This is a genomic window from Streptomyces sp. H39-S7 (genome assembly GCF_027158205.1).
Lineage (GTDB): Bacteria > Actinomycetota > Actinomycetes > Streptomycetales > Streptomycetaceae > Actinacidiphila.
In genome coordinates this window covers 1-86,973 of record NZ_JAPVLU010000042.1, presented here as the reverse complement: position 1 = coordinate 86,973, position 86,973 = coordinate 1, and the positions used below count along the sequence as shown (strand labels likewise).

General features: G+C 70.9%; 82 protein-coding genes, 1 rRNA gene, 9 pseudogenes and 1 riboswitch. Of the genes and pseudogenes, 39 read left to right on the top strand and 53 right to left on the bottom strand.

Features of this window, described 5'->3' with window-relative positions; genetic code table 11:
* From O3X23_RS32515 to O3X23_RS32475, 9 genes are all read left to right on the top strand, one after another.
* On the top strand, positions 1-1,327 hold a 1,327-nt coding region (locus tag O3X23_RS32515), incomplete at its 5' end, for a dihydrolipoyl dehydrogenase family protein (RefSeq protein ID WP_269275945.1).
* Positions 1,324-1,785 carry a MauE/DoxX family redox-associated membrane protein gene (locus tag O3X23_RS32510; RefSeq protein ID WP_269275943.1) on the top strand — a complete coding sequence of 154 codons (462 nt, stop codon included), beginning with the start codon at positions 1,324-1,326 and terminating at the stop codon, positions 1,783-1,785. The genes O3X23_RS32515 and O3X23_RS32510, both read left to right, overlap by 4 nt.
* Positions 1,785-3,218, top strand: a complete 1,434-nt coding sequence (locus O3X23_RS32505; protein ID WP_269275941.1) for a radical SAM domain-containing protein — start codon at positions 1,785-1,787, stop codon at positions 3,216-3,218. The genes O3X23_RS32510 and O3X23_RS32505 overlap by 1 nt, the downstream gene beginning before the upstream one ends.
* Positions 3,219-3,222: 4 nt before the next feature.
* Positions 3,223-4,011: an MTAP family purine nucleoside phosphorylase gene (locus O3X23_RS32500; protein WP_269275939.1), complete on the top strand. Its 789-nt coding sequence runs from the start codon at positions 3,223-3,225 to the stop codon at positions 4,009-4,011.
* A 38-nt stretch (positions 4,012-4,049) separates the two neighbouring features.
* A complete protein-coding gene (locus tag O3X23_RS32495; protein WP_269275937.1) occupies positions 4,050-4,682 on the top strand; it encodes a TIGR04282 family arsenosugar biosynthesis glycosyltransferase in 633 nt (210 codons plus the stop codon).
* Complete coding sequence (locus O3X23_RS32490) at positions 4,679-5,407, top strand: TIGR04283 family arsenosugar biosynthesis glycosyltransferase (RefSeq protein WP_269275935.1); 729 nt, start codon at positions 4,679-4,681, stop codon at positions 5,405-5,407. The genes O3X23_RS32495 and O3X23_RS32490 overlap by 4 nt, the downstream gene beginning before the upstream one ends.
* Before the next feature lie 43 nt (positions 5,408-5,450).
* The gene (locus O3X23_RS32485) at positions 5,451-7,127 is read left to right on the top strand and encodes a radical SAM protein (protein WP_269275932.1); all 1,677 of its coding nucleotides are present in this window, start codon (positions 5,451-5,453) and stop codon (positions 7,125-7,127) included.
* Positions 7,128-7,156: 29 nt separating this feature from the next.
* Entirely contained in the window at positions 7,157-8,371 is a 1,215-nt protein-coding gene (locus O3X23_RS32480; protein WP_269275930.1) for an NAD(P)-binding domain-containing protein, read from the top strand.
* Between the two features lie 117 nt (positions 8,372-8,488).
* Positions 8,489-8,791, top strand: a complete 303-nt coding sequence (locus O3X23_RS32475) for a DF family (seleno)protein (protein WP_269275927.1) — start codon at positions 8,489-8,491, stop codon at positions 8,789-8,791.
* Positions 8,792-9,410: 619 nt separating this feature from the next.
* On the opposite strand, the gene O3X23_RS32470 is transcribed toward O3X23_RS32475, so the two are convergent.
* The 4 genes from O3X23_RS32470 to O3X23_RS32455 form a co-directional block, all read right to left on the bottom strand.
* Positions 9,411-10,073, bottom strand: coding sequence for a class I SAM-dependent methyltransferase (locus O3X23_RS32470; protein ID WP_269275926.1), 663 nt, complete (start codon positions 10,071-10,073; stop codon positions 9,411-9,413).
* A gap of 328 nt (positions 10,074-10,401) precedes the next feature.
* Entirely contained in the window at positions 10,402-11,190 is a 789-nt protein-coding gene (locus tag O3X23_RS32465) for a COG4705 family protein (RefSeq protein ID WP_269275924.1), read from the bottom strand.
* 305 nt (positions 11,191-11,495) lie between these two features.
* A complete protein-coding gene (locus O3X23_RS32460; protein ID WP_269275922.1) occupies positions 11,496-11,645 on the bottom strand; it encodes a hypothetical protein in 150 nt (49 codons plus the stop codon).
* A 129-nt stretch (positions 11,646-11,774) separates the two neighbouring features.
* Complete coding sequence (locus O3X23_RS32455; RefSeq protein ID WP_269275920.1) at positions 11,775-12,176, bottom strand: BlaI/MecI/CopY family transcriptional regulator; 402 nt, start codon at positions 12,174-12,176, stop codon at positions 11,775-11,777.
* A 141-nt stretch (positions 12,177-12,317) separates the two neighbouring features.
* On the opposite strand from O3X23_RS32455, the gene O3X23_RS32450 reads away from it, so the two are divergent.
* Positions 12,318-12,932, top strand: a complete 615-nt coding sequence (locus tag O3X23_RS32450) for a phosphatase PAP2 family protein (protein ID WP_269275918.1) — start codon at positions 12,318-12,320, stop codon at positions 12,930-12,932.
* Between the two features lie 240 nt (positions 12,933-13,172).
* On the opposite strand, the gene O3X23_RS32445 is transcribed toward O3X23_RS32450, so the two are convergent.
* Positions 13,173-13,901, bottom strand: coding sequence for a class F sortase (locus O3X23_RS32445; RefSeq protein ID WP_269275916.1), 729 nt, complete (start codon positions 13,899-13,901; stop codon positions 13,173-13,175).
* Complete coding sequence (locus O3X23_RS32440) at positions 13,898-14,674, bottom strand: hypothetical protein (RefSeq protein ID WP_269275914.1); 777 nt, start codon at positions 14,672-14,674, stop codon at positions 13,898-13,900. Before O3X23_RS32440 ends, O3X23_RS32445 begins: the two co-directional genes overlap by 4 nt.
* 600 nt (positions 14,675-15,274) lie before the next feature.
* Between O3X23_RS32440 and O3X23_RS32435 the strand changes: the two genes are divergently transcribed.
* The 3 genes from O3X23_RS32435 to O3X23_RS32425 all read left to right on the top strand — a co-directional run bounded on the left by O3X23_RS32435 (position 15,275) and on the right by O3X23_RS32425 (position 18,039).
* Positions 15,275-15,703, top strand: a complete 429-nt coding sequence (locus O3X23_RS32435; protein WP_269275912.1) for a hypothetical protein — start codon at positions 15,275-15,277, stop codon at positions 15,701-15,703.
* Positions 15,704-15,807: 104 nt separating this feature from the next.
* Positions 15,808-16,737 (top strand): hypothetical protein, encoded by a 930-nt coding sequence (locus O3X23_RS32430; protein WP_269275910.1) that lies wholly within the window; start codon positions 15,808-15,810, stop codon positions 16,735-16,737.
* A 120-nt stretch (positions 16,738-16,857) separates the two neighbouring features.
* Positions 16,858-18,039, top strand: coding sequence for a permease (locus O3X23_RS32425; RefSeq protein ID WP_269275908.1), 1,182 nt, complete (start codon positions 16,858-16,860; stop codon positions 18,037-18,039).
* A gap of 226 nt (positions 18,040-18,265) precedes the next feature.
* Here O3X23_RS32425 and O3X23_RS32420 read toward each other — a convergent pair.
* The 8 genes and pseudogenes from O3X23_RS32420 to O3X23_RS32385 all read right to left on the bottom strand — a co-directional run.
* Positions 18,266-19,004 (bottom strand): annotated as a pseudogene (locus O3X23_RS32420) (2,3-bisphosphoglycerate-dependent phosphoglycerate mutase).
* Positions 19,001-20,234, bottom strand: a pseudogene (eno, locus tag O3X23_RS32415) (phosphopyruvate hydratase). Before eno ends, O3X23_RS32420 begins: the two co-directional pseudogenes overlap by 4 nt.
* A gap of 60 nt (positions 20,235-20,294) precedes the next feature.
* Positions 20,295-21,545, bottom strand: coding sequence for an MFS transporter (locus O3X23_RS32410; RefSeq protein WP_269275906.1), 1,251 nt, complete (start codon positions 21,543-21,545; stop codon positions 20,295-20,297).
* Positions 21,542-21,919, bottom strand: coding sequence for a fluoride efflux transporter CrcB (gene crcB / locus O3X23_RS32405; RefSeq protein WP_269275904.1), 378 nt, complete (start codon positions 21,917-21,919; stop codon positions 21,542-21,544). The genes O3X23_RS32410 and crcB overlap by 4 nt, the downstream gene beginning before the upstream one ends.
* On the bottom strand, positions 21,916-22,266 hold the full coding sequence (locus tag O3X23_RS32400; RefSeq protein ID WP_269275902.1) for a DUF190 domain-containing protein: 351 nt from the start codon (positions 22,264-22,266) through the stop codon (positions 21,916-21,918). Before O3X23_RS32400 ends, crcB begins: the two co-directional genes overlap by 4 nt.
* Positions 22,263-22,760 carry a fluoride efflux transporter FluC gene (locus O3X23_RS32395; RefSeq protein WP_269275901.1) on the bottom strand — a complete coding sequence of 166 codons (498 nt, stop codon included), beginning with the start codon at positions 22,758-22,760 and terminating at the stop codon, positions 22,263-22,265. Before O3X23_RS32395 ends, O3X23_RS32400 begins: the two co-directional genes overlap by 4 nt.
* A gap of 422 nt (positions 22,761-23,182) precedes the next feature.
* A pseudogene (locus O3X23_RS32390) lies at positions 23,183-23,685 on the bottom strand (undecaprenyl-diphosphate phosphatase); the annotation flags it as partial.
* 14 nt (positions 23,686-23,699) lie between these two features.
* Positions 23,700-24,278: pseudogene (locus O3X23_RS32385) on the bottom strand (phosphatase PAP2 family protein); the annotation flags it as partial.
* Between the two features lie 132 nt (positions 24,279-24,410).
* On the opposite strand from O3X23_RS32385, the gene O3X23_RS32380 reads away from it, so the two are divergent.
* Together O3X23_RS32380 and O3X23_RS32375 are read left to right on the top strand one after the other, a co-directional pair.
* The gene (locus O3X23_RS32380; RefSeq protein ID WP_269275896.1) at positions 24,411-24,797 is read left to right on the top strand and encodes a BlaI/MecI/CopY family transcriptional regulator; all 387 of its coding nucleotides are present in this window, start codon (positions 24,411-24,413) and stop codon (positions 24,795-24,797) included.
* A gap of 15 nt (positions 24,798-24,812) precedes the next feature.
* On the top strand, positions 24,813-25,745 hold the full coding sequence (locus O3X23_RS32375; protein ID WP_269275894.1) for a M48 family metalloprotease: 933 nt from the start codon (positions 24,813-24,815) through the stop codon (positions 25,743-25,745).
* Positions 25,746-26,467: 722 nt separating this feature from the next.
* Here O3X23_RS32375 and O3X23_RS32365 read toward each other — a convergent pair.
* A complete protein-coding gene (locus tag O3X23_RS32365; protein ID WP_269275893.1) occupies positions 26,468-26,824 on the bottom strand; it encodes a hypothetical protein in 357 nt (118 codons plus the stop codon).
* Positions 26,825-26,854: 30 nt separating this feature from the next.
* On the opposite strand from O3X23_RS32365, the gene O3X23_RS32360 reads away from it, so the two are divergent.
* Positions 26,855-27,091: a hypothetical protein gene (locus tag O3X23_RS32360; protein ID WP_269275891.1), complete on the top strand. Its 237-nt coding sequence runs from the start codon at positions 26,855-26,857 to the stop codon at positions 27,089-27,091.
* A gap of 200 nt (positions 27,092-27,291) precedes the next feature.
* A complete protein-coding gene (locus tag O3X23_RS32355) occupies positions 27,292-27,648 on the top strand; it encodes a chaplin (RefSeq protein ID WP_269275888.1) in 357 nt (118 codons plus the stop codon).
* A gap of 723 nt (positions 27,649-28,371) precedes the next feature.
* Here O3X23_RS32355 and O3X23_RS44345 read toward each other — a convergent pair.
* Positions 28,372-28,482 (bottom strand): annotated as a pseudogene (locus tag O3X23_RS44345) (HipA family kinase); the annotation flags it as partial.
* Between the two features lie 239 nt (positions 28,483-28,721).
* Between O3X23_RS44345 and O3X23_RS32350 the strand changes: the two are divergent.
* Entirely contained in the window at positions 28,722-29,213 is a 492-nt protein-coding gene (locus O3X23_RS32350; protein ID WP_269275886.1) for a Rieske (2Fe-2S) protein, read from the top strand.
* 39 nt (positions 29,214-29,252) lie between these two features.
* Here the strand turns inward: O3X23_RS32350 and O3X23_RS32345 are convergent, their stop codons facing one another.
* Positions 29,253-29,906 carry an isochorismatase family cysteine hydrolase gene (locus O3X23_RS32345; RefSeq protein ID WP_269275884.1) on the bottom strand — a complete coding sequence of 218 codons (654 nt, stop codon included), beginning with the start codon at positions 29,904-29,906 and terminating at the stop codon, positions 29,253-29,255.
* A gap of 175 nt (positions 29,907-30,081) precedes the next feature.
* On the opposite strand from O3X23_RS32345, the gene O3X23_RS32340 reads away from it, so the two are divergent.
* Entirely contained in the window at positions 30,082-30,540 is a 459-nt protein-coding gene (locus O3X23_RS32340; RefSeq protein ID WP_269275882.1) for a pyridoxamine 5'-phosphate oxidase family protein, read from the top strand.
* Here the strand turns inward: O3X23_RS32340 and O3X23_RS32335 are convergent.
* Complete coding sequence (locus tag O3X23_RS32335; RefSeq protein ID WP_269275880.1) at positions 30,537-32,060, bottom strand: SDR family oxidoreductase; 1,524 nt, start codon at positions 32,058-32,060, stop codon at positions 30,537-30,539. The two genes, O3X23_RS32340 and O3X23_RS32335, sit on opposite strands and share 4 nt — an antisense overlap.
* 219 nt (positions 32,061-32,279) lie before the next feature.
* Here O3X23_RS32335 and O3X23_RS32330 point away from each other — a divergent pair, with 219 nt between their 5' ends.
* The 5 genes and pseudogenes from O3X23_RS32330 to O3X23_RS32310 form a co-directional block, all read left to right on the top strand.
* Entirely contained in the window at positions 32,280-33,038 is a 759-nt protein-coding gene (locus tag O3X23_RS32330) for an SDR family oxidoreductase (RefSeq protein WP_269275878.1), read from the top strand.
* 129 nt (positions 33,039-33,167) lie between these two features.
* A complete protein-coding gene (locus O3X23_RS32325) occupies positions 33,168-33,908 on the top strand; it encodes a TetR/AcrR family transcriptional regulator (RefSeq protein WP_269275876.1) in 741 nt (246 codons plus the stop codon).
* A 114-nt stretch (positions 33,909-34,022) separates the two neighbouring features.
* Positions 34,023-34,376: a YciI family protein gene (locus tag O3X23_RS32320; RefSeq protein ID WP_269275874.1), complete on the top strand. Its 354-nt coding sequence runs from the start codon at positions 34,023-34,025 to the stop codon at positions 34,374-34,376.
* A complete protein-coding gene (locus O3X23_RS32315; RefSeq protein WP_269275872.1) occupies positions 34,376-35,611 on the top strand; it encodes an RNA polymerase sigma factor in 1,236 nt (411 codons plus the stop codon). The genes O3X23_RS32320 and O3X23_RS32315 overlap by 1 nt, the downstream gene beginning before the upstream one ends.
* 120 nt (positions 35,612-35,731) lie before the next feature.
* A pseudogene (locus tag O3X23_RS32310) lies at positions 35,732-35,968 on the top strand (LLM class flavin-dependent oxidoreductase); the annotation flags it as partial.
* A 37-nt stretch (positions 35,969-36,005) separates the two neighbouring features.
* Here O3X23_RS32310 and O3X23_RS32305 read toward each other — a convergent pair.
* The 7 genes from O3X23_RS32305 to O3X23_RS32275 all read right to left on the bottom strand — a co-directional run bounded on the left by O3X23_RS32305 (position 36,006) and on the right by O3X23_RS32275 (position 44,527).
* A complete protein-coding gene (locus O3X23_RS32305) occupies positions 36,006-38,027 on the bottom strand; it encodes an acetoacetate--CoA ligase (protein ID WP_269275868.1) in 2,022 nt (673 codons plus the stop codon).
* 60 nt (positions 38,028-38,087) lie between these two features.
* Positions 38,088-38,666, bottom strand: a complete 579-nt coding sequence (locus O3X23_RS32300) for an RBBP9/YdeN family alpha/beta hydrolase (protein ID WP_269275866.1) — start codon at positions 38,664-38,666, stop codon at positions 38,088-38,090.
* Positions 38,663-40,015, bottom strand: coding sequence for an MFS transporter (locus tag O3X23_RS32295; protein ID WP_269275864.1), 1,353 nt, complete (start codon positions 40,013-40,015; stop codon positions 38,663-38,665). Before O3X23_RS32295 ends, O3X23_RS32300 begins: the two co-directional genes overlap by 4 nt.
* A gap of 53 nt (positions 40,016-40,068) precedes the next feature.
* Entirely contained in the window at positions 40,069-40,983 is a 915-nt protein-coding gene (locus tag O3X23_RS32290; protein WP_269275862.1) for a TauD/TfdA dioxygenase family protein, read from the bottom strand.
* Positions 40,984-41,026: 43 nt separating this feature from the next.
* Positions 41,027-42,106, bottom strand: coding sequence for a quinone oxidoreductase family protein (locus O3X23_RS32285; protein WP_269275860.1), 1,080 nt, complete (start codon positions 42,104-42,106; stop codon positions 41,027-41,029).
* Positions 42,107-42,122: 16 nt separating this feature from the next.
* On the bottom strand, positions 42,123-43,196 hold the full coding sequence (locus O3X23_RS32280; RefSeq protein ID WP_269275858.1) for a 3-keto-5-aminohexanoate cleavage protein: 1,074 nt from the start codon (positions 43,194-43,196) through the stop codon (positions 42,123-42,125).
* A gap of 308 nt (positions 43,197-43,504) precedes the next feature.
* Positions 43,505-44,527, bottom strand: a complete 1,023-nt coding sequence (locus O3X23_RS32275; protein ID WP_269275856.1) for an AraC family transcriptional regulator — start codon at positions 44,525-44,527, stop codon at positions 43,505-43,507.
* Between the two features lie 296 nt (positions 44,528-44,823).
* Here O3X23_RS32275 and O3X23_RS32270 point away from each other — a divergent pair, with 296 nt between their 5' ends.
* Positions 44,824-46,323, top strand: a complete 1,500-nt coding sequence (locus O3X23_RS32270) for a long-chain-fatty-acid--CoA ligase (protein WP_269275854.1) — start codon at positions 44,824-44,826, stop codon at positions 46,321-46,323.
* A gap of 45 nt (positions 46,324-46,368) precedes the next feature.
* A pseudogene (locus O3X23_RS32265) lies at positions 46,369-46,683 on the top strand (LLM class flavin-dependent oxidoreductase); the annotation flags it as partial.
* Positions 46,684-46,735: 52 nt separating this feature from the next.
* On the opposite strand, the gene O3X23_RS32260 reads toward O3X23_RS32265, so the two are convergent.
* The 4 genes from O3X23_RS32260 to O3X23_RS32245 all read right to left on the bottom strand — a co-directional run bounded on the left by O3X23_RS32260 (position 46,736) and on the right by O3X23_RS32245 (position 49,087).
* Positions 46,736-47,128, bottom strand: coding sequence for a type II toxin-antitoxin system VapC family toxin (locus O3X23_RS32260; protein ID WP_269275852.1), 393 nt, complete (start codon positions 47,126-47,128; stop codon positions 46,736-46,738).
* Complete coding sequence (locus tag O3X23_RS32255; protein WP_269275851.1) at positions 47,125-47,406, bottom strand: hypothetical protein; 282 nt, start codon at positions 47,404-47,406, stop codon at positions 47,125-47,127. Before O3X23_RS32255 ends, O3X23_RS32260 begins: the two co-directional genes overlap by 4 nt.
* A 111-nt stretch (positions 47,407-47,517) precedes the next feature.
* On the bottom strand, positions 47,518-48,723 hold the full coding sequence (locus O3X23_RS32250; protein ID WP_269275849.1) for a hypothetical protein: 1,206 nt from the start codon (positions 48,721-48,723) through the stop codon (positions 47,518-47,520).
* Between the two features lie 52 nt (positions 48,724-48,775).
* Positions 48,776-49,087 carry a hypothetical protein gene (locus tag O3X23_RS32245; protein ID WP_269275847.1) on the bottom strand — a complete coding sequence of 104 codons (312 nt, stop codon included), beginning with the start codon at positions 49,085-49,087 and terminating at the stop codon, positions 48,776-48,778.
* 101 nt (positions 49,088-49,188) lie between these two features.
* Here O3X23_RS32245 and O3X23_RS32240 point away from each other — a divergent pair.
* Positions 49,189-49,404, top strand: a pseudogene (locus O3X23_RS32240) (LLM class flavin-dependent oxidoreductase); the annotation flags it as partial.
* 46 nt (positions 49,405-49,450) lie between these two features.
* Here O3X23_RS32240 and O3X23_RS32235 read toward each other — a convergent pair.
* The 3 genes and pseudogenes from O3X23_RS32235 to O3X23_RS32225 all read right to left on the bottom strand — a co-directional run.
* The gene (locus O3X23_RS32235; RefSeq protein ID WP_269275845.1) at positions 49,451-50,344 is read right to left on the bottom strand and encodes an LLM class flavin-dependent oxidoreductase; all 894 of its coding nucleotides are present in this window, start codon (positions 50,342-50,344) and stop codon (positions 49,451-49,453) included.
* Positions 50,345-50,353: 9 nt separating this feature from the next.
* The gene (locus tag O3X23_RS32230) at positions 50,354-50,539 is read right to left on the bottom strand and encodes a hypothetical protein (protein WP_269275843.1); all 186 of its coding nucleotides are present in this window, start codon (positions 50,537-50,539) and stop codon (positions 50,354-50,356) included.
* A gap of 168 nt (positions 50,540-50,707) precedes the next feature.
* Positions 50,708-50,829 (bottom strand): annotated as a pseudogene (locus O3X23_RS32225) (PIN domain nuclease); the annotation flags it as partial.
* Between the two features lie 161 nt (positions 50,830-50,990).
* On the opposite strand from O3X23_RS32225, the gene O3X23_RS32220 reads away from it, so the two are divergent.
* The 3 genes from O3X23_RS32220 to O3X23_RS32210 all read left to right on the top strand — a co-directional run bounded on the left by O3X23_RS32220 (position 50,991) and on the right by O3X23_RS32210 (position 54,093).
* Positions 50,991-51,749: an IclR family transcriptional regulator gene (locus O3X23_RS32220; protein WP_269275841.1), complete on the top strand. Its 759-nt coding sequence runs from the start codon at positions 50,991-50,993 to the stop codon at positions 51,747-51,749.
* 96 nt (positions 51,750-51,845) lie between these two features.
* Entirely contained in the window at positions 51,846-53,120 is a 1,275-nt protein-coding gene (locus O3X23_RS32215) for a PP2C family protein-serine/threonine phosphatase (protein WP_443048044.1), read from the top strand.
* Between the two features lie 256 nt (positions 53,121-53,376).
* Entirely contained in the window at positions 53,377-54,093 is a 717-nt protein-coding gene (locus O3X23_RS32210) for an LLM class flavin-dependent oxidoreductase (protein ID WP_269275948.1), read from the top strand.
* A gap of 383 nt (positions 54,094-54,476) precedes the next feature.
* Here the strand turns inward: O3X23_RS32210 and O3X23_RS32205 are convergent, their stop codons facing one another.
* Positions 54,477-55,394 (bottom strand): LysR family transcriptional regulator, encoded by a 918-nt coding sequence (locus O3X23_RS32205; protein ID WP_269275836.1) that lies wholly within the window; start codon positions 55,392-55,394, stop codon positions 54,477-54,479.
* 73 nt (positions 55,395-55,467) lie between these two features.
* On the opposite strand from O3X23_RS32205, the gene O3X23_RS32200 reads away from it, so the two are divergent.
* Entirely contained in the window at positions 55,468-56,442 is a 975-nt protein-coding gene (locus O3X23_RS32200) for a DMT family transporter (protein ID WP_269275834.1), read from the top strand.
* Between the two features lie 28 nt (positions 56,443-56,470).
* Here O3X23_RS32200 and O3X23_RS32195 read toward each other — a convergent pair whose 3' ends face one another.
* The gene (locus O3X23_RS32195) at positions 56,471-57,802 is read right to left on the bottom strand and encodes an aminotransferase class I/II-fold pyridoxal phosphate-dependent enzyme (protein ID WP_269275832.1); all 1,332 of its coding nucleotides are present in this window, start codon (positions 57,800-57,802) and stop codon (positions 56,471-56,473) included.
* A 35-nt stretch (positions 57,803-57,837) separates the two neighbouring features.
* Here O3X23_RS32195 and O3X23_RS32190 point away from each other — a divergent pair, with 35 nt between their 5' ends.
* Entirely contained in the window at positions 57,838-58,503 is a 666-nt protein-coding gene (locus O3X23_RS32190; protein WP_269275831.1) for a pyridoxamine 5'-phosphate oxidase family protein, read from the top strand.
* A 10-nt stretch (positions 58,504-58,513) separates the two neighbouring features.
* Positions 58,514-59,164, top strand: coding sequence for an FMN-binding negative transcriptional regulator (locus tag O3X23_RS32185; protein WP_269275830.1), 651 nt, complete (start codon positions 58,514-58,516; stop codon positions 59,162-59,164).
* Here O3X23_RS32185 and O3X23_RS32180 read toward each other — a convergent pair.
* The 3 genes from O3X23_RS32180 to O3X23_RS32170 form a co-directional block, all read right to left on the bottom strand.
* On the bottom strand, positions 59,161-60,138 hold the full coding sequence (locus O3X23_RS32180; RefSeq protein WP_269275827.1) for a DMT family transporter: 978 nt from the start codon (positions 60,136-60,138) through the stop codon (positions 59,161-59,163). The genes O3X23_RS32185 and O3X23_RS32180 overlap by 4 nt on opposite strands.
* A 255-nt stretch (positions 60,139-60,393) precedes the next feature.
* A complete protein-coding gene (locus O3X23_RS32175; RefSeq protein ID WP_269275825.1) occupies positions 60,394-61,359 on the bottom strand; it encodes an EamA family transporter in 966 nt (321 codons plus the stop codon).
* Positions 61,360-61,492: 133 nt separating this feature from the next.
* Positions 61,493-62,155, bottom strand: coding sequence for a pyridoxine/pyridoxamine 5'-phosphate oxidase (locus O3X23_RS32170; protein WP_269275823.1), 663 nt, complete (start codon positions 62,153-62,155; stop codon positions 61,493-61,495).
* 205 nt (positions 62,156-62,360) lie between these two features.
* On the opposite strand from O3X23_RS32170, the gene O3X23_RS32165 reads away from it, so the two are divergent.
* On the top strand, positions 62,361-62,789 hold the full coding sequence (locus O3X23_RS32165; protein WP_269275822.1) for a type II toxin-antitoxin system Rv0910 family toxin: 429 nt from the start codon (positions 62,361-62,363) through the stop codon (positions 62,787-62,789).
* Positions 62,790-62,933: 144 nt separating this feature from the next.
* Here the strand turns inward: O3X23_RS32165 and O3X23_RS32160 are convergent, their stop codons facing one another.
* On the bottom strand, positions 62,934-65,213 hold the full coding sequence (locus O3X23_RS32160; RefSeq protein WP_269275820.1) for a glycoside hydrolase family 3 N-terminal domain-containing protein: 2,280 nt from the start codon (positions 65,211-65,213) through the stop codon (positions 62,934-62,936).
* Positions 65,214-65,379: 166 nt separating this feature from the next.
* Here O3X23_RS32160 and O3X23_RS32155 point away from each other — a divergent pair, with 166 nt between their 5' ends.
* Positions 65,380-66,408: a LacI family DNA-binding transcriptional regulator gene (locus tag O3X23_RS32155; RefSeq protein ID WP_269275818.1), complete on the top strand. Its 1,029-nt coding sequence runs from the start codon at positions 65,380-65,382 to the stop codon at positions 66,406-66,408.
* Here the strand turns inward: O3X23_RS32155 and O3X23_RS32150 are convergent.
* Entirely contained in the window at positions 66,386-66,988 is a 603-nt protein-coding gene (locus O3X23_RS32150; protein ID WP_269275816.1) for a PadR family transcriptional regulator, read from the bottom strand. The genes O3X23_RS32155 and O3X23_RS32150 overlap by 23 nt on opposite strands.
* Positions 66,989-67,065: 77 nt before the next feature.
* Positions 67,066-67,857: a CPBP family intramembrane glutamic endopeptidase gene (locus O3X23_RS32145; RefSeq protein ID WP_443048043.1), complete on the bottom strand. Its 792-nt coding sequence runs from the start codon at positions 67,855-67,857 to the stop codon at positions 67,066-67,068.
* Positions 67,858-67,977: 120 nt separating this feature from the next.
* On the opposite strand from O3X23_RS32145, the gene O3X23_RS32140 reads away from it, so the two are divergent.
* Complete coding sequence (locus O3X23_RS32140; protein WP_269275812.1) at positions 67,978-69,768, top strand: VWA domain-containing protein; 1,791 nt, start codon at positions 67,978-67,980, stop codon at positions 69,766-69,768.
* A gap of 60 nt (positions 69,769-69,828) precedes the next feature.
* On the opposite strand, the gene O3X23_RS32135 is transcribed toward O3X23_RS32140, so the two are convergent.
* Complete coding sequence (locus O3X23_RS32135) at positions 69,829-71,322, bottom strand: glutamate--cysteine ligase (RefSeq protein WP_269275810.1); 1,494 nt, start codon at positions 71,320-71,322, stop codon at positions 69,829-69,831.
* A gap of 461 nt (positions 71,323-71,783) precedes the next feature.
* On the opposite strand from O3X23_RS32135, the gene O3X23_RS32130 reads away from it, so the two are divergent.
* On the top strand, positions 71,784-72,371 hold the full coding sequence (locus O3X23_RS32130) for a hypothetical protein (RefSeq protein WP_269275807.1): 588 nt from the start codon (positions 71,784-71,786) through the stop codon (positions 72,369-72,371).
* 334 nt (positions 72,372-72,705) lie between these two features.
* A complete protein-coding gene (locus O3X23_RS32125) occupies positions 72,706-72,912 on the top strand; it encodes a DUF5999 family protein (RefSeq protein ID WP_250974685.1) in 207 nt (68 codons plus the stop codon).
* Positions 72,913-72,993: 81 nt separating this feature from the next.
* Here the strand turns inward: O3X23_RS32125 and gcvP are convergent, their stop codons facing one another.
* On the bottom strand, positions 72,994-75,879 hold the full coding sequence (gene gcvP / locus O3X23_RS32120; RefSeq protein ID WP_269275803.1) for an aminomethyl-transferring glycine dehydrogenase: 2,886 nt from the start codon (positions 75,877-75,879) through the stop codon (positions 72,994-72,996).
* 188 nt (positions 75,880-76,067) lie between these two features.
* Positions 76,068-76,165, bottom strand: a riboswitch (glycine riboswitch).
* Positions 76,166-76,291: 126 nt separating this feature from the next.
* Here gcvP and O3X23_RS32115 point away from each other — a divergent pair.
* Positions 76,292-76,669, top strand: a complete 378-nt coding sequence (locus O3X23_RS32115) for a PRC-barrel domain-containing protein (RefSeq protein WP_269275801.1) — start codon at positions 76,292-76,294, stop codon at positions 76,667-76,669.
* 11 nt (positions 76,670-76,680) lie between these two features.
* Here the strand turns inward: O3X23_RS32115 and O3X23_RS32110 are convergent, their stop codons facing one another.
* The 11 genes from O3X23_RS32110 to rrf form a co-directional block, all read right to left on the bottom strand.
* Entirely contained in the window at positions 76,681-78,051 is a 1,371-nt protein-coding gene (locus O3X23_RS32110) for a DNA polymerase IV (protein ID WP_269275799.1), read from the bottom strand.
* Between the two features lie 57 nt (positions 78,052-78,108).
* Positions 78,109-78,717 (bottom strand): MerR family transcriptional regulator, encoded by a 609-nt coding sequence (locus tag O3X23_RS32105; protein ID WP_269275797.1) that lies wholly within the window; start codon positions 78,715-78,717, stop codon positions 78,109-78,111.
* A 190-nt stretch (positions 78,718-78,907) separates the two neighbouring features.
* Positions 78,908-79,381, bottom strand: a complete 474-nt coding sequence (locus O3X23_RS32100) for a bifunctional nuclease family protein (protein ID WP_031518684.1) — start codon at positions 79,379-79,381, stop codon at positions 78,908-78,910.
* An 81-nt stretch (positions 79,382-79,462) separates the two neighbouring features.
* On the bottom strand, positions 79,463-80,200 hold the full coding sequence (ftsR, locus tag O3X23_RS32095) for a transcriptional regulator FtsR (protein WP_269275794.1): 738 nt from the start codon (positions 80,198-80,200) through the stop codon (positions 79,463-79,465).
* Positions 80,201-80,361: 161 nt separating this feature from the next.
* Entirely contained in the window at positions 80,362-81,261 is a 900-nt protein-coding gene (locus O3X23_RS32090) for an FHA domain-containing protein (protein WP_269275947.1), read from the bottom strand.
* A 64-nt stretch (positions 81,262-81,325) separates the two neighbouring features.
* Positions 81,326-82,252 carry a DUF881 domain-containing protein gene (locus O3X23_RS32085; RefSeq protein ID WP_269275792.1) on the bottom strand — a complete coding sequence of 309 codons (927 nt, stop codon included), beginning with the start codon at positions 82,250-82,252 and terminating at the stop codon, positions 81,326-81,328.
* A gap of 7 nt (positions 82,253-82,259) precedes the next feature.
* On the bottom strand, positions 82,260-82,592 hold the full coding sequence (locus tag O3X23_RS32080; protein ID WP_030364457.1) for a small basic family protein: 333 nt from the start codon (positions 82,590-82,592) through the stop codon (positions 82,260-82,262).
* Positions 82,589-83,554 (bottom strand): DUF881 domain-containing protein, encoded by a 966-nt coding sequence (locus O3X23_RS32075; protein WP_269275787.1) that lies wholly within the window; start codon positions 83,552-83,554, stop codon positions 82,589-82,591. The genes O3X23_RS32080 and O3X23_RS32075 overlap by 4 nt, the downstream gene beginning before the upstream one ends.
* Positions 83,555-83,617: 63 nt before the next feature.
* On the bottom strand, positions 83,618-86,113 hold the full coding sequence (locus tag O3X23_RS32070) for a mannose-1-phosphate guanyltransferase (protein WP_269275785.1): 2,496 nt from the start codon (positions 86,111-86,113) through the stop codon (positions 83,618-83,620).
* 23 nt (positions 86,114-86,136) lie between these two features.
* Positions 86,137-86,745 (bottom strand): CDP-alcohol phosphatidyltransferase family protein, encoded by a 609-nt coding sequence (locus tag O3X23_RS32065; protein ID WP_269275783.1) that lies wholly within the window; start codon positions 86,743-86,745, stop codon positions 86,137-86,139.
* 109 nt (positions 86,746-86,854) lie between these two features.
* Positions 86,855-86,971, bottom strand: a 5S ribosomal RNA gene (gene rrf / locus O3X23_RS32060).
* Positions 86,972-86,973: the final 2 nt, after the last annotated feature.

Here is an 86,973-nt window from a genome sequence, read left to right as displayed (position 1 = left end):
CACGCTGCTCGTCGAGCGGGACATGCTGGGCGGGGACTGTCTGTGGACGGGGTGCGTACCGAGCAAGGCGCTGCTGCACGCCGCTGCCGACGTCCAGGCGGCCCGCCGCGCCGCTGCCTACGGGCTGCCGTCGCTGTCCGGCCCGGTCGACCTGGCGGCGGCCATGGGGGAGGTGAAGCGGGCGATCGGTGCGATCGAACCGCACGACTCGGCCGAGGCGCTCGCCCCGTACGGAGTCGACGTCACGTACGGTGCGGCGTCCTTCACCGGCCCGGGAACCCTGACCGCGGGCGAGCGGGAGGTCTCCTTCCGGTACACGCTGATCGCCACGGGCTCCTCGCCATCCCTGGTGCCGGTCCCCGGCCTGGCCGAGGCCGGGCCGCTGACCAGCGACACCGTGTGGGAGCTGTCCGAACTCCCGCGCCGCCTGGTAGTGCTGGGCGGTGGTCCCATCGGCTGTGAGCTGGGCCAGGCGTTCGCCCGGCTCGGCTCGCAGGTCACGCTCGTGGAGGCGATGGACCGCTTGGTGCCCCGCGAGGAACCCCGGGCGGCACAGGTGCTGCGGGAGCGGCTGGAGGCCGAGGGCGTCACCGTGCTGACGGGCTACCGCGCCGAGCGAGTCGATGCCGATGCCGTCCAGGGGCCCGGCGGCCCTCTCCGGTACGACGCGCTGCTGGCCGTCACCGGCCGCCGCGCCAACGTCCGGGGGCTCGGCCTGGAAGCGGCCGGTGTGGAGCTGACCGGCACCGGTTATGTCCGCACTGATGGACGCCTGCGCACCACCAACCATCGGATTTACGCCGCCGGTGACGTCACCGGCCGTTCTGCGTTCACCCATCTGGGCGGCACGCAGGGCGCGGCGGCCGCCGCCGACGCGCTGCTGGGGGTGCGGCGCCCCATCGACTATCACGCGGTGCCCTGGGTGACGTTCACCGATCCGGAGGTCGCCCGCGTCGGGCTCACCGCCGACGAGGCGCGCGAGAAGTACGGCGACAGCGCACGCGTCCACACGCTGGAGAACGACCGGGTCGACCGGGCGGTCGCCGACGGCCGCACCGAGGGCTTCACCACTCTGGTGCTTGGGCCACGCGGGAAGATCGTCGGAGCCACGGTGGTGTCTCCGAGGGCCGGGGAGACCATTGCCCATCTGGCGGCGGCGGTGCGCCTGGGCTGGACGCCCTCGGACTACGCGCGCACCGTGCACCCCTATCCCACGTACGCCGACGGGCCCTGGCATACGGCGCTGGCCGATGTCTACGCCCGCCTGGCGCGGGGCAGCGGCGCCATCGGGGCGCTGCTGAAGCTCCGCAGAGGGGTGGTCCGGTGATCCTCCGTATCGTTCTGGGCGCCGTCCTCGCGGCGATGGCGGTGGGCCAGCTCGCCTCGTTCGACGCGATGCCCGCCATCGTGACTACCTACGATCTGACCTCCGGCGCGATCTCAACCGCTCTGGCCGTGGCCCTGATCAGCGCCGAGATCGCCACGGCCGGCTGGTTCCTCGCCCGGTCCCGCTTCCGCGCCGCCACGCCCGTCTGGCTGTACACGGGCGTCGCGGTGGTGTGGTCGGTGCTGGCCGCCCAGGCGTTCGCCCGCGGGCTCGTCCTCGACAACTGCGGTTGCTTCGGCACGTACGCCGCCCAGCCGCTGCGCTGGTACGTCCTCGTCGAGGACGCGCTGATGCTGCTGTACGCCTGGCTGCTGTGGCGCGGACTACGGCGGGCCCGGCCCGCCTCCCTCACCGCGCGGGTTTTCACGGCAGCCCCGACATCGCAGGAGAACCACTGATGCGGATCATCGCGGCACTGCGTGCCCTCGAACGTGCCACCCGTCCCTACGACACCGAGTTCGCCGAGGCCATGGCACGTCGCTGGGGCGAACTTCCCAACGCGGCCAGGACGCCCGGCCAGATTCTGGGGCGGCACGGCGTCGGCTGCGAGGGCACCCACAACGTCTTCCCCAAGTGCAACCTCAAGTGCACCCCCTGCTACCACTCGAGGGACGCCAACCAGGTACGCGTCGACGGCCCGCACACCCACGATCAGATCGCCGCGCAGATGCGCCTTCTGCGCCGACTGCGGGGCCCGCGCGCCCACACCCAGCTCATCGGCGGCGAGGTCAGCCTGCTCACCCCCGACGACCACGCCGCCGCCCTGGCGATCATGCGGGACCACGGACGGGAACCGATGAGCTTCACCCACGGCGACTTCGACGACGACTACCTCACCCGCCTCGCACTCGGCCCGGACGGCACACGACGCTTCGGAAGGCTCTCGTTCGCCGCGCACTTCGACAAGTTCATGTACGGCCGGCGCGGCATCGAACGCCCGCCGAACGAAAAGGCGCTGAACCCGTACCGGGCACGGTTCGCCGCCATGTTCACCCGTCTGCGGCGCGAGCACGGAGTGCGGTTCTTCCTCGCCCACAACATGACCGTCACCCCCGGCAACCTCGACGAGGTCGCGGAAGTGATCCGCGACTGCCACGCCATGGGATATGGCATGTTCTCCTTCCAACCCGCCGCCTTCCTCGGCGACGAGCGGCGTTGGAAGGAGGAGTTCCGCGAGGCGAGTCCGGACGGGGTGTGGGCGGAGATCGAACGCGGCGCGGGGACCCGGTTGGACTACCGGGTCTTCGAGAACGGTGACGTGCGCTGCAACCGCACCGCCTACGGCTTCTACGTCGGTCGCCGCTGGTATCCGTTCCTCGACGGCGGCGACCCGCGCGACCTCGCCGTACGCGACGCATTCTTCCGCTACTTCGGAAAGGTGACCTTCACCGGCACACCGCCCGCTCTCCTCGCCGCCAGGCTCCTGCGGGTGGTCGCCCGCCACCCGTCCACCGCAGTAACAGGGTTGCGCTGGCTGGCCGGCGCCATGCGGCGCGTCGGGCCGTTGCGGTTGGTCCGCCACCGGATGCGGGTGCGCCCGGTCACGTTCGTGATGCACCAGTTCATGGACGCCGATGTCGTCGCCCCGGCCTGGGAGATGATGCAGCGCGGCGAGCAGGCCGCGGAGCCCCACCTGCGCGAGACCCAGGAGCGGCTGGCCGCCTGCCACTACGCCATGGCCCACCCCGAAACCAGCACCCTGGTCCCCGCCTGTGTGCAGCACGCCGTCCTCGACCCGGCCGAGAACGCGGCGCTGCGCACCCTGCTGCCGATCGTCGACGTCCGCACCACCGCCGACCGTGCGTCCGGCACGTCACCGAAGGAGAAGTAGTTTCATGCGCATTGGCGTGATCACAGGCTCCGGCAGCTACGACTGGCCCCACCTGGAAGGGGCCGCGGAGCGGACCGTCGTCACGGACCACGGCGAGGTCACCGTCACCGAAGGACGCCTGGGGGACACGGAGATCGTGCAGCTCTCCCGGCACGGCGCCGGTCACCAACGGCTCTCCAGTCAGGTCGACCACAAGGCGAACCTCGCTGCCCTGCTGGCCTGCAAGACGGACGCCGTGGTGTCCTTCACTGTCTGCGGCTCCCTCGACCCGGACCTGCAGCCGGGCTCGCTGGTGGTCTTCGACGACCTGTACTTCCCCGCCAACCGGCTGCCCGACGGCACCCCCTGCACCTGGTACGACACACCCGGCGCGGCCGGCCGCGGCCACTGGATCTTCGACAAGCCCTTCAGCGAACCACTGCGTCAAGCGCTCATCAAGGCCGCCGGGCAGACCGGGGTGCCGGTCGCGGCGCAGGGCGTGTACGGGCACGTCGACGGCCCCCGTTTCAACACGCGCCCGGAGGTGGCCGCGCTGGCCGCGGCCGGGGTCAGCGCCGTCAGCCAGACCGCGGGGCCGGAGGTCGTCCTGGCCGGTGAGGCCGAGCTGCCCATGGCGCTGGTCGGTTTCGTCACCGACTACGCCAACGGCGTCGCCCCCGAGCCGGAACCGGTACAGGCGTTGCTGGAGCGCATGGAGGCGAGCAAGGAGGTCTTCGCGACGCTGGCCGGGCACGCGCTGCCTTCCCTGGGCGCCGTGAGCGGGGCCGGTTTCGTCTACCGGTTCGACGCGTGAACGCCGCCGGCCACGGGGGCACCCCCGCAATCCTGGTCATGGCCAAGGCGCCCCGGCCCGGCACGGTCAAGACCCGGCTGCATCCCCTGCTGGGCCCGCCGCGCTGCGCGGAACTCCAGGCCGAACTCATCCGCCACACCCTGGCCGTCACCACGGCCCACACCCCGCGCACCTACCTCGCCTACGCGCCGGACGACGGCAAAGACACCATCAGCACGGCGGTGCCGGCCGGTGTCCGGTTGCTCGTCCAGCGCGGTGCAGACCTCGGACAGCGTCTGGCCGCAGCCGTCATCGACGCTTTCACCGACGGCGCGGGCCCGCTCCTTGTGATCGGCACCGACGCGCCGACCCTCACCGCCGGTCACCTGAGCGCCGCCTTCGCCGCGCTGGACCACCACGACGTGGCGCTGGGCCCGGCGCTCGACGGCGGCTCCTACCTGATTGGCCTGCGGGCGGCCCGTACCTCGCTCTTCGCCCTCGATCGGGATGCCTGGAGCACGGACCGGGTACTCGCGGTGACCCGCGCTCTTGCCGACGGCGAACGGCTGAGCGTGGGACTGCTGCGTCCCCTGCGGGACCTGGACACCCCAGAGGACGCCGCCGCGCTCCTGCCGGATCCGGCGCTGCCCACGCCGATCGCCGCCCTGCTCCAGTCCGAGGAGAGGCCATGACGCAGGTGTCGATCATCGTCCCGGTCCTGAACGAAGAAGCCACGATCCACAGTGCGGTGAGCCGCCTGTGCCGGGACTTCCCCAACTGCGAGCTGATCGTCGTGGACGGCGGCTCCACCGACGCGACCGCCGAACTCGCCGCTCTCCACGCTACCGTGATCAGCAGTGAGCGCGGCCGGGCCCGGCAGATGAACGAGGGCGCCCGGCACGCGTCCGGTGACATCCTGTGGTTCATCCACGCCGACACCGCCATCGACCCCGACGCCCTGGGCCAGATCCGGGCCTCGCTCGCCGACCCGTCCGTGGTCGGCGGCGGGCTCACCCTCCGCTTCGACCGTCCCACACTCGGCCTGAACTACCTCGCGTGGACGTCCAACGCCCGCGCGCGGCGCCTCCACCACATCTTCGGCGACCAGGCCATGTTCATCCGCCGCACCGCCTTCGACGCCCTCGGCGGCTACCCCGACCTGGCCATCATGGAAGACCTGGAGATGTCACGGCGCCTGCACCGCCGCGGCCAGCTGAGCCTGCTGCCCGCCACCTCGACGGCCTCCTCACGCCGGCTGATCGATCACGGGACCTGGCGCATGATCGCCTTCATGCAGTACCTGAAGCTGCTGTACTTCGCCGGCGTCGACCCCGAAGCCATCCGCGCCCGCTACACCGCCGGCCCCCGCCTCTTTCAGAACAGGACCCCGAGAGCGGCACGCACCGGCCGCACCTGAACGCTCCCTCTCTTCTGCCTTCGACACTTTGGAGACCGGCCCCATGCGCATCGCAGTCTGCGGAGGACCCTACGGAAACCCGTACGCCCTCCAGGCGTTCGTCGACGACGCCCGCGCCCGGGGCGCCGAGCGGCTGTTCTGTCTGGGAGACCTCGGCGGCTTCGGCGCTGAGGTCGAGGCGCTGTGGCCGATCCTGACCGACAACGACATCGAGTGCGTCGCCGGGAACTACGACGTTGCCATCGCCCGCGGCGACACCGACTGCGGCTGCGGCTACCGCGACGATAAGGACAACGAGTACGCCCAACTCATCTACGACCACACGCTCGCCACCACCGGCCGCGACTTCGCCGCCTGGATGGGCACCCTGCCCACCGAGCGCCGGGAAACCATCGACGGGGTCGACGTCCACATGGTCCACGGCTCGACGCTGGCGCTGAACGACTTCTGGTGGGATTCGCTCCCCGAGGAGCAGCACCAGCTGCGAGCCCAGGCGTCCGGGGCCGGCGTTGTGCTGTGCACCCACAGTGGTCTGCCCTGGCAGCGGCGGGTCGGGGAGACGCTGGTGGTGAACGTCGGGGTGCTGGGCAAACCCGCCAACGACGGTCGCCGCGAGGTCTGTTATGCGATGCTCGACCTTTTCGACGGGCACGTCACCGCCGAGCTGATCCCGCTCGCGTACGACTGGCAGGCGCAGGCGGACTCGATGCGCGCCGCGGGACTTCCCGAGATCTTTGCCGAGACCATCGAGACCGGCTGGTGGACCACCTGCCTGGAGATCCTGCCGCCGCGTGAGCGTTCCCGGGGCCGCTACCACCTCTACCGCTCCACTCTGCCCTCCAGTTTCCGGCCGGCGGACGACGGCTGGGGAAAGACCACGCCCCAGTCCCTTCAAGGCGACCGGCCGGTGGTCCCACTGTTCGGCACCCCCTACTTCCCCTCCCGGCTGTGGATCTACACCAACTTCCACTGCAACCTGGCCTGCGACTACTGCGCGGTCGCCTCCTCCCCGCAAGCACTCGCCCGCAGCCTGCCCACCGACACCTTCCGCGCCCTGGTCGACGAGGCCGTACAGGCCGGGTTCACCGAGCTGTACCTCACCGGCGGTGAGCCCTTCCTGCACCCTGACATCGTCTGCCTCCTCGACTACGCCTCCGCCGAGCTGCCCACCGTCGTGATGACCAACGCGATGCTGCTGCGTGGCCGGCGTGCCGCCGGCCTCGCGGATCTGGCCGGCCGCAAGCTCACCGTCCAGACCTCCCTGGACGGCGCCACCGCCCATACCCACGACATTCACCGCGGTTCCGGCTCCTGGCAGCGCACCCTCGACGGCATCCGCCACCTGATCAGCATGGGACTGCCTCCGCGCGTCGCCCTCACCGAAACCCCGGAGAACACCCACGAGGTCTCCGCGGTCGCCGAGCTGCTGGCCGGACTCGGCCTGCCCGCCGGTCACTTCGCCGTACGCCCGCTACTGCGCCGCGGCTTCGCCGAGATCGGGGTGGAGATCGGCGAGGACTCCAGCATCCCCGAACTGACGGTCACCGCCGACGGACTGCACTGGCACCCCGCCGGCGCCGACCTCGCCACCAGCCCCGATCTCCATCTCGCGCCCGCCGGAACCTCACTCACCGCGGGCAAACAGATGGTGACCGAGCGATTCTTCGCCGCCCGCCTCACTGACGGCACCCTGCCCCGCCCCGTCCACTGCGCCATCTGACCCGTCCGCGTACCGAAAGGAAGTCGACCATGCAGCGACACGTCGCGATCCTGGGCGCCGGACCCGTCGGCCTCGACGCCGCTCTCGCCTGCGCCGACGCGGGATGGGCGTTCAGCCTCTACGAAGCCGGGGACACCGTCGCCGCTCACGTGCGGGCCTGGGGCCATGCCCGCCTCTTCACTCCCTGGGACCTGAACGTCTCGGGCCGAATGCGAACCCACCTGCCGCACGCCCCGACCGGCGACGACTGCCCCACCGGGGCCGAACTGGCCACCCGCCTGCTCGACCCGCTCGCCGCACTGCCCGCCCTCGAAGGCCGGATCAGGCTACGCACCCGCGTCGCCGGCATCGCCCGCACCGGCCTGCTCAAACACGAGCACATCGGCACCGACATCCGCGCCGGCACCCCCTTCACCCTCCTCCTGGACACCCCCGACGGCGAGGACACCGCTGAAGCGGACCTCGTCCTGGACTGCACCGGCACCTACTCCCACCCCAACACCCTGGGACCCGGCGGCATCCCCGCCCCCGGCGAACGCGCCCTCACCGAGCGCATCACCAGTACCCTCCCGAACACCGCCGACCCCGGCCGCTGGACAGGCACCGTCCTGCTCATCGGCGCCGGAAAGTCCGCCCAGACCGCGGCCCGCGACCTCGCCGCCCTGCCCGGAACCCGCGTCCACTGGGCGGTGCGCGGTACGGCGCCCGATTGGGGCGCCGTACCGGGCGACACACTGCCCGGCCGCCAGCACCTCGTCGACACCTCCCAGGCCCTCGCCGACGGCGCCAACGAGCGCGTCACCGTCTACACCGGCGCCCACATCCAGGCCCTCAGCCCCGACAATGACCGGATCCGCGCCTGTCTCGCTACCGAGGGTGGCACGCGCGAGATCGTCTGCGACCACGTCGTGGCACTGACCGGCTACACCGGCGACGCCTCCCTCTACCGGCAGTTGCAGGTTCACGAGTGCTACGCCACCGGCGCCCCCCTGAATCTCTCCGCCGCCCTCCTCGGCTCCGCAGGCGGGGACTGCCTCGCCCAGCCGCCCGTCGGGATCGAGGCGCTGCGCAATCCCGAGCCGCACTTCTTCATCCTGGGCGCCAAGTCCTACGGCCGCCTCAACACCTTCCTGCTGCGCACCGGCTACGAGCAGATCGACCAGCTCACCGCTGCCTACGCCGAACAACCACTGCCGCTACCTGCCGGCACGCAAGCGCTCGCCGGAGTACCAGAAGGTCCCTGAGACAGCCGGGTGCCGGTGAGCAGCGCGCCCAGATCGTCGCTGGCGCCCGTACGCGCATCGGTCCCCAGGCATTGCGCTGGGCGCCCATGCGCTGGGGCCATGTGCGACCGTGGAGAGATGGACATCGAGATGCTGGTCGTACCGGACTGCCCGAACGAGGAACCCGCAGCCGCCCGCCTGCGGGAGGCCCTGAACGGCATCGGCCTGCGTGACACCCGATTTACCACGCGCGTGATCACCGACCAGGCCGAAGCCGAGCGGTACAGGTTCACCGGCTCTCCGACCTTCCTCATTGACGGACACGATCCGTTCGCCGAGCGCGGACGGCCCTTCGGGCTGGCCTGCCGGGTCTACCGCACGCCGCACGGCCTGGCCGGCCTGCCCACGCCCGACCAGCTACGACGGGCCCTAGCCGGCTAGCTCTAGGCTGGCGGAGAGTCCGGCACAAGCCGGGAGGCGAGTGAGCGAACACACGTGGTGGACCCGAGCAGGAGCTGGCAGACGCGCGACAGCGGCAATGCCAGGACACCTACACCACCCACCCTGACATGTACGACGAGCAGCCCTCCGCACCGGCCATCCGCGCCACCGCGGCGTTTCACCAAGCCGGAGCAACGAGGTGCTGGAGCTGGGCGCCGGACACGGCCGCGACGCCCTGTACTTTGCCGGCGAAAGCTTCACCATCCAGGCCGCCGACTTCTCCCGGACGGGCCTGGAGCAGTTGCAGAACACCGCGCGGACTCAGAGTGTCGAGGGCCGCGTGATGACCGCCGGCACGACGTGCGTGAGCCGCTGCCCCGGCCGGACGGTTCGGTGGACGCGGTCTTCGCCCGCATGCTGTTGGCATGGCGCTGTCCACCCAGGAGATCCATGTCGTGGTCGGCGAGGCCCGCCGCATCCTGCGGTCCGGCGGGGTATTCATGTACACGGGTTCGCCACACCGGCGCCCCTCGCCGTCGACGCCCAGTCGGCGGCCGGCGCGCGGGGCCGGCATTCGCCAGCCGCCCGGCGCGGGCAGCGCGGGTTGCGGCTACGGCTATCAGGGCCGACTCTGGGTGACGCGCCACAGCCGACGAGGCAGGTCACCTTCCTCGAACGGATGCACCTCGTCCATGGCCCAACCGTTGGCCAGGGCGTCAACCAGGGCGCGGGGGAAAAAGTGCACCGCGAACCCACCATGCTCGTAGACGTCGTCACCGTGCGCGATGCCAGTTCTATAGTGGGCATCGCCGGTGTGGCGGACCGTGTACACGAACACCCCACCGGACCGCAGAACACGGCGGACCTCACCGACCACGACATGGATCTCCTGGGTGGACAGCGCCATGCACAACAGCATGTGCGCGAAGACCGCATCCACCGAGCCGTCGGGCAGGGGCAGCGGCTCGCGCACATCGTGTACGGCGGTCATCACGCGTCCGTTGAGGCCCTGAGACCTTGCGGCGTCCTGCAGCTGCTGCAGGCCCGTGCGGGAAAAGTCGGAGGCCCGGACGGTGAAGCCTTCGCGGGCAAAGAACAGGGCGTCGCGCCCGTGTCCGGCGCCCAGCTCCAGCACGTCCTTCGCGTCGGCTTGATGGAACACCCCGGCAGCGTGGACGGCCGGAACGGAGGGCTGCGCGCCATACATGCTCGGGTGGGCGGCGTAGGTCTCCTGCCAGTGCCGCTGCTGCGCATCTGCCAGCGCCTGCTCACGGTCTGCCACGCGTGCTCACTCCCTCGTCTCCCGGCCCTGTGCCGGATTCGTCGGCCAGCCTAGAGGTCGTCTGTCAGGGCCTGTCGTAGCTGGCCGAGCGTGGGCAGACCGGCCAACCCGTGCGGTGTGCGGTAGACGCGGCAGGCCAGCCCAAAGGGTCCGCTGTGTTCGGCGAACGGATCGTGTCCGTCGATGAGGAAGGTCGGGGAGCCGGTGAATACGGACCGCGGCCTCGGCCTGATCGGCGATCACCCGAATAGTGAAGCGGGTATCACCCAGGCCGACGCCGTTCAGGGCCTCCCGCAGCCGGTCGGCTACGAGTCCCTCACACCATCTTTCAGGCTGTCGTGTTCACGGTGTCGTCTTTCTCCAGCGGTGCGGTCGCCGCCGCAGTGCTGCGGGATTCGCGCTCGCGGTGGATTGCACGCATGGTGAGGGCTGTGAGTACAGCCGTCAGAAGCAGTGACGAGCCGATCGTGCCGATTCCCAGGCCGCCCTTGGCGACGGGTTTGGTGAAGAAGTCGCCGACGGTCGCGCCGAGAGGGCGGGTGAGGACGAATGCTGTCCAGAAGAGCACGGTGTTCGACACCGGCGTGCGGTATTTGGCGACGAGGATGAGCAGTAGGGCTGTGCTGATCACCAGCGCTCCGCCGGAATAGCCGAGACCGGAGTCGTCCGCGAGGAAGTCGCCGAGCGAGGTGCCCAGGGTGTTGGAGATCAAGATGGCGGCCCAGTACAGCAGTTCGCCGCTGAGCGTGCTGATCCGTGTGACGTCGAAGGGGTGGCCGGTGGCCTTCCACAGCGCGAATACTGCGGCTAGCGCGGCGATGAGGAGGAGGGCTCCTCTCGCGTAGCCGAGTCCGGCAGAGCGGTTCATGAAGTCCGACATGGTGGTGCCCGCTGTACTGGTGGACAAGATGACTGTCCAGTACAGGCCGGGGTGGAACCGGCGAGCCGTGAGCTGTGTGATGAGACTGGCCACGAAGAAGCCGATCAAAATGACTGAACTGATCAGGTATCCCACCCGCAGTGTCTGGGCGAGGAGGTCACCGCCGGTTTCTCCCAGCGTGGTGGCCGCAATTTTCATGACCCAGAAAGCAGCGGTGATCTCCGGCAGTTTCTTCATCGTCGATGGTTGTTCCTCTGCTGTCTTCGGTCGGTGCCCTGGCCTCGTCGTGGCCGCCGGCGAGGCGGCACCACGTGAAGGACGCACGATGGACAGTCACTATAAGCAATGTTTCATGACGGAGTGTGTCGGATGCCTCGATCCCTTCGCGCGAGTCAGGCCGAGCAGGACTGCGTGAGCCGCTCAGAATGCCCATGACGTAGCTGGCGGTGTCAGGCAAACCGCCGCCGCCGCTGTCGGTACACCTCGCAGGCGGCCTACCACGCCGACCTGGGGCACCGACGCTGGGCTGAGGGCTGGTGCCGTCAGTACTTGAGCAGTTCATGCAGGTCGTGGGCGCCCTCCGTCGTGCACAGTCCGCTCCCAGCGAGGACTACTGCCACGCAGAACAGGGCGACGGCCCCTGCCAGCGCGAACAAGCCCAGGACCGCGGTGCTGCCGGCCGCCAAGCTCACCGCGCCGGCGGTCAGCAACCAGCTGGCCAGTCGCGGCTGGAGGGCTCGGCCAACGGCCGGGCTCCCAGCCGGGCCAGCGCAGGGAGGAGCAGGGGCAGATAATAGTCAAACGCATCCGGGCAGCATCTTCTAACGGTCGGGGTCCAGCTCGGCGCCGAGCAGGCGCCGCAGCACCTGTTCGTCGTCGGCCGACAGATCATCGACGAAGCGGGTCAGGACCTTCTCCCGCTCCGGTTCACGCTCCAGGACCTGACGCATCTGGCGCGCTGCCAGCCCCGGCACGTCCGAGACAGGGACGTAGGCGAAGGCCCGACCGCGTCGGCTGCGCAGCAGCACGCCCTTGGCGTGCAACCGGGACAGGATCGTCACCACCGTGCTGTAGGACAGGCCGTCGCCGAGCCGCTCCGCGACCTGCGCCGGGGTCAACGCTGCGCCGTCGGATGTCTGCAGGATAGCCAGCACCTCGGCCTCCAGAGCGCCGTTGGGTCGCCGCCCTCCCGATGAAGCGGCCGACGCGGTGTCGTCGGTCATGACTTGGACACCTTCCGTTCATCATCTACAGTCGCGTAGAACTCCTACGTGACTGTAGAAGCTACTGGCGCCCGAGTGTGCCATGTCCTCCCGCGGCTGGTGACCCGTCCCGGCGCTCGCTGCACGACAACAAAGGCCCCAGTGACCGCGACCACGCTGCAAGCCCTGGACGGCGCCTCCATCGATGGCGGCTGGTACACCAGCGTCACCGACTTCGCCCACAGCACCCATTGGCTCAACGCCCCCATGCTCGCCTACACCAGCTACGGCGCGATCCTGTTCATCACGGCCCTGCTCGCCTGCTGGTGGACGGCCCGACAGGGCTCCGCCGCAGCGATGGCCGCATCGTTGGCTGCGGGGCTCGCAGCCGTACTGGCCTACGCAGTCAACTCCGGCATCAAGGACGCCTTCGCCGAACCGCGCCCGTGCCGCGCCCTCCCGCACGCCTTCCTCGTCGAGGCGTGCCCGGCGCCGACCGATTACGCGTTTCCCAGCAACCACACCACCGTCGCCTTCGCCGCGGCCGCCGCACTGCTCCTCATCCACCGCCGCGTGGGCATCGCCCTCTTTGCCGCGGCCGTACTTATGGCGGCCTCCCGCGTCTACGTCGGCGCCCACTACCCCCACGACGTCATCACCGCCGCCCTGCTCGGCATCGCCATCGCCCTGCCCACCGTGCTCCTTGGTCGCCGCTATGGCGCCCCCGCCGTAGAACGACTGCGAGCAGGACGGCTACGCCCCCTGCTCGCGAAGTAAGCAGTAAGTAGCCGGCGCGGACCACACGACACGCGGAACTAACGACCACGTCCGCGACCTGCTGGCAGAAGCCGCAGTGCGCCGCCTCCTCGAAGTCACGCTGACAGGGCTGCCCGGCAGCCACTGACGCATGCTCGCCATCATGTTTCCGCGGCTGAATTCAGCACCTGGTGACTGCTTGGTGGCGCGCCACGCGCAGGCAGCGCGGCTTCGCCGTCGAGCGCTTGGGTGCCGACTTCCTCACCGGGAGGTGTGGGTGAGGGTGGCGTAGGCGACGATGTTGCCGAGGTAAGTGCGGGTTTCGGCGTCCCAGTTGCCGCAGGTGATCAGGCGCAGTTGCGGTTGGTCGACGGTGGTGGAGTAGACGTCGAGCGTGGGGAAGTTGTCCTTGGGGTAGGCCCGCACTGCGTTGGTGGTGAAGGTGGCGGTGGTGGCGTCGGCACGGGTGATGGTTATCGGCGTGCCGGGGGTGAGGGCGCCCAGACGGTAGAACACGGCGGGTCCGGTCTCTTTGGAATCGACGTGGCCGAGGATGACGGAGGCGCCGAGTTGCCCGGGCGTAGGCGAGTTCTTGTACCAGCCGGCTTTCAAGGGCTTCCAGGGGACCTGGACGGTCCCATCGGCGTTGAGGCCCAGGCCCAGAAGGGTGGTGTGGACGCCGATCGCTGGAATGTCGAGGGACACCGGTGCGGATGCCGGAAGGACGTGTCCGCCGACCGGGCGGGGGACGGGTTTGCCGGGAGGCGAGGGGACGGCCGGAACGGCGGGGGCGGCTGCCACGGGGGGCTGGGGCGGCGGCGCTTGGTTACTGGAGGTGCCGGTGAGGAATACGGTGGCCGCGCTGGCGGCCAGGGCCAGTGCGGCGGTGAGTCCGACGATGGTGCGGCGGGTGCCGCCCCCCGCGGTGCGGGGGGCGGCCACTTCGCCGGCCGGCGTGGGCCTGGTGCCGGATGCGGACCGGTCGGTCATCGCTGGGCGGCGTTCCTGCGCCGCAGGATCAGGGTGCCGGCCAGTGCCGCGATCGCTCCGGCGCCCAGCCCCGTAGCCAGCAGATCGGAGCTGTTGGTGCCGGTGGACGCCTGGGTGGCTCCGTCACCGGTGCCGGCTCCACCGGTGGGCATGGCGTTGAGGGCTCCGCAGATGGCCGGGGCGGTGGCTTCCTGGGGGAGCTTCGGGTCCAGCTCGCTGGCGCCCAGGACGTTGTCGTACTTGCCGTTGTGGTTGTAGTCAATGCCGTGCACCACGATCACCGCGTTGTTGGCGCGCACGGCGGCCGCCACGTCCGGGGTCACGGTCATGGTGCGGGTGTAGTGGAACGAGCCGGTGGACGGGAAGCGGTCGATGGCCAGTGCGCTGTTGGGGCTGGTGTCGCCCTTGGTGGTCAGCGACGTGCCGATCTTGCCGTAGGCGGGCAGACCGTCGGTGGTACTGATGGCCTTGTGCCCGTTGTGGTCATGCGCCGCGTCTGCCGTCGGGCACTCGCCCGAGCCCTTGATGTGGATGTGCTGGGCGTGCGGGGAGCTGTCGAGCAGCTGGTTGGCGGTGACCGACACGGTCGCCTGGTTACCCGACAGGGTGACGGTGGCCATTCCGGAGCCGTCCACCATGTTGGTCGCCACCGGATCGAGGGTGGCCTGATAGTTCGCGCCGCCACCGGAGGACTGCGCGGACGCCACCGCAGGCAGCGCCAGCGGCAGTGCGAACGCCGCTATGCCCATCAGCGGCAGGAAGGTCTTCTTCATGGCTTCTCCAAACGGAGCCCCGCGGCAGTCCGGTACCGCGTGGAGTGAGGGGCTCCTGTGCCATAGGGAGGAACGACGGCCGGAAAGCTCTGCCCGTACCGCCGGGATCAACTCACACCCCTTATTCGAAGCTGACCAGGCTGGCGGATGGGTGCGATCGCAGTGCCGGCTCGTCTTTGTGAACTGTGAGCTGTCTGCGGAGGCTGTCCGACTCACCCCTGCGGGACGATGAGCGCCAACGGAGGACCGTCTGGCGTTTGCCTGGCTCCCGACGCTGCGCAGGTCGCCCGCCCCCACCGCAACGCACAGCGCCGGGCAGACCGAAAAGACGGCGGCCTGAACCGCCGCCCCGCCCGATCATCCGTGCTACCGCCCGGACGAGGCCGTGTCCTCCTCATCCGCCACTGTGCACATCGATGCCACCCTGGGCGGCGGTCGCCCGCACGCCGCCCAGGCACGTTACGCGGGATGATGCCGGAAGGGGATACGGCGGTGGCCCCAGCGGTTGATGGGCCGGGCGCGGGGTACCGGGCCGGGGTATGGTCGAGGCGGTCGAACAACGCATCGTCCCCCTTCGATGACGTGTGGGAGGAAGCAGTGGTGGCAGGCAGCGGGCAGCCGCGCAGGCGGGGTATCGCCCGGTTGCTGGCATTGTGCGCGGTCCTGTTCGGCCTGTTCCTCATGCACGGCGCACCGGCCACCGCCGCCGAGGGCTGCCACGGCGCGACCGCGCCCACCGGGGTGCACGAAGACCCCCATGCGATGCGGTCCGCGACGGTGCCCATGATGACGCATCCCAGCCTGCAGCAGGCGTCAGGGTCGGCGGCGATGGACGGCACGACGTGCGTCTCGACCCCCGCACGCGACACCACCCCGCTGACGACACCCGGCCTGCTGGCCGTCGTCACAGTCCTTGCGTCCGTTCTCCTGGCCCGCAACCACTTGGCACAGGCCCAACCGGAGCGGTGCGGTCCACCGCCACCGGGCGGGCGAAGTCTGCTGCTCCAGGTGTGCATCGCGCGGACCTGACAGGACCCCGCCGAGCCCGGATGTTCTCCGGGAATCGGTGACGTGTCCTGCTCATCTCCGCGCGCCCGCCGAGCGTGGTGCGCCCACCCGGAAAGACCACTCACATGTTCGCTTCTTCCCGTCCCACCGTGCGCCGTCGTGCGCTCGCGGCGGCCGGCACGGCAGCCGCTCTGGCACTGACGCTGGCCGCCTGCGGCTCCTCCAACGACGATTCCTCGTCGATGCCGGGCATGGACCACGGCGCCAAGCCGTCCGCCTCCGCCGCGGCGAGCACCTCGCCCTCGATGGGTGACATGCCCGGCATGGATCACGTGGCCGCCGGCAACGGCCTGACGGACAACAAGGATGGCTACCACCTCACCAGCAAGGACACGACGCTGGCGGTCGGCAAGCAGGCCGCGTACCGGTTCACGGTCACCGGTCCGGACGGAAAGCCCGTGACCGCCTTCGCGGTCGACCAGACGAAGCGGATGCACTTCTACGCCATCCGCTCCGACCTGACCGGCTTCCAGCACATCCACCCGACCATCGCCGCCGACGGCACCTGGACCGCCGGCTTGGACACGCTCGCACCCGGCTCCTGGCGGATGTTCGCCTCCTTCACCCCCGACAGCGGAGTCGGCAAGGGCACCGCATTCGTCCTGTCCCGCACCATCACGGTGCCCGGTACCGCGGCGAAGATCCCGCTGCCGGCCGCCGCCAAGACCGCCGAGGTCGACGGGTACACCGCCACCGTCAACGGCGAGCCGATGGCCGACATGGCCCACCCGCTGACCGTGACCGTCGCCCAGGACGGCAAGCCCGTCACCGACCTCCAGCCCTACCTCGACACCTACGCCCACCTGACCGCCTTCCACGAGGGCGACACCGCCTTCGCCCACCTGCACCCGTCCACCAAGGTCAACGGAGACCACGGCGGGCCGGAACTGTCCTTCAACGGGGAACTGCCCACCTCCGGCAACTGGCGGCTGTTCCTGCAGTTCCTGACCGGCGGCAAACTCCACACCGCAGCCCTGACCCTGAACGTCGGCTGACCCCGCGTGGGGCGCCACCCCCACCGGTGGCGCCCCACGCATAACCCCCGCCGGGCCGTACCGCGTAGGTGCGACGTGTCGGTGGGCCCCATGTGCTGCTCGCTTGGGAAGGCTCTAGGGATGGTCCACGCCGTACTGCACGCACTGTCGATCGCCGCCTCCATGACCTGGGAGATCACCTGGGCCCTGATCCTGGGCTTCGCCCTGTCCGCCGTCGTCCAGGCCGTCGTCCGCAAGTCCACCGTCGTCTCCCTGCTCGGTGACGACCGCCCCCGCACGCTCGCTATCGCCGCCGGTCTCGGCGCCGCCTCGTCCTCCTGCTCGTATGCCGCGGTGGCGCTGGCCCGCTCCCTGTTCCGCAAGGGAGCGAACTTCACCGCCGCGATGGCCTTCGAGATCGCCTCCACCAACCTCGTCGTGGAACTCGGCGTCATCCTGGCGCTGCTGATGGGCTGGCAGTTCACCGCGGCGGAGTTCGTCGGCGGCCCCATCATGATCGTCGTCCTGGCGGTGCTCTTCCGCCTGTTTCTGCGGGACAAGCTCCTGCACCAAGCCCGCGAGCAGGCCGACCGCGGATTGGCTGGCTCCATGGAGGGCCACGCCGCGATGGACATGTCCGTACAGCGCGAAGGTTCCTTCGCCCGCCGCCTGCTGTCGCGTGAGGGCTTCACCTCCACGAGCCACGTCTTCGTCATGGAATGGGCGGCGATCCTGCGCGACCTGGTCATCGGCCTGCTCATCGCCGGAGCCATCGCGGCCTGGGTGCCGGACGCGTTCTGGCGCACGTTCTTCTTCGAAGGCCACCACCCGCTGGCAGCCAAGCTGTGGGGGCCCATCATCGGCCCACTCGTCGCCATCGCCTCGTTCGTCTGCTCCATCGGCAACGTGCCGCTCGCCGTCGTGCTGTGGAAGGGCGGCATCAGCTTCGGCGGCGTCGTCGCGTTCATCTTCGCCGACCTGCTGATCCTGCCGATCCTCAACATCTACCGGAAGTACTACGGCACGAAGATGGCCCTCTTCCTCCTCGGCACCTTTTACCTCGCCAGCGTCATCGCCGGGTACATCGTAGAGTTCACCTTCGGCGGCCTCGGCCTCATCCCCGACCAGGCCGACGCGAAGCTCCCCATGGAGGGCGTCACCTGGAACTACACGACCTTCCTCAACATCGCCTTCCTCATCCTGGCCGCCGCCCTCCTCATCCGGTTCCTGCGTACCGGCGGCCGCGACATGCTCCGCATGATGGGCGGTGCACCCGACACCAACCAGGACCACGCCCACGGCGAGCACCGCGGCCACAGCTGACCTCCACCGGCGCGCCCACTTGGGGTGGGGCCCCTTTTCCACCCCCAAGCCGATTCCGGCGCTGTCCGGCAGGTGCTCAACTGGACCCATGAGTCCTCTGCTGCTGCGCGTTCTGCCCAGCCCGGAAGGCAAACCGCTGCCGTCGAAAGACACCGCCGATGCCTTCCGGGCCTTCGCCCGCGACCGGGCCGCCGACCGCCACACCTGGGGCGACGCTTCCCCTGGTCTACCGGTTACGTAAGGCTGCTGCCTCGGTGCAGGCAGCGGCGGGGTCGAGGTAGCGGCCCCCGGGCTCTCGTGGTCGCAGGGTGTGGTCGAAGTCGTAGCGCAGGGGTTGGCCGGTGGGGATGTTGAGGTTTTCGACGTCGGCCGACCCGAGTCCGTCCAAGTGGGTGATGAAGGCGCGTAGCGAGTTGCCGTGGGCGATGACGAGGGTGGTTCGGCCGGCGGTGAGGTCCGGGGCGATCTGGTCGGTCCAGTAGGGCAGAAGCCGTGCGTGGACGTCGGCGAGTGACTCTGTCCGTGGTCGCGCGTCGGCTGGCAAGCTCGCGTAGCGGGCGTCGTTCCCCGGGTGACAGATCACCGCGGGCGATCGGTGGCGGGGCGGTGGCCCAGGAGCGTCGCCAGGCTGTGTAGGTGGCTTGGTCGGTGCGTTGACGGACCTCGCATTTGGTCAGACCGGTCAGGGCGCCGTAGTGGCGTTCGTTCATGCGCCAGCTGCGGTGTACGGGGATCCAATCGCGATCCAGGGTGTTCAGGACCAGATCGGCGGTGGTGATGGTGCGGCGGAGCAGGGAGGTGTGCACCACGTCTGGCAGCAGGTCGGCTTCATGCAGCAGACGTCCGGCGGAGCGGGCCTGGTCGCGGCCACGTGGGGTGAGGGGGACGTCGGCCCAGCCGGTGAAGATGCCCTCCGCGTTAGCGGTGCTCTCCCCGTGCCGGAGCAGGATCAGAGTTCCGGTCATGCCTGCTTGTCCGTCAGGCCGTAGGGCAGTTCGGGATGGGCGGCGGCGATGGCCAGGAGACGGTTGTACTTGGCGACGCGTTCACCGCGGGCTGGGGCACCTGATTTGATCTGTCCGCAGCCGGTGGCGACGGCGAGGTCGGCGATGAAGGTGTCGGGGGTTTCACCGGAGCGGTGAGAGACCATGACGGCATATCCGGCGTCACGGCAGATGGACACGGCTTCGAGGGTTTCGGTGACGGTCCCGATCTGGTTGACCTTGATCAGTGCGGCGTTGGCGATGTGGTCGGTGATGGCCTGGGTGATGATGGCGGGTTGGTGACGAAGTTGTCGTCGCCGACCAGTTGGATGCGTTCGCCGAGGGTGGTGGTGAGCTGTTGCCAGCCAGCGGTGTCGTCTTCGCCGAGGCCGTCCTCGATGGACCAGAGGGGGAAGTCGGCGATGATCTGTTCGTAGCGGGCGATCATGTCGCCGCTGCTCAGGGCCTCGCCGGCCACCAGGTAAGTGCCGTCCTTCTGGCGGAACTCGCTTGCGGCGGGGTCCAGTGCGATGGCGATGCCGTCGCGGCCCGGGGTGTATCCGGCATCGGTGATCGCGGCCACGATCATGCGCAGGGCATCTTCGGGCTGGGTAATGTCGGGGGCGAAGCCGCCTTCGTCGCCCAGGCCCGTGGCGTGTCCGGCCTCGTGCAGGCGCGTGCGTAGGGCGGCGTAGACCTCCGCTCCCGCCCGGATTGCTTCGGGGAGGGACGGGGCGCCGAGGGGGGCGATCATGAATTCCTGGAAGTCCAGGGGGCGTGTGCGCCGCCGTTGAGGACGTTGAAGTGCGGCACCGGTAGGCTGGGCGCCACGCCGACGGGGGCGAGGTAGGCGTGCAGTTCCTGCCCCTGCGAGACCGCCAGTGCGCGGGCTAGGGCGAGGGAGCAGCCGATGATGGCGTTGGCGCCGAGGCGGGATTTGGTGCCGGTGCCGTCGAGTTCGTTCATGGCGGTGTCGGCGTCGGCGAGGGTGTCCCAGGTGCGGGAGCGCAGCAGTTCTGCAAGCTCTCCGGTGACGTGGGCGCAGGCGTTTTGGACGCCGGCACCGTTGTAGCGGGCTTGGTCGCCGTCGCGGAGTTCGACGGCTTCGGGGGTGCCGGTGGATGCGCCGGAGGGGACCCCGGCTTCGGCGGTGGTGCCGTCCGCGAGGCGAAGGGTGACGTTGAGGGTGGGGCGGCCGCGGGAGTCGAGGATCTCGGTGGCGTCAGTGCGCTGACGGTGAAGCTCATCGTGTGCTCCTTGTGCGTACGGGGGTCAGGCGGCGGGGCCGGAGGGGCCGGGACGGGTAACGGCGAGGAGGGTCAGGGCGGCTGCCTGGATGCAGGCGGTGACCGTGATCAGGGCGGGAATGGACACGTCGTACAGGACACCGGCCAAAGCGCCACCTGCGGCGGTGGCGGCACCCACCACGGCGGCGAAGATGCCGTACGCGGTGGCCCGGCGGTGCGGCCCGACGAGGTCGGCGACGGTGGCGCGCAGGGTCGATTCCTGCACGCCCATGGCAGCACCCCACACCAGGGCCCCGACTACCGCGAGCGCGACACTGGAGGTGAAGGCCAGCACCGGGACCGCTGCCGCCAGCACGGGTAGAACGGCCAGGCCTTTGGGGCCGATGCGGTCGTACGCCCACCCGGTGGCCAGAGCCGCTACCGCGTCGGTGGCCATTGCCCCGGCGTACAGAACCGGCACGGCGGCGGTGGTGAGCAGGTGTTCGGTGATGAGGTGGAAGGACAGGACACCGAAGGTGGCGAACCCCGACATGGTCGCAGCCGTGAACGCGGCGTAAATCCAAAAGGCCCGGGGCAGCCGCTCACGAACCGGGGGACCTGGGGCGGCCTCGGCGCTGGATCCCCCGCTCGGCGCGGGTGCGGGGATCTCGTACTGGGTGGGGTCGGGGACGCGGGCACGCAGCCAGAACAGCATGAGCAGGACGGCGAGGCCGGGCAGCGCCAGCACGCCGAGGGCTGGTGCGTAGTGATCGCCGGTGGCCGCCAGTATGCCGGCGACGACGAGCGGGCCGATGAGGGCGCCGATCTGGTCCATCGCTTCGTGAACGGCGAAGCCCTTGCCGCGGCCGGTGGCGGCGGTGGCATGGGAGAGCAGGGTGTCCTTGGCCGGGGAGCGGACCGCTTTGCCCACCCGTTCGGCGATGACCAGGGCGCAGGCCACCCACAGTGCCGAGGCCAGTCCGAGCACCGGCACGGTGATCACGGTGAGGGCGTAGCCGGAGATGGTCCAGGCCCAGAAGCGGCGGGTGCGGTCCGCGAGCGGCCCCGATCCCAGGCGCAGGACGAGGGCGGCGGCCTCCCCGATGCCGGTGACCACGCCGACGACGGCGGCGGTGGCGCCGAGGTGGGCCAGCAGGGGGCCGGTGATGGAGCGGGCGCCTTCGTAGACGAAGTCCGCCAGCAGACTGACGGTGCCGAAGGCGATGACGAACCGCCACGCGCTCAGGCCCGGCCCGCGCCGCTCACCGACCCTCTGCGCAGAGCCTGGCCGGTTCACGCGAACAGGGCCTCGGCGAGGGCGAAGCCCAAGAAGGCGGCGCCCAGTCCGGCGACAATGGAGGCGACGACGTTGGCCGCAGCGAAGAACTTCGCGCCGCTCTCGGCCAGGCGCATTGTCTCGTAGGAGAACGTCGAGTACGTGGTCAGTGCCCCGCACAGCCCGGTCCCCAGCAGCAGCTGCACCGTGTGTCCTGCGGTGCCGGACAGAGCGGCTCCCGTAAGGGCACCAAGGACCAGCGAGCCGGCGACGTTGACAGTGAAGGTGCCCCAGGGAAAAACGGTGTCGTGGCGAGCTTGAACGGCACGGTCGGTGAGATAGCGCAAGGGGGCGCCGACCGCGCCGCCGAGGGCCACCAGCAGGAAGTCGCTCACCGGGTCGCCGCCTGTGCGCCGTCGAAGCGGACGATCTGGATGGGCTCCAGGGTGATCAGGCCCTCGATGTTCATCTCTTCGAGCTGCGGGACGAACGCCTGGATGCGTTCCTCGGAATCAACGATGACTACCGCCACGGGAAGGTCATCGGCCATCGACAGGAGCCGGGTGGTGTGGACGATCTGCCGGCCGCCGAAGCCCTCCATGCCGTGGAAGATCGACGCGCCGGAGAGCCCGGCGGCATGGGCCCGGTGGACGATCTCGCTGCACACGGGCTTGTGGTGCCAGGTGTCGGTGTCATCGAGAAGGACGGTCAGCCGCAGCGCCGCCTGTGTACTCCAGGTCATGATTCGCTCCACTTCGCCAGAACGCGGCGCGTACTCCACGCGCCCACGGTCACCGCGACCACAGCGGCCACGGCTGTTGCCGCCAGATAGGTGAGCGCGATCCCCGCACGGCCGCCGGTGACGAGGCGCTCGATGTCCACGCAGTAGGTGGAGAACGTCGTGAAGCCGCCCAGCACCCCGGTGCCGAAGAACGGGCGCAGCAAGGGATGCGCGGAAAAGATCTCGGTGACGGCGACGAGGAACACGCCGATCACCAGACACCCCATGGCGTTCACCATGAGAGTGGTGAAAGGAAAGCTGCCGGTCGCAGTCGGCCACGTTTGGGCAGCGCCGAAGCGGGCGAGCGCACCCAGCGCCCCGCCAATAGCTATCACCAGCAGGACGCCGTAGTGCGAGCGCCGCAACTCGCGGCGCTGCCCGGCATCCGCCAGGTCGATATCGGGGTCGGTGGGCTCCTGTGCCGCTATGGACAGCCCGGTCTCGTCCGAACGCATACTTCTCCCTACACGTGGTGGCCCTTTCCACGCGTGCGGGCAGGGTTGTTCACGGGTAGGGACTGTTGGCGGCAGCAGTGCCGCGGTTCGGGTACGGCGAGCCCCACCGCCGCGCGGCGCAGGAACACCACCGCATGCGGGGCAGCCTACCGTGGCGCGGCCCGGCAGGCGTGGATGACCACGCCGTCGGGTGTGCTGAGGCAGAGTCGCTATCGCGATGTTTCTGCCGTCCGGCAGATGATGCAGGTGATCCGTCGCGCGGCAGTGGGCCGAGTACTGAGGCCCATTCCGTCCGACGAGCGCAGCATCTTGTGGCCGACGTGCGCGTGGCTGGCACAGACTGCGGCGCCGCACTGCTGGCAGACGGCGACAGCGGGCACCCGATACGACAACTGCGAGGCGGCGATGCAGGCTGTGCCGCGTCAGGCGATCAGCGTGCCGCTGCCCAGCAGGGCGAACAGCAGGGCGCCGATGATGATCCGGTAGATGACGAACGCATTGAAGGTGTGCTTGGCGACGAACTTCAGCAGCCAGGCGATCGAGGCGTAGGCGACGACGAACGAGACCACGGTGCCGACGATAAGCGGGGTGGCGCCCGCTCCGGCCCCGACCGCGTCCTTCAGCTCGTACAGGCCGGCCCCGGTCAGGGCGGAGATGCCGAGGAAGAAGGACAGGCGGGTGGCGGTGACGCGGTGCAGGTCGAGGATGAGGCCGCTGGACATGGTGGCGCCCGAGCGGGAGAAGCAGGGGAAGAGCAGAGGAACTCCGTCACTCCCTCGACCACGCCCAGGATCACGGCCTGTCCGATACTGATCGCGCTCACGGGCGCTGCCTTTCCATCGAAGCGACGGCACCGGTCTTCCGGCGCCTGGGCAGAACAACCACCAGTGCGGCCAGCCCCGCCCAGCAGGCCGCCAGCAGCCACCCGGCCAGCACATCGGTCGGCCAGTGCACGCCGAGGACGACCCGGCTGACGCCCACCGCCGCCGCCCACGTCCCCGGCAGAGCGAGCAGGGCGGGCCGCAGGCGCGTGTGAGCCCGGCGATGCGCGGCGACGGTGAGCAGGACAGCGACGACCATCGATGTCGCGGTGTGCCCGGACGGCATGGCCCAGCCGTTCGCCGACCAGGCCCAGTCCGCCATCGGCGGCCGGGGCCGGGCCAGCGCGGAAGCCAGGACGATGCGCGGCACCTGCGCGGAAGCAAGCGCCACCACCCCCAGCAGACCCCCGCGCGACCAGCCTCTTCGGGCGGCGAGCGCACCGGCCAGCGCGGCCAGCACATACGCGGGTGCTCCGCTGCCCGTCACCGTGACGCCCACCGCGAGGCCGCGCACCCATGGCGGGCGGTGGCCCAGCACCCAGGCGTGCACCGTGCTGTCCACGGCGAACGGTCCGCCGTGCGCCGTTGCGGTGGCGGCCACCAGCGCCGCCAGCAGCGACCCGCACACCAGCACCAGCCCGGCCGGCAGACGCCACACGCCCACGAAGCGAGGACCATCCACGTCGGAAGGTGACATCAGGCATCCTGTCGGCACGGGCCGGTCCGGCCAGAGGGGCGGACGGCATGGGAAACTGGTCGGACAGCGTAACTTCTATTCGCGAATAGAAGTTACGAGTGACTGTAGACGACGCACGAGGGGAGCGGGACCGTGGGCGCTCACGAACCACTGCCAGGCCCCGGCAGCAGACGCCGGGCCAACGGGTCGCTGGAAAGCGAAATCCTGTCACTGCTGCAGAGCACCGGTACGGCCCTGACGCCCGGCGACGTGGCGGCCCGTCTGAGCGCACCGCTCGCCCACACCACGGTGGCCACCACCCTGGCGCGCCTGCACACCCGCGGCGTACTGCAACGCAGACCGCAGGGCCGCAGCTACGCCTACTCACCCGTCACGGACGAGCCCGGACTGACCGCCAAGCACATGCACCAGGTCATGGACGGCGGGAAAGACCGACAAACGGTCCTGACCCGCTTCGTCGACGAGCTCTCCGACGACGACGAAAACCTCCTGCGCCGGCTGCTCGGCACCCACGAGTAGAGGGCCTCCGCCGCGATGCATCTAGCCGTCTATCTGCCGCTGCTCTTCCCCGTACTGGCCGCCCTGGCCGCCGGTCCGCTCTCGCGCCGCCTCGAACCGCGACTGGCGACCTGGCTGATGACCATCGCCGCTCTGGTACTGGCGACCTCCAGCACCCTGGTCCTGGGCCTGCTCGCCCTGTCCGGCCTGGTACGCATCCCGCTCGTGGCCGCTCTCAAGGACTATTCACCCGACGTGATCGCCCGCGAGGACCCGGCCGCATGGCCCGCCGCCCTCGCCGGCGCCATCTTGCTCACGCTGGCCGCCATCGCCACGGTCCGCCTCACCACCCGCAGAACCGGAGCACTGTGGTCCGCCGCTCTGGAAGCCGCCTGCCTCCCCGGACCGGACCCGGTCGTCGTCACCGACGACGACAGCGCCGACGCCTATACCATGCCGGGCCTGCCCGGCCGCATTGTCATCTCCCACGGCATGCTCGACGCCCTCGACCCCGCAGGCCAACAGATCCTCCTCGCCCACGAACACGCCCACCTCGACCACCACCACTACGCGTTCATCTCCCTCAGCCAGCTCGCCGCCGCGGCGAACCCGCTGCTGCGCCCACTGGCCGGCGCCGTCGCCTACACCGTCGAACGCTGGGCCGACGAACACGCCGCCCAGCACACCGGCAACCGCCGCGCCGTCGCCGAGACCGTCGCCAAAGCAGCCGTCGCCACCAAACGCACCCGCGCCCGCCGGCGCATCCCCCCGGCCGCCCTCGGCATACTCGGCCGCCCCGCCACCCCAGGCCCCGTGCCCCGCCGCGTCGCAGCCCTCCTCTCACCACCGCCCCACAGCCCGCCCGTGCTCCTCCTGGCCGCCAGCATGCTGTTGGCAGCCAGCGGGCTGTGCGCCCTGGAGGCCGTCCACGACCTCCACCAATTCCTGGAACTCGCCCACGCCCACTGACCACCACAGCACCGGCCAACTACGCCCGCAGGTAGCCCCACCTTGCGTTTTCCCGGGCCAGTTGCAGGATCAGCTTCTTGAGTGCCGCCCTGGTCGGCGGTCGCCCGGCACGAGCACGCCGGGCTGTGGTCCCACTTCGCGGAGATGAACCGGCGGTGCCAGGCTGGCAGCGTGCCGGGCGTGACCGGAAGGACCTCGAGCCAGCGGTGACGGGGTATCAGTCTGGACAGCGCCGCCAGCCAGAACCGGTCCCCCGGCTCGTAGCGGACCGGGCCGGCGAGCCAGCGGCGCGGGACCGCGTTCTCGGGCCGCAGCGCGAGCAGCTCGGCGCCTCTCGCGGTGTCGCGTCGCAGCAGCACCCCGGGGACGGAAAGCAGCTTGCGGGCCACCTTGTACAGCAGCGAAATGATCACGTCGGCATGGTGTCACCGAGCTTCCCCCACCGCTGCCAGCTGCAGCGAAGACTTTCCGAGCCCGACAGGCAGGAGACGTCACGCCCTGCAGCGCGGATTCGTGGACGACGAGATCGGCGACCAGATCGCGGGAGAACCACAGGTGTACCGGCCGGCCGACGCGTATCTGCGCTTCGTCGTCGGAGAAGCTCTTCGGGATTGGTCACCGACGGCGATCCGGCGCTACGGCAACGTTGTACCCAGGGGCCGGGGCCGCGCCAGCACGGGAGGCTGTTACTGTGCGCGCGGCCCCGGTCGGTCAGCGGCGGTTCAGAAGCGGATACACACCGGTCCCAGGTTGTAGTTGACCGCGCCGAACTGGGTGACGGTCGAGTTACACGCGGCGTTCCTCAGGTCCTGGTCGGACTCGATGGCCCGGCCCCTCCCCTGGTCTTGACCGTTGTCGGAGTCGAAGTCGATACACACCGGTCCCAGGTTGTAGTTGACCGCGCCGAACTGGGTGGTCGCGTCGTTGCACTGCGCGTTCAACGCCTGCCGGACCATCGCATCGTGCTTGCCGTGCTTGCCGTGGTCGGAGTGCTCGGTGGCCGAAGCCGCGCCGGCGCCCGCCATCACAGCGGCAGCAGCCAAGGCGGTGGCCGCGATGGCCCTACGGAAACCCATCATGATCTTTCCCCTGAAGTGGAGGACAAGGACATGAGTCACTTCACCAGCGGCGGTCGGCGGCGCACGCCGGACACGCCGCACGGAGCCCGCGCGTCCAGCAAGTGGCCGAATCATCGCCCTGAGGCGCTGCGAGCCGACCGCGCAGGTCAGCTGCCCGGGGTACACGCCCGCGAGCGGGACGCCACCGACGATACGGGCATCACCGGCGACGCCTTCTGCGAGATCCCGAAGGTGGGCGTGGAGCTGTGCCGCCAGGGCTGCGGATGATGCGGTCGCGTCTGGCAGGAAAAGGGTGAACCCGCCAGGCCCGACCGGACCTCGATGTCGCATCCCAGGAACGAGCCGCCGGCGGTCCACGACACGGGTGGCATCACGTGGGCTGCCGTCATTCACCCTGCCGAGTGGGCGCGTTGGGGGGTCAACGCCGTGACCCTGCGGCGGACTCATCCCTTTCAAGGAGACGTTTGATGTCCCGTATTGCCCAGGCAGCCGCCATCACCGCCGCCGTCGGCGCCGTCCTGGCCACCGGCGCCGGCATCGCCGCTGCCGACGCCGACGCCCAGGGCGCCGCCATCGGCTCCCCCGGCGTCCTGTCCGGCAACCTCATCCAGGTCCCTGTTCACGTACCGATCAACGTGTGCGGCAACACCATCAACGTCGTCGGCCTGCTGAACCCCGCGTTCGGCAACACCTGCCAGAACATCAGCAGTGATAACGACAAGGCCGACCACAGCGACCACAAGGGCGACAGCAGCGGCCACAAAGACGACCACCAGGGCGACGACGAGGGCGAGTGGGCCGGCCACGACAACAGCAACCGCTGACCAGCGCCCCACCTCCTCTCACCCGGGCCGCCGGTACCCGGACGCCAGCCCGCACGGGATCAGGGACACCACACGCCCCTGATCCCGTGACGCGTCCCCGCGGCCCCAGCCAACGCTCCGTGCGCCACTCGCCCCGATTTGACGCGCAGGGCGCTGCCTCCGGTGTTGCTGCTGCTGGTTACACTCCCTTGGCCGGGATGAGCCGTCCGTCGACCAGCTGCTGAGTTGGCCCAAGCTCGCCATGTCCGCCGCCCCGACGCCGGATGCGATCCGGCCCGGATGAGTGAGCAGTGCGCTCGGGGCGTTCCGGCTGTCGGTTTTCCCGCGCGAGCGGGGGTGGTCCGACATTGCCGACGTCATCGCCCCCTTCCTGTGGGGTCTTCCCGCGTGAGGGGGCGAGGCAGAGTCCAGCGGGTACCGGCCACAGCATGACGACGCCGACGTGTTCGAGCAGCTGGGGGGAGGTGACCGTGACGCTGCCCCAGCATGGAGGCGCTTGCGCGATGCGAATCGGCACGCCCCGCACTCGTATTGCCAGACGGGACAGGCGGTGCTCCTGCGGCAGTCTCTCTGGGGAGAATCTGGGGAGTGCGAGCGGCCCTGGGGAGCGCGTGGGGAGAATCAGCTGCACATCCGGGCACGAGTCTGAAAGATCCAGAAAGACGAATCCGCCCAGGCCAGAGCCCTGTTCAGCGACATCGCCTCAGGTCAAAGCCGTCAGCTGGACAACTTCACGACGTACGTGCCGAGGTCGTCGGCCTCGACCACCCCCGGCACCGAGCCGCCCTCGCGCAGGGGGGTCACGTACCGGATCCCAGTTACCTCTGTGAGCATCGCACCAGGCTACTTGGCGGTGCGGGGCGGCGGACTGGGCGGGCGGCGGAGCCGCCGGCAGGTCGAGCCGTCAGCGGGTCGAGCCACCGGCCGGTTGAGCCATCAGCCGGAATTCCTTCGCCGCTTTGAACGCATCGGGGGATCCCTGCGTATGACGGGGCGGGCGCGGCATCACGCCCTCCGGGTGGCTCCTCCCCGCCACCCGGGCTCTCCACCGATCTACCGACAGGAAGTGCCTCATGACCGACACCTCCGGTATTCCCGCGGCTCCGACCCGCCGCACGATGGTCGCCGCGGCGGGCGGCGTGGGTCTCATGGCCGCTCTGACCGCGTGCGGCGGATCGGACAAGGCCGGCGACACCCCGGCGGGCACGACTCCGGCGCAGCCGTCGGCACCCGCCGACAGCTCGGCGCCGGCCGCGTCCGCCCCGGCCGCGGACGGCGGCGAGGCACTGGCCAAGACCGCGGACATCCCGGTGGGCGGCGGAAAGATCTTCGCGGACAAGAAGGTCGTCGTCACCCAGCCGACCGCCGGTGACTTCAAGGCGTTCTCCGCGGTCTGCACCCACCAGGGCTGTGCGGTCAGTGACGTGGCGGACGGCACCATCAACTGCCCCTGCCACGGCAGCAAGTTCAGCATCGCGGACGGCAGTGTCAGCGCCGGCCCCGCGACCAAGCCGCTGGGCGCCGCCAAGGTCACCGTCGCGGGCGGCTCGCTGCAGCTGGGCTGACCGCCGCGGGCGGGGCCGCACCGGAGACGCCGCGTGTCGCTACGGCTTTCCGGTGTGCGGCCCCTGCCGCTTCCAGCAGGCCAGGATGTCGTCGGTCGCACTCACCGTGGAGACGAGCGCGAGGGTGTGGCGGACGACGGCCTCGGTGTACTCGCGGGGCACTCCCGCGATGGCGTCGGCGGGAACCACCACCTGGTACCCCAGGTTGACGGCGTCGAAGACGGCATTGGGGATCGCGATGTTCGCGGAGACCCCGGTGACGATCAGGGTGCGGCAGCCCAGGTTGCGCAGCAGCGCGTCCACGTCGGTCCCGGCGATCGGCGACAGGCCGTGCAGCCGCCGGACGACCAGGTCGCTGTCGGCGAGCGGTATCCCCTCGGCGAGCCGCACCGCGGGCGTGCCGGTCAGCTGCTGCACGGGCAGCCGCCCGGCGGCGCGGAAGAGCCGCGCGTTGTGGTTGGCGCCGCGCCCGTCCGGGCGGCGCTCGGCAATGGCGTGCAGGACGGCGGCGCCCACCTCGTGGGCGCCGCCGACCAGCCGGGCCACGTTGCCCAGCGCCCCGGAGTCCCGCGTCTCGGCCGCGAGCTCCGGCAGCGCGCTGTCCGGCCCCACGACGCCGCGCTGGCACTCGACGGTCAGTACGGCGGTGACCGCCGGGTCCAGCAGCTCCATCAGCCGGTCGCTCGGCGCCATGACTGCCCCCTCGTACGACGGACCTCAACGGATGACGACGGAGCGACCGTAGCTGACGAACCGTCAGCCAGGAAGGGACGCGGCACACGAGGGCACACTCACCGCCACTGGACGCCCGCGCCACCGTCCCCCATTATTTCTGACACACAGTCAGGCAAATGGAGGTGTACGACTCATGGCCGTCATTCAGCGGCGGGGCCGCAGGATCATGATGACCCCGCCCGAGGTCGACGCCTTCCTCGCGGAGCAGCGCACCTGCCGCGTGGCGACCGTCTCCAAGGACGGCCGGCCCCACGTCGGCGCCCTGTGGTTCGCCTGGGACGGCACATCGCTGTGGCTCTACTCCATCGTCCGCAGCCAGCGCTGGACCGACCTGCTGCGTGATCCGCGCGTCTCGGTCGTGGTCGACGACGGGGTCGAGTACGGGGAGCTGCGCGGCGTCGAGCTCTCCGGAACCGTCGAGTTCATCGGCGAGGCGCCGCGCACCGGCGAGCCGGTCGCGGAACTGGAGGCCCCCGAGCGGCTCTTCCCGGCCAAGAACTTCGGGCTCGACACCATGCCGCACGACGGCCGCCACGCCTGGCTCCGCCTCACCCCGGAACGGATGGCCTCCTGGGACTTCAGCAAGATCTAGGACGAGGGAGCGGCGGTGGCGGACGGTGTCACGGCCTCCCGCGCCGCCGCCTTCGCGATGTTGCGGGCCATGCCGCCGAAGACCACCGAGTGGAACGGCGCCACGCTCCACCAGTAGAGGTGACCGGAGAGGCCGTGCGGATGGAACAGCGCGCGCTGGCGGAAGAGGGTGGCGCCCGCGTCGTCGCGGTCCACCGACAGTTCCAGCCAGGCCAGCCCCGGCAGCCGCATCTCGGCGCGCAGCCGCAGCAGGACACCCGGCTCGATCACCTCCACCCGCCAGAAGTCCAGCGAGTCCCCCGCCCGCAGCCGTGCGGCGTCACGGCGGCCCCGGCGCAGCCCGACGCCGCCCACCAGCCGGTCCAGCCGGCCCCGCACGGCCCAGGCGAGCGGGAAGGAGTACCAGCCGTTCTCACCGCCGATGCCCTCGATCACCCGCCACAGGGCCGCCGGCGGGGCGTCCACCGTGCATTCGCGCCGGTCGGTGTAGAGGCTGCCGCCGGCCCAGTCGGGGTCCGTGGGCAAGGGGTCGCTGGGGGCTCCGGGCACCGCGGCGGACGACCAGCGGGTGGGGACGTCGGAGTCCCCCAGCCGCTTGAGCGCCAGGCGCACCGATTCGTCGAACCCGATCCGCCCGGCGGGCGGGTCGGGCACGTAGCGCGCCAGATCGTTCTCCGCGCAGACGACCTCATGCCGCAGTGACTCGGTGAGCGGACGCGCGATGGAGCGCGGTACGGGGGTGACCAGCCCGATCCAGTGGCTGGACAGGGTCGGCGTCAGGACCGGTACGGGGAGGATCACCCGCCGCGGGAGCCCGGCGACGGCCGCGTACCGGTGCATCATGCCGCGGTAGGTGAGGACGTCCGGGCCGCCGAGGTCGAAGGACCGGCTCACGTCGGGCGGCAGGGCGGCGGCGCCGACGAGGCAGCGCAGCACGTCGCGAACGGCGATCGGCTGGATGCGGGTCCTGACCCAGCTCGGGGTGATCATCAGCGGCAGCCGCTCGGTGAGGTAGCGCAGCATCTCGAAGGAGGCGGAGCCGGAGCCGATGATCACCGCGGCCCGCAGGACCGCGGTGGGCACCCCCGAGGCGAGCAGGATGTGCCCCACCTCGGCGCGGGAGCGCAGGTGCGGGGAGAGCTCAGACTCCGGGACCCCGCTCGGCGTCAGCCCGCCCAGATAGACGATGCGCCGCACCCCGGCGGCGCGGGCCTGCTCGGCGAAGAGCCTGGCGGCGCGTCGGTCGGTCTCCTCGAAGCCGCGCCCGGTGCCCAGCGCGTGCACCAGGTAGTACGCGGTGTGCACGCCCTCGAAGGCGGGGCGCAGCGAGTCCGCGTCGGTGACGTCGCCGCGCACCGTTTCGACGCGATCGACCCAGGGGTAGTCGCGGAGCTTCTCCGGTGTGCGGGCCAGGCAGCGGACGGCGTATCCGGCCTCGAGCAGCGCGGGCACGAGCCGGCCTCCGATGTATCCGGTGGCTCCGGTGACCAGGCAGCGGCGGGTGCTTTCGTCTTCGGGCATACGGGGATGCCTACCCGACTGTCGGCGGCAATCACAGCAGGTGGGTGGCGGGCGCTTCGGCTGCCTCGTGCGCCCCGGGGCCCCGCGGAATCCCCGCGGAGGTGGCGTAACGTCGCTACGTCGAAGGGTAGCATCGATACGGTATTAGTGTTAGCGTTGCTCTTGCCGAGTGGGGGGACGTCGCCTCCACCGCGTCGGACCACACCAGGGAGCACCGCCATGAGCGAGCAGCAGACCAGCGTTTCCAGGGCTTCGAACCGGGTCGCGATCATCACCGGAGGGTCCCGCGGGATCGGCCGGCAGAGCGCCGAGCGACTGGCCGCCGACGGATTCGCCGTCGTCGTCAACTACGCCGGCAACCAGACCGAGGCCGACGCGGCCGTGGCGGCCATCACCGAAAGCGGTGGCAGGGCGGTCGCCTTCCGCGCCGACGTCGCCGACGAGGTCTCGGTCTCGGCTCTCTTCGACGCCGCCGAGCGGACGTTCGGCGGCGTCGACGTCGTCGTGCACGCGGCGGGCGTCATGACGCTGGCACCGCTGGTCGACACGGATCTGGACGCCCTGGACCGTATGCACCGCACGAACATCCGCGGCACCTTCGTCGTCGACCAGCAGGCCGCGCGCCGGCTGCGCGGCGGTGGGGCGATCATCAACTTCTCCAGCTCCGTCGTGGGACTGGCCATCCCCGGCTACACCGCCTACGCCGCCACCAAGGGCGCCGTCGAGGCGATGACCCTGATCCTGGCCCGGGAGCTGCGCGGCCGGGACATCACCGTCAACGCCGTGGCCCCCGGCCCGACCGCCACCGCCCTGTTCCTGGACGGGAAGGACGAGGAGACCGTCACGAGGATGGCCGCCCAGGCCCCGCTGGAACGCCTCGGCACCCCGCAGGACATCGCCGAGGTCGTCTCCTTCCTCGCCGGACCCGCCCGCTGGGTGAACGGCCAGGTGCTGCGGGCCAACGGCGGCATCGTCTGACCGGCACCCCGCCGTTCCCCTTCGTCTCCCGCTCCGCACATTCGACCGACCGAGGAGTCCCGCCATCCTCCGCCCCCACACCCCGCCCATACGTAGCACCGCTACGCCGCGCTTGATAGCGTCCTCTTCGTGAGCACCCGAGCGCGCATCCTGGAGGTGGCGGCCGACCTGGTCGCCGAGTCCGCGGACGGAGACGTGTCCACGCGGGCGGTGTGCGAGGCCGCGCAGGTCGGGGCCCCGGCGCTCTACCGGTACTTCGGGGACAAGGAAGGCCTGCTGTCGGCCGTCGTCGACCACGGCTTCGACCGGTACCTGGCCACGAAGCGGCAGCACCACACGGGCGCCGATCCCCTACAGGACCTGCGCGACGGCTGGGACAGCCACGTGGAGTTCGCCCTGCAGAACCCCAATCTGTACCGGCTGATGAACTCCCCCGCGATGCGCACCACGCCGGCCGCGGCGCTGGAGTCCCATCAGATCCTCACCCGGGACCTGGAGCGGGCGGCAGCGCTGGGCAAACTGCGGCTCGCCCCGGACCTGGCGGCCCAGATAGTCATGTCGGCCAACGTCGGCGTGGCTCTGATGTTCGTCGCCCGGCCCTCCACGTTCACCGACCGGAGCACCTCGCACCGCGTCCGGGACGCGGTGCACGCCTCCGTCTTCACGCCGGACGTGTTCAGCCCCCGGACCGCCCCGGACACCTCCGCGAGCGGCCAGGACGACGACGCGCAGCTGCAGTCGACCGCGAGCCGGCTCAACGCCCTGCTGCGCCGGTCGCCCGACCGGGCGCTCAGCGTCGCCGAGACGGTCCTGCTGACCGAATGGCTGGACCGGCTGTCGAACGCCCCCGGCGACGGCGGCCACCGGTAGCCCACAGAAAAAACTCCAGGAGTTTTCCGCACAGGGTGTCGATCCGGGGCCGCGCCGTTCGTTCAGAGAGTGAGAAGCCGGCACGAGCCCGGCGCAACGACCTGGGAGGACACCATGCCGAAGTACCTGCTCAGCGTGATGCAGCCGCAAGGAGAGCCGCCCGCCCCCGAGGTGCTGCAAGAGATCATGCGGAACGTGGAAGCCCTGCACGAGGAACTCAAGGCCGCCGGAGCGTGGGTCTTCGCCGGCGGTCTGCACGCCCCGAGCACGGCCACCGTCGTGCGGCTCCAGGACGGCGAGGTGCTCACCACCGACGGCCCCTACCTCGAGGGCAAGGAGTATCTCGGCGGCCTGTCCATCATCGAGGCTCCCGACCTCGACGCCGCGCTGGAATGGGGCCGCAAGAGCGCCCGGGCGATCACCCTCCCGATCGAGGTACGCCCCTTCGCCGGGGAGGCCACCGGCTGATGCCCGCTCCGCCGGCCGTCCCCGCATCGGAGATCGAACGGGTCTTCCGGGCGGAGTACGGCCGCTCGGTGGCGGTCCTGGTCCGCGTCTTCGGCGACATCGACATCGCCGAGGAGGCCGTCCAGGACGCGTTCACCACGGCGCTGGAACGGTGGCCCTCCGCCGGGCTGCCCCCGAGTCCGGCCGGCTGGATCATCACCACCGCACGCCACCGGGCGATCGACCGCCTCCGCCGGGAGGCGTCCCGCCAGGACCGGCACGCCCAGGCCGCTCTGCTGCACGCCCGCGACGCACCGCCCGAGGAGGGTCCCGTGCGCGACGACCGGCTCCGTCTGATCTTCACCTGCTGCCACCCGTCCCTCGCCCCCGGAGCGCAGGTCGCGCTGACGCTCCGGCTCCTGGGAGGGCTCAGCACCACCGAGATCGCCCACGCGTTCCTGGTGCCGGAACCGACGATGGCCCAGCGGCTGGTGCGCGCCAAGGGCAAGATCCGCGATGCCCGGATCCCCTACCGGGTCCCATACGAAGCCGACCTCCCGGGACGGCTCCGGGCCGTACTGGCCGTGGTCTACCTCATCTTCAACGAGGGCTACACGGCGAGTTCGGGCGACCGGCTGGTCCGCGAGGACCTCTGCGCGGAAGCGCTCCGCCTCGGACGGCTGCTGGCCGAACTCATGCCGGACGAACCCGAGGTCATGGGGCTGCTCGCCCTCATGCTGCTCACGGAGTCCCGCCGCCGCGCCCGCTCCGCCCCGGACGGCGGGCTGGTGCCGCTGGCCGAGCAGGACCGCGCACGGTGGGACGGCGCGCTCGTCGCCGAGGGGCAGGCCATCGTCCGGCAGTGCCTGCGGCGCGGCCGGCCCGGCCCCTACCAGGTCCAGGCGGCGATCAACGCCGTGCACAGCGACGCCCCCAGCACGGCCGCCACGGACTGGCGGCAGATCCTGCGGCTCTACGACCAGCTGCTGACGCTCACCCCGACCCCCGTCGTGGCCCTCAACCGCGCGGTCGCGGTGGCCGAGGTCGAGGGCCCCGAAGCCGCGCTCCCCCTCGTCGAGGAACTCGGCCTCGACGGATACCACGTCTTCCACGCCATCCGGGCCGACCTGCTCCGGAGACTGGACCGGAAGGACGAGGCACTGACGGCGTACGAGAAGGCAATGGCACTCACCAACAACAAACCGGAGCACGACTTCCTCACCCGCCGCCACCAGGAGCTCGACCCGACCCCCTGACCAGCGACATCAGCGGGCCCGGCGCAGCGCACTGCGGCGACGCGCCCGTCCGTGCCGGGCGGACGGTGAGCCACCTGCTCGATGAGGGGGCACGTCGAGAGGGCCCGTAGGCTCGGGAGCATGCGACTGAGCACAGTGATCCTTCCCGTTTACCGCTGGTCCGAGGGCCGGGAGGTGTGGCGGCGGGCCGAAGACCTCGGCTTCCACACCGCCTACACCTACGACCACCTCTCCTGGCGCACCTTCCGGGACGGACCGTGGTTCGGTGCGGTACCCACGCTCACCGCAGCCGCGACGGCCACCGAGCGGATGCGGCTCGGGACGCTCGTCACGTCAGTCAAGCCTCGTTCACCTATGGCGGCCTGACCTGCAAAACTTCTCACGGCCCGGGCCCCTACGCCGGACCCGCCGTCCGCCGCTGCGGCGGCGCGGACGCGGCGGCGAACTCCGCGAACCAGTGCAGCATGTCGGGGCGCTGGACCGCGCCCTCGCTGCTGACGTCCTCGACGCGGGCGCCCTGCAGGATGCGCTTGACCGGCACTTCGAGCTTCTTGCCGGTCAGGGTGCGAGGGACGGCGGGGATGTGCACGACGGTGTCGGGCACATGGCGCGGGGAGAGTTCGCGCCGGATGGTGGCGGTGATCCGGGCGCGCAGGGCGTCGTCGAGCTCCACGCCGTCGGCGGTGGCCACGAACAGCGGCATCCAGTAGCCGCCGTCGGGCTGCTCCGCGCCGATGACCAGGCTGTCCGTGATCTCCGGGAGCTGCTCGACCACGGCGTAGATGTCGGCCGAGCCCATGCGCACGCCCATGCGGTTGAGGGTGGAGTCGGAGCGTCCGGACACGACGACGGACAGGTCGTCGTCGACGGTGACCCAGTCACCGTGCCGCCACACGCCCGGGTAGGTGGCGAAGTACGCGGCGCGGTAGCGGGAACCGTCGGGGTCGCCGACGAAGTGCAGCGGCATGGACGGCATGGGAGCCGTGACCACGAGTTCGCCCTGCGCGCCGGTCAGGGACCGACCGGAGGAGTCCCAGGCGGCCAGCGCCACACCGAGCGCCGGGCCGGGGATACGCCCCGCCCGTACCGGGAGCAGTGCGGAGGCGCCGGCCAGCACGGAGCACACGTCGGTGCCGCCGCAGAGCGACTGCAACCACACCCCGGGCAGCTCACGGTGCGCCCAGTGCCAGGTGGAGGCCGGGAGCGAGGAGCCGGTCTGCAGAACGGTGCGCAGCCTGCCCAGGCCGTGCGCGGCGGCCGGGCGGGAGCCCGCCTTCTCGGCGGCGGCGAGGTACGCGGCGCCGACGCCGACGACGGTGGCCCCGGTGCGCTCGGCGACCCGCCAGGCGCCGTCGGCATCGGGGTGGGTGGGGCTGCCGTCGTAGAGGATCACGGTGCTGCCTCGTAGCAGGCCGCCGACCAGGAAGTTCCACACCATCCAGCTGGTCGAGGTCAGGAAGAGGTAGCGGTCGTCGGCGCGCAGGTCGGCGCCGAGGCCAAGGGCCTTGAGCAGCTCGACGGTGATGCCGCCGTGGCCCTGCACGATGCCCTTGGGCACGCCGGTGGTCCCGGAGGACCACAGGATCCACAGCGGGTGGTCGAAGGGCACGTCCGTAAAGCGCAGCGGGCCGTCGGCGGGGGGAAGCGCCGACCAGACGTGCCGGTGGACGTCCGGGCGCCCGGTCCAGGGGTGGGCGGGTTCGGCGAACAGATGCTCCACGGACAGCAGGTGACGCATCGTCGGCAATTGCTCGGCGATCTCGGCCACGGCAGGGCGCCGGTCGAAGTCCTTGCCGCCGTGCCGGTAACCGTCGGCGGCCACCAGCACGGTGGGGCGGGCCTGTCGCAGCCGGGCCAGGACGCTGGGCGTGCCGAAGTCGGGCGAGCAGACCGTCCAGGCCGCGCCGACGGCGGCGGTGGCCAGCAGGGCGACGACGGCCTGCGGGATGTTCGGCAGGTAGCCGGCGACGCAGTCGCCCGGCCCCACGCCCATGGCGCGCAGTGCCCGGGCGACGGTGGCGACCTGTTCGCGCAGCTCGTGCCAGGAGGTCTCCTGCGGCTCGCCCTCCTCGCCGAGCGAGACCAGCGCGGGACGGGTGTCGTCGGCGGCGGCCAGGCACCGCTCGGCGAAGTTGATCCGCGCGCCGGGGAACCAGCGGGCCCCCGGCATCGCGCTGTCGGCCAGTACCCGGTCGGGGTGGTCGGCCCGGTGGCCGGTGGCGGCGTCCAGACCGTGGAACTCCCACACCGCCGACCAGAAGCCGGCCAGGTCGGTGCTGCTCCACCGCCACAGCTCGGCGTAGTCGGCGAAGCGCAGTCCGCGCTCCCGCTCCAGCCACCGCGTGAACGCGGCGACGGCGGAGTGCTCCGTCTGCTCGGGGCCGGGCGACCACAGCAGGTCACTGTCGGTGCTCATCGTCGCTTCCCTGGGTGGTGCGGGTGGGGGTCGTGGTCCGGACGCCGCCGGGGCGGTGGTTCAGTCGCGCTCGAGCTCGGCCAGCAGCTCGGCGGCCTGTGGCCAGGGGCCGTGGCCGGAGGCGGGGTTGAGGTGTCCGACCTCGCCGAGTTCGACCAGGCGGCTGCCCCAGTCCCGGGCCAGCTCGGCGACCTGGGCGAAGCCGCACAGCGGGTCGTTCGAGCTGGCCGCCACGATGCTCGGGAAGGGCAGTGGCTTGCGCGGGACGGGCGTCCAGCCGTTCTCGGCCAGTTCCCGGGGGGCGGGGTAGCCCGCCGGGAGCGGGCTGTCGAAGTCCGGCGGAGTGGCCAGCAGTGCCCCGACAACCCCGGCACCGTGCTGGTGGGCCCAGTGGACGGCGGTGATCACACCGGCGCTGTGGGCCACCAGGACGACCGGGCCCTCGACCTGCGCGACCACCTGGTTCAGGGCCTCGACCTGCGCGGCGCGGCCGAGCCGGCCCTGCGTCGGTGGGAGGACGGTGCGCACGTCGCGGTCGGCGACCGCGAGCGTGTGGGCCAGCACGGTCTGCCAGTGCTCGGCGATGTGGTCGCGCAGCCCGGGGACGATGACGACGGTGGGTTCACCGGGACGGCTCATGCGGGGACTTCCGTTGCGTTGGGCCGGGGCGCGGCCGCGTCGGCGCGGGCGGTGAGCCGGGCGAGGTCGCGGGAGTAGAAGCGGCGCCCGATCAGGAAGGCGGCCACGGCCAGGACGGAGATCAGCGGGATCACCCGCAGTGCCTGGCGCAGGCCCATGTGGTCGGCCAGCGTGCCCGTCACCGACGGCCCCGGGGCGAGCCCGAGGAAGCTGTTGGCCAGGGTGAGCGTGGCGAACGCGGTGGCGGAGATGGCGACCGGGGTCAGGTTCGCCACCATCGCGGCGGCCGGTCCCGCGGTCCCGGCGCAGACCAGCGCGCCGGCGGCGAGCAGGGTGAGCTGCGCGGGGCCCGCGGGCAGACTGAACGCGGCCATGAGCAGCACCAGCGAGCCGAGACTGCAACTGATCGCGACGGCCCACTTGCGCTGCGGGAACGTCTGGCTGACGCGGTCCGAGACGAGGCCACCGCCGATCATGCCGATACCGATGAGCAGGGCGAAGAGCCCTGCGGTGGCGCCGGCCCGGCCGGTGGCCAGGTGGTAGTAGCGGTTGAAGAAGCTGGGCAGCCAGGAGATCAGCGCCCCCGCGACGAACAGCTGCAGACCGCTGCCGACGTAGGCGCTGACGACGGAGACGGAGGAGAAGAGCTGCGGCAACAGGGAGCGCAGTGGGGCCCGTTCCCCGGCTGCGGCGGAGCCGCCGTCGCCGGTCGAGGCCCGCTGGGGGTCGAGGCGTTTCTCGGTGACCACGACGGCGTACACCGCCGCCAGTACCAGGCCGAACACACCCATGGCGCCGAAGGCCCAGCGCCAGCCGAAGGCCTCGGCGATGGCGCCGCCGACCGCCACGCCGAGCACCGAGCCGAACGCGCCGCCGGCGATGAACGCGCCGGACAGCGTCGCCCGCATGGCGAACGGGAAGACGCTCAGCACCACGGCTATGCCGACACTGCCGTACGCGGCCTCGCCGACGCCGACGAAAAGCCGGCCCAGGGCCATCTGCTGGTAGTTCGCCGCCAGGGCGCAGCCCAGCGTCGCCACGCTCCACAGCACGGCGGCCAGTACCAGGCTTCTGACCCGGCCCCAGCGGTCCGCCAGGAACGACATCGGAAAGGTCAGTACGCCGACGGCCAGCGCGACGATCCCGCTGAGCGAGCCCAGCTTGGAGTCGGAGAGCAGCCACTGGGTCTTCAGGAGCGGGAAGACCGCGTTGAGCACCTGCCGTGACATGTAGTCGGACAGCAGGAGCGCGAAGCTCAGTAGGAAGACCACCCAGGCGTAGCGCCTCGTCACGGCCGGCGCCGCGGAGGGGATCTCCGTCGGCGCCTCGGCGGTGGTGGGGAACCTCATTGTTGCCACCTCACCTTTCCCGGTGCCCCTTGCGGGGACTCGGGCGCGAATGATTAGAAGGGTCGGTCGCCGACGATTCCCGCGCGTTCCATCTTGCGGGGGGCGCGGCCGTAGTCCTGGACGGCGTAGTGCTGGGTGGAGCGGTTGTCCCAGATCGCGACGCTGTCGGGCTGCCAGCGCCAGCGGACCTGGTACTCCGGGACGGCGGCCTGGCTGATCAGGTAGTTCAGCAGCTGGCTCGCGCCGGGCGCGTAGTCCTGGCCGAAGCGGACCCGCTCGGGCGTGTGGAAGTTGACGAAGTGGGTGGCGAAACTGTTGACGAAGAGGATCTTCTCGTCGGTCTCGGGGTGGGTCCGCACCACGGGGTGCTCGGCGTCGGGGTACCGCGCCTTGAGCTGGTGGCGCGTCTCCGTCGGCATCACCGCGCCGAAGGTGGCCTCGATGCTGTGGCGGGCGCGCAGCTCGGCGATCTGGGTCTTGACGTGCTCGGGGAGGCGACGGTACGCCTCGGCCATGTTGACCCAGATGGTGTCGCCGCCGACCGGCGGGGACTCCACGCAGCGCAGTACGGCGCCCAGGGACGGGTTCTCCCGCCAGGTCCCGTCCGTGTGCAGGGCGTTCTCGTAGTGCTCGGGCTTGCTGTCCAGGTCCTTGTAGATGCGGACCAGACCGGGATGGTCGGGGTCGCTGCCGGCGACGGGGTGGTCCTCCAGGGCTCCGAACCGCGAGGCGAAGGCCACGTGCTCGGCCCGGGTGATGTCCTGGTCGCGCAGGAACAGCACCTTGTACCGCAGCAGCAGCGCCCGGATCTCGGCGAACAAGTCGTCGTCGCGAGCCGCCTCGCCGAGATGGACGCCCGCCAGCTCGGCACCGATGGTGCAGGTCAGAGGTTCGGCTTTGACCGAGCCGAGGCTGGCCGACCGCACCAGCGCGGGAACGCCCGCCTCGGGGGCTTGGGTGTGGTTCATGGTGCTCGCTCCAGGGGGTCTGTGGAGTCCACGCGGGGCGTGGTCACGGGACGAGGACGGACGAGCCGGTGGTGCGGCCGGCTTCCAGGTCGCGGTGGGCCTGCGCGGCGTCCTTGAGGGCGTATCGCTGGTTGGTCTCGATCACGATGCGGCCGGAGGCGACGTGGCCGAACAGCTCCGCGGACAGTTCGTCGCGGTCGGCGGGGTCGGCGATGTAGTCGGCCAGCGCGGGGCGGGTGACGAACACCGAGCCGGCCAGGGCGAGCTGCACGGCGTCGATGGGCGGAATCGGCCCGGAGGCCGTGCCGAAGCAGACCAGCAGGCCGCGTCGGCGCAGTGACGCGAGCGAGCCGGCGAAGGTGTCCTGGCCGACACCGTCGAGGACCACCGGGACGCCGGCGCCGCCGGTCAGCTCGCGCACCCGGGCGGCCACGTCCTCGCGTCGGTAGTGGACGACGTGGTCGGTGCCGTGGGCACGGGCCAGCTCGGCCTTCTCCTCGGTGGAGACGGTGCCGATGACGGTCAGCCCCAGCAGCTTGGCCCACTGCGAGACGATCAGGCCGACGCCGCCGGCCGCCGCGTGCAGCAGGATCGTGTCTCCTGCCTTGAGCGGGGCGATCCGGCGCATCAGATAGGCGGAGGTGAGCCCGCGCATGGTCATCGCCGCGGCGGTCTCGCAGCTGATCGCTTCGGGCAGCTTGATCAGGTGCGAGGCGGGCATGACCCGCTCGGTGCTGTAGGCGCCCAGCGGACTCCCGGTGTAGGTCACCCGATCGCCTTCGGCGACGTGGGTGACGCCCTCGCCGACGGCCTCGACCACGCCGGCCGCCTCGACGCCGATGCCCGCGGGAAGCGGCGCGGGGTACAGGCCGGTGCGGAAGTAGGTGTCGGCGAAGTTCACGCCGACGGCCTCGTGCCGGATGCGCACCTCGCCCGGGCCCGGAACGCCGACGGTCACCTCGTCCCATCGCAGGACGTCGGGGTCGCCGGTCTGGTGGAAGCGGATGGCGTGTGCCACAGGGTTGCTCCGTTGCTCGTCGATGGTGCGGCGGCGCGCCTCGGGGCGCGCCGGCCCGGGGACGGCGGCGGTCGCGGGGTGCCAGAAGTCGGCGCCCCGCGGCACACCGCCGGGTCCTGGCTCAGACCAGGGCGCGCGAGCCCTCGGGGCGCAGCATCGGACCGCGCTGTCCGGGCCGGCGGTTGGGCACCATGCCCAGACGGGCCAGGGTCTCGTCGGTGTCGGCGTAGTACTCGCCGATGTGGTAGATCTCGCGCGCTTCGGGACCGGAGGCGATCTCGCGGCCGAGGCCCTCGGAGATCTTCACCATCTGCTCGACCTGCCGCACCGACGTCATGCGCTCACCCTTGCGGCCCCAGAGGTTGTCCTCGTTGCCCACCCGGACGTGGCAGCCGAGGGCGATGCCGATGGCGTTCATCGGGGCGACCGCGCGCATCGAGCTCTCGATGGTGAGCACCGCGCCGTCCGGGACGCGGCGCACGAACTCGACCAGGTCGGCGGGGTGGCGGCCGGCGAAGCCGCCGCCGATGGCCACGTAGTTGAGCACCAGCGGGCCGGTGTGGACGCCGGCGCGGATCATCCGCTCGACCGTCTCCAGCTGGGCGAGGTGAGCCAGCTGGAAGTGCGGCTGGATGCCGTTGGCGTGGAGCCTCTTGAGGTGCTCCAGGTAGAAGTCGGGGCCCGCCTCGACCACCATGTTGCGGTACGCGGTGTGCAGCGTCGGGTTCTTCCCGATCGAGGTGCCCTCCAGGTCCTCGTCGGTCATGATCTCGACGATGTTCATCTGGCTGGTGTTGATCGCGATGGTGACCTGATCGGGCGCCGGGTCGACCTCGGCCAGCAGGTGGCGGGTGTCGTAGCTGAGCCACCTGGCCTCCTCGCCGCCCTCCTCGGGAGCGAACGAGATCGAGCCGCCGATCTGGATCACCATGTCGGGGACGGCCGCGCGCAGCCGGGCCATCATCTCGTTGAACATCGACATGCGCTTCGAGCCGTGGCCGTCCAGCTCGCGCACGTGCATGTGCAGCACCGTGGCACCGGCGTTGTAGCAGTCGACGGCGGCCTGGACCTGCTCGTCCATGGTGAGCGGGATGTCCGCCGCGTCACCGGGCAGCCACTCCGGACCGTACGGCGCGGCCTGGATGACCAGCTTTTCCTGGTTCTCGGGGTACAGCGAGTCGTCGTGGAAGTGCACGGTCCGTCTCCTTCGGGAAAGCGACCACTCGTCGGCGCGACCCCGCGGGGCGGCGCTTTCCGGGACGAGGATCGAGGTGGTGGTGCAGAGGTCCGGACGGCCTGACAGCCGGTCACCGGCGGCCGGCTGGAGCCCCGGAGTCCGCGCGGTCGGGGTAGGGGAGCCGCGCGGCGCTCTCCGGGGAGCCGGCCCCTCGGGGTGGTGTCCAAGGTAGGCCGGGGAGCTCCTGGATGCTTTACCACAGGAGACGTTCGACTTGTCATTCTGGGACACCGACGAGGTCGGACCCCCGGCGCGCCCGGTGGCGGCTACTCCTGCCCGGCGGACTGCCCGGCCCGCCGCCGGGCCCGCCACTCCCGGGCGCTGCAGCCGAACTGCGCGCTGAACCAGCGCGAGAAGGCGCTGGGTGAGGAGAACCCGAGCAGCGTCGAGATGTCTGTGAGGGACCTGCGCGGATTCGCCACGAGCTGCTCGGTGAGCTGCCTCCGGGTGGCGTTGAGCAGGGAGGAGAACGTCTCGTCCGAGTCGGCCAGGCGGCGGTGGACGGTGCGCCGGTCGACGCCGAGGCTGTGGGCCACCTGCTCGACGGAGCAGCGCCCGGTCGGCAGCAGCACCTCGATCAGCTCGCGCACCCGATCGGCCGCGGAATGATCCCGGGGCGCGGCGATGGCCTCGAAGTACTGCTGCGCGTAGGTGCGCAGCTGGGGGTCGGACAGCGCGTTGCGTGCGGACAGGTCGCTCGCGTAGAAGACGATGCCGTCGAACTCGCGCTCGAACTCCACCGTGGGGCCGAAGAAGCGCCGGTACGGGGCGGAGTCCGCGGGTGCCGGACAGGTGAAGCAGACAGTGAGCGGCTGCCAGTGCTCGCCCAGGAAACTGCGCAGGACGCGGTGGTAGGCCGCCACCGCCAGATCCGTGGCCTGGCGGTGTTCGACCGACTCCCCCACGTCCAGCGCCACCTTGAGCGTGGCCAGACCCTGGGCCTCGGACAGCCGGGTGTGCAGCACCTCGTTGTACATGTGCTCGTGCCGCACGAGCAGGCTGATCGCGCTGCGCACGTCGGGTTCCTCACGGACCACCAGGCCGATCGGTCCGAGGGTCGACAGACGGCGGTACTCAGCCAGGCGCAGCCCGAAGTCCTCGTGGTGGGCCGCGGCGGCGGTGAGCTCCAGCAGGCGCACGCCCGCGGCGCCCGAGATCCAGCGGTCCTGGACGGCGAGCGCGGCCGCGTCCAGGCCGACGCTTCTCAGCAGGGGCTGCGGGTCGACGCCGAGCGAACGGCTCAGCTCGATGTAGCCGTTCAGGGCGGCGCTGCGGATGAGAGGTTTCACGGGCTGCTCCAGAGCTGCCGAATCGTGCGTCCCCAAGTGATAAGTCCTTCGTCCCGCAAGGTCAAGCATTCGGGCGGCGGAATTCCTACGCTGCAGGGGCCGCGCCGGTGCCGCTACGGCCCCGGCGTCCGGGGACCGCATCGCCCGCCGGGAACCGCCCGTGTGGTTCTGGGTACCGACCAGAACGGTGCGGGCGGCACACCCCGGGGCCCTCAGGCCGCTGCCTCCACCCGCTGAAACCGTCCGGCCCGACCCCGCCCCCGCTGCCCCGTCACCTGAATCCCGAGGACCCCGCCATGACCAACCTCGCCAGCCTGCTGGTGGCCAGCGCCGCCGCCCACGGCAGCCGGACGGCCGTCCGCCAGGGCTCCACGGCCCTCGGCTACGCCGAGCTCGACGACCTCAGCGCCCGTGCCGCCGCGCTCCTGCACGCGCGCGGCGTCCGCCCAGGCGACCGCGTCGGGCTGGTCATGCCCAACATCGCGCACTTCCCCGTCGCCTACTACGGCATCCTGCGCGCCGGCGCCGTGGTCGTGCCGATGAACCCGCTGCTCAAGGCGCGGGAGATCGCCTTCACCCTGCGCGACTCGGGCGCCCGGCTGGTGTTGGCCTCGCCGGCGGCGCGGCAGGAGACCGCCGAGGCAGCCGCCGCGACCGGCACGGACTGCCTGATCGCCGAGCCGGAGGCGTTCGACGCCCGGCTCGGCGCGGCCGAGCCGCTGCCGGGCATGGTCGAACGCGCCGACGACGACCTCGCGGTCATCCTCTACACGTCCGGCACGACCGGCAGTCCGAAGGGCGCCGGCCTGACCCACCGCAACCTGCTGTCCAACGCCGCCACCACCGCCGAGACGCTTTTCCAGGCCCGTCCCGGCGACGTCTTCTTCGGCGGTCTTCCGCTGTTCCACGGCTTCGGGCAGACCTGCGCGCTCAACGCCTCCGTCGCCGCAGGGGCGACCCTCACCCTGCTCCCGCGCTTCGACCCGGACGCGGCCCTGCGGATCCTCGCCGAGGACGGCGTCACCGTGTTCCTCGGCGTGCCCACCATGTACACGGCCCTGCTCCACGCCGAGCTGCCCGACGGCTTCGATGCCCAGCGGCTACGGCTGGCCGTCTCGGGGGGAGCCGCACTGCCGGTCGAGGTGCTGCACGGCTTCGAGCAGCGGTTCGACGTGCCGGTGCTGGAGGGGTACGGCCTGTCGGAGACGTCCCCGGTGGCCGCGTTCAACGCGCCGGACCGTCCGCGCAAGCCCGGCTCGATCGGCCTGCCGGTGCGCGGCGTGGAGCTGCGGCTGGTCACCGAGACGGGGGCGGACAGCGCACCCGGCCAGGTGGGCGAGATCGCCGTGCGCGGCGAGAACGTGATGGCGGGCTACTGGAACCGCCCCGACGCGACCGCCGAGGCGGTCCGCGATGGCTGGTTCCACACCGGCGACCTGGCCCGGGTGGACGAGGACGGCTACTGGTTCGTCGTCGACCGCAAGAAGGACATGATCATCCGCGGCGGCTACAACGTCTATCCGCGCGAGATCGAGGAGGTGCTGTACGAGCACCCCGCCGTCGCCGAGGCCGCGGTGGTCGGCGTGCCCGACGGCACCCTGGGCGAGGAGATCGCGGCCGTCGTCGTCCTCAAGCCCCGAGCGCACGCCACGGCCGACGAGATCCGCGACCACGTCCGCACCCGCGTGGCCGCCTACAAGTACCCCCGTGTGGTCCGCTTCGCCGACACACTGCCCAAGGGCCCCACGGGCAAGATCCTCAAGCGGGAGATCACGATCGATCCTGCCGGATTCTGAAGCGCCGCCGCGCGGAGCGGGCACAGGACCATGCGGCATCACCGCGTGACGCCGGCTCGGAGGCACCGCGTCCCGTGCCCGGTTCCGGGCGGAGGCGTTCGACCGCGTAGGGTCGACGACACGCGTCTGAGTACGGTCATCCTGCCCATCCACCGGTGGAATGAGGGACAGGAGGTGTGGCGGCGTGCCGAGGACCTCGGCTTCCACAGCGCCTACACCTACGACCACCTCTCCAGGCGCACCTTCCGGGACGGCCCGTGGTTCGGCGCGGTGCCCACGCTCACCGCGGCCGCGGCGGCCACCGAACGGATGCGGCTCGGAACGCTCGTCACGTCGGTCAAGCCGCGTTCACCTATCACGGGCTGACCTGCTGGAACGCGACAAGGGCGGCGGCAAGGCCAACGTGGGCGACTCAGATCGGCTCGACGGCGATGCGGGGGTGGCACAGTCGGCGCAGGTCATCGGTGTCGCTCGTGACGACAGTGACGTCGCCGTGCTCCAGGTGGGCCGTGGCACCGAGCATCGCGTCGATGGCGTACTTGTGGCCGTGCAGGCTTTCGGCGGCGAGCAGTCTGCTTGCCGCTCGTGCGATCTCCTCCGTGACGGGGCGCACCTTGGTCAGGGAAACGGCATCGTCGAACGCCGCCTGCGGCACCTTCGGGTCGCGTGCCTCCACCAGCGTGGCCGCGCTCGTCACGACCAGCAGGTCCAGGCTGCGGGCGACGTCCAGCCACACGGTCATGTCGCGGTGCCGGCGGGAGAGCTTGGAGAGGGCCCCGCTGTCGAGAACGAGAGTCCCGCTCATGCGGCGTCCACTGGAGCGGATCCACCGCGGTGGGCAGCGTGGTGGGCGCGGATCCGCTCGGCCTTGGCCGACACATCAGCCGGGTCGACGGGGCCGTGCTCCGCTTCAGCGGCGGCGATGTAATCGTCGATGGCCTCGCGCTGGAGCTGCCGCTGCACGGCCTCCTCGATGTATGAGGAGACACCCTGCTTACCGGCGCGTGCGCGAATCGCCTCCAAGGTCTCGGCACGCAGAGAGACGCTGGTCACTCGGGTCTTGCCAGGGCGGGACGTATCCATACGAGAAGTGTAATACAGGGAGTGTTAACTGGCTGGTGCACTGCCCTGGCTGCTTCAAGGTGATCGGCTCGGCCGGTCGCCCCGCGGCCGCCGTGCCCGCGTGAACTGTAGCTACCGGCGGCCGGCAACGAGCGCATTGAGGCGGTCGCCGATCACGGAGACGCCAGGGCGGGGCTCGTTCGCGAAGTACCAGGGCTTGCGTCGGCGCAGCAGTGCCTCACCGTGCTCGCTCCAAGCGAATTCGGGCTCCCTCAGCAGCTTCCGGAACACGGCATCGGCTGTCTCCGGGTGAGCGGCGGCCAAGCGGCTGATCGGCAAGGGCGCGATCGACTCCTCGCGCAGATAGGTGCACAGCAGATCCTGGTGCTGCCCACGGCCCGCGCGGGTGGGGTCCGCGAAGAGGTCCCGCAGCATCCCGTAGTCGGCGTAGAAGTTGAGCCCGTCGACCTGGTCATAGATGACACCAATGGTGTCCGCTTCCGCCAGTTCCCGCGGAAGCTCGAAGAAGGGCATGTCCAGGCCAGGGAGCCGTCCGTGCCGAGTACGGCCGGGTTGTGCGGCGACGAGGACCTTCTGGCGGTGGCGGTAGTAGGCGTTGAGGAGATCCTCGGCTTCGGCTGGCGGAAGCACCAACTCGTCGCCGCCGCAGAACTCGACGAACGCCGCCCGGTCCTCCCGCATCCGCTGCCACCCCTGCTCGACCTTCTGGGGATTGCGGAAGACCAGCTCGGGTTGACTGGTGGCCAGTTCGAGCGCGGCCTGTGCGATGTCAGTGGCACTGGACCTGGGGTAGTACGACATCGCCCCGGACACCAGCCACGCCCCGTCGGCCGGGCGGAGTGGCACCAGGCTGGCGTGGAGGAATCCCCCCGTAAACACTCCACGGAACGCCGACCGCCCGACATTCGAGTACGTGCGGTACTCCAGGTCGTCGACAAGGTTCAGCAGGACGACGGCATCCCCGTCCTTCCGCTGAATCTCGAACACTCCCTCGACCGGGTCACGCCAGCCGAGCAGTATCTCCCGGTCGGCCGCGGTCAAGCCCTTCCGTCCGGCGACGAACCGGTCCACCACCTTCGAGCCGTCCGGCAGGCGGTACCGCAGGATGAAGTGGTCGGTGATACGGATCGCCGTACCCTCGTCGAGCTGCCGTGCAGGCCCAGCGGCCTCCAGCAGGAGGGGCGTCAACCACCGGTCGAAGCGAGCGCTCTGCGCGAAAGTGACCAGTTCCCCCTTCAACTCGGCGCTGCGCTCGATGAGATCGGTCAGCGACAGTTTCGCCGCACCCTGATGCGCGCCCTGTACAGCCTCGGCCACGTCCACCCTTTCGTACGAACCTGTTCCGCGTGAAGTGAAGAGGAGACCGGTCTCATCCGGCCCAGTGGCGGTACGCCTCGATCCACTCCGCCCCCTCGGGCGCCGGGCTGGGCAACGGCAGATCCAGAATTCCGATCGCCTGCCGGACGCGGCCACGAGAACACCAGGCGACGATCCTGCCGTCGGGCGTGAGGTCGACCCGGCGCACGGTTACCTCGACGCCGAGAACCGCCGTGGTGAAGGGCAGGTCGAGGTACTCCTCAAGCGCGGCGAACAGACCGGTCCGCTGCTCGTCCTCGCCGTGGGCATCCACCGTCGCCTCTTCGATCATCGCCTCAAGCTCGGCCCTACCCAGCGTGCCCATGACGCCACGGTAGCGGCCCGCGTCGCGATGTCGGCGGGGCTTCCCGGATCTGCTCCGTCGGCATATCCGTGGCAGCGCAAAGCCCGCCTATGGTTACGGTCATGCGTCTGAGCACGGTGATCCTCCCCATCCACCGGTGGGTCGAAGGGCAGAAGATCTGGCGACGGGCCGAAGACCTCGGCTTCCACACCGCGTACACATACGACCACCTCTCCTGGCGGACCTTCCGGGACGGACCGTGGTTCGGCGCGGTGCCCACCCTCACCGCCGCCGCGACGGCCACCGAGCGGATGCGGCTCGGAACGCTCGTCACGTCAGTCAAGCCTCTTTCGTGCATCACAGCCTGACCAGGCACTATTCGTCTCAAACGAGCTGCTTCAAGCCCTCAGTGGCAATGCGCTCGAAGGTCTTGAGGTCGGCGGCGAAGTCGGTGTCCGGGATCGGCCAGTGCAGCACTAGCTCGGTGATCCCCGCTTCGCGGTGCTTTCCCGCGAAGTCGACGAACGCGTCCACGGACTCCAGCGGGCCGCCCGGGTCCGGGGTGAAGCCGGTGAGCATGATCTTCTCCAGCTCGCCGACGTCCCGGCCGATCGCCTCACAGGCCGCGCCGAGCTTGCCGAGCTGACCCTTGATGGCCTCCAGTGACTGCTCGGGGGTGCCCGTTTCGAACAATCTCGGGTCGCCGGTCGTCACCCACGCCTGGCCGTGGCGTGCGGCCAGCTTCAGCCCCCGCGGCCCGGTGGCGGCCACAGCGAACGGCAGCCGGGGACGCTGCAGGCAACCGGGGATGTTTCGCACCTCGTGCGCCGAGTAGAACTCGCCCTCGAAACTGACGACGTCCTCGCTCAGCAGCTTGTCCAGCAGCGGCACGAACTCCGCGAACCGGTCGGCCCGCTCCCTCGGCGTCCAGGCCTCCTGCCCCAACGCCGTGGCGTCGAACCCCGACCCACCAGCCCCGATCCCCAGCGTGATCCGCCCACCGCTCACATCGTCCAGCGTGATCAGGTCCTTCGCCAGCGTCACGGGATGCCGGAAATTAGGAGACGTAACGAGGGTCCCCAACCTGAGGCGCGTCGTGGCGGCCGCAGCGGCGGCCAGCGTGGGCACGGCGCCGAACCACGGCCCGTCGCGGAAGGTCCGCCATGAGAGGTGGTCATACGTGTACGCCGCATGGAACCCGAGGTCTTCGGCGCGCCGCCACACCTCCTGGCCCTGCTGCCAGCGGTAGATGGGGAGGATCACGGTACTCAGTCGCATGCTCCGACCCTACGTGGAACGCGCCTGAACACCCTGGTCGAAGGCGTATGCCAGGTCGGCGGCGAGAGGCGTCCTCCCCAACGACGGGGTGGGCGAGTCGGCGAGGCCGTCTCTACGGCGACCGGAGGCCGGCCGCAGCCAGGTCCGCTTCACCTTCTGCAAGACCAGGGCCGCCACGACCTGCGGAAGCAGCACACCGCGAAATGATCGTCTCGCCCGTCCCCAACACGCTTTCGAACTGTTCGTCCGGCTGTTCGCGATAGATCAGCGCTGTCCTGACCTGCGCCGGAACGGCTATCTGGCGGGGCTGTGAACGGTGCTGGACGAGGGTGAATGCAACCAAAACTGCAACCGGTCCTGGGTCTACTTTCCGGCTGCGGGTCCGTACCACTGGAGAACTGTCCTGTGAAGGCAGCGATGCACTCAAAGTCCCGGTCGCGGTGCAGGAGGGTCAGGCCTTGCAGTTCCGCCGTGGCGGCGACCAGCCAGGCCGAGTCGGTCCTCGACCACGCGGTGGGGGGCGCCGCCCTCGCCGACCAGCTGAGCCGGGAGGCCAAGACCTCGACGAGACGGTGTGGGACGGGTCGGCCGGGGCCGGTCCAGGCTGAGCTTGCTGGCGGGGTGCCGCCGGGCGCAAGCTTGGGACATGGGTCCTCATGGCAGCCCTACGCTCATCACTTCAGTGCAGCGAGCCTTCCGCTTGATGGAAGCCGTAGGGGCACACGAGGGCGGTGCTCCGGCGAAGCAGCTGGCACGTGAGGCAGGACTGTCACTGGCCACCACCTATCACCTGCTGCGGACGCTGGTCCACGACGGATACCTGCGGAAGCTGGAGGACGGGTCGTACGTCATCGGAGACAGCCTGCACACGCTGCACGCCGGAAGCCGCGGCCAGGGGCTGCTCACCCGTATCCGTCCCATGCTCGCCGCTCTGCGGGACGAACTGTCGGCCGCCGCCTATCTGACCTTCTACGAGGAGGGCGAGATCCGGGTCGCCGAGATCGTCGAGGGCCCACGGGCACCACGGGTCGACCTCTGGGTGGGATTCGAGGACGCCGGGCACGCCACGGCGCTGGGCAAGTGCGTGCTGCGCGAGCTCGACGACGACTCCCGCGACGAGTACCTCTCCCGGCATTCCCTCGCCGACCTCACGCCCCGCACCATCACCCACCGTTCCGAACTGCTTCGACAACTCGACTCAACCCCCACTGCCCCGACCATCATGGACCTGGAGGAGTACGCCCTGGGCACGATCTGCGTCGCGGTGCCCGTGTACAGCGGGCACAAACTCGGCTCGCTCGGTGTCTCACTCCGGGCAGACCGGCTCTCCCGCATCGAACAGGTTCGAGCGCGGCTGGTCCCGACAGCGAGTCGTGTGACCAGGGGCCTTTCGCTCACTATCTGAAAACATCGCCCTTGCGGCTCCCGCACGGCTACCTGTTCTCTGGATGAAACGGACAGGCGCACGCGCCGTGAGCAGGAGAGGGCTGCGGAAGAGGACATGAGCTATGCCCAAGACCATCAGCGCGATCATCGGCCGACGTGGCAGCTCAGGAAGCGGCTTCGCGTGGGGTCGGCGGGCCCGGCCCCGAGGACAGCGCCGGAGGAGCAGTCACGCATCGCCGCCCACCTCGCCGCCTGGGCGCCCTCACTGATCGTCTCTGCCGTTGCGCTCCTCGCCCTCGTCAGCGGAGGTGGAATGACCTGGTTGCCGCTGCTCGCCGTCGGGCCTGCGCTGGCCGCCGCCCCCAGCAGGCCGTGGGGAGTGCTTCGGATCGGCTTCCTCGCCGTGGCGCTGGGTGCCGTGCTCGGCGCCCATGGCGGTGCTTCGGTCCGTGAGCAGTCAATCGTGCTGTCCGCACTGGTCGCCGTTACCCTGGCGAGCAGCCAGGCCAGCGCGCTACGCGGGCGTCGCGAACGGGTACTGGCGGCCGTCCGCTCAGTCGCCGAGGCTGCCCAGCACGCCCTCCTCAAGCCCGTGCCCGCCACTGTCGGCGAGTTCCAGGTAGCCGTCCGCTACAGCGCCGCCGCGGCGGAGGCCCGGATCGGCGGCGACCTCTACGCACTGATCCCCACTCCGTACGGGGTCAGGCTGATCGTCGGCGACGTGCGCGGCAAGGGGCTGCCCGCGGTGGGCACCGCCGCTCTGGTGCTCGGTGTCTTCCGCGAGGCCGCCTACGACGAACCGGACCTCCTCGACGTCGTCGGCAGGATAGAGCGGAGCCTGGCGCGCAACCTGGGTCCCGACGACTTCGTCACCGCCGTGGTCGTCGGGTACCCCGGGGCCGGGCGCATGGAGGTGGTCAACTGCGGACACGCCCCGCCGCTGGTGGTTCGCGATTTTGAGGTCACGGCTGTCGAGCCGACGCGTCCGGCTCCACCGCTCGGGTTGCGGGCCCTCACCGGCGAGACCCCGAGTCTCCAGGTGCTGCCCTTCGCCGACGGCGACCAGCTGCTCCTCTACACCGACGGGGTCACCGAGGCCCGCAACCACAGTCGTGAGTTCTACCCGCTCATGGAGCGGGTGGCGCGGCACGTGTCGGATGAGCCGTCCCGTACCCTCGCCGCACTCCACGACGAACTGCTGGCACACGTCGGCGGTCGGCTCCACGACGACGCGGCGCTGCTCCTGCTCCGGAAGCCGGCCGTTGTCGGCTCGACGTCGGCACCTGAGCGCCGGACTTCGGTCGCGGGCCCGTGGATTGGAACCGGTGGGCTCGGGACGGCGAAGAAGTCGATGCGCTGCCACTGCACCCCGTCCGGGTCCATGAGGTAGGCGACCTCGCCGCGCTGCCAAGCGGCCTGTCTCGGTCTCACCGCCAGAGGCTGCGGAGTGGGCACGATGCCCAGGGGCAGTCCGTCGGGGCGTCCTTCGAACATCGCTCGTTCTCCCATCGATGCGGCGCTGGTTCAAGGTGTTGCCGGGAGCGTGTGGTGGCCCGTCAGGGCAGATCCGCGGATCGTTGGGGCCAACACGCAACGTACCGAAAGTGGGCGACCACGGACGCGGGCCGTCGGGTCGCGGCGGCAACATCATTACTGCTCCCGATGCCATTCAGTCCGCCTCGCCCAACTTCCGGCACCCGGTGACGCTGGCGAAGGACCTGATCACCCTCGACGACGTCAGTGGGGGACGCGTCACACTGGGCATCGGCGCGGGCGGGTCCGGGTTCGACGCGACCGCGCTGGGCCAGGAGGCGTGGACGCCGCGCGAGCGGGCGGACCGCTTCGGGGAGTTCGTTCCGCTGCTCGACCGGTTGCTCACCGAGGACGTGGTGTCGCACGAGGGCGAGTTCTACTCCGCGCACGAGGTCCGCAACATCCCCGGCTGCGTGCAGCGGCCGCGGCTCCCCTTCGCGGTGGCCGCCACCGGACCGCGCGGGCTGAAGCTGGCCGCGCGCCACGGGCAGGCCTGGGTCACCACCGGAGACCCGAAACTCTTCGAGACCGGCACCCCCGAGCAGTCGCTGGAAGCCGTCCGCGGCCAGATCGCCAAGCTCGGAGCGGCCTGCGACGCGATCGGCCGGGACCCCGCCGAACTGGACAAGATCATGCTCACCGGGTTCACCCCGGACCGCCCGCTGGATTCCTTCGAGGCCTTCACCGACTTCGCCGGCCGCCACGCGGAGCTGGGCATCGACGAGATCGTCATCCACTGGCCGATCGCGGGCTCCGGCTTCGCCGCCGACCCCGAGCTCTTCGAGCGCATCGCCACGGAAGGGCTCGCCCGGCTCACCACACCGCATTGACAAATCGCACAGCAAGGGTCAATAAGGACGGCAAAGCCGCCCGAATCGACCCAGTACAGCGATTCACGTGCGCACCTGCCGTCTCAATGCGCACACTTGGTTGTGCGCTCAACGATTGACCCCGGTGCTTCCCCGCACGGTTCCGGCCGTCCGGCAGACGTGCACCCGCACACCGGCCTGACCGGGGTCATCCATGCCGCGCCGCGAGGACAGGCGTAGGTCCTGTCGTTCGACCGATCGAGCCGTTGAGCCGCTGATGAACGGGCGGTACCCGTGGGTCCGCCGGGGAAGACACCGCCGGACAGCGGCCGGGCTCCTGGCCCTGCGGGCCCGCAAGGCCGCCTGACGGCCGGGCGCTCCGGAAGAGCCCAGTCCGTCGGGCGTCAGGCGGTCGTCGGCGTGAGTGCGGTGGCCGCCGAGGACTGCAGGGCCTCCACCGCCGCTCGGATCGCGGGGCGGCGGTCGGCGTCTTCTCGCCAGACCGCGTAGACGTGGCGGTGCATGGTGTGCCGGACGGGGACGACGCTCACGCCGTCGGGCACCGGGCCCCGGCCGAGGCGGGGGGCGACCGCGACGCCGAGCCCCGCCGCCACCAGGGCAAGCTGGGTGTGGTGCTCCTCGGCGGAGTGCGACAGGCGCGGCTCGATCCCCTTGCCGCGCAGGGTGAACATGAGCCAGTCGTGGCAGAACTCGCCGTCCGGCCACGAGACCCAGTCGTCGTCCGCGAAGTCCTCCAGCCCGATCTGCTCCCGGCCGGCGAGCGGATGGTCCGACGGCATCGCGACATCGGCGATGTCGTCCAGCAGCGGCGCCTTGGCGAGGCCGGACGGCAGGGACAGCGGCCTGTTGTACCAGTCCAGGACGACGGCGAGGTCCATGTCGCCCCGCACCACCCGGGCCACGGAACCGGCCGGCTCCATCTCCTGCATCCGCGGCCGCAGCTGGGGGTGGTCCCGGCGCAGCGTCGCGAGGGCGTTCGGCAGCAGCCCCCGGGCGGCGGTCGGGAACGCCCCCAGGACGATCTCGCCGACGGCCGCTCCCCGGTGCGCCTCCAGGTCGGAGTGGGCCAGTTCGACCAGCGACAGGATGCGTTCCGCGTGGCCGGCGAGCAGCCGTCCCGCGTCGGTGAGCCGGATCCCGCGGCCGTTCTTGGCCAGCATCTGCTGACCGGTCTCGCGCTCCAGCTTGCCCATCTGCTGGGAGACCGCGGAGGTCGTCACATGGAGGACGTCGGCGGCGGCGCTGACCGAGCCGTACGTGGCGATGGCCTGCAGGATCCGGAGGCGCTCCAGGTTCAACATGTAAGGAATGCTACGCCTTCTCGCGTACCTAATCTCCCTTGTTCTACGGAATGAAATCCGTCATCGTAAGGCCATGAGCGTTCCCGCCCGCCTCCGGCCCGCCGCCTCCGCGCCCCCTTCGACACCCGAGCCGGCACCGGCCGTCCACCGCTCGGTGGACTGGCGGATCCGGTTCGCCCTCCTGGGCCTCATCTGGGGTTTCAGCTTCCTGTTCATCAAGGTCGGCACGGAGGCGTTCGCACCGCTGCAGGTGACGCTGGGCCGCATGGTCTTCGGCACGGTCGTGCTGGTCGCCACCCTGCTCGTCAAGCGCGACCGGCTGCCGCGCGGAAAGCGGACCTGGCTTCACCTGACGGTCGCGGCCCTGCTGCTCAACGCGCTGCCCTTCTCGCTGTTCGCCTACGCCGAGCTGACCATCCCCTCCACCCTCGCGGGCATCTGCAACGCCACCACCCCGCTGTGGAGCATGGTCGTCTCGGTCGTCGCGCTCTCCGAGGACAAGCCGACGCGGCAGCGGTTCGCCGGCGTCGGCCTCGGCTTCCTCGGCGTGCTGACCGTGCTCGGCGCCTGGCAGGGCTTCTCCGGCCAGGACCCGGCGGGCACCGCCATGGCCCTGATCGCCGGGGCCAGCTACGCGGTCGGCTGGGCGTACGTGCGCCGCACCCTGGCGGGAACCAGGACCTCCAACCTCGCGCTCTCCAGCAGCCAACTGCTGCTCGGCACAGTGCAACTCGCGCTCGTCACGCCGTTCTTCACCTCCGTGCCGACCTCGTTCCCGATCCTGCCCGTGCTGTCGGTCGTCGCCCTCGGTGCCCTCGGCACCGGGGTCGCGTTCCTGCTCCAGTACGCCCTGGTCGCCGAGAAGGGACCGACGATCGCCGTGATGGTGACCTATCTGATCCCGGTCGTCGCGACCGCCGCGGGCGTGCTGCTGCTGCACGAGCGGCTGGGCTGGAACGAGCCGGTCGGCGCGGTCATCGTCCTGGCGGGCGCCGCCCTCACCCAACTGCGCACCCGCACGCGACCGGCCGCCGAACCCGCCCCGTAACCCCGACGCCCCGGACCCAGCCTCAGCCTCAGCCGTACCGTCCCCCGCCCGACGCGCCGACCACCCGGGCGACCGCGTCGGCGAGCGGCACGATGTCGGCGTCGGCGAGGGCGGAGACCGTGAGCCGCACGCCGGGTGCGGACGCGAGGCGGAAGCGGGCGCCGGGCGCGGCGGCCCAGCCGGCCTGCAGCAGGCCGGCCACGGCGCCGGTCTCGTCGGTAACCGGCACCCAGACGTTCATGCCGCTGCGCCCGTGCGCGGTGATGCCGCGTTCCGCGAGGGCCAGGACCAGGGCGTCGCGCCGCCGGCCGTACGACCGCCCCACCACGTCCGGGTCGACCGCCCCCGACTCCCACAGGTGCACCACGGCGCGCTGCAGCAGATGGCTGACCCAGCCGGCGCCCAGCCGGTAGCGGCCCTGGACGCGGTCGACCGTGACCCGGTCGCCGGTGAAGACGGCCAGCCGCAGGTCCGGGCCGTACGCCTTGGCCGTGGACCGCACCAGCGCCCAGTGCGCGGTGACGCCCGACAGGCAGTGCAGCGGCAGGTCGACCAGTCCGTGCACGTGGTCGTCGTCGACGACCAGCACCTCCGGATGGCGCGCCAGCACCTCGCGCAGCTCCCGGGCACGGTCCGCCGAGATCACCGCGCCGGTCGGGTTCTGACCCCGGTCGGTGACGACCAGCGCCCGCGCCCCGGCCAGCAGCGCACGGGCGACGTCCGCGACGACCGGGCCGTCGTCGTCGACCCCGACCGGGACCGCGCGCAGCCCGAGGGCCGGCACCAGGTCCAGCACGCTCCCCCAGCCCGGGTCCTCGACCGCCACGGCGTCGCCCGGCCGCAGATGGGCCGACAGCACCCGTTCGATGGCGTCGAGCGAGCCCGAGGTGAGTCCGATCGGGCCGTCGGGCACGCCGTCGCGATCGAAGGCCGCGCGGGCCAGCTCGCTCAGCTCGGCGTCGACGGCAGGACCGCCGTAGAGCGCCGGGCGCACGGCGTTGTGGGCGATCGCCGCCGCGAACGCCGCGTCGAGCGGCGGCAGCAGCGAGACGTCCGGGTTGCCGTTGGAGATGTCCCGCGTCCCGGGCGGCACCTCGATGCGGATCTGGTCGCGCGAGGTGGTGGCGGGCCGGGAGCGCACCCGGCTGCCGCGCCGCCCGGCCGTCTCGATCACCCCGCGGTCGCGCAGCAGCCGGTAGGCGGCGGCCACCGTGTTCGGGTTCACGTCCAGTTCCTGGGCCAGTTCGCGCAGCGGCGGCAGCGCCGCGCCGGGCTTCAGCGCGCCCTCGCCGACCGCCCGCTCGATGTCGGCCGCGATACCCGATGCGCCCCGGCCCGTGATTCGATACTCTCCTAGCACAAAGCCGATTATGCACTAGTTCAAAGGATTCCGCCATGGCCGACACCTCCGCCGCCCCCTCCCCGTCGTACGAGGCGACGGACCGCACCGTCCCCACCCGGATACGGGAGCGCGCCGCCTACGACCGTGACACCGTCCACGCGATCCTCGACGAGGGCTACCTCTGCCACCTCGGGTTCATCCGCGACGGCGCGCCGGTCGTGCTGCCCACCCTCTACGGCCGGATCGGCGAGCGGCTGTACGTCCACGGCTCGACCGGATCGCGCCCGCTGCGCGGCGCGAAGGACCCGGGGCTGGCCGTCTGCCTGACCGTCACCCACCTCGACGCCCTCGTGCTGGCCCGGTCCGCGTTCCACCACTCGATGAACTACCGCTCGGTGGTGGTGCACGGGACCGCGCACCAGGTCACGGATCCGGCGGAGCGCGCGGAGGCGCTGGACGCCCTGGTCGACCAGGTCGTGGCCGGCCGCGCGGACGACTCGCGCCGGGCCAACGCCAAGGAGCTGGCCGCGACCACCGTCATCCGGCTCGACCTGCTGGAGGTCTCGGCGAAGGTCCGCACCGGCGGCCCGAACGACGAACCGGAGGACACCGCCCTGCCGTACTGGACCGGGATCGTGCCGGTCGCCAAGACCTACGGCACGCCCGTTCCGGCCGACGACCTCGACCCGGCCATCGCCCTGCCCGCCTACCTCGCCTGAGGGGCCCGACATGCTGATCCACCCCTGGGACGCGGCGCGGGACGACGCCGAGTGGCAGACCTGGCTCGCCGCGCACGACTTCGGGCAACTGGCCGTCAACGGCCTGCCGGGCGAGCCCCCGTTCGTCCAGCCGCTGCACTTCGCCTACGACCCGGAGCGCGACGAGGCGTTCACCCACCTCGCCCGCCCCAACCCGCTGTGGCCCGCCCTCGAGGCGAATCCGCGGGTCACGCTCAGTGTGGTGGACGACTACACGTTCATCCCCGGGCCCTGGCACGCGCCGGAGGGCACGCCCGCCGAGCACGGCACCCCGACCAGCTTCTACGCCGCCGTCCAACTGCTGTGCACGGCGCATGTCATCGACGACGCGGAGCAGAAGGCCGCCGTGCTGCGCCGCCAGCTCGCGCACTTCCAGCCGGCCGGCGACTACGCGCGCGTCGCGCCCGGGCAGGCCCCGTTCGGCCGGATGCTGCCCGGGATCCGCGGGATCCGGCTGGAGGTGACCGAGGTCCGCGCGAAGTTCAAGTACGGCGGCAACAAGCCTCGCGAGATGCAGCGGCGGGACACCGAGCGCCTCGCGGCGCGGGCCGCCCCGCACGACGAGGCGGCCCGCGCCCACCAACTGCGCCGGCTGGAGACCGGCCCGGCGGGAGGGGTCTAGATGGTGCCGGCCGCCGCGCGGCGGCCGGCCGAGGCCAGGCGGGCCTCCTCGAGGCCCAGGACCGTGACGGCCCCGAGCAGGATGACCGTGCCCAGTACGGTCGCGCCGGTCAGTTGCTCGCCGAGGACGACGACGGCGAGGGCCGCCGCGGAGACCGGTTCGATCAGGGCGATGACGGAGACCGTCGCCGCCCGCACCACCGCGGCGCCCGCGAAGTACAGCCCGTAGGCGAGCGCCGTCGGCACGGAGGCCAGGTAGACCAGCAGCCACAGGGTGTGGCCGAGGTCCGCGCCGCTCGGCATCAGCCCCTCCGTCAGGGCCGGCGGGAGCAGGGTCACCGCGCACACTGCGAAGGACCACAGGGAGGTCGTGAACGGGTCCCCGCCGTCCCCGTCGCGACCCATCCAGCGGGTCAGCAGCGTGATACAGGCGTAGCCGGCCGCGGACAGCAGCGCGAGCCCGACCCCGGCCGGGGCCACGGTCCCGCCGCCGTTGCCCAGGACGAGCACCGCGAGCCCCGCCAGCGCGCCGGCGACCGCCACGGCGCCACCGCGGCCGAGCCGTTCACCCATGGTGAGACGGGCGACGACCGCGATGATGACCGGGCCGGCGCCCAGGGTGACGACGGTGGCGACGGCCAGTCCCGTCAGGTGCACGGCGCCGAAGTAGGCGGTCTGGAAGACCGTCAGGCCCAGGCCGGTGGCCAGGATCCGCGGCACCGCGCGCCGCCGGGGCTCCTTACGGGCCTGCGTACGGTCGGCACCGCGACGGCGGCGGGCCAGTTGAACGAGGAGCAGCAGCGCGAAACCGCCGGCGGCGCGCCAGAAGGTGAGGGCGATGGGGCCGAGGCCGCTGCTCGTGAAGAGCAGCGCGGCGGCGCCGCCCGCGGTGCCCCAGGCGGTGGCGGCGAAGGTGATGTAGAGCAGGCCGCGTCCGACGGACGGGGCAAGGGTGTGGCCATGGTTGGACGGCACGAGTGTTCTCCCGCGGAGGACTTGGAATGGTCGCGTGATCCCGTGTGCGGGCAGCCGCGACCTGCTCGGGTACATGCCCGAGCAGGGTCGTCCGTGGGGTGGCGGCCCGCCTAGAGGGCGGGCGGCGGCAGAACGGTGAGGTGCATGTTCCGCACCCTATGAGGCGCGGACGTACCGCTACAAGCCGGTTCCGAGGAGCGAGATCCGCACACCCCGGATCGGTGGCAGGGCCTGCCGCCCACCACCGGGGCGTCCTCAGACCAGATCGGGTTGCGGCAGCGGCTCGACCGGCTCGACCACCGGTCTGCTCCGGCCGCTCCGGCTGGTGGTCTGGGCGACGAACGCGCCGGCCAGCACCAGCGTTCCGCCGATGATCTGCGGTACGCCCAGGTGCTCCCCGAGCAGGATCCAGGCGAACACGGTCCCCACCACCGCCTCCAGACAGGCGACCACCCCGGCCACCTGTGGAGTCAGCTTGCGCACGGCCAGCACCCCGGTCAGGTACGCGACCACCGTCGCCACCAGGACGATCCATCCGACGAGGAGCACCGCGGGCACCTGCTTGTCGCCAAGCGCGGCCTGCCGGCCCAGCACGTCCCAGTTCATCCCCCACGGCCGCGCGACCACGGTCATCACCGCGGCGCCGATCAGCAGCCCGAAGGAGATGACGCCGATCGGGTCGGGGGCGTCCTCGCCCTCCGTGCCGTGGTCGGCCAGCACGAAGTAGCTGACCTGGCAGCACGCCGCGCCGAAGGCGAGCAGCAGACCGACGGCGTCGAAGGCCAGCCCCGACCACACCTCGACCACCGAGGCCATGCCGCCGACCGCCAGTACCACCCCGATCGCCGCGGCCCGGCTCACCGGCCGGCGCTGTACGAAGCGCACCCAGCCCAGCAGCAGGGCCGGCCCGAGGAACTCGACGAGGATGGCGACGCCCACGGGGATCCGGGATATCGCGGCGAAGTAGAAAGTCTGCACACCCGCGATGGCCAGCAGGCCGAAGCCGGCCAGCAGCCCGGGGCGCTGCCGCAGCAGGGCGCGGTGGCGCAGCGCGACCGGCAGCATGATGAGCGCCGCTCCCGCCACGCGCAGCCACACCACGTCCAGCGGGTCGAGTCCCGCCTCGATCAGCGGTTTCGCCGCCACTCCTGAACCACCGAACGCGAACGCTGACGCCAAGGCGAGCCCCAGCCCCGCGTTCCTCCCCTGAGACGCATGCATCCGGCCATGATGTCAGCTCGCGACAGGGCCGTCGCCCAGATAGCGGCTGACATCCGGGCCGGCTCCGCCGACGTCCCCGTCCGGACCGTCCCCGTCCGGGCCGCCCTCTCCGGGCCGTCCCCCTCCGGACCGTTCAGGGCCAGAGCAGTCCGCGCCGCCACTCCCCGCCCTGCCGGACGTAGTGCAGCCGCACATGGAAGGTGCCCTGGCTCCCTTGGAAGAACTCCATCTCGTCGGCCCGCAGCCGGTAGACGGTGTGCCCCGCGGGAACGGCCCGGGGGTCGGCCGCGACCACGTCCGCGGCCCGCCGCCGCTCCGCGTCGTACGTGTCCGGGTCGGTCAGCGGGGCGCTCATCCGGCCGGTGAACCCCGCGACCCGGGAGGTCTCGCGGCGGCCCAGGAAGTCACCGCGCGCGGTGGCGGCGTCCAGGACCTCGACGGGCCCGGCCGCCCGGATCTGCCGGCCCTGGAGCGGCCAGTACCAGCTCAGCGCCGCGTGCGGGTTCGCGGCGAGGTCGTGGCCCTTGTGGCTGCCGGTGTCGGAGGCGAACACGAACGTGGCCGCGTCGGCGCCGAGGCCGCGCAGCATGAGGACCCGCGCCGAGGGGCGCCCGTCGCGGTCCGCGGTGCTGAGCGTCATGACATGGGGTTCCGGCACGCCGTCGTCCAGCGCCTCGTCCAGCCAGCGGGCGAACTGGCGACCGGGAGAGGGCTCCGCGCCGTCCGGGTCGAACGACGGCAGGGGTCCGGCCAGCACCGGCACGGCGCGCAGCCGGTCCGGCAGTTCCTCGTCCATGTGTCCTCCTGTAGAGCGCGCGGCCACCATGGCTCCGATCTTCGCCCCTCACCGGCACCCTCGGCGGCATTCGCCGCGTACGATATCCTGACGGTGCATCAGTTCTGACGCTTCATCAGTATTGAATGTTCGGGCGGCTGCGGCTACGTTCCGCGACAGCGTCGCTGCGAGCGAGCCGCAGCGCCTTCGCACAAGGAGTGATCGCATGGCCGAAGTCTCCGCACAGGCGCGCATCGCGGCCCCGGCCGAAAAGGTCTGGAGGCAGCTGACCGACTTCGCGTCGTACGACCAGTGGAGTGCCACCCACACCAGCTTCCCGAAAGGAGGCCCGTCGCCGCTGGCGGCCGGTGCCACCTATCAGGAGAACATGAAGATGATGGGCTTCCCGGCCGAGGTTACCTGGACCGTGGAGGCACTGGAGGCCGAGCGGGTGCTGGGCATCGCGGGCAAGGGCCCGATGGGTGTCAACCTCAGCATGCGCTACACCCTGGTCCCCGACGGCGACGACACCGAACTGCGGATCGACAGCAGCTTCGCCGGCGCCGCCGTCGCCATGATGGCGGGCAAGCTCAAGGACTCGGCGACCGCCGCCCTCAACGAATCGCTGCGCAAGCTGGCCGGGCTCGTCGAGTAGCGGCCGTACGCTCCGGACCCCCCGGGCCGGCCGCGCCGCGGCCGGCTCCACCACGGACGACCGCGGCCGGCTTCCCCCCGCGGACGGACGAAGGCGGGGTGGCCGCCGGGACCGTCGCCCCGCCCGCCGCCCCGCCCCGGTCGGTCAGCGCACCGTCACCGCCGCGCTCTTGTCGCCCGCGGAGAAGGTGTACGCGCCGCGCTCGACCCGCTGCGCGCCCGCGCCGTCCAGGTCGCCCGGCGTGACCGCGAGGGTCCCCGGCAGCACCCGCAGCCGCACCGTACGGGTCTCCCCCGCCGCCAGGTGCACCTTGGTGAACGCGACCAGCCGGGTCGCCGGCGTCAGCACGTCGCTGATCGGCCGCGACACGTACACGGGCACCACCAGATCGCCCGCCTTGCCACCGGTGTTGGAGACCGTCACCTTGAGCCCGACCGCGTCGCCGGCCCGTACCGCCGCCTTGTCGGCCGTGATCGCGCCGAAGCTGTACGAGGTGTACGAGAGTCCGGCGCCGAACGGGTAGGCCGCGTCGTACGAGGACTCCGGTCCGCCGTTGGTGCCCGGCAGCTGCTGGTAGTACAGCGGCGCGTTGCCGAGGTGCTTCGGCCAGGAGACCGGCAGCCGGCCACTGGGGTTGACCGCGCCGAACAGCACGTCGGCCACGCCGTGCCCGCCCTCGCTGCCCGGCAGCCAGGACATCAGCAGCCCCTGGGTGCCGTCCGCGTCGCCGAGCACGAGCGGCCGGCCCGCGACGACGACGGTGACGACCGGCTTGCCCGCCGCCTTCAACGCCTTGACCAGCGCCTGCTGGTCCGCGGAGAGTTCCGGTCGCGGGCTGTCGGCCGCGCCTTCTGCCGCGGCCTTCTCACCGACGACCACGACGGTCAGATCGGCGTCCTTGGCCTGCGCCACCGCGTCCTCGGTGGTCGTGGCCCGTACCACCTCGGTGCCCGCGGGCGCCGCCTCCTTGATCCCCGCCAGCACGGTCGTGCCCGGCAGCGCCACGCCCTCGGGGACGCCCTGCCAGCCGATGGTCCAGCCGCCCACCTGGTCGTTGATGTCATCGGCGTAGGAACCCGCGACGACGATCTTCTTGGCCGTCGGGGAAACGGGCAGCACCCCGCCCTCGTTGCGCAGCAGCACCTGCGACTCGGCGGCCGCCTTGCGCGCCAGGTCCTTGTCGACCCCCAGCACCGCTGCGTCGGCCTTGGCCGCGTCCACGTAGGGGTGCTCGAACAGGCCCAGCTCGAACTTCATCCGCAGGATGCGGCCGGCCGACTCGTCGATGCGCTTGACCGACACCAGGCCGCGGTCGACAGCGGTCTTCAGGCCGGTGCTCCACTCCTTGGCGAAGTACGGCTCCATGGCCATGTCCAGGCCGGCGTTGACGGCGAGCGCGATCGCCTCGGGGTAGTCGGCGGCGAGCTTGTACTTCGTCTGCAGCGCCCGGACGTCCTCCCAGTCGCTGACCGTGACGCCCTTGAAGCCCCACTGCTCGCGCAGCACCTTGGTGAGCAGGTACTTCGAGGAGGTCGCGGGGACACCGTTGATGGCGCCGGAGTTGACCATCACCGTCTTCGCGCCGGCCTGCAGGGCCTGCTTGTACGACGGCAGCAGGGTGTCCTGCAGATAGCGCATGGACACGTCCGCGGGCACCCGGTCGTGGCCGTTGGCCGGCTCGGAGTAGCCGCCGAAGTGTTTGACGCTGGCGACGACGTGCTTGGCGCCGTTCGCCGACTCGATGCCGGTGACGCTCGCGGCGGCCAGCGTCCCGGCCAGCAGCGGGTCCTCGGCGAACGTCTCGTAGTAGCGGCCCCAGCGCTGGTCGCGGGCGAGGTCCGCGACGGGCGCGAAGTTCCAGTCGATGCCGGTGGCGGCGACCGAGCGCGCCGTGGAGGAACTCGCCGCCTGCACGGTGGCCGGGTCCCAGGTGGCGCCCAGGCCGATCTGGTGCGGGAAGACGGTCGCGCCGAGCACGTTGTTGTGGCCGTGCACGGCGTCCACCCCGTAGAGCACCGGGATGTGCAGCCGCGTGTTGTCGACGGCGTACTTCTGTACGGCGTTGACCATCTTCGCCCACTCGGCGGGCGTGTTGACGGCGGGCCCCATGCCGCCGCCGGAGAGTATCGAGCCGGCCGCGTAGTCACCCAGCACCGACTTCAGGCAGGTCTCGTTGAGGGCGCCGCCGCTCCACTCGCAGTCGCCCTGGACCCGGGCCACCGCGATCTGGTCCATCTGCCCGATCTTCTCCTCCAGCGTCATCCGCTTCAGGAGGTCCTTGACGCGCAGATCGATCGGCGTCCTGGCGTCGGTGTAGCCGGTCGGACTCTTCGCCGTGGCCGGCACCGCGCCGATCGCGGCGACACAGGCCGCGGCGGTGGCCAGGGTGACCAGCGCTCGGAAGCGGGTTCTGGGTGACTTCATTGTCATCGCGCGTGGCATCGCAGCATCCCGTTCCTGTCGGGCCCCGTACACGGAGCCGCATCACGTAAACGTTTCCGGTGCGCCGGAAGTCTGTCCTCGCCATGACACATCGTCAAGACTGTGTGCAGCACACACCCCCGCCACTCCAGGAACAGGTGCAATCGCCGTGAACATCCGCGAACTGGCCCTCCACAGCGGGGTTTCGACCGCTACGGTCTCCCGCGCGCTCAACGACCGCGCCGAGGTGAGCGAGGCGACGCGCGACCGCATCCGGCGGCTGGCCAGCGAACTCGGGTACGCCCCGAACGAACCCGCGCGCACGCTGGTGCGGCGCCGGTCCGACACCATCGGCCTGGTCTGGGACACCGGTTATGAGACCCTCGGTTTCCAGCACCCCTTTCTGCAGGGGCTGCTGAGCTCGGTGCGCAACGCGCTGTCCGAGGCCGACTACCACCTGATGCTGCTGACCACCTCAGGGCCCGACGACGCCGACACCACCTATCTGCAGGCGGTGCGGCGCCACAACCTCGAAGGCGTCGTCGTCCTGGGCACGCCGGCCGACAACCGCGCCCTGCGGGCCCTCGCCGCCTCCGACGTCCCGTGCTCCGGGATCGACGTCGCGCTCAGCGGCCCCCGTACCGTCCGGGTCACCTCCGACAACGCGGCCGGCGCGGCCACGGCGGTGGAGCACCTGTACGCGCAGGGACACCGCCGGATAGCCACCGTCACCGGACCGCTGTACCTGCCGCCGGCCGCCGAACGGCTGGCCGGCTTCCGTCAGGCGTGCGCCCGGCTCGGACTCGCCGTCCCTCCGGAGTACGTGGTCACGGGGGACTTCTTCCTCAACAGCGGCGAGGACGCGGTGCGCACCCTGCTCGCCGCGGAGCGGCCGCCCACCGCGGTCTTCGCGGCCGGTGACCAGATGGCGATCGGCGCACTGCACGCGGCAGCGGCCGCCGGGCTGTCGGTACCCGACGATCTCGCCATCGTCGGCTTCGACGACATCGACGCCGCCTCGCTGGTCCGCCCCGCCCTGACGACCGTCGCCCAGGACCGGCGCGCCCTGGGCTCGGCTGCCGTCAAGGCGCTGCGCGGGCTGCTCGACGCCGATCCGGCGGAGGCGGCCGAGCCCTGGATCGTGCCGACCCGGCTCGTCCGGCGCGGCTCCGGCCTCAGTCCTCTTCGGCGAGGATGAGGTAGAGCTTCTTGCGAGCGTCGTTGACCACGACCAGCGCCTTCTCGCGCTGGGCGGGCGTCCCGGTCGACCAGACCTGCTTGAAGGCCTCGACGAGGCCGCCGCCGGCCTTCCTGATCTCGTTCATAGCGTCCCAGTCGACGCCCCGGCCGGCCTCTTCCCACGGGGCCTCGGGCCCCGCCTCGGATTCGGTCCTGCCGGCGTCGGTGAGCGTGAACAGCTTCTTGCCGCCCTCGCTCGCGCTGGTGATCAGGCCCTCGTCCTCCAGCAGCTGCAGCGTCGGGTACACCGAGCCGGGGCTCGGCTTCCACGCGCCGCCACTGCGCTCGGCGATCTCCTGGATCATCTCGTAGCCGTGCATCGGCCGGTCCTTGAGCAGCGCCAGGATCGACGCGCGGACGTCGCCGCGCCTCGCCCGGCCCCGGGGCCCGCCCCGACCGCGCCCGCCGGGGCCGCCGAAGGGGCCACCCCCGAAGGGCGGTCCGAACGGTCCGAAGGCCGCACGGCGCTGTTCTCCCCGCTCTCCCCGGCCATGGTGGCCGGGTCCGCGGTGTTCGTGTTCATGTCCTTGGGAACGCATGGTTACGCTCCTTCCATCGTTGATCGGTCGCGATGCTTCAACGATATATCGGAAGCGTTCGTTCGACAACCCTTTTCTCAGCCCGTCGGCAGCCAGCCGACCCGGCCGGCCAGCAGGGCGTAGCCGAGGAAGGCCACCGTGTCGATCAGGGCGTGCGCGGCAACGAGCGGGCCGACCCGTCCCCACCTGCGGTAGAGCAGCACGAACAGCACCCCCATCACCATGTTCCCGACCATGCCGCCCACCCCCTGGTACAGGTGGTAGGAGCCGCGCAGCACCGCGCTGGCCGCCAGCGCGGCGGCCGGGGACCAGCCCAACTGACCGAGCCGGCGCAGCAGGTAGCCGACGACGATCACTTCCTCCAGCACGGCGTTCTGCACGGCGGAGGCGATCAGGACCGGGATCTTCCACCACACGTCGGGCAGCGACTCCGGCACCACCGTCAGGTTGAACCCGGCCGTGCGGACGCCGAGGTAGAACAGCAGCCCGGTGCCGCCGACAGCGGCCGCGACCAGCGTGCCGCGTCCCAGGTCGCGGCGGGGTTCGGCCAGGTCGAAGCCGATCGCGCGTATCCCGACCCGTTCGCGCGCCAGCAGGTGCGCGACCAGGGCGACCGGGACCAGGGCGGTGGCGATGCCGAACAGCTGCCAGGCCAGGTCGAGCCAGGGCCGGCCGGGCGCCTGCGAGCCCACCAGGGTGGCCGCCTGGTCCTTGAGCGCACCGGGCTTGGTCAGCGATCCGACGAAACTGATGAGCGCGCCGACGCCGCTGGCCCCGAGGGACAGGGCCAGTACGAGCAGGGTCTCGCTCCGCAGGGTCCGCCGCGCGAGCCCGGCCTCCCCCTCCGCTCCGTATGACTCTGTGTGCACCTCAACCTCCATTTACGTCATCCCGCCTCGGTGCCGTTCCCGCTTGGCTAGGGTCTCGAAAAAAGATACGAAGATCGCGCGCGACAGGCCGGAGCCCCCCTCAGGAGAGACGCAGCAGCCATGGGACGTCACCGCATTCCAGATGATCCCCGGGGGGCCGGCGGAGCGCCGGGTCCACGGGTACGCCGCCGCACCATAGCGGTCGCCACCAGCTTCGTACTGGCGATGGGCGCCGGTACCTTCGTCGTGCTGCGCGGCGGCCTGCTGCCGCTGAGCGGGCACTGCGCGCAGGGTGTGGTGAAGATCGGCGTCGCCGCCTCGCCCGACATCGCGCCCGCTCTCACCACCATCGCCCAACAGGCCAGGACCACCGGCGTGAAGACCGACGGGCGCTGCCTCGACGTCGCCGTGACCGCGCGTGACTCGGCCGACGTGGCGGACACCCTCGGCAAGGCTCCCAAGAGCCCCGGCTTCCAGGTCTGGATCCCGGACTCCAGCGTCTGGCTCGACCAGGTGACCCTCGGCGGCCGCGGCACGGCGCTGACCTCGATGACCAGCATCGCCCACTCCCCCGTCGTCGTCGGCACGCTCCAGGAGCAGGCCAAGAGCCTGGGCTGGCCTTCCAAGGCCTACACCTGGGCCGATCTGACCACGGCCGCCGGAGAGAAGAGCAACTTCCGCCTCGGCACCGCGAATCCCTCGCGCAGCGCGACCGGGCTGCTGGGGTTCACGATGATCACGCAGTCGATCGGCCGCAGGGGCGGTGACGTGGACACCGAGTCGGCGGCCGCCGCGAAGATGCTGGCGCAGTACACCGCCCCGGGCGACGCGCAGATCGTGGCCACCCTGCCCAAGGACAGCAGCACCACCGAACTGGCGAACCCGCAGCGCAACCAGGCGCTGGTGATCTCGGAACAGGCGGCGTTCGTCCGCAACACCGCGGGCGGCGGGCGTCCCGGGCTGAAGCTGTTCTATCCCAAGGACGGCTCCGTCAACCTGGACTACCCCTACGCGGCGCTGGACGACGACACGCTCACCACGGACCAGTCCCGGGCCGTCTCGCGGTTCATGTCGCTGCTGGGCAGCGACGAGAGCGTGCGGCTGCTGTCCGGTCGCGGCTTCCGGCCGCCGACCGGCGCCCCCGACCCGGCGCTGGTGCGCGGCGCCGGCGGCGAGGAGCCGCAGCCGGTCGCCGCGGAGCCGCTCCCGGCGCCCACCGGGCAGGACCTGCAGCAGTTGCGCGTCATGTGGCAGATCACCGTGCAGCGCGCGCGGATCACCACGGTCGTCGACGTCTCGGGGTCGATGTCCGCGGCGGTGCCCGGCACCCAGGGCAAGACCCGGCTGGACGTCACCAAAGCGTCATTGCTGCAGGCGCTGACGCAGTTCACGCCGGAGGACGAGGTGGGCCTGTGGCGCTTCTCCACCCGGCTCGACGGCCCCCGGGACTACCAGAAGATCGTCGAGACGGCCCGGCTGGGCGTGCGCACCGCGCAGGGCACCACCCAGCGGGACCGGCTGACCGGCGCGTTCGGCGCCCTCCAGCCCGTCGACGGCGGGGCGACCGGCCTCTACGACACCACGCTGGCGGTGTACCAGGACGCCAGGAAGACGTTCGCCGCGGGCAAGTTCAACACGGTCGTCGTCCTCACCGACGGCGCGAACGAGGACCCGGGCAGCATCTCGCTGGACGCCGTGGCCGCCAAGCTGAAGGCGCTGGGCGATCCCGCCCGCCCCGTTCCGCTGATCGTCATCGCCGTGGGCCCCGATGCCGACAAGACCGCCTGCGACCGGCTGGCCCGGGCCACCGGCGGGGCGGCCTACCGGGTCACCGACCCGGCGCAGATCCAGGCGGTGCTGTTCAAGGCGGTGGTGGCGGCCGCGGCGAGCGCGGCGGCCGCCACGAGCTGACGCGCCGGAGGACGTCGTCGACCGACGACGTCCTCCGGATCCGCCGGGCCCGGACCCCGGTCAGCTCACCGGCCAGGTGTGCACCGGCTCGCCGGAGTGCATCAACTCGCTGTAGCGCAGCGTCATCGACACGAGCGCGGCCCGCCGGTCCAGTCCGCGCTCCATCGCCCGGTGGAACACCGCCGACTGCCATTCGGCGCCGTTGGTGCGCAGCCGGCAGCGAGCCTCGATGATGCCGAGGTAGTGATCGCGGTCGGCGGGCTCGATGCCCCAGGCGTCGAGCCCGGCCGACGCCAGCGGCAGCAGTTCCTCCAGCACCAGCTCCGTGGCGGGCAGTTCCACCAGCCCGCCGCCCCGGCCCGGCCGCGGCCAGTGCATGACGGCGCCGATCCCGTGCCGGCAGGCGGCGTCGAAGTTCGCCGCCGCCGCGCCGAACGGCAGCCGCTGCCAGACCTGGCGGGGCGCCTCGGCCAGCGCACGGACCAGACCGTAGTAGAAGGCCGTGTTGGCGATCACGTCGGCGACGGTGGGACCCGCGGGCAGCACCCGGTTCTCCACCCGCAGGTGCGGGACACCGTCCACCACGCCGTACACCGGGCGGTTCCAGCGGTACACGGTGCCGTTCTGCAGGGTGAGCTCCTTGAGCTGCGGAACGGTCCCCGCGTCGAGGGCCACCAGCGGGTCCTCGTCGTCACAGATCGGCAGCAGCGGGGGGAAGTAGCGCAGGTTCTCCTCGAACAGGTCGTACGCCGAGTCGATCCAGCGCTCCCCGAACCACGTGAGCGGGCGTACGCCCTGCGCCCGCAGTTCCTGCGGGCGGGTGTCGGTGGCCTGCTGGAACAGCGGCGGCCGGGTCTCCCGCCACAGCTCCCGGCCGAACAGGAACGGTGAGTTGGCGCCCACCGCGACCTGCGGTCCGCTCAGCGCCTGCGCGGCGTTCCAGACCGCGGCGAACCGGCCGGGCGTCACCTGAAGGTGCATCTGCATCGAGGTGCAGGCGGCTTCGGGGGCGATGGATCCCGAGGTGTAGAGCAGGTGCTCCACCCCCGCGATGTCCAGGGTGATGTCCTCGCCGCGGGCGGCCAGAATACGGTCGTTGAGCAGCGTGTACCGATCCGCCCGCGACAGGTTCGCACTCACCAGGTCCTGTGCGCTCAACGTCGGCAGAATACCCACCATGACGATGTGCGCGCCGACTTCGCGGGCCTTGCGGTCCGCGTATCCCAACCCGATGCGCAGCTCTTCCGCGAGCCGGTCGAGGACCCGCCCGGAAAGATGATGAGGGGCGATGTTCACTTCAATATTGAACTGCGCCAGTTCGGTCTGGAAATCAGTGCTGGCGATCCGCTCCAGCACCTCCTCATTCATCATCACCGGCAGACCCGCAGAATCCGCGAGATTCAACTCCAGCTCGAGACCCATCAGATTCCGCGGCCGGTCGAACCTCTTCTCGTCCAGTAGTCTCTCGAGCCCCATGAGACACTGGCGGAGCTTCACGCGATACCGCTGCCGGTCGAAGAGGTCGACCCCGGTGGCTACAACCTTCTCTCCCATCGGAGCGTCCCTTCTCGAGTGGGCCGTGTGACGATGATGCCCACCCCATAAGATCGATAGCGGTCCGGCGGAGCCGAGCGGAGGCTAAGCTGCCGGATAGACACTCCGGCACATTCCCCCGGCATGGTCGAACTAACCTGTCACGAGGGGTACCCCTCGTGACAAACACCGACGAGATCCAGCCGTCCGCAGCGGCGGGGAATGTGCAGTTCGCGGGATCGTGCGCCGGCGCAAATGCGGAGAAATTATCTGGCGAGGAAGGCCTATTACCTTCTTGCCCGCAATGCCGGCGACAGCTAGACGAAACACTGTGTGAACACGGGTCGTATAAACTTCGCCCACAGGGCAGAGACTCCGTGATCCACCGGACGTGCCTTCGCAGGAACCCCCTCACCGCTCCGCCGACAGTGACGTCCGGACCCGCTCGCACCACCGTGTCTCCGACTGAGAGGCAACCCATCATGCCGCTGCACGTACCCCCCGTACCCGCGCCCGCACTTCGGAGTGTCCTCGCCGCACTCAGTTCGCCAACCGCTGTTCTTGAGGCGCGTACGCCGGCGCTGCGCGCGGCCGAGGGCCCGCTCATCCCCGAGCACCCGCTGCCCGTCCATGTCTTCGAGCCCGCCGCCCCGGGCCGCGGGCTGCCGCGCGCCCGGCTCACCGGCTGGCGGTTCCACATCCGCGCCGGCGACCGCGTGGCGGCGGCGGGCGAGACGGTACGCACCCCGGACGGGTGGGCGTTCTCCCACTTCTCGGAAGGCCCCTACCTGGCCTCCACCGAACGCGCCCTGCGGCAGGCGGAAGCCCTCTCCACCGCCTACCAGCCGCATCTGCTGTCCGTTCCCGGGCTGTACATGCTGGCGCTCTGGCTCCACAGCGACATCTCGGCCGAGGCGGGCTCCGCCCAGCCCGCCGCGGCCGACCTTCTGGTGCCCCTCGCGCCGGCGCCGCCGGGCATCGCCGCCCACCGGCTGCACCGGCTGACCGATCTGGTACCGGTCCTCACCCTGCGCCTGGCGCCCACGCCCCTGCTGGAGTCGGCCGTCTGACGGATTGTCGGACAGCGCCGGGCAGGCACCCCTTCGACGGCAGGCCCCAGAACGCCCCCGTGACCCAAAGGTCACGGGGGCGTTGTCCTGTGCGTACCGTGACGGCCTGACCCGGATCGGTCATGCGGTACCACCCGAAAAGACACGCGCTGTGAGGGCAACCGCCCGGTCGGGTGACGCGTCCTCACCTATCAAGGACAGCTCAAGCGAAATCCCTGCGGATTCCGCGTCGTAGAGCAACACTGGGACCGACCGAAGAACGGGGGCGGTTATGAACCAGGTATCCGACCGAACGAGCCGTACGACTCCTCTACCGCAGCGAAAGACACCTTCCATGTGCCAGCACCAGCCGCAGTGCCCCACCGCCGAGTGTTCCGACCGGGAGGCCGCGCTCATCGTGGCCCACCACCCGGAGCAGGGCTGGAGCCTGCTGTGCAACGGCGTCCTGCTCTTCGAGGACACCGGCGAGCTGCTGCCCGACGGGCAGATCATCGCTCCGCACCGGCCGCTGGGCACCGAACAGATCGCCACGGCAGCCTGAAACCGCCGGACCCCGCCGACATCAGCGGGGCCCGGACAGTATCGGCGGCCGTCAGTCAGTAGGACGGCCTCGACACGGGGACTACGCGTCGTACTCGTCGAGCGGCGGGCACGAGCACACGAGGTTCCGGTCTCCGAAGGCGCCGTCGATGCGCCGTACCGGAGGCCAGTACTTGTCCGCGGCCGACACGCCGGCCGGGAACACCGCCTCGTCACGGGTGTAGGGCCGGTTCCACTCCCCGCCCAGCGAAGCCGCGGTGTGCGGCGCGTTGCGCAGCGGGTTGTCCTCCACCGGCCACTGACCTGAGCCGACCTTGTCGACCTCCCGGCGAATGGCGATCATCGCCTCGCAGAACCGGTCCAGCTCCGCCAGGTCCTCGCTCTCCGTCGGCTCGATCATCAGCGTGCCGGCCACCGGGAACGACATCGTCGGCGCGTGGAAGCCGTAGTCGATCAGGCGCTTGGCGATGTCGTCCACCGAGACGCCCGTCTCCTTGGTCAACGGCCGCAGATCGATGATGCACTCGTGCGCGACCAGGCCGTTCGGGCCCGTGTAGAGCACCGGGTAGTGCGGCTCCAGCCGCTTGGCCACGTAGTTCGCACCGAGCACCGCGACCTGGGTCGCGTGCCGCAGCCCCTCGCCGCCCATCAGGCGCACATACGCCCAGGAGATCGGCAGTATGCCGGCCGAGCCCCACGGCGCCGCGGAGATCGGGCCGACGCCCGTGGCGGGCCCCGCGGTCGGCTGCAGCGGGTGGTTGGGCAGGAACGGGGCGAGGTGCGCGCGGACCGCGACCGGGCCGACACCGGGACCGCCGCCGCCGTGCGGGATACAGAAGGTCTTGTGCAGGTTCAGGTGCGAGACGTCCGCGCCGAACTTGCCGGGCCTGGCCAGGCCGACCAGGGCGTTGAGGTTGGCGCCGTCCACGTACACCTGGCCGCCGGCCTCGTGCACCGTCGCACAGATGTCGGTGATGTTGTCCTCGAACACCCCGTGGGTGGACGGGTAGGTGACCATCAGGACGGCCAGCTCGGCCCGGTGCAGGTCGATCTTGGCGTGCAGGTCCTCGACGTCCACGTCGCCGTCGTCGCGGGTCCTGACCACGACGACCTTCATACCGGCCATCACGGCGCTCGCCGCGTTGGTGCCGTGCGCGGAGGACGGGATGAGGCACACCGTGCGCTGCGTGTCGCCGTTGGAGCGGTGGTAGGCGCGCACCGCGAGCAGCCCGGCCAGCTCGCCCTGCGATCCGGCGTTGGGCTGGATGCTGACCGTGTCGTAGCCGGTCACCTCGGCGAGCTGATCCTCCAGCTGGTGGATCAGCGTGAGGTAGCCCTCCGCCTGTTCCACCGGCGCGAAGGGGTGCAGCGCGGCGAACTCCGGCCAGGTGACCGGTTCCATCTCGGTGGTAGCGTTGAGCTTCATCGTGCAGGAGCCCAGCGGGATCATGCCGCGGTCGAGCGCGTAGTCGCGGTCCGAGAGCCGGCGCAGGTAGCGCAGCATCGCGGTCTCGGAACGGTGCTGGTGGAAGACCGGGTGCGCCAGGTACGCGTCGCGGCGCAGCAGGCCGCCGGGCAGCGCGTCCGGGACGGCGGCGTCGAGCGCCTCGACATCACCGGCCACACCGAAGGCGCCCCAGACCGCGGCCAGCTGCTCGCGGCCGGTGGTCTCGTCGCAGGAGATGCCGAGCAGGTCGGCGTCCCGCTCCCACAGGTTGACGCCCGCGGCGCGGGCCGCGGCGGCGACCTCGGCGGCGCGGCCGGGCACCCTGGCGGTCACGGTGTCGAAGTACCCGCCGTGCACGACCTCGACGCCGCCGGCCCGCAGGCCCTCCGCCAGGATCGCGGCGTAGCGGTGGGTGCGCCGGGCGATCTGGGCCAGGCCGTCCGGGCCGTGGTACACCGCGTACATGCCCGCCATGACGGCGAGCAGCACCTGGGCGGTGCAGATGTTGCTGGTGGCCTTCTCGCGGCGGATGTGCTGCTCGCGGGTCTGCAGCGCCAGCCGGTACGCCTTGTTGCCGTCGGCGTCGACGGAGACGCCGACGAGGCGGCCGGGCAGGCTGCGGGCGAACTTCTCCCGGACGGCCATGTAGCCGGCGTGCGGGCCGCCGAAGGCCATCGGGACACCGAAGCGCTGGGTGGTGCCCACCGCGATGTCCGCGCCGAGCTCGCCGGGCGAGGTGAGCAGTGTCAGGGCGAGCAGGTCGGCGGAGACCGTCACGATCGCGCCCAGCTCGTGCGCCCGCTCGATGACCGGCTTGAGGTCACGCACCGCGCCGGAGGCGCCGGGGTACTGCAGGAGCACACCGAAGACGCCGCGCTCGGCCACCTCGTCCGGGATGCCGTCGGTCAGGTCCGCGACCACGACCTCGACGCCGGTCGGCTCGGCGCGGGTCTCGATCACCGCGACGGTCTGCGGGAAGCAGTCGGCGTCGACCAGGAAGACGCCCTGCTTCACCTTGCCGACCCGGCGGGCCAGCGACATGGCCTCCGCGGCGGCGGTGCCCTCGTCCAGGAGCGAGGCTCCCGATGTCGGCAGCCCGGTGAGGTCGGCGACCACCGTCTGGAAGTTCAGCAGCGCCTCGAGCCGGCCCTGCGAGATCTCCGGCTGGTACGGCGTGTAGGCCGTGTACCAGGACGGGTTCTCCATCACGTTGCGCAGGGTAACGGGCGGGGTGAATGTCCCGTAATAGCCCAAACCAATCATCGGCGCGAGCACCTGGTTGCGGTCCGCGAGATCACGCAGCTCGGCCAGTACCGCGGCCTCGGTGCGTCCCGCGGGCAGCCGCAGCGCCTCGACGCTCTTGATGGTGTCCGGCACGGCGGCGGCCGTGAGTTCGTCCAAGGAGCCGTAACCGACGTGAGCCAGCATCTTGGCCTGGGCACCGGCGTCGGGGCCGATGTGGCGCTGTTCGAACGGGATGCCGCTCTCGAGCTCGGTGAGGGGGATGCGGTGGGCAGTCATCTACGGAGGCCTCCTGGTCTGACACGACCTGCGAGGGGTGCCGCGGCGCGGGCACCCGAACGGCCTCCCCCTCTGTCATCACAACCTGAGAGCTTCACCGTGCTGCCTGAAGCACGACTTTCACCGTCGGTGAGAGCACGCCCCGGGCATGAGTCATGCCCGGCGCCCACTCTGCTTTCCAGAGTGACCTCATCCATGCGGTACCGGTTGCCTGAGAGATTCCGGGGAGGATTTGCTCCTTCGGCGCCCCCGACACGATCTCGGAGGACTCTCCCGCATGGGGTCTGCAGCCGCCATTCAGCCTACCAGCGGGCATGGGGGCGGATTCCTCGTGGATCCCTCGAGTCGACACCGCCCCCAATGTGGCCTTTGGTTGGTCTAGGCGAGGAGCACCGATCTGTTGGAGGGACCGTTGCAGACCGATATTGATCCGCGCAGCCTGATCGGCCGCAGGGCCCTGGACAGCGACGGAGCGAAGATCGGCACGGTCGACGAGGTGTACCTCGACGACGCCACCGGCGAGCCCGAGTGGGCCGCGGTGCGCACCGGGCTCTTCAGCCGTGACGCGTTCGTACCGCTGGAGCCCAGCAAGGTGGTGGACGGGCAGCTGTGGGTGCCCTTCCCCAAGGCCCTCATCAAGGATGCCCCCGACTTCGGCGTGGGCCGCCACCTCTCCCCCGAGCAGGAGATCCAGCTCTACCACCACTACGGCATGGACGTGCCGTCCGCGGGATCCGAGACCTCCGGCGCCGGCGACCACGACTTCGGCCGGCTGGCCGGCGAGGACTGACCCGCGGCCGGTCACGGCACCAGCGGCAGCGCGTCGGCCGCTTCCAGTTCCGGATCCTCCACCGCGAACGTCCGCACCCGCCCCGGCACGCTGTCCGTCGGCTGCTCGAAACGCACGGTCACCCGCCCCACGCCACTGCCCTGCACCCACCCGGCGCCGAATTCCGCGTGCCGGACGTCCTGCCCCGGCATCCAGCGCACGGCCCGCGCGGGCGGCACCGCCGGCGCCGGCAGGGTGTCCGGATCCGCCGCCTCCCGCTCCGCGAGCTCCTCCGCCGCCCGCACCGCGGCGGCCTCCGCCACCTGCTCCGCTTCAAGCTCGGCCGCCTGGGCGAACAAGTCCTCCTGGGTGAAGTCGGCGAGCCCGGTGACACCCACCCCCAGCAGCCGGACGCCGTTGGCCGTGTCGACGCCCTCCAGCAGCCGCCGCGCGGTCTCCCGCACCACTCCGGGGTCGTCCGTGGGCGCCCGCAGGGTCTCGGACCGGGTCAGCGTGCTGAAGTCGTAGCTCCGCACCTTGATCACCACCGTCCGTCCCGACCGCCCGGCCTCCCGCAGCCGCCGCACGCAGCGGTCCGCCAGCCGGTCCAGCTCGGAACGCACCCGGACCCGGTCGGTGAGGTCCACGTCGAAGGTGTCCTCCACCGAGACGGACTTCGCGTCGCGGTCCGCGACCACGGGCCGGCTGTCCAGGCCCAGGGCCATGGCGTAGATCGAGACGCCGTGCGACTTGCCCAGCAGCTGCACCAGCTCGGACTCCCCGGCCAGCGCCACCTCCCCGACCGTGCCGATCCCGGCGCGGCGCAGGTGCTCGCCGGTGGCGGGCCCGACGCCCGGCAGGACCCGGACGGGCATGGGGTCGAGCAGTTCCCGCTCGGTGCCGGGCTCGACCACCATCAGCCCGTTCGGCTTGCCCTGCTCGGAGGCGATCTTGGCCAGCAGCTTGGAGCCCGCGAGGCCCACCGAGGCCGTCAGCCCCGTGGCGGTCCTGATGCGCGCCCGTACCCGCTCCGCCACCTCGCGGGGGGTCTCGGCCGTCCCGCCCGCCTCCAGGTCCACGAAGGCCTCGTCCAGGCTGAGCGGCTCCACCAGGGGCGACAGCTCCCCGAGGATCCCCATCACCGTCTCACTGACCCGCCGGTACAGCTCGAAGCGGGGGATGAGGTACGCGGCGTTGGGGGCGAGGCGCCGTGCGTGCGCCATCGCCATCGCGGAATGGATGCCGTGCACGCGCGCCTCGTAGGACGCGGTCGCGACGACGCCGCGTGGCCCGAGGCCGCCGACCACGACCGGCTTGCCCCGCAGGCTGGGCTTGGAGGCCTGTTCCACCGCGGCGTAGAACGCGTCCATGTCCAGGTGCAGGATGGTCGGAGCGGTTCTCACGTCACCGATGCTCCCGCACGGCACTGACATCCACCGTACGGACGTACGGCGAACGGCTCACCCCACGCGGTTCCTGCGCCGCGCCAGCTCGTCCGAGGGGTTGTGGCCGGCCAGTGTCTCGCCGGTGTCCACCCGCTCGCCGTGCAACTGCGACAGGGAGCTCTCCACGTCCCGCCACACCACTCCCACGGCGATCCCGAAGACGCCCTGACCGCCCTGGAGCAGGTCGACAACCTCGTCGGGCGACGTGCACTCATACACGGTGGCGCCGTCGCTCATCAGGGTCATCCGGGTGAGTTCGGCGGGTGCGGTGGTGCGCAGGTGGCGTACGGCGGTGCGGATGTTCTGGAGGGAGACCCCGGTGTCCAGGAGCCGCTTGACGATTTTGAGGACCACCACGTCCCGGAAGCCGTAGAGGCGCTGCGCCCCCGATCCGTAGGACGCCCGGACGCTCGGCTCGACCAGGCCGGTGCGCGCCCAGTAGTCCAGCTGGCGGTAGGTGATGCCGGTCGCCGCGCACGCCGTCGGCCCCCGGTACCCCACCGTCTCGGTCTCGGGCTCGGCCGCGCCGGCCGTCGCGCCGCCGGCCGGTTCGGGCTGCCGGGCCAAGGCCCCGCGGGTGGGATACGGGCCGCCCGTGGCCATACCGTCGCCGGTGCTTCTCACGCCGCCCTCCGTCCCTTCGCGTCCCGATTGGCACGTGCACGTGCCAACGGGACTTTCCATCTCGACGGTAGGCAGTCACTCGGGGTGCGTCAACGATCGCCACACTCGGCACGCCGAGTGATATCAACCCCGAGAGTGGTTTCGCGTGTCCCCGAACGGGGAACGGCTAGCCGAATGGGCCAAAAACCCGTTACTGGTTGCTCGTGCCGAAGTCCTCCGGCGAGATCTGGTCCAGGAATTCGCGGAACTTCTCGACCTCGTCCTCCTGCTCGTCCGGGATGGCGATCCCGGCGTCGTCCAGCACGCCGTCACTGCCGTAGATCGGCGTCCCGGTGCGCAGGGCCAGCGCTATGGCGTCGGAGGGGCGGGCGCTGACCTCGACGCCGCTGGCGAAGACCAGCTCGGCGTAGAAAACACCTTCCCGCAGGTCCGTGATGCGCACCTCGGTGAGCGTCTGCCCCACCGCTTCGAGCACATCCTTGAACAAATCATGGGTCAGCGGGCGAGCAGGCGTCATGCCCTGCTGCGCGAAAGCGATGGCCGTGGCTTCTCCTGGCCCGATCCAGATGGGTAGGTACCGGTCGCCTCCTACTTCTCGCAGGAGCACGATCGGTTGATTGGAGGGCATTTCGACCCGGACACCCACGACGTCGAGCTCGTTCACACAGCAACCCTAGGACGTGCCCGGCCGGTTTGGGTAGTCGGGCATCCCGCACGGCGGACTTGACAGGTATCGCGCAGCTTCTCAGAAGAGTCGCAGGCGAAGGGCGGACTGGACCATGGCGGCGTGCAGACGGACCGACAGAGCCGCCAGTTCCCGGGCGGTCGTCTCGGCATGCGTCCGGGTCTGCGGGTTGCGGTGCCGCCGCAGCGGGGCGACCACCTGCTCCACCAGGCCGACCTCCCGGTCGGCGGCGGCCTTCACCGCGCGCAGATGGCGCGGTTCGAGCCCGAAGCGGCCCATGTCGACGATCAGCTTCCCGATGTTCACCGATTCGGCGTCGTAACCGCCGTCGCGCCCGGCTTCCACCAGGCCGTAGGACTCCCACTGCTCGAGATCGCCGGGCTGGGCCCCGGTGGCGGCCAGCAGGGCCTCCCGGCCGATCCGCAGCTCGCCGGTGCCCTCGCAGCCGGCCGAGTCGTCCGCGAGCTCCCGTGCTTCGCCCGGCCCGGGCAGCGGGATCTGCTCGCCGCGGTCGAGCGCGTCCAGGTGCTCCCGGATCACGCGCAGCGGCAGGTAGTGGTCCCGCTGCATCCGCAGGACGTGGCCCAGCCGCTCCACATCGCGCATCGCGAACTTCCGATAGCCCGAAGGAGTGCGCTGGGGCTCCACCAGGCCCTCCGCCTCCAGGAAACGGATCTTGGAGATGGTGACCTCGGGGAACTCGTCCTGCAGGTGGGTGAGCACGGCCCCGATGCTGAGCAGCCGGCCATCCGCGGTGACGGTGCCCGTTCCGGCCCCGCCTGACGGTGTTCTGAGCATGGACCTTCCCTGTGGGGGCCCCGGACGGAGTCCGGGGGAGCCGGCGGAACCCCCGGACGAAGTTCGCGGGGTTCCGCCGAACGCGGTTCGTAGAGGTCCCCGGGAACGAAGCCTTGGGGATTCCCCCGGACGGAGTCTTGGGGTCCCCCCGGACCCAGAGGTCAGATGCCCCGCTGGCTCGCGTAGAAGACCAGGCGGTACTTGCCGATCTGGACCTCGTCGCCGTTGGCCAGGGAGACGGCGTCGATCCGCTCCCGGTTGACGTACGTACCGTTGAGGCTGCCCACGTCCGAGACCGTGAATCCGCCGTCGCCCGCCCGGCGGAACTCCACGTGGCGGCGCGAGACGGTGACGTCGTCGAGGAAGATGTCGCTCTGCGGGTGACGGCCGGCCGTCGTCAGTTCGCCGTCCAGGAGGAAGCGGCTGCCCGAGTTCGGGCCGCGGCGCACCACCAGCAGGGCGGAACCGATCGGCAGCGCGTCCACGGCCGCCTGGGCCTCCGGGGACAGCGACGGCGTCATCGTCTGACCTGTCGCCTCGGCCTCGTAGGCCTCCAGCCCCGAGATCGAGATCGTGGACGTGGTTTCCGACGGCCGTTCTGACGGAACCCCGGCGCGCAGCGGCGCGCCACAGTTGGAGCAGAAGCGGCTCGCCTCCGCATTGGTGTGCCCGCACCTCGTGCATACCGGCAAGGCCGTCATGGACTGAGCCTCCTGCCGCGGATCACCCGCGGGGACGTTCGACGCGTACGCGCTGGAGGGGAACCCTCCACCCGTACTTGAGGTTGATGGTTCCCCGAAACCTATGCGGCCGGACGTGGCAGGGTCAACAGACGCCACACCTTGTCCGCCCGAAATGTCGCCACGTCCCCCGACGGGCTCATTGCGGAACAGCGGCCGCTCCTCCGCGGGGCCGTCCTCCTGCCCGTGGCGCGGGGCGCGATGACGCGCGGTAGCGGGATCACCGGCCTGCTTGGCCTGCCGCGCGCTCTTGCCGAACAACTTCCCAAACAACTTCACGGGCGATTCCCCTTGACCGAAACAGACCCGCCCGTGGGGCAGGACGAACCCTCGCTACACACAGTTTCCAACACGGACCACCCCGAGCATGTGCCGACCCCCTGCGTCACTGCGATGACGACCGAGCGTAGTCAGGCTGCTTCGATGGCCGCAAGGCGTCCACGACGATCTTCTCAGACCGGACGACCTCCGCCGTGGCCTGCTCCTTCTTCAAAGTCTGCACCACTCCGCCGGGAATGTTGAGCGCGGGCTCCAGGTCCTGCGGATTTCCGATGACCTTGAACCGGTAGGGCTGGACGACTTTGTGGCCGTCGATCTCGACCCCGTCGGAACCCTGGGTGAAGTACGTGTCGGCCACGACCCGGACATCGTTGATCTGGATCGCCTCGGCCCCGGCCGCCCGCAGCTCCTGCAGGGTGTCCAGCAGCTTGTCAGCCTCCAGGCCGCCCTTGGGATCCGCGATCGTCAGGTTGATGCCCGGGCCCTGCGCGGCGACCGTACCGGCGAGCACACCGAGCTGCTGCGCCTTCTGCTCGGTCTGCTTGCGGGCCTCCGCGGCCTGGTTGGAGCTGGTCTCCAGCTCGGAGCGCTGCGTCTCCAGCCGCCGCTTCTCGTCCTGCAGCCGCTGCGTGCGGTTGTCCAGCTCGGTCAGGATGCGCACCAGGTCCTCCTGGCGGGCGCCCCGCAGGGCCCCGCTGTCGCTGGTGGAGCGCACCTGGATGGCCAGGCCCAGACCCAGCACGAACAGCAGCAGGGCGACGATCAGCTGCGCCCGGGACATCCGCGGCGGCCACAGCCCCGCCAGCAGCCGCTGGCGGCCCGTCTCGCCGGACGCCTGCCTGCCGGCCGGCTCCGGCGCCGGAGCGGCGGCGGGCTCCTCGGGCGGCAGGGTCTTCCCGGGTGGGGGCACGTCGTCCGGCCCGGGGGCAGCGGAGTGCCCCGGGCCCTCGGCGGGCTCCGGCGTCGCAGGGTTCCCGGGCGTCGCGGGGGGCTCGGGCGGCGTGGGGCGCTCGGGGAGTTCTTCGTCGCTCATACGGCGCTCACGCCCGGAAGACGTGGCGGCGGATGGCGGCCGCGTTGGAGAAGATGCGGATGCCCAGGACCACGACCACGCCCGTGGACAACTGCGCGCCGACGCCGAGCTTGTCGCCGAGGAACACGATCAGCGCGGCCACCACCACGTTGGAGAGGAAGGAGACGACGAACACCTTGTCGTCGAAGATCCCGTCGAGCATCGCCCGCAGACCGCCGAAGACGGCGTCGAGCGCGGCGACCACGGCGATCGGGAGATAGGGCTCGACCACTGTCGGCACGACGGGGCGGACCACGAGTCCGACCACGACTCCCACGACGAGGCCCAGTACGGCGATCACTTCGTACCCTTCCCTGATTCGATGGCGTTTCCGACAGCGTTTTCGGCGGCGTTCGCCTTCGTGTTGCCGGGCACCGGCTTGGCATAGCGCACGATCAGGCTGGGGGCGGCCGGCAACCGCACCTCGTCCTCCGCGGTGATGCTCGTGCGGATCCCGTAACTCTGCTGGAGTACGTGCAGATACTGCCCGTCCGCACTCTCCTGGAAGGCCGTGCTCAGCCGCTGCCCGTCCCCGATCGCCAGCACCGTGTACGGAGGCGCCAGCGGCTTGTTGTCGACCAGTATGGCGTCACCGGCGGCGCGAATCGCCGACAGCGCCGTCAAGCGCTGGTCGTTGACCGAGATCGCCTCGGCCCCCGACGCCCACAGCCCGTTGACGACCCGCTGCATGTCACGGTCGCGCACGCGCCCGGTGTCGGAGAAACCGTTGCTCTCGCGGGGCCCGCCGCCGTTCCCCGTCGACGCCTCCTTGGCGTCGTCGACGACCAGCTTCACCCCCGGACCCTTGACGGGCGTGGCGCCCGCCTCCAGCGCCACCAGGGCGGTACTGCCGCCGCCCTGGTCGCCCAGGGCAGCGCGCTGCTTCGCGTCGACCTCGTCACGCAGCCGGTCCACGGTCTTCTGCAGACCGTCCGCGGAACCCGTCCCGCTCTGGATGCGCTCGATCAGCTTCTGGCGCTCCAGCGCCAGCGTGGGCGCCGCGACGTTCGCCTGCGCGGCCCCGAGCGTGACGACCAGGGCGGCCAGTACCAGCCCCAGGGCCAGCCCCAGCTTCGCCCGCAGCGTGGTGGGCAGCCGTGAGCTGCCCACCACGCCACGACGCTCCGCCGCCTCCGCGTAGCCGTCGTCAAGGCTGTGATCCATGACGTTGGTCAGCAGCGACATCGAGGCGTCGGGGCGCCGTGGCGGGGCCTTCGGGCTGGGGCTGCTCCCATCCTGGTGCTGCTGCGGCATGCCGCACATCGTTGCACGTCGGGACCGCTCCACTCGAACGGCCCCCTTACGGCGCGCCGTTCGTGCCCGGAATCAGCGACCCGCGCCCTCCACGATCGTGGACCACTCGTCGAGCAGCGCCTGCGCGGAGGCGTCGTCCGGACCTTCCGCCCACAGATGGGTGACCGCTTCCGCGGGGTCGGGCAGGACCATCACCCAGCGGCCGTCGGTCTCCACGACCCGGACACCGTCGGTGGTGTCCACCGACCGGTCACCGGCGGCCTCGACCACGCTCCGCATCACGAGCCCCTTGACCGCCCACGGCGTCGCCACATCACGCCGCAGCACATGGGCGCGCGGAATCCGGGCGTCGATCTGGCTGAGGGTGAGCTGCGTGCGCGCCACCAGGCCGATCAGCCGCACGAAGGCCGCAGACCCGTCGAAGACGCTGCTGAACTCCGGAATGATGAAGCCGCCCCGGCCGTCTCCGCCGAAGATCGTGCTCTCCTCCCGGCCGACCCGCGTGAGGTCGTCGGGCGACGTCGTCGTCCACGCCACCTGCGTGCCGTGGTACGCCGCCACCTGCTCGGCGATACGCGTCGTGGTGACCGGCAGTCCCACCCGTCCGCTGCGCCGCTCGGCCGCGACCAGGTCCAGCATCACCAGCAGCGCCCGGTCGTCCTCGACGATCTTGCCGCGCTCGTCCACCAGGGACAGCCGCTCACCGACCGGGTCGAACCGCACGCCGAAGGCCGCGCGCGCCGAGGCGACGATCTCGCCCAGCCGCACCAGCCCGGACCGGCGCTCCTCCGCGGTCTCCGTCGGCCGGGCCTCGTTCAGCCCGGGGTTGATGGTGAAGGCGTCGACGCCCAACCGTCCGAGCAGGCTCGGCAGCACCAGGCCGGCGCTGCCGTTCGCCGCGTCCACGACGACCTTGATCCCGGATTCCGCGACGCCGGAGGTGTCGATCTCCCGCAGCAGCGAGCCGGTGTAGGAGTCGAAGACGCTCGACGGGAAGCGCAGGTCGCCGATCTCACCGGGGAAGGCGCGCCGGTACTCCTGGCGGGCGAAGACCCGGTCCAGCTTGCGCTGCCCGCCGGCCGACAGGTCCGCGCCGCGTTCGTCGAAGAACATGATGTCGACGGAGTCCGGAGTGCCGGGGGTGGTGCGGATCATGATGCCGCCGGCGCTGCCGCGCGCCGTCTGCTGCCTGGCCACCGGCAGCGGGACGTTCTCCAGGTCCCGGACGTCGATGGCACTGGTCTGCAGGGCCGAGATCACCGCGCGCTTCAGCGCTCGCGCGCCACGCGAGTGGTCTCGGGCCGTGGTGACCGTGGACCCCTTCTTGAGGGTGGTGGCGTAGGCGCCGGCCAGCCGCACGACGAGTTCCGGGGTGATCTCCACGTTCAGGATTCCCGAGACACCGCGGGCGCCGAACAGATTCGCCTGGCCTCGCGACTCCCAGATGACCGACGTGTTGACGAACGCGCCGGCCTCGATGGTCTTGAACGGATAGACGCGGACGTTGCCCGCGATGATCGACTCCTCGCCGATCAGGCACTCGTCGCCGATCACCGCACCGTCGTCGATCCGGGCGGCCCGCATGATGTCGGTGTTCTTGCCCACCACGCAGCCGCGCAGGTTCGTTCCCTGGCCCACGTACACGTTGTCGTGGATCACGGCCTTGTGCAGGAACGCGCCGGACTTGATGACCACGTTGGAGCCGATGACCGTGTGCTCGCGGATCTCCGCGCCGGCCTCGACCTTCGCGTAGTCCCCGATGTACAGGGGCCCGCGCAGGACGGCGTCGGGGCTGACCTCGGCACCTTCGGCGACCCAGACGCCCGGCGAGATCTCGAAGCCGTCGAGGTCGACGTCGACCTTGCCCTCGAGGACGTCGGCCTGCGCCTTGATGTAGCTCTCGTGCGTGCCGACGTCTTCCCAGTAGCCCTCGGCGATGAAGCCGTAGACCGGCTTGCCTTCCTTCATCAACTGCGGGAAGACATCGCTCGACCAGTCGACGGAGGTGTCGGCGGCCACATAGTCGAAGACCTCGGGCTCCATGACGTAGATACCCGTATTGACGGTGTCGGAGAAGACCTGGCCCCAGGTCGGCTTCTCCAGGAAGCGTTCGACCTTGCCCTCGTCATCCACGATCGTGATGCCGAACTCCAGCGGGTTGGGCACCCGCGTCAGGCATACGGTGACGAGTGCGCCCTTCTCCTTGTGGAATTCGATGAGCTCGGTGAGGTCGAAGTCGGTGAGGGCGTCGCCCGAAATCACAAGGAAGGAATCGTCCTTGAGCGCCTCTTCGGCGTTCTTCACACTCCCGGCTGTCCCGAGTGGCTTTTCCTCGTTGGCGTAGGTGAGCTCCATGCCAAGTTCTTCACCGTCCCCGAAGTAATTCTTGACAAGGGAGGCGAGGAACTGCACGGTCACCACGGTCTCGGTGAGACCGTGCCGCTTGAGCAGCGTCAGCACGTGCTGCATGATCGGCCGGTTCGCAACCGGCAGCAGGGGCTTGGGCATACTCGAGGTCATAGGGCGAAGGCGTGTGCCTTCACCGCCGGCCATCACGACGGCCTTCATGTCGGAAAAGTCCTCCTTGCGGCTCAATCAGCCTTGGCGTCCATCCGCACCAATCTGCGGACCTGCACTACATAGAGGATCCCTGCCCACCAGTACAGAGTTGTACCCCATCCGGCGAACGCCCATCCGCAAATCGCGGCCAGCGTAGCGAGCCATCCGCTGCCGTCACTCAGCAACAACAACGGGAAGGCGTACATCAGGTTGAAGGTGGCGGCCTTGCCAACGAAGTTCACCTGCGGCGGTCCGTATCCGTGCCGCCGGAGGATCAGGAGCATTACCCCCATCATCACCTCTCTGGCCAACAGCAGCAACGGCAGCCACAAGGGGAGGATGTCCCTCCAGGTGAGACCGATCAGGGTGGACACCACGAAGAGCCGGTCCGCGGCCGGGTCGAGGAGCCGGCCGAGATTGCTGACCTGGTTCCACCGCCGCGCGAGCTTGCCGTCGAGATAGTCGCTGATGCCGCTCAGCGCAAGCACCAGGAGGGCCCAGCCGTCGGCCTTCGGGCCGCCGAACTCGGGCCACAGGATCAGCCACAGGAACACGGGCACGCCCACCAGGCGGGCCATACTCAGGATGTTGGGGATCGTGAAGATCCGATCCGTTTGCACCCTTGTCTCCTGGACCTCCACCGGGGGCCCCTCCTGTATGTACGTGCCGATGATTCCACCCGACCCTACCCCAGACGACAAAAAGGCCTGGCCTCGGATCGAAGATCCGAGGCCAGGCCTCGTAATGATTGTTCGGCGGCGTCCTACTCTCCCACAGGGTCCCCCCTGCAGTACCATCGGCGCTGAAAGGCTTAGCTTCCGGGTTCGGAATGTAACCGGGCGTTTCCCTAACGCTATGACCACCGAAAC

What these genes read in the sequence shown, in the direction of transcription:
- O3X23_RS32495 (WP_269275937.1), top strand. Translation starts at nt 4,050, where the DNA reads ATGGCCAAGGCGCCCCGGCCCGGCACGGTCAAGACCCGGCTGCATCCC.
- ftsR (WP_269275794.1), bottom strand. Translation starts at nt 80,200, where the DNA reads ATGCTCAGAACACCGTCAGGCGGGGCCGGAACGGGCACCGTCACCGCG.
- O3X23_RS32070 (WP_269275785.1), bottom strand. Translation starts at nt 86,113, where the DNA reads ATGAAGGCCGTCGTGATGGCCGGCGGTGAAGGCACACGCCTTCGCCCT.
- O3X23_RS32255 (WP_269275851.1), bottom strand. Translation starts at nt 47,406, where the DNA reads ATGGATACGTCCCGCCCTGGCAAGACCCGAGTGACCAGCGTCTCTCTG.
- O3X23_RS32075 (WP_269275787.1), bottom strand. Translation starts at nt 83,554, where the DNA reads ATGTGCGGCATGCCGCAGCAGCACCAGGATGGGAGCAGCCCCAGCCCG.
- O3X23_RS32150 (WP_269275816.1), bottom strand. Translation starts at nt 66,988, where the DNA reads ATGCGTTCCCAAGGACATGAACACGAACACCGCGGACCCGGCCACCAT.
- O3X23_RS32490 (WP_269275935.1), top strand. Translation starts at nt 4,679, where the DNA reads ATGACGCAGGTGTCGATCATCGTCCCGGTCCTGAACGAAGAAGCCACG.
- O3X23_RS32355 (WP_269275888.1), top strand. Translation starts at nt 27,292, where the DNA reads ATGTCCCGTATTGCCCAGGCAGCCGCCATCACCGCCGCCGTCGGCGCC.
- O3X23_RS32360 (WP_269275891.1), top strand. Translation starts at nt 26,855, where the DNA reads ATGAGTCACTTCACCAGCGGCGGTCGGCGGCGCACGCCGGACACGCCG.
- O3X23_RS32245 (WP_269275847.1), bottom strand. Translation starts at nt 49,087, where the DNA reads ATGGGCACGCTGGGTAGGGCCGAGCTTGAGGCGATGATCGAAGAGGCG.
- O3X23_RS32425 (WP_269275908.1), top strand. Translation starts at nt 16,858, where the DNA reads ATGGTCCACGCCGTACTGCACGCACTGTCGATCGCCGCCTCCATGACC.
- O3X23_RS32125 (WP_250974685.1), top strand. Translation starts at nt 72,706, where the DNA reads ATGTGCCAGCACCAGCCGCAGTGCCCCACCGCCGAGTGTTCCGACCGG.
- O3X23_RS32320 (WP_269275874.1), top strand. Translation starts at nt 34,023, where the DNA reads ATGCCGAAGTACCTGCTCAGCGTGATGCAGCCGCAAGGAGAGCCGCCC.
- O3X23_RS32140 (WP_269275812.1), top strand. Translation starts at nt 67,978, where the DNA reads ATGGGACGTCACCGCATTCCAGATGATCCCCGGGGGGCCGGCGGAGCG.
- O3X23_RS32235 (WP_269275845.1), bottom strand. Translation starts at nt 50,344, where the DNA reads ATGCGACTGAGTACCGTGATCCTCCCCATCTACCGCTGGCAGCAGGGC.
- O3X23_RS32395 (WP_269275901.1), bottom strand. Translation starts at nt 22,760, where the DNA reads ATGCGTTCGGACGAGACCGGGCTGTCCATAGCGGCACAGGAGCCCACC.
- O3X23_RS32295 (WP_269275864.1), bottom strand. Translation starts at nt 40,015, where the DNA reads ATGAGGTTCCCCACCACCGCCGAGGCGCCGACGGAGATCCCCTCCGCG.
- O3X23_RS32350 (WP_269275886.1), top strand. Translation starts at nt 28,722, where the DNA reads ATGACCGACACCTCCGGTATTCCCGCGGCTCCGACCCGCCGCACGATG.
- O3X23_RS32440 (WP_269275914.1), bottom strand. Translation starts at nt 14,674, where the DNA reads ATGAAGAAGACCTTCCTGCCGCTGATGGGCATAGCGGCGTTCGCACTG.
- O3X23_RS32340 (WP_269275882.1), top strand. Translation starts at nt 30,082, where the DNA reads ATGGCCGTCATTCAGCGGCGGGGCCGCAGGATCATGATGACCCCGCCC.
- O3X23_RS32270 (WP_269275854.1), top strand. Translation starts at nt 44,824, where the DNA reads ATGACCAACCTCGCCAGCCTGCTGGTGGCCAGCGCCGCCGCCCACGGC.
- O3X23_RS32165 (WP_269275822.1), top strand. Translation starts at nt 62,361, where the DNA reads ATGGCCGAAGTCTCCGCACAGGCGCGCATCGCGGCCCCGGCCGAAAAG.
- O3X23_RS32485 (WP_269275932.1), top strand. Translation starts at nt 5,451, where the DNA reads ATGCGCATCGCAGTCTGCGGAGGACCCTACGGAAACCCGTACGCCCTC.
- O3X23_RS32330 (WP_269275878.1), top strand. Translation starts at nt 32,280, where the DNA reads ATGAGCGAGCAGCAGACCAGCGTTTCCAGGGCTTCGAACCGGGTCGCG.
- O3X23_RS32190 (WP_269275831.1), top strand. Translation starts at nt 57,838, where the DNA reads ATGGCCGACACCTCCGCCGCCCCCTCCCCGTCGTACGAGGCGACGGAC.
- O3X23_RS32400 (WP_269275902.1), bottom strand. Translation starts at nt 22,266, where the DNA reads ATGACCTGGAGTACACAGGCGGCGCTGCGGCTGACCGTCCTTCTCGAT.
- O3X23_RS32430 (WP_269275910.1), top strand. Translation starts at nt 15,808, where the DNA reads ATGTTCGCTTCTTCCCGTCCCACCGTGCGCCGTCGTGCGCTCGCGGCG.
- O3X23_RS32315 (WP_269275872.1), top strand. Translation starts at nt 34,376, where the DNA reads ATGCCCGCTCCGCCGGCCGTCCCCGCATCGGAGATCGAACGGGTCTTC.
- O3X23_RS32170 (WP_269275823.1), bottom strand. Translation starts at nt 62,155, where the DNA reads ATGGACGAGGAACTGCCGGACCGGCTGCGCGCCGTGCCGGTGCTGGCC.
- O3X23_RS32205 (WP_269275836.1), bottom strand. Translation starts at nt 55,394, where the DNA reads ATGTTGAACCTGGAGCGCCTCCGGATCCTGCAGGCCATCGCCACGTAC.
- gcvP (WP_269275803.1), bottom strand. Translation starts at nt 75,879, where the DNA reads ATGACTGCCCACCGCATCCCCCTCACCGAGCTCGAGAGCGGCATCCCG.
- O3X23_RS32345 (WP_269275884.1), bottom strand. Translation starts at nt 29,906, where the DNA reads ATGGCGCCGAGCGACCGGCTGATGGAGCTGCTGGACCCGGCGGTCACC.
- O3X23_RS32465 (WP_269275924.1), bottom strand. Translation starts at nt 11,190, where the DNA reads ATGAAGAAACTGCCGGAGATCACCGCTGCTTTCTGGGTCATGAAAATT.
- O3X23_RS32480 (WP_269275930.1), top strand. Translation starts at nt 7,157, where the DNA reads ATGCAGCGACACGTCGCGATCCTGGGCGCCGGACCCGTCGGCCTCGAC.
- O3X23_RS32290 (WP_269275862.1), bottom strand. Translation starts at nt 40,983, where the DNA reads ATGAACCACACCCAAGCCCCCGAGGCGGGCGTTCCCGCGCTGGTGCGG.
- O3X23_RS32220 (WP_269275841.1), top strand. Translation starts at nt 50,991, where the DNA reads ATGGGTCCTCATGGCAGCCCTACGCTCATCACTTCAGTGCAGCGAGCC.
- O3X23_RS32135 (WP_269275810.1), bottom strand. Translation starts at nt 71,322, where the DNA reads ATGGGAGAGAAGGTTGTAGCCACCGGGGTCGACCTCTTCGACCGGCAG.
- O3X23_RS32305 (WP_269275868.1), bottom strand. Translation starts at nt 38,027, where the DNA reads ATGAGCACCGACAGTGACCTGCTGTGGTCGCCCGGCCCCGAGCAGACG.
- O3X23_RS32375 (WP_269275894.1), top strand. Translation starts at nt 24,813, where the DNA reads ATGCATCTAGCCGTCTATCTGCCGCTGCTCTTCCCCGTACTGGCCGCC.
- O3X23_RS32260 (WP_269275852.1), bottom strand. Translation starts at nt 47,128, where the DNA reads ATGAGCGGGACTCTCGTTCTCGACAGCGGGGCCCTCTCCAAGCTCTCC.
- O3X23_RS32475 (WP_269275927.1), top strand. Translation starts at nt 8,489, where the DNA reads ATGGACATCGAGATGCTGGTCGTACCGGACTGCCCGAACGAGGAACCC.
- O3X23_RS32505 (WP_269275941.1), top strand. Translation starts at nt 1,785, where the DNA reads ATGCGGATCATCGCGGCACTGCGTGCCCTCGAACGTGCCACCCGTCCC.
- O3X23_RS32215 (WP_443048044.1), top strand. Translation starts at nt 51,846, where the DNA reads ATGAGCTATGCCCAAGACCATCAGCGCGATCATCGGCCGACGTGGCAG.
- O3X23_RS32160 (WP_269275820.1), bottom strand. Translation starts at nt 65,213, where the DNA reads ATGAAGTCACCCAGAACCCGCTTCCGAGCGCTGGTCACCCTGGCCACC.
- O3X23_RS32445 (WP_269275916.1), bottom strand. Translation starts at nt 13,901, where the DNA reads ATGACCGACCGGTCCGCATCCGGCACCAGGCCCACGCCGGCCGGCGAA.
- O3X23_RS32175 (WP_269275825.1), bottom strand. Translation starts at nt 61,359, where the DNA reads ATGCATGCGTCTCAGGGGAGGAACGCGGGGCTGGGGCTCGCCTTGGCG.
- O3X23_RS32130 (WP_269275807.1), top strand. Translation starts at nt 71,784, where the DNA reads ATGCCGCTGCACGTACCCCCCGTACCCGCGCCCGCACTTCGGAGTGTC.
- O3X23_RS32085 (WP_269275792.1), bottom strand. Translation starts at nt 82,252, where the DNA reads ATGAGCGACGAAGAACTCCCCGAGCGCCCCACGCCGCCCGAGCCCCCC.
- O3X23_RS32200 (WP_269275834.1), top strand. Translation starts at nt 55,468, where the DNA reads ATGAGCGTTCCCGCCCGCCTCCGGCCCGCCGCCTCCGCGCCCCCTTCG.
- O3X23_RS32365 (WP_269275893.1), bottom strand. Translation starts at nt 26,824, where the DNA reads ATGATGGGTTTCCGTAGGGCCATCGCGGCCACCGCCTTGGCTGCTGCC.
- O3X23_RS32500 (WP_269275939.1), top strand. Translation starts at nt 3,223, where the DNA reads ATGCGCATTGGCGTGATCACAGGCTCCGGCAGCTACGACTGGCCCCAC.
- O3X23_RS32335 (WP_269275880.1), bottom strand. Translation starts at nt 32,060, where the DNA reads ATGCCCGAAGACGAAAGCACCCGCCGCTGCCTGGTCACCGGAGCCACC.
- O3X23_RS32300 (WP_269275866.1), bottom strand. Translation starts at nt 38,666, where the DNA reads ATGAGCCGTCCCGGTGAACCCACCGTCGTCATCGTCCCCGGGCTGCGC.
- O3X23_RS32185 (WP_269275830.1), top strand. Translation starts at nt 58,514, where the DNA reads ATGCTGATCCACCCCTGGGACGCGGCGCGGGACGACGCCGAGTGGCAG.
- O3X23_RS32455 (WP_269275920.1), bottom strand. Translation starts at nt 12,176, where the DNA reads ATGACCGACGACACCGCGTCGGCCGCTTCATCGGGAGGGCGGCGACCC.